The following is a 115343-nucleotide window of genomic DNA, read 5'->3' on the forward strand; positions in this document are numbered from 1 at the left end:
GAAAGCACCGGTCTTGAAAACCGGCATACGTTAATAGCGTATCTAGGGTTCAAATCCCTATCTCTCCGCCACTTTTAAAAAACCGCTGTTCTTACAGCGGTTTTTTTGTATCTGCTGTTTTTTAACCGCTGTTATCGAAACTTCTAATTGGTTTTTCTCTAGCTCTTTCTCCAAGTTTTTGCGTACCTACATTGGGTTTAGTTTACGCAGTAATACCTTCAATCGAAGACATTTCCATACGTGTCATTTGGGCTTCAAATAGAGCTTTGTTAAGTCTCAACGTGGGATGCTTAAACGCATTTTGATAGAGTCCCAGCCTAAATACTGCAAATGTACTTGGAGAAAAAATGAAGCTACTTTACTGGTTAGATGAATGGCAAGCTCTTACTCAACAAGAACAAGAGATGGCTTTACCTATCTCTGGCTACGATTTACTTGATGATGTGTTTGTGAAGTATGAACTCGTCGATCTTAACAAGCCATTGTTGTTTACATTTTCTCCTTCCGGTACTGATGTGCAGGTACAAGATTTAACTCCGGATTTTTCTCCTTGGGGCTACGAGCTCGGAATACAACAACAAGTAAACATTATTGCCTTTCAACATTTAGGACAAAGTAATTGGTTCCGTAGTCGGAATTTGATTTTCTTTCTGGAGCAGCTATCTGAGTTGCTTCACCCCTTCAAATGTCGTTTGGGTTATGGGCAAAGTCGAGGTGGCTTTGCAATTGGCGCGTTTGCTAACTTGCTGAAACTAGAACATCTTTTGTTGTTTTATCCTGTTAGCACAAAAAATAAAGCGTTGGTGCCTTGGGATGATCGGCTGAGTACTGAGCTTGCTCAGCAGTTTGCTTGGGAAAGCGGCTACCATGATCGAGATTTGGGCAATGCCAAAGGTTATATTATTTATGACCCATCCAATCGCATTGATTGTCTTCATGCTGAACGTTATCCAGAGCTTACCCATTTAAAAGTCGTCGGTATGGGACACGGCACTCAATCCACACAATTAGATAAATTAGAATTTTTTAATCTGGTGGCGCAGGAGTTTGTTCGCCATCAAACCTTAGATATTGACCAATTTAATAAGCAAATTCACGCTTTGTTTAAAAGAGGACTGATATCAGAGTCCCCTGTAACCAGGGGGAGATGATCACACACTAAAAACTTGATTTTTAACACAATTGCTAGGCGCAATTTAGATGGAGGATTAATGAAGTTACTGTACTGGTTGGATGAATGGCTGGTTCTTTCTCGTGAAGAACAGCAAACCAGGCTACCGATGTCCGGGGAGGACTTACTTGATGATGTATTTGTTAAGTATGAGTTTGTCGACCGCAATAAACCGTTGTTGTTTACCTTTTCCCCTGCTGGTACGAATCTACAAGTACAGGACTTACACTCAGACTTTGCGCCTTGGGGCTATCGCTTAGCCCAGAAACAAAAAGTAAATATTATTTCATTTCAGCACCTTGGGAAAAGTAACTGGTTTCGTAGCCGTAATTTAATTTTCTTTCTAGAGCAACTGTCGACTTTACTTGAGCCCTTTGAATGTCGTTTAGGCTATGGACTTAGCCGCGGTGGTTTTGCTATTGGTGCCTTTTCCAATCTATTAAAGTTGGATCAAGTATTGATGTTTCACCCGGTCAGCACAAAAAACAAAGTTTTGGTGCCATGGGATGATAGGCCAAGTACTGAACTAGCCCAACAATTTGATTGGAAAGGAAAGTATCACGACCTCGACCTTGGCGATGCAAAAGGCTATATCATTTATGATCCAACTAATGAAATCGACCGCCTTCACGCCAAACGCTACCCAGAGCTCACTCACTTGAGAGTCTTTGGGATGGGACATGGTACCCACGCGACGTATTTGAATAAATTCGGTTTTTATAAGCAAGTGGCCGTAGACTTTATACGTTATCAGAAGATAGATATAGCGCAGTTTCGTCATCAGACCAAAACGCTGCGCTTAAAAGAAGATTACTATCAGTGCCTTAACAAGGCGAATGCGAGTTCACAGCATCGTTTAAACTTACTGAGTACCGCTCATAATGTACTAATTGAAGAAAAGAAAGAACATGTGAAGGAGCATCAAGCGCAAATCGATATTCAGCCACTTGTTGATATTGCACTTAAGCATGAGTATGACAACCCGAAAGATGCAGTACAGCTTTTGGAAGTCGCTCAGCAGTTGGTTCCGAATGATCCTGTTGTGGAGCACAAGTTGCAGCAACTGTCGTAACGTTGAGATGTAATGCGTACGATATTGGTCGAAATAGGTCAGTGGCTTTTGTCGCTGGCCTTTTTAATAGCTTATGGATTGATATGTCGATGAAATCTAATGAAGCAGTACAAAATAAAAAGCCCAAGCAAATGCTTAGGCTCCATAAATGTTAATGCGAGTTTTAAAACTCTTTTGGCGCAAAGCCTGTCATCACATCAAGGCGAAGTTCTTTACCAACTTTTGTTAATGGGTGAACGATTACTAAGCCGCGTACGCGTTTTTTCAGTTTGCCGATGTCCGCTTGTTCTGCTTTGGTGATTTCACGAGAGAAAGGCATATCAAGTAAGCTTTTACGTTCTTTGTTCAGCTCATAGTTTTGCTTGTGCTTTAACTGGTTAAGCTTTTTGGTAAGCTGTTCTACTTCATCCGTGAACTTTGTAATCATTTCGTGATCACCACGAGAACGTGCCGCATCAAGTTTACGTTGGCATGTATCTAAACGGTTGTGCAGCTTTTGAATATCAGTTTTTATGCTCATGGTAATTTGGCTCAAATTTTAAATAGTCGAGAAGTATAGCATAGCTGAGATCACACGCTCTACTATACTTCTCGATTGTCTGGCTTTAGTTAATCAGTTCATTGCCCGATACGTTACCAGAGAAAAAGGCTTCGACGTTATCAAGCGTCACAGAGGCAATATTATTAAGTGCTTCGTGAGTCAAGAATGCTTGGTGGCCAGTAAACAGCACGTTATGACAAGCCGATAAACGGCGGAAAACATCATCTACAATGACATCGTTAGATTTATCTTGGAAGAATAAGTCTTTTTCATTGTCATACACGTCTAGGCCAAGCGCACCAATCTTACCTTGTTTCAACGCTTCTATCGCTGCTAGTGAATCTAGCAACTCGCCTCGACTGGTGTTAATGATCATCACGCCATCTTTCATTTGCGCGAAGGCTTTTTCGTTCAGTAAGTGATAGTTTTCTTCACTCATTGGGCAATGGAGAGAGATAACATCCGCATTAGCGTAGATTTCTTCAAGCGAACAGTAACGGGCTCCCATTTCTAGCGCTAATGGGTTTTCGTAGGGGTCGTAGCAAAGCAGCTCCATGCCAAGCCCTTTGAAGATACGCATCGTCGCGATACCAATCTTACCCGTACCAATAACACCAACGGTTTTTCCGAAAAAGTTAAAGCCAACAAGACCTTCTAGCGAGAAGTTGGCGTCACGTGTCCGTTGGTAGGCCTTGTGAAGACGGCGGTTTAGGCACATCATTAAACCAACCGTGTGCTCTGCCACTGCTTCTGGTGAGTAAGCAGGAACTCGAACCACTTGTAAGCCTAGTTCTTTGGCTGCTTGTTGATCAACTTTATCATATCCCGCGCAGCGCATAGCAATAAGCTTGGTCCCGCCCAGAGAAAGCTGTTTAAGGACAGGAGCTGAAAGATCATCATTAACAAACGCACATACGACATCACTGCCGTGCGCCATCTTGGCTGTTTTTTCGGTTAGTCGGAAGTCGTGATAGTGAAATTCAAAATCGCGGTTATTTTTAATTTTATTAAAAGAGGCTTCGTCGTAGGATTTTGCACTAAAAAAAGCAATGTTAATCATGGTTCCCTCTCAAAAAGTGCGGACTTTATAAATAAATATGCTTATAAAGTAATGCAACTTAGCCGCAATGAATAGAGAAATCTTCTCTTTGACTTTTGTTGTATCAAATAACGATAAGAAGTACGCCTTTCAGCGAGTCTATCTTATGGTTCCGCATTAGATACTGTTTGCTTTACGAGCATTAACTGACTAGCATTATCGCTCTTTTCTTGTTCACTTTATTAGCTTAGGCGTTACGACAATGTCAGTAAAATGGTGCTCTATGTTCTTGTGTTGTGTGTTTGCTTCTGGCACTCACGCAGCTGTTGACCTCGTTAAAGTCGACAAGTCTAAGCGTCGAATGTATTTGATGGAACAAGGAGCAGTGCTAAAAGAATACCGAATTGCTTTAGGAGCGAACCCTCAAGGACATAAACAAGAAGAGGGAGACAATCGCACACCAGAGGGCGAATACACTCTAGATTATGTTATAGAGGACTCTGCTTTTTATCGTTCTGTGCATATCAGTTACCCTGATGCGATTGATACGTTGGAAGCGAAGCGCCGAGGTGTGTCCCCTGGAGGGAACATCAAAATTCATGGCTTAAAAAACGGTGAGAGTCAGTTGCCGATTTACATCCAAAGTTTTGATTGGACTAATGGGTGTATTGCGATTACCAACGAGGAGATGGACGAATTTATCCAGCTTGTCGAGATGGGGACACCAATTCAGATTGAGTGGTAACAAAAGGTCCCCTTTAATGTTCTGGCTCTTATAGGCTATGGCATAAAGCGCTGTGGATGATCACTAAAAATACCGTCTAACTGAGGCAGGTATTTCAGTTTATTTGGATTGTTCACCGTATAGCACATCACTTTGTAACCGGCTTGTTGGAGTTTGTTTATCTGGCGAGTGCGAACCCAGTTAATGTTTAGGTTGCAGCTATAGGCACTAACTTCTTCCAAAAGGCGTTTATCTTTTCTCGTAAAGAATTCACTTAACACACCCAATCGGTAGCCACTGCAGTATTTGTGCATCGCTCTAATGACGTCATGACTAAAGCTGGATAGGAGTACATTCTCTTGCGGCATTGGACTTTTTGCTAACGCATTGGCGAGAGTCTGCGCCACTTCTTCCGCTGGATGGTTGTCTACTTTAACTTCAATATTCAAGTTAAGCTTATTCTCAGTAGCTAAAGTGAGCAGTTCATCTAGTGTCAAGATCTTCTCGCCTGAAAAGTCTGTGCTAAACCAACTACCGAAATCTAATGCTTTTAACTCTTCCAGGGTGAGCTCATCAACACGCCCTTGTCCATTGCTGCATCGATTGACGGTATGATCATGGCAAACCACTAAAACATTATCTTTGGTAGGTTGTATATCCACTTCCACCCACTTTAATCCCAGGTCAATGGCTGCTTGAATGCTTATTTTTGTATTCTCAGGGTATGAACCTGCCACGCCACGGTGACCAATTAATAACGTTTCCATTCGCTTTATATTTTGCTTTGCGGTTGCCAGATTGTACTCGTTTTTTCTATGAAGATATATCTAGGTGCATATTGTTAGGAACCTTTAGTACAAGTGAACATTAAACTCTAATTAGTACGTTGCTGCTTCTTGGACTGAGTCCTGTGGACTTAAAGCCTTAGAGTGTGTAGTTGTTTAATTGGTAAATGAGTAATAAAATGCGAACCATTTTTATTTGAATGGTGAGTGGTAATGTCACGAGTTTTGATAGTCGATGATGACGTTCCTTTGTGCGAGCTGTTAGAAGCGGTTTTGCAAGAGGAGGGCTACATCGTCTCTTCTGTACATTGCGGTGAAAGTGCGCTGCAATATATGGAAAAAACGCCTGTAGATCTTGTATTGCTTGATGTCATGTTACCAAACCTTAACGGTATGCAAGTTGCTCGTAGGATCTGTCAGCGCTTCGCGACACCTATCCTAATGCTTACCGCTCTCAACGATGAAAACTCGATGCTTGATGGTTACCAAGCGGGGGCCGATCAGTATATCGGAAAGCCCTTTAATGTCGCTGAGCTTCTAATGCGCATCAAAGCGATTCTTCGTCGTGTTGGCTTGGAACGTCAACGTCAGACGATGTGTAGTACCGTTCAAACGATCAGTGACCAGCTTAATAGCTTACCCCTCACAAGTACGGAAGCTGAACTATTGAGCTACTTGGTAAAAAACCAAGGAGTCGTGATTTCAAAAGCAGAGCTTCAAACTGAAGTGTTAAAGAAAGAGCTGAGTCCTTTTGATCGCAACCTTGATATGCACATCAGTAACATACGTCGCAAGTTAGTTGAAGCGGGGCTTTCCAAGCAACATATCAAAACCTTCCGTGGCAAAGGTTACAGTTATTTAGAGGCTGTAAACCGTTAATGAAGCTCCGGTGTCCACCTTTTATTGCAAAACGTAAAGACAGCTTAGCGTTCAAGTTATTTAGTTGTATGACCGCAATTGTCATTAGCATTTTGGTCGTGCAATCCTTAGCGGAACAAGCTCTGGTGAAAGCCATGTTGAAAGTGCCCGATAGTGTGCGAGAAGAAATGCTAGACCTTGCACATCAAGCCAATGTATTGATTGAGCACGGAGACATGGACGAACTTGCTGACTGGGCAAATGCGCAAAACTTTTATTTGTTTGTGTTGAATGAACATCAGCAACCAGTTACGCACCGTCTGATGCATCCGCACTTCGAGTTCAAACTTCAATTTAAGAGAAGCATTGATGATCAACTTGAGGGGAAAGTGAATCGCCCCATCATCAATATTCCTTTAGTTCATGGCAATACTTTAGTGATTCAATTGCCACATCGACTGCACCCTGCAAATGACTTCATTCTGTATTTCTCTATTCTCAAAGTCGTGATTGCAGTGGTTATTTTGGCGCTCTTTTCACTGCTAATGGCACGTAACTTACAGCAACCATTGGATCGATTGAGAGAAGCAAGCAAAAAGCTATCTAATGGCGATTTTAATGTCAGTGTCGTGAAAGAGCTGAAGTCGAGCACGCGTGAGTTTAACGAGTTAGCGCAAGATTTCGATCACATGACGCAACAGATTCATTCTCTCGCTGAAAAGCAGCGACTGCTTATAAGAGATGTCTCTCACGAATTGAGAACGCCGTTAGCGAGGCAGAACTTGGTTCTGCATCTTTTGCGAAAGCGTGTTGGAGAAAGTGAGCAAAGTCTAGTGACAAGGCTAGAAGATGAAGCAAAAGAGCTAAACCATTTGATCAGCGATATATTGGAGTTCAGTCGCTTGGAAAATGCGCGCTTCGACAAAGCCACGAAACGCTGTGATTTAGAAGTTTTGCTCTCCCCGCAAGTAGAGCGTTGCAAAATAGATTTGAAGTCAGAACAGACGTTGTCTTTCCGCTCAGAAGCTGTATGTGCTAAAGCTTTTTGTGAAGAAACGCTCGTCATTCGTTGTTTGAACAATCTTATTGGTAATGCCATTAAATATTCAGGACAAGCATCTCAGATAGAAGTTTCTCTGGAAAATTATGTCAAAGAAGGGCAGCAGTTCACCATAATGTCAGTATCTGATGATGGGCCTGGTATTCCAGATAACAAGCTGGTCGATATTTTTGATCCGTTTACACGCTTAGATGCTTCTAGAGATAAAAAGCTTGGTGGCTACGGTTTAGGTCTGGCGATTGTCAAAGAATCCATGCGTATTATGGGGGGAGCAGTTACGGCGAAAAACCGTGAGCAAGGTGGTCTGAGGGTTACTTTAGTGTTCAAGCAATAAGTATGATTAAGTCGTAATTTTTGTGATTAATATCACATTATCATGGCGCATCATCAGAGAGTACTTTACAAAAGTTTGCAAATGCAAAGAATGTAAATTTAATGCAAATGGTAATACTTATCACTTATATTCACCCGCGAAATAATTAAGAGGGAATCGCATTCAACAAGTATGTGACCCGAAAAATAATAATCGGAGTGAAAGGATATGTTTACTAAGAGCCATTTGGCGTTAGTGATCGGTGCAGTGTTAGCAACACCTGCAGTGGCGGAAGTTCAAACAGACGAACATGTAGTTGTAGAAGGTCGAGAGTTCGGCTACAAGGCAGATACAAACAGTACAGCAATGCGCATGGAAATGACGCAGCTGGAAACGCCGGGACAAGTAGCGGTTATCGATGAAACGGTAATTGATGAGCAGCGTGCAAGTACACTTGGTGAAGTGCTACGTAACGATGCAAGTGTTAGCGCGGGTGGTACAAGCCGTAACCGCGAACGTTTCTCTCTACGTGGTTTTGAACTTAGCAGTTCAGACGGTTTTCTTCGTGATGGTCGTCAACACTGGTCACACTATCGTCAGCCAATTGAGCTTTTAGAGCGTGTTGAAGTGCTTAAAGGTCCATCAGGTCTGCTATACGGTAAATCTGAGCCGGGTGGCTTGGTAAACATGGTTTCGAAAAAACCAACAACTCAAACACAAGCAAGTTTGAGTCAAGATCTAGGTTCGAATGATCACTCACGCACTGTGCTTGATGTGAGTGGCGCGCTAAATGATGCAGAGACACTGCGAGCGCGCGCAATTTTTGCCAAAGAAAGCTACGGCTCTTGGCGCAAGTACGGTGATGGCACTGAGCCTAAAACAGATCGTACGGTAGCTGGCCTAGTGGTTGAGTACGATATCACAGACAACTTTATGGTATCGGCTCATTACGATCGCACGAAAGACGATGGTAGCGTGGACTCTGGCGCATACATTGTTGATGGCAAAGCGGTTCGCGGTGATAAGTACATTTGGGATGCGCAGTGGTCTGAAATTGATAACGAAGTAGAAAACTACGGTGTCGATATTAATGCGCAAGTCACGGATAACGTGAACGTAAAAGCAGGTTACAACCGCCAAGACTTTAAGCGTTTTGATGTAGAGTCTTACCCTAAGTTTGATCAGTATGAAGAGTTAAATACGATTAAGCATCGAGGCAACGATCGCTCCGATAATTGGGTATTTGATACTGCATATATAGATGTGACGACGGACTTTACTTTGTTCGGTACGGAAAACACGTTGTTAGTGGGCGCTAACTACTTAGATTACAGTTATGATCGCTTTATGGCATTTCATAATGAGGCGAGTATTGCGCCAGGAGAAACGGTGCCTAAGCCTAGCTATCGTAGTTCGAAGAAATCACCAACTGCTGAGTACGATACTTGGGGTATCTACGCGCAAAATATGATGACGATTAATGATTACTGGCAAGTGCTTGCAGGTGTTCGTTATGACGAAAAGCGTGATGATGAACTGACCGAAAACCAGGTTTCTCCAAAATTTGGTGTCATTTTCCACCCATCGACGAATGGCTCGGTTTACGTTCAGTATTCTGAAAGCTTCATGCCTCAAGGTGAAGTCAGCAACGGTAGTCGTACCTACATCAATGAAGGTGAGAAACTCGACGCTGAGCGTGGTATCTCTTATGAAATCGGTACGAAGTGGGAACTGTTTGATCAGCGTTTATTTGTATCTGGTGCTGTGTTTGATATCACGTTAGAGAACATCTCGCTGGATGTTGAAAGCGGCAAAGACGCGGGCGGCAATCTCCTACACAAGAAAACGCAAGGTGGTGAGCAAGTTCACAAAGGCGCTGAGTTAATGGCTCAAGGTTTTGTGACCCCAGAGTTGTCGCTAACCGCTTCTGCAATGTATTTGGATGCAGAGCTTAAGAAGGCAGAAAGATATGAAGGTAACCGCCCTGTAGACGTGCCAGAGTTCTCGGCAAGTCTATGGTCTAGCTACAAGGTTCAAGACAACACTAACTTAAACCTTGGTTTGATTTATGAAGGTGATCGCTACGGTGATGCAAAGAACACCTTCAAGAAAGATGGCTACGCTCGCGTTGATATGGGCGTGTCATACAAACATAAGTACGATAAAAACTTGGATATCATTGCTCGATTCAATGTCGAGAATTTATTCGATACCGACTACTTCGCAGGTGGTGGTAGCACGAATGGCGAGCAAAAAGGTGCGAGTGGGGTTGTGGTTGGAGAAAGCCGCAACTACATGGCAACAATCCAGTTCAAGTACTGATAACAATTTGATTATTAAAGGGGAAGGGTAGTCTTCCCCTTTGGTCGTTTTTGGAACACAGAAATATAACTCGTATGAATCTAATGAAATCAAGTATCGCTCTGTTGATATCATCGGTTTTGATTCCCGCTCACGCGGCGAACTTAAACGATGCACAAGCTGTGCAGAGTAAAACAAACCAGTCGTCGGCGGTAAGCCAAAAACGTATTGATGCAAGCGCAGAAAAATCACTTACTCTAGAAGCTGAAATTGAGCAGCTGCAAGAAGAAGTCGGTAACTTGAAGATTTATCGCGATCATCTTGCAAGCCTTGTTGAGAGCCAAAATCAAGAAGTTGATAGCTTGAACGAGCAAATTGAGCAGATTGCTCAAACTCGTCAAGGTGTCGTGCCTTTAATGTATCACATGCTTGAGGGCTTAAAAGTGCTCGTCGCTAACGACAAGCCTATACGCAAAGCGCAACGTGAGGAGCGAATTGCAAAGCTGGATTCCATGATGACGCGTGCAGACGTTGCGGATGCAGAGAAGTTTCGTCGTATTTTAGAAGCGTACCAAATTGAAATGGATTACGGCACCAAGCTTGGCGTTTACCAAGGCAAGATTAACCTGGGTGACAATGAAGCTGTGGAGGCGGACATTCTCTATTTAGGGCGTTTGTCTTTGGTAGCGCGTAGCTTATCTGGTGACACATTTTGGAGCTGGTCACAGCAACAACAAGCATGGCAACAAGTGGGTTCTGAGCAAAAATCAGAGCTAGACAAAGCGTTCGCTATGGCGAATAAACAGATCGCGCCGAGCATGTTAACTCTACCAGTGTCGTTAACCGCTGCGGAGGGCAAATAAATGATGAAAAAATGGTTATCGGTTGCATTAATCTCGACAGCCGCATTAATGCCTCATACTGCTTTTGCGAGTGATGCGTTGTTGCAAAAGGCACAGCAAGAAAATCGTCAACAGCAATCGCACAATGTCGCACGTGAATCAGGTTTTAAGCAAACAGAGCAAGAGCTACAGGCTATAAAGAATAAATTGGTGGCAGAGCGGGCTGCTCTTCAAGCAGAAGCGGACTCATTAAGTGTTACCTTCGGTGAAAATGAAGCAGAACTGGCACAGCTAGAAGAAAAGTTGCGTCTAGAAACGGGGAGCCTAGGTGAGTTATTTGGCGTCGTTCGCCAGAACGCAAAAGAGCTAGAGTCTGAGCTAAAAAGCTCAGTAACCGGTGTAGATGCAAACTCATATCAGAAAGATATCGATGCTATTGTTGCGGCTAAATCACTGCCAACGTTGACCCAACTTCAGGCGATGTGGCGCAGCATGGAAGAACAAATCAAAGCAAGCGGTGAAATGGCAAACGTCTCTTTCACACTGCTAAATGGCGAAGGTCGTGAACAAACGGTTAATGGTGTTCGTCTTGGTTCTATGGCGCTGCTGGATAAGACTGGCTACGTTAAGTGGAATGGTCAACGCGGAGACGCGGTAAACTATCTTCGCCAGCCTGAGAACGGTCCAACAGCGAATACTATTTCCTCTGGTGACATTGATGCACTTGTCATTGATCCGTCACGTGGCATTCTTCTTGAACAGCTTGCAAACTCACCGACTTTGGCTGATCGCCTAAATGCGGGTGGCGTTGTCGGTAAAATAATCCTTGGTTTATTGGCTATCGGCCTATTGATTGCGCTCATACGTGGTGCATCACTGATGATTTCGCGTCAGAAAATCATGAAGCAACTGAAAACCCCAGCGCAGCCAGGAAACAACCCTTTGGGTCGCGTGCTTGCGGTATACCAGAAAGACAAGCATCGCAGCGTAGAAGCGTTAGAACTACGTCTTTTGGAAGCTGTTGTTGATGAGCAAACCCACCTAGAAAAAGGGTTGTCGATGCTTAAGCTTCTTGCTGCTCTAGCTCCTATGCTTGGCCTACTAGGCACGGTAACGGGTATGATCGAAACCTTCCAAGTCATCACTCAATTTGGTAATGGTGATCCGAAAGTAATGGCGGGTGGTATTTCAATGGCACTTGTGACTACCGTACTTGGCCTTGTTTCAGCCATGCCTTTGCTATTAGCGCACAACGTATTGAGCTCTCAAGCAGAAAATATTCGCAGTATCTTAGAAAAACAAGGCATCGGTTTAGTTGCAGAACAAGCTGAGCGTGATATGCCGAGTAACAAAAGTCACTCTAACACCTTAGCGGAGAACGCAGCGTAATGGAGCAGATCCTACTCAGCACATTGGGTTTGATCAGTGAGGATTGGGCCACAACCTTGATGAGCTTTATGCAGCAAGGTGGTCAAATCCTATGGTGGCTGGCCGCCGTCGTGGCGGTGTGCTGGCTGTTGGTTATGGAGCGAGTTATTTATCTCACAACGGTTTTCCCTGGGGTAAAAAAACAGCTTTGTGAGCAGTGGCAAGCAAGATCAGAGCACCACTCTTGGTACGCGCATCAAATCCGTGAAGGATGGATTGCAAAAGCGCAAATCGAACTGCGCCAAAACCTATCGACTATTAAGCTACTTGTGGCGGTTTGCCCAATGCTAGGGTTGTTAGGGACGGTGACAGGCATGATTACGGTGTTTGACGTAATGGCATCGCAAGGCAGCAGTAATCCGAAATTGATGGCTTCTGGTATCTCACTTGCTACGCTGCCAACCATGGCGGGTATGGTAGCAGCGCTTGCGGGCATGTTTATTCATGCTCGCCTTAGCAAAGTGTGTGAACGAAAAGCTATCCAGTTAGAACAATCTTTAAGGAGTCAAAAGTGAGACTCGGACGCAGACCTAACCAACAAGATGAAGCTCAAGTCGATTTAACCTCGATGCTTGATATCGTCTTCATCATGTTGATCTTCTTCATTGTGACCAGTTCGTTTGTACGTGAATCCGGTGTAGAAGTGAATCGCCCTCAGGCTTCTAATGTAGTAAGTCAAAAAGACGCGGGCATTTTTATCGCAGTAACGGCAGCGAATGATGTGTACATTGACAAACGAGTGGTTGATATTGAGCGTGTTGAGGCCTCTATTGAGCACCTGTTACTTGATCAGCCTGATGCTTCGTTAGTTATCCAAGCTGACGAGCATGCTTACAATGGCACTGTCGTGAAAGTGATGGACGCTGCAAAGGCAGCAGGTGTGAAGAACATTGCATTGGCGGCGGAGAAACCTTAATGGGCAGGCTGTTACTTGCACTACCAGCATCACTGTTAATTTCTGTGAGCTTGTTTAGCTTTATGGCGTGGATGGTTGATAAAGGCAACCAGCGTGCACCAGAAGCTTCAGAAGCCGTTCGTTTTGATATGGTGATGGTAGAGAATGAAGCAGACGTGCAGCGTCGTCAACGTTCAGTGCCGGAGCAACCAGAACCACCTCAAGCGCCGGAGCCAATGGATCTGTCTCAAGCTGACACTCAAATGGAACCAATGAGTCAGATGACGCCAGTCAGTGCTTTAGGTTTAAACACAGCCCTTGAAGGCATCGCGATTAGCGCCCCAAACTTGAAGGGAACAATGGGCAACCAGCAAGCACTGCCGTTGTATCGTGTTGATCCTCGCTATCCAAGTAAGGCGCTGAAACGTAGAGTGGAAGGTTATGTCATTATGCGTTTCACGATCGATGCAACTGGACGACCAAAAGATATTGAAGTGATCGAGGCTGAGCCCGAGCGCATGTTTGAAAGGGAAGCAATCCGTGCGCTTAAAAAATGGAAGTATCAGCCAAAAGTTGAGGATGGTGTGTCAATTGAGCAGTTCGGACAAACCGCTAAAGTGGAGTTCAAGTTAGCCAAATGATGAAAAAATTCTTAATCGGTACGGTATTAAGCCTGAGTGCACTCTCAACCATTGCCAGTGAGTTAAGCCAATACACCGCAGCGAGAGTTCAACGAGCACATAATTTGGCTCAAGAAGAGAAACTGAAAGAAGCGATTTCATCTCTTGAAGCTATGGAGCTTTCTCGTGGATATGACCAAGCTTATGTCGCTCGAATGTTGGGTATTTTTTACTGGCAGAACGAACAAACTCAAGCGGCGATTAAGCAACTTGAGTTGGCAGTCAATAGTGGTTTGCTACAAGATGAGCAAGCATGGCAAACCCGAAAAATGTTGGCTGATATACTGCTGAACGAGCAACGTTTTTCTAAGGCGTTACCTCATTACTATGCCTTGAGCAAAAACATTCCTAAAGGTCAAAAAGCGCATGAGTTATGGCTGCGTATTTCCCAATCTCATTATCAACTGAGTCAGTGGCAAAAAGTGCTTTCAGCAATGGCTCGTTATGAGAAATTTGGTCAGCCAGACAAGCTTGGCGCATTGTCGATAAAGCTTTCTGCTGAGCTAGAACTGAAAAAGTGGAAGCCGGCAATCTCGACCATCAAACGCTTAATCGTGATTGAACCTGAACGAATTGAATGGTGGCGTCAGCTTGTTGCTCTATACCTACGGGTTGATGACAACAAACGTGCCCTAGACTCTTTGGCGTTGGCAAAACTGAAAGGGTTACAACTTAGCCAAGATGACTTAAAGCTGCTGGCACAATTGTACGCGAAACGAGGTATTCCTGAGAGAGCTGCGTTGGTGATGAACGAGCTAGAGGATGTAAACTCGAATAGTAAGCTAAAAGCTCAGCAAGCAACGTATTGGCAAATGGCAAAAGAGTGGGAAGAGTCTATTGATAGCTGGCGTATTGCAGCTCAGCTAGATAGGCAGTATTACTGGAACTATTCTCAATTGTTGGTGCAAGAAGGCCATTATAAAGATGCCATTGCCGCGCTCGATAAGGTCAGAGGTCGTAAAGCGGATGTTGCACTTATCAAAACTCGCGCTTACTACAAACTTAAGCGGTTTGACGATGCGCTCGCTAATGCCAAAAGAGCGAATGAGATTAAGCCATCGAATCAGGCAAAAAGTTGGGTTAAGTATCTATCTCAGCTACGCAAAGTAGAATCGACGCAGAACTCATAGCGAACATTTTTATTAAATACCCGAGCTCAGTCTCGGGTATTTTTTTGTTTAAAGTAAACAATGTAAATTAAATGCCAATACGAATGATTATCACCTAAATTATGCCCCACATTTATTGGTGATGATTGTTTCTATGTTGCTTAAAAGCAAAGGTGTTCAAACTTGGGCTCGCCGCCTACATATCTATATTTCGATGGCTCTTCTCTTAGTTACGCTGTTTTTTGCAGTAACTGGTATTACCCTCAATCGCCCCGAATTGTTTGAACGCAGTGAACCTATCATTCAACAACATACTCTGACGGTTCCGCACTCAGTTCTATTCTCACATTCAGATACCTTTCAACCTAATCGTGAAGAACTGGTAGCTTTCTTGACTAAAGAAACCGAGCTTCGCGGCACTCCCTCCGCACTAGATGTGTATACCGAAGTTGAGCAAGGTGAGTTGTTACTCGGAGAGCTTTCTATGGATTTTAAAGGCCCGGGTTATAACGCTACGGTCTTTATTGATATGACTACTGGTGCAGCAGACGTCGAAACGACGCACTACGGTATTGTTGCGCTGCTGAACGATCTACATAAAGGACGCAACAGTGGTGGGATTTGGAAGTGGTTTATCGACGTCACTGCGCTTTTGATGGTGTTTTTTGTTCTTACAGGCGTGTGCTTGTTACTGCCTAAGAAGAAGACGCTCAGAACGTCAATGCAATGGATGAGCTTTGGTACGTTACTGTCGCTCGTAATTTATTTTGTTGCTGTTCCATAACAGCTTTTTTAGAGAACACTTATGTTGAACACAGGAAGATTTTTCCGCCGTAATCACTTTTGTAAAGCCGCTTTGATCGCGGCTTTTACTCCTTTCTCTCTTTCCGCGGCGCCTCTACCAGATAACGCGAAGGTCGACTTCGAACTCGAACTTCCAAAGATAGATACCTCAATGTATGCACGCCCTTATGTGGCGGTTTGGGTTGAAAACGATCAGCGTAAACCGGTTAAAACCATTCAGTTATGGGTAGGGAAAGACGAATGGTTAAAAGATCTACGCAGCTGGTGGAGAAAAGCGGGTCGTTATGATCGTGAACTTGTTGATGCGGTGACTTCTGCAACACGTCCTGCTGGTCAATACCGCTTTGTCTGGGATGGAACCAATGACTCAGGGGAGCGTTTGGAACAAGGAAATTACACGTTGTACGTCGAAGTCGTTCGTGAACACGGTGGGCGAAACTACTTACGTCAAAAAATAACGCTAGCGGACAGTGACGTGCGCTATGAGCTTAAACCAACACAAGAGACGGGTGTCATCACCGTCAATTATCAAGTTAAGTGATTAAAGGACACAACAATGAAAACCAAAATGAAAGCAGTGGCATTGGCGAGTGTAATGGCAATGGGATTGGCTGTAACCACCACCGCACAAGCACATCCACGTTGGGTTCTGCCCTCTCACTTTACGGTTTCTAAAGAAGGCGGTGACTGGCTGACATTTGATGTTACTGCCTCTCACGGAACGTTTGTTTTTGATAAGCCTGCGGGTAGTGACCAGGCGTTTGTGGTGATGCCGGATGGCCGCTCTGAGCGTCCTAACTTTGTTGTTCGTGGCAAGCGTCGCTCTATGTTTGATTTCTTTTTTACAGAAGAAGGCACGCACAAAGTTGCGATTAATAATCAGCCGAGCTACTACACACAATACAAAGCGGGCCGTCGTGATACGGTGAAATGGGCGCGAGCAAGCAAAGCTGAGCGTGGTGATGTGCTTCCCGAGCAAGCGCGTGATGTGGTTACTCAACTAAGTTACACCCGAGCAGAAAGCTACATTACGGTTGGTATGCCAACGGACAAAGCGTTGGAGATTGAAGGCAAAATGCTAGAGATGAAACCGATCACGCATCCATCGGACATCATTGAAGGTGAGCCTGTGACTTTCCAGTTTTTCTTTAACGGAGAGCCACAAGAGGGCGTTACTGCTGAGATTACACGTGAAGGGACCATGTACCGAAACCATCAAGAACAAATCGATGTGGTGAGCGATAAAGATGGCAAAGTGATTTTCACGCCAGAAGTCGCCGGGCGCTACTTAATGAAAGCGAACTACAAAGGTGAATTGAAAGATAATCCATTGGCGGATAAAGCGAGTGCCAATGTTCACCTAACGTTTGAAACTCAACTTAACTAATCGAATTAGGCTCAGCAATTGCTGGGCCATTTTGGAATTATCATGAATAACACTTCTCTTCTAAAAGCGGTTTTGCTTTTTTCTGGATTTGCGTCCTTTCACGCTGCTGCACATTTTCCTCTGATGAGCTGTCACTTGGCGCAAGATAAAGTGATTTGTGAAGCGGGCTACTCGGATGGATCCACAGCGGTCGACTACGATGTCGAAATGTACGATTACGACGACAATCTGATCGCCAAAGAAAAAACAGATAAGCGTTCCATCGCAGAATTTACTCACCCTGAAACAGATTTCTATTTGGTATTTGATGCCGGACATGAAAGCCCGGTGGAAGTGGATATCGTTGAGCTGAAAGAGAAATGAGTGTACAGAAAGTTCGCCCTGATGATGGTAACCGAGAAGGAAAGTGGGTCGCACTGACAATCGCAGCAATTCTCAGTTCAGCAGCCATACTTATGCCCTACCATCAGGTCGCGACTGAAAAGCCAGACATGCAGTCTCATCAAGTGTTAATCACGGATTTACATCAAAATGAGTTGGGGTTGATCGCTGAACTTAAGCTCGCTCATGAAGAGATTCGTGATTTGCAGTTAGATACCGGAACTTGGCCTGAGATCTCTGATATGGAGGCGCTTTGGATTGCTCCTTTCGTGAAAGACCAAAATTGGAAGCGTAAAGGTTCTCATCAGTGGCAACGAATTGATGACGGTGTCTACATTGGCGTGAAGACCAGTGCCCAAGGCTCTGCTTCCATGCTGTTGGATAGCCGCAGTTCTCAAGCTGATATTTGGTTTAATGATTCTAGCCGTTCGTTAAATGTGGAGGGACTAAGCGAGCTAGCAAAACGCCACGATTTCGGTTGGAAACAAATCGTTGTGTCAGGCTCTTCCTCTCACTCTCACGCCCATTAAGACAACATAATTGATAAGTACTATGATCAAACGCTCTCTTTTACGTCGTATTCTTACAGCCACCGCGTTATTGACGGTGTCTTCTACCGGCTTTGCTGCCGAAAAACTCAGTATTGGTATTACGCTACAACCTTATTACAGCTATGTTAAAGCCGTTGTTGGTGAGAAGGCGGACATCATTCCTTTGGTTGATGCTGGTTTTAATCCTCACAACTATTTGCCACAACCTAATGATCTTAAGCGCTTAAATGAAATGGACGTAATAGTGATCAATGGTATTGGTCATGACGATTTTGCACTGAAAGTGATCAAGGCTTCTCAGCGTGATGATCTCGTGGTTATCGAAGCGAACAAAGAAGTGCCTTTATTGCCCGCTATGGGGCAGTCTGTTGGTCAAGGAGCAGTGAACCCTCACACCTTTGTCGGTCTATCAACAACCATTCAAAAGGTTTACACCATCGCGAGTGAGCTAAGCCAATTGGACCCAGACAATGCTACGTTCTATCGCCAAAATGCTCGTAAATACGCGAAAACATTTCGCCTGATGAAGCGTGATGCAATGTTGTCTCTTGGTGAGTTGGACACGGCTGGTATGAAGGTGGCGACAACCCACAATGCTTACGGATATATCCTTCAGGAGTTTGGTGTTGACGTTGCCGCTGTCATTGAGCCTGCTCATGGCGTTGAACCAAGTGCAAGTCAGCTACAGGAAACGATAGAGAAAATTCGTGAATCGGGCATTGATGTTCTGTTTTATGAGCTCAATATGCCGAATCGCTTTGTTGATACCATCGAAGAGGCGACTGGGGTGCAGCTTTATCGCTTTTCTCACATGACTCACGGTGAGTATGAGGCTGATAAAGTCGAGGTTGAGATGCGAGATAATGTGGAAACACTAATCGAAGCCATGAAATTTGTGGCGAGTAAGCGAGCAGGGGAAAAGGCGTAATGACTGGACCTTCCGTTTCCTTAAGTAACGTGGGCCTAAAATACGCCGACAATATCATTTTGCAGAACATCAGCGCCGAATTCGAGAACGCGAAATGTCACGTGATTATGGGACCGAACGGCGGTGGTAAAACCTCTTTGCTTCGTTCGGTACTTGGACTCACGCCATTTTCGGGAAACATAGCGCTCAATTGGCCAGAACCATCAGCTGCATCGGGGAAGATAGGGTATGTGCCACAAAAAGCGATGTTTGAAGCAAGCCTCCCGTTAACCGTGATGGATTTTGTACTGCTTAACCAAACTCGTATCCCTCTATTTTGGCGACGTAAAACGAAACAAACTCAACATGCCCTGGCCCAGCTGGATCGCGTGGGTATGGCAACGCGTAGCGACCGTCGTATGGGGCAACTCTCTGGCGGTGAGCAACAGCGTGTTTTGTTTGCGCAAGCTTTACTGGATGAGCCCAATTTATTGGTTTTAGACGAACCTACAACTGGCATGGATGAGCAAGGTGTTCGATATCTTGAAGGTTTGATTCATGAAGTCGTTGGAGAAGGCAAAACGGTGCTGGCAGTACATCATGACGTGACCGCAGTGCGCCGTTTAGATGCGCAGGTCCATGTCGTAAATCGTCAAATTGTGGCGTCAGGTCACCATTCAGATGTGCTAAGCCCTGATCGTATAGAAACATTATTTAAGCACTACACAGCAAAAGTGGAGGCTGCATAATGGATTGGTTGCGAGAGTTAGCGGTTAGCGGCGTTGAAGCTGGATGGTTAAGCGATAGCTTTTCTTATGCTTTCATGGTGAACGCAATTGTGGCAGCGCTGATATTAGGGCCATTACTTGGTGGTCTTGGTACATTAGTCATCGCCAAGCGACTGGCTTTTTTCTCTGAAGCGGTTGGGCATGCTGCGCTTACCGGAATCGCGATTGGTGTGTTGCTCGGTGAGCCGCCAGAGAATCCGATCATCGGATTGTTTAGCTTTTGTATGATTTTTGCGCTGTTGCTTCACTTTGTTCGTAATCGTACGAATGTACCTTACGACACACTGGTTGGGGTTTTTCTTGCACTAGCGTTAGCGGTTGGTGCTGCGCTGTTAATGTACGTTGCTCGCAAGATCAACATTCACATGTTGGAGAACGTGTTGTTTGGCTCGATCTTGACTGTGACGGACAACGATATCCTTATTTTAGCGATCAGTTGTTTGATCATATTACTGCTTCTTATTCCAACGTTTAACCGCATTTTGCTGACTTGTATTAGCCCGGATATTGCACGTGTACGCGGCTTTAATACCAGCTTTTATGATTACTTATTTGTCATGATGATCACCTTGGTCACCATCGCCGCGGTAAAGATTATTGGCGCTGTATTGGTTGGTGCATTGCTACTGATTCCTGGTGCAACGGCTCGGTTATTGACTAAACGCATGGGCAGTTTTGTTCTCCTTTCTTCTTTATTGGCAACCATTGCGTGTTTAGTAGGAACCATACTGCCGATGGAGCTTGAGCTACCAGTGCCATCAGGCGCATCCATCATCATTGTTTCTGCGGCATTTTTCCTAACAGCAACGGTTTACCGAATTATCCAAAAAGCGTAACCCTTTTTATAAAGTAATGAACATGAAGATAAAAAAATTAGCGATAACTTTTGGTTTGGTTATAGCGACGACACTTCCATCGTTGGCAAGCGCCAAAGACATTTTAACCAGCACTCCCGTCACGTACATGTTGTCTGAGCAACTCATGAAAGGTACAGGGATAGAGACTCAGTATCTGCCTCCAAAGCGTTACGGCGTTGAGCGTCTTGAGAACTGGTTCGCAAATAAAGGTACAGAGCAAGTTAAGCAAGCGGGTCAAGCCGCGACGGTTGCTGTTACTCTTGGTGCGATTTGGAAACAAGACCCGACTTATGTTTACGCTCGACAGGGCAACATTCACTTGATTGAAATCGATGCATCGCAGGCCATTTCTCCTAGAGCTCAAGGAGTTGCAGTACTGACATTGGAAAACGGGTCAACATCGAAGTACGCATGGCTGAACCCTACAAACTTAATCCGAATGGCGGGCATTGTTGGAGAGGATCTACAACGTGTATATCCTGAACACCAAAAGGCGATTCAAACGAATCAACAGGCTCTTATGCTCAATGTGCGTGAACTGATCAACCAACAACAGGCAGAGATCTTCGATAAAGGCATCGATTCAGTGGTACTGATGAGTGAGTCATTAGAGGACTTTGCCTCTGGCAACCAATTGTTTGTGGTTGGGCGCGAATTTAAGCCGGAACTCGAGTGGACAGAAGAAGACAAATTATCTTTAAAAGCTCAGTTTGAACAAGATAAAACGCTATGGTTAGTGACGGATAAACGACCGTCGAAAACCTTGACATCGCTTATTAAACCGAGCCGCATACTGCAAATTGATGTTATTGACCGCTGGGGCAGTAAGGGTATCAAAACTGAGAAGCCACTCGCACGTTGGGAGATGTGACACGTAAAAAGCCACAGATTTTATGATGGGGAATGAAAAGTTCCCTATTTTTTTGTGACTCAGTTCAAAATGTGAACATTAATACCACTGGTTGCATAAGAAAGTGTTTGTTTCATTTCTATTTCATTACTACTTTGTTATGTGTTCGTTGCGATTGATTCGGATTTAATCTGTTTCTAAGCGAACCGGTACAAACAACTATACGGATGTTAACAATGAAAATGAAAACTCTAGCCGTTGCAGTGGCGGCACTAGCATGTGGTTCACAGGCCTTCGCAGCAGAAGTTTACAACAGCGATGGTACATCTTTATCGATCGGCGGTCACGTTTCAGTTGGCGTGGGTGAGTATTTCGAAGAAGATGTAAAAGTTCACCAAGTGTCTCCACGTATTAACGTTGCGGGTAAGAAAGACATTGGCAACGGTATTACTATCGACGCTAAAGGTGAATGGGCGCTTAACTACCTAAATGGTGGTGAACAGTCATTCAAAACTCGTCTAGGTTACATCGGTGCTACTCATGAGCAGTTTGGCCGTTTAGTAGCAGGTACTCAATGGTCACCTTACTACGATGTCGCTGGCGTTGCGGATCTACCAATCGCGTTTGCGAACGACTTTTTGTACGACAACCACGGCAACCTAGGCTCAGCTCGTGCTGATAAAATGCTTAGCTACCGTAAAGGTTTTGAATTTGGTGAAGGTTTTGCTTTCAACCTAGGTCTAGGTTGGCAAGGTGAGCAAACTTCAGATGCAACAACATACGAGCAACGTGGTCAAGTTGCATTGAGCGGTTCTGTAGCTGGCTTTGGTCTAGGCTACGTATACAGCGGTGGTGATGTTAAAAACGCGACTCTAGGTACTAAGAACGCTGAATCACACCTATTCTCTGTAAACTACGGTCAGTACGGTTCAGGTCTATACGCAGCAGTAGTATACGGTATGAACGAGTACTTCTACCAAATGCGTAAAGACACTTCTCAACTTGAAGCTCTTTTGGCATACGGCGTAAACGATTGGACATTCAGCGTTAACTACGAAGGCGTAGAAGACGAAGAAGACAATAAGACAGTTTCAAGCGAAACTGCGCTACAAGCAGAGTACGCTGTAACTCCTGCTTTCGTAACGTTTGCAGCTTACCAGTTTGATCTAGGTAACGACTACAACAATGAAGAGAACGACTACTGGACTCTAGGTGCTCGTTACTACTTCTAATAAATAGGCCAGTTTCTACTGCCTAAACACATTTATTGTGTTAACGCCTACTCGTTGTGAGTAGGCGTTTTTCTTTCTGCTATCCTTTGGCTATAAGAGACGCTAGTCATTCTGTGCTTAGGTAACCCCACTCTTTGTTTAGAGAGTGCGTCTATAAAAAATGCCCGCAACTTGCGGGCATTTTTGTTGTTAGAAGAGATGCAGTTCTATTAATACGCTTATTTTTTATCGAGTAAATCGAGGAAGAAGGCATACTCTAGCGCATCTTCTTTTAAGCGCTTAAATCGACCAGATGCGCCGCCGTGTCCGGCTTCCATATCGGTTTTGAACAACAAGACGTTATCGTCTGTCTTCATTTCACGAAGTTTGGCGACCCACTTCATTGGTTCAAAGTACTGTACTTGAGAGTCGTGCAAGCCAGTCGTTACCAACATGTTCGGGTAGTTTTGCGCCTTGATGTTGTCGTAAGGCGAGTAACTCAACATATAGTCATAGTATGTTTTGTTATTTGGGTTACCCCATTCATCATACTCATTGGTGGTCAATGGAATTGATTCATCTAGCATAGTGGTTACCACGTCCACAAACGGAACATGAGCGCCGATACCGCGATACAGTTCTGGTGCTTGGTTGATGATAGCCCCCATTAAGAGACCTCCTGCAGAGCCACCAACAGCGAAGACTTTATCTTTCGCGCCATAGCCTTGTTCAACCAAACCTTTAGTCACATCAATAAAGTCGTTGAATGTATTTTGCTTGGTTAGTTTTTTACCGTCTTCATACCAAGGGCGGCCAAGCATTTCAGATCCACGAATATGAGCAATGGCGTAAACAAAGCCGCGATCCAATAGACTCAAACGTGTCGAGCGGAAAGTTGGCTCAATGGTTGCGCCATAAGATCCATAACCATATTGGTAGAGTGGATTTGTACCATCTTTCTTAAATAAGTCTTTACGATACACCAAAGAAACGGGTACTTCTTTACCGTCACGGGCTGTGACCATGATGCGTTCTGATTGGTAATTGTTAGGATTAAAATCACCAAGTACAGGTGTTTGCTTCATGACTTCTGACCCGCCCGTTTTTAGTTCGAAATCGTAGTAGGTTCCTGGAGTGGTTAAACTGCTGTAATAAATACGAACTTTCTCGTTATCCAGCTCTAGGTTACCTGTCAAATAGGCAGCAAACGCATCGTCATTAAATGTGAGGGGGAATTCTTTTCCTGTTGAAAGCTGACGTACAGTGACGCTTGCTAGGCCGTTAGAGCGCTGCTCATAGACGATGTGATCATCGAATAACTCGAAGTCGACAAGTTGAGTGTTGTTGTCTGCCGCAATCACATCTTGCCATTTAGAGCGGTCATGCATGTCATTTTGATGAACTTTCATCAAACGGAAGTTGACGGCTTGATAGTTAGTATAAATGTAGTACCAATCGCCTAGCTTAGAAATACTGTATTCAATGCCATCTTCACGAGGATAGAACGGTTTCGCCTTTGCTTTAGGGTTGTTCGCATCAATAATAGAGACCCCACTGGTTTCTGTACTCGAATGCCAGATATAAATATCTTCGCCATCTTTGCTTTTGCTTAGTGAGGTGTAATAGGCGCTGTCGGTTTCCTCAAAAATCAGCTCATCGCTGCTTTGTGGTGTGCCCAATACATGACGATAAACTTGGTAGCCCAATAAGGTCTGTGGATCTTTTTTGATGTAGTAAAAGGCGTTGTTATCGTTCTGCCATGCGACAGCGCTTGAGGCCCCTTCGATTTCATCTTGTAGGTAATTGCCTGTTGTCAGGTCTTTGATCTTAAGGGTGTACACGCGGCGGCTTAATGTATCTTCGCCATACGCCAATAAGTTTTCATTCGGACTAACGTATAGGCCGCCGATACTGAAAAATTCATGTTCTTTTGCTAGTTCATTGACATCTAAAATGATTTGTTTGTCTTTGCCTGCAAAGTCTTTAGCTCGCAAATGGACTTCGTACTCGTTATCTCCGGTCACTTCACTGGAGTAGAAGTAGTTGCCTTTACGAACCGGTACTGAGTTGTCGTCTTTTGCGATGCGCCCTTTAATTTCTTCAAATAGCGTATCTTGAAGTGTTTCAGTGTGCTTTAGAACGGTTTCTGCGTACTGATTTTCTTTCTCTAGGTGCTGCAAAATTTCAGGGTCTTTACGTTCGTCGTCACGCATCCAGTAGTAGTTATCAACGCGGGTATCGCCATGAATAGTCATCGCGTGAGGGACTTTTTTCGCAACCGGAGCTTGAGTTTGTTGAGCAACGATCTGTGTTTGGGAGTATTGAGTCATGCTGGGGGTTCCTTGATTGCTGCATCCGGCGACAAGCGCGACCGAGACGGCCAACGTAGTTAAAGTGAAACGCATCTGATTTTATCCTTATTGTACACCCAAGTGGCCTCATCCTGAGGGCTGGGCTTTCATTTTGTTAGTGTTTTTCAGTTGTCCATTCTTTGTTATGGGGTATGCCGAAAAAGTGAGAATCCTCAATATTTTCGAGTTGGCTACTCAATTTGAAGGAAGCTGAAAACACATTGTGTAAGCAGCTGTTATTTTTAACAAATATCAATTCGAAAGTTAAATCATTCTCATCGGGAAATCGATATAGTGTGATATGAAAAAAGGGACACACTTGTTGAGAGTGTCCCTTTTGGATTTTGAAAGTAAGCTGATAATGATCAGATAACTTGCGGTACTTCGTTTGAGTGATTGTGTGCTCGATTCACCCACATTAACCCAAGCATTGCAATTACCGACATTGCCATCATCAAAATGCCCAAAGGCATCTGGTTATGCGCTGGAAATAGTGACGCGAGCAAAGTTGCGACACCTGCCCCCAAGTTTTGCATGCCACCCAATGTCGCGCCTGCTGTTCCTGCATGGTATGGGAATGGCGCAATCGCTCCAGTTGTTGCTGCTGGGAAGAGAATACCCGCACCCAAAAAGTACACGGTTGCGCCTCCAACTAGCGTTAACGCCGTGGTCAAACCAAACAAGCCTGGGATGAGCACAATAGCAGAGCCCACAAAAATAGAGACCAAGCCTACGTTTAAAGCACGACGCTCAGAGCGACGTCTTGCGATGTAGCTAGATAAGCCCGCACCCACCAAGTAACCTGGGATCGGCAATATAAACAGCAAACTTACCGTTGTTGCAGGTAATTCTAATACCCCACCTAACAACACCCCAGCCGCCGCTTCGAATACACCCACACCAGCGAATGTTGCAACCAGGCAAATCAAAAAGCCTTGAAAGCGACGGTCAGACAAAACGTGTTTGTAGCTTTTGGCTACTGGTTCGAATTTGCGTTTCTCTTTTGGTAGCGTCTCCATCATGCTTGTCATCATGGTGATCACAACCGCGATAGCAAATAGCGCTAAGAACAAGTAGCTCGACCGCCATCCGAAAGCTTCTGTTAGGTAGCCGCCTAATACTGGTGCCATTAATGGTGAGAAAATCACACACATGCTAATTAAGCTGTTTGCTCTGTGTAGATCAGAGCCTTCAAAGCAATCGCGAGTCAGAGTGCGTGACATCGCACCGCCGCAGCCAATACCTAAGCCTTGGATAAAGCTACCAATCAAGAACCATTCAAATTGATGTGCAAATAATGCTACCAGTGTACCCGCGATGTAGATAAGCAGCCCGACGATGATGATCGGTTTGCGTCCCAAGCGGTCCGATAGTGTGCCATACGCAAATTGCGACAAGCCATATGGGATTAGGTAACAAGCCATCACAGCTTGAAGTGATGACGCAGATACCAAAAACTCGCCCGCCATATGACCGATTGAAGGCACGTACATTGTCTGGGTCATTTGACCCACGGCAGTCAATATAGCGATTAAAAAGGTAAGTTTCGCTAATGGAAACGAAGCAGACATTTGCGTATCTCTCCAAAAAATTTAAGACGTAAAAACCCTTAGCGCTCTTTTACAGAGTGCCAACTGAATTCTTGTGTTGCGGGGGTATTTGCGCGAGATAATAGTGCTTGCTTGTATAATTAGCAATCGAAAAGTGTGAAGTTGAGCAAGATAAAAATCTATGATTTCAATTAGAAAAACTAATCCGATTTTGTTTTCAAAAAGCGGTGCATTTCTTTGTCTAATTACGTTAAATCTTTTACTTTTCGTGAATAGAATGAGCCTTATAGGTAACTGGTTTTAATGGTTAAAGTGCAAAAATAAAGCGTCTGCTCGGTTGATCTGAGTTCAAGATGAAACGAGTGAATAAAAGGTAGAGGAAGGCATCAGAAAGAAAAGGGAGCCGAAGCTCCCTTAGAAATGATTATGTCTATTCGCGCTCAGATGCGTATGCGTAAAGCATTTCTAGTGCGATGGTTGCTCCCGCTAGTGCGGTAACATCACTGTGGTCGTATGGAGGCGATACTTCGACAACATCCATACCCACGATATTCATGCCGGCTAAACCACGAATAATTTTCAGCGCTTTGTCTGAGTTCAAGCCACCACAAACTGGTGTACCAGTTCCCGGTGCGAAGGCCGGGTCTAAGCAGTCGATGTCAAAAGTGACATATACTGGCTTGTCTGCGACGGTGCGACGAATTTCTTCTAGGATCTCGTTCACCGACATGTCATTCGCTTGCATCGCATTAATCACATTGAAGCCGTGATCTTGCTGTTTGTACTCCGTACGAATGCCGATTTGTATTGAGTTCTTTGCTGAGATCAAACCTTCTTTCGGCGCATGGTAGAACATCGTACCGTGGTCGTATGAACTGCCATTTGCATAGGTGTCCGTATGAGCATCAAAGTGAATCAAAGCCATTTGGCCATGATGCTTCGCATAGGCACGCAGGATAGGTAGCGTGATGAAGTGGTCACCGCCCAATCCCAACATGGTTTTACCACTTTTTAGAATTTCACAGGTTGCCGCTTCAAGGCGGTAAGTAAAATCTTCCGCATCACCGCAATCGAACACGAGATCACCTGCGTCGATCACTTTCAGTTTATCCAATACGTTGAAGCTCCAAGGGAACTTCTTACCTTCCCATGCCAAGTTGACTGAGGCACGGCGAATTGCATCTGGACCCATACGCGCACCTGGACGACCAGATGTTGCCATGTCCAGAGGGACTCCCAACACCACAACGTCTGCGTCTGCCGATACCGGGTTACGAATGTACGGCAGACGTAAAAACGACATAGAGTTGGAGTAAAGCGAATAATCAGTTTTAGTAAACAAATCATTCATATCAGAAGTCCTCTAAATAGGTGTATCCTGCTAGACCTTGTTCTAGTTCTGCTAGGATTTGTGCTTGTTCATTGGCTTCAACTCGCTGTGAAACCAATTGTTTATAATTGTCACGAATCGCATCCACGTCGATATGAACGTAGCGCATCATGTCTTCTACACTATCACCTTCGTTGATGTAACTGATCTCAAATTGACCACGTTCATCAACATTGACTACAGCACTGTGGGTATCACCAAATAGGTTGTGCATGTCACCAAGGATTTCTTGGTATGCGCCTACTAGGAAAAAGCCCATTAGGTACGGTTTGTCTTTGCTCCAAGCTGGTACAGGTAGCGTGCTCTCGATGCCTTGACCATCAACGTAGTGATCGATCGCGCCATCAGAGTCACATGTGATGTCCAACATCACTGCACGACGCTCTTCCGCCTCGCCAAGACCAGAAAGTGGCAGAACAGGGAACACCTGATCAATACCCCAAGCATCTGGTAGAGATTGGAAGAGAGAGAAGTTCACGAAGAACTTATCTGCAAGACGTTCGCTCAACTCGTCCAGAATCGGACGGTGGAAGCGATTCTTAGTGCTCATCTTTCGGCTTAATTCGAAGTAAATGCGTAGTGACAATTGTTCTGCCCACGCACGTTGTTCCAAGTTAAGCACGCCTGTAGCAAATTGAGAGTGCACTTCTGCCAAATCACTTTGGGTATCATTGTAAATCTCAATTAACGCACGAGCGTCTGTACCATCTTGTAAGTTTTCCCAGTTTCGCCACATGTTTTGTAGCAAAAGCGGAGCGTCATCATCAAGCTCATGTACTTCTTCCGGTAGGTACGATTCGGTACCAATTACGTTAGAAATCAATACAGCGTGGTGCGCTGTTAGCGAGCGACCCGATTCCGAAATGATCACTGGCATTGGTTGTTCGTATTGCAGACACACATCGCCCACTGTGTTGACGATATTACGTGCGTATTCTGCAAGTCCGTAGTTCATCGAATTCGATGATTGGCTGCGTGTGCCGTCATAATCCACTGCCAAGCCGCCGCCCACATCGAAGTACTCGATGTTTGCACCGAGTGCGCGTAGTTCGCAGTAGAAACGTGCAGACTCGTTCACACCATTGCGTACATCACGGATGTTTGCCATCTGTGAACCAAGGTGGAAGTGAACCAGTTGCATCGCGTCTAGGTTGCCTTCGCGTTTAAGACGTTCAATAACGCTAAGCACTTGCGATGCTGATAAACCAAACTTCGATTTTTCACCGCCACTTGCTTGCCATTTCCCTGCGCCTTGAGAGGCGAGGCGAATGCGTAAACCAAGGCGCGGTTTTACGCCCAAACTTTTCGCTTCTTCTAGTACCAGATCCAGCTCAGAAAGCTTCTCTAGTACGATGAATACCTTGTGACCCAGCTTTTCACCGATCAGTGCAAGACGCACATACTCACGGTCTTTGTAGCCATTACACACGATCACGGAGCTACCTTGTTGAGCCAATGCAAGTACCGCCAACAATTCTGGCTTGCTACCCGCTTCAAGACCAAGCTGCTTGGTTTCTAGTTGAGCTTGGCTCGCTAGAATTTCATCCACCACTTCACGTTGTTGGTTTACTTTAATTGGGTACACCAACAAGTATTTGTTTGGATATTGGTATTCTTCAATTGCTTGGTTGAATGCGTGGCAAATACCATGCACACGTTGGTGCACGATTTGCGGGAAGCGTACTAATACAGGCAGATTTAACTGCTTCGCTTCTAGCTCATTTACAATAGCGCTGAAAGGGATTTGATGTGCACGATCACTACGTGGTGATACATATACTTCGCCTTGGTCATCAATGCCGTAGAAACCTTGGCTCCAGTAGTGAACGTTGTAGTCCGCGCGGATGCGGTCTAATTTAGTTGCTTTTTCCAACTCGATTCTCACAAAAATGTACTTAACTCCTTAATTAATTAGAAGGAAAAGTACAAAAAAGCAAATCATGAGGTATTTACCTCATACCCTGACACGAACTCCGTGTGCGCGCATTAACGGATAAAAGGGCCCTTGAGTCTAATGATTAAAATCTATCATCTCGATTATGATTTGTTGTCGTCGCTACGTGTGAATATTTGTTTACCGAAGCGTCCATTCTGCTGTTATAGTTGGTCTGACCAGTAAGGATTCGGTCATGAAGCATCTCACTAAAATAAGGACATATTTTGCAGCTGCACAGAATTCAGGGGTACATTCAGACCATGTATCTCGCCGAATATCCCGATAGATTATTGTTGCTTGATGGTGCCAGTCGAGCAGACATTCCTCATCTTAAAGACTTTATTGAACATCAACTCCATCGTCCTTTTTCTGATCTAAAGTTGGTTGTTGTGACCCACATGCATCCAGACCATGCTGGTGGTGCGCACAAACTACGTGACTTAACAGGATGCAAGCTATTGGCCGCAAAGCGAGAGAACCAGTGGTATAGCGGTGTAGACGGTTGGCTAATGCATTTGACCGATTTGATGTTAGCACGCTGGATGGCGAATCGGATGCGTAAACCAAAGCAAAACCTGTGGTATTCCCGCAAGCTAAAGCCAGATATTGAACTTATTGATGGAGAGTTTATTCCTGGATTTGATGATTGGCAGGTGCTAGAAACACTAGGGCATACCGACCGAGATCTGTCGGTTTATCATTCTGAACAAGATGTACTGTATGTGGCGGATTTAATGGTGCAGGTGAAACAGCATCTGATTGCGCCGTTTCCCATATTTCATCCGAATCAATATCGGCAATCATTAAAGCGTGTGTTTGAGATGAATCCGCAATGTTTGCTTTTGGCACATGGGGGAGAGGTGACTTTGGATGAAAAAGCGTATCAGCACATTTTGAATACAGCGCCGACTAAGCCAATGACGCACTGGCGAGTGACAAAAGTTAAAGCGAAGGGATTGTTGTTTGCGTTATTTCGTAGGAAGTAGGCGAGGATAAAGCCAGACGAGTGATGCTCAACAAAAACGTTCGATCACTCATCTGAAGCTACGGGGTTAAGATGCCAATAAGTGAGATTGGCTAGGATCAACGAGCACTTTGTCTGCCATACCCTGACGACCTAACAACATCATGTAAGTCATTTTTTCACGGTTAGTCAACGTAATGTCGATTGGCCATTGTTGGTCGCCCATACGCAGCATCGTTGTGATCACGCAGCGGTGCTCAAAAGTACCGTTAGAAGATTTAACCTTACGGTTTGCTTTTAGTTTCGCTGTGCAGCGAACCACTTGTTCTAAATGGTATACATCTGGGTGCAAATCGAATGCAACATAAGACTGACCATCTTTTTCAAAGCAATCAATATTGTCTACATGTAATGAAGAGGTTTGAGCGCCTGTATCAATACGCGCTTCAAGGTGAGTAATCCCTAACTCTGGCAAGCAAATAGCTTCGGCATTCCCAATGATCATTTTCTGATTCATAGTGTCATCCTAGCGACGAGTAACAAGAGAGCCGGTTTTTGGCTCTCTTGTGCGTTAAACAAAAATCAACCTTTACCGCGAGTACGGTTTGAATTTGGCTTAGCGTTTTTCTCGATAAAATCGAAGATCATACCTGCAATGTTTTTACCAGTTGCTAGTTCGATGCCTTCTAGACCAGGGGAAGAGTTCACTTCCATTACCACTGGGCCATTTTTAGATTGAAGGATATCCACACCACAAAGGTTCAAGCCCATCACTTTCGCTGCATTTACAGCGGTCGCACGCTCTTCTTTGCTCAAACGCACGAGTTGTGCAGAGCCACCACGGTGAAGGTTAGAACGGAACTCGCCTTCTTTTGCTTGGCGCTTCATTGCGGCAATCACCTTATTTCCGACAACAAAACAACGGATGTCCGCGCCTTTTGCTTCTTCGATAAATTCTTGCACCATGATGTTAGCTTTCAAACCCATGAAAGCTTCAATCACACTTTCTGCCGCTTTATTTGTTTCAGCAAGTACAACACCAATGCCTTGAGTGCCTTCTAGCAATTTAATCACTAGAGGTGCGCCACCAACGTTTTTGATCACGTCCTGAATGTTGTCAGGATGGTGAGCAAAGCCAGTGCGTGGCAAACCGATGCCTTTACGTGATAGCAATTGCAATGAGCGCAACTTGTCACGAGAGCGGCTGATCGCGACAGATTCGTTGACACAAAATGTACCCATCATTTCAAACTGACGTACAACAGCAGTGCCGTAAAACGTAATAGATGCCCCAATACGCGGAATAACAGCATCGTATTGCGGTAATTCTTCACCCTTGTAGCGGATCTTAGGGTTGTTGCTCGTAATGTCCATATAACAGTGAAGCGTGTCGATCACATCGATTTGATGCCCACGTTCTTCACCCGCCTGTTTTAGGCGCATGGTTGAATATAAATTCTCATTACGAGAGAGAATAGCAATACGCATGGCAATTCCTTAGTAAGTCAGTACCAAATTAAAATATAAGTATAGAGCATAGAATGCAGTAGGCAGGTGATCATGTTATGACATAACCTACTTACTTCAACGATTTAGAATTGTGGTTGAACAACCACGTCGTCAGAGGTGCGCACCTTAGGGCGTTTTTTTGTGAGATGAAAACGAAAAAGCATCGTCGACACGACAAAAATATTTTATCGAACGCTCACGCCTTGCGGTATGAGACTGTCAAGGGCGAGATAAATAAAATTGAGCAAAAATTTCATCGCTTTGTCACGAATTATCGCTTAAAAAAGCGGCCAATTTGACCGCTGTTTTTAGCTGTTTTGATAGTGACTTAAAAAAAGTTCCGCCGTTTGGGTAGCTAACAGCCTAGATTCTTCATTCGACAAAGAGGGGCGAATTCCCATTAACTGCGGCCAGAATGCACTGCCTTTAAGTAAGTTGTGCAATTGAGTGCTTGCTATATGTACATCATCAATTTGCAAAGCGCCACTGTTCGATTTCTCAGTAAGCCAGCGGTACAGGGCGGTTTCCTGTTTCGACATTTGTTCTGCTTGTTCTTTGAGATCTTCCGGCTTAAATAAGAAGTGCCCAAATGCCACTTTTGCCAGCTCAATATAGTTTGGTTCCGTCACCACAATGATCTCGCTGTAGAGTAATTCAATCAATTGATCTTTGAGTGGCAGAGTGGCCAAGCGTTTAATATCGCTTTCCATCATTGACGAACGCCAAAGCTCAGTCAGCAACTCCGTCACGATCGCTTCCTTAGAAGGGAAGTGATTATAGACCGTGCGCTTAGAGACTTGTGCGATTGCAGAGAGCTTATCCATGCTGGTGTTTTGCACCCCAAACTCTTGGAACGCTTGCCTTGCCGCGCACAAGATGGCTTCTCTTTTGGTTTCGCTACGACTTTTTCTTTTTACATTCATAAGCTTGCTAAATTAAGAAGATCATTTCTTGATCTATTTTACACTAAGTAGTTTACTTTTGATAATTAGAATGTAAACTGCACCGTGTAGTTTACTTTTGTTCGGGTTAACTTTTTATGAAAAAAACTTTGCTAGCCACAGTAGGAGCGTTCGCGATGGGTAAATCATGATTTCTTGTTCTAATGTTGATACTGAAAAAGCGCCAACATACCCGGACAAATTTGCAAATACAGAGTTGGAATACAAAAGCGGTTTGGGCGACATGTTCGAAATCATGAAAGCGTATTTTACGACTGAGCGCTTTAACCCAACACCAACGATTGAAATTCCAGTGCATGCGATCACAGCGCGGCAACTGTTAGAAGAGCAAGATGACGTCATCTATCGTCTGGGTCATTCAAGCGTATTAATGAAGCTCGATGGAAAACTGGTAATGACCGACCCTGTATTCAGTGATCGCGCGTCTCCTGTACAATGGGCAGGGCCAAAACGCTTTCACCAAACCCCCATCACGATAGAAGATTTGCCAACTATCGATGTGGTGGTGATCAGTCATGACCATTACGATCACCTAGATAAAGCTTCTATTAAAGTGCTAGGCGATAAGGTGGGCACTTTCTTGGTGCCGTTAAAAGTTGGCCAATTACTGGTGAATTGGGGTGTACCCAAAGAGAAAGTGATCGAACTAGACTGGTGGGAGTCACACTCTGTTGACGGCATTGAATATACACTAACTCCGACTCAGCATTTCTCTGGTCGAGGTTTGACAGACCGCGATACGACGCTGTGGGGCAGTTGGGTTATCACTGCACAACAACACAAAGTGTTCTTCAGTGGTGACTCTGGTTACTTCAATGGCTTTAAAGAGATTGGCGAAAAGTACGGTCCGTTTGACTTCACCATGATTGAAACAGGTGCGTACAATGAACTCTGGTCAGACATTCACATGTTCCCAGAGCAAAGCGTTCAAGCACACATCGATGTGCAGGGCAAAGTGATGATGCCGATCCATAACAGCACGTTTGATTTATCAATGCACGATTGGAATGAGCCAATGCAACGTGCGTTAGACATCAGTGAAGAGCGCGGTGTTACGTTGGTGAGCCCTGAGATTGGTCAACGCTTGGCGATTGCGGAGCCTCAGCCTGCTAAGGCATGGTGGCAATAATTGCTGAGCTAAACAGCCAAACACCAGAATAGTTAAGTCACTTATCAGTAGTTACTATTAGTAGTTACGTGGTCAGGGATAAGGATAAAGGTGCGATGAAAGCAAAGTGGACGTTGTTACTTACATTAAGCATTCTGCCTACCTTTGCACTAGCAGGAGTAGAGCAAGATATCTCGACGTTGATAACACGAGTTGAGCAATCCTCTTGCACCTTTATCCACAACAGCAAGTCGTACACTAATCAAGAAGCAGCAGAACACATGCGCAATAAATGGGATTACGCCAAAGATGACGTTGATTCCGTGGATGTGTTTATAAAAGAAGTTGCGTCGAAAAGTTGGTTATCTGGCAAACCATATTGGGTGGATTGCCAAGAGGAGCGCATTACCAGCGAAGAGTGGCTAACATCATTGATGCGCACCACCGATCACATCCAATAACACTTCTTTGATGGTCTGATAGCGCAGAGGTAGAGCACGACTGCGCTTACGAACCAGAAATAGCTCTTCACATACAGTGTTTTTCAGTTGAGCAATGTATAACGTGTCTTTTAGTGGAAAATTGTCGACCGCACTTTGAGGCAGCACGGTGAAGCCAAGTCCTTTGCTGACAGGCAGCAAAATTTGGCTCAATTGATTTACGTAGCCGGATAATGGTAAATCGCTCATCTTAATTTCTTGGAGCTGTGGTTCTTCACATTGGTCAAAAAACAGCGTCATGTAATGCTCGGCATCAGGGTGGCTAATGACACCACAGTCATGCAAGAGTTGTGGCGTTATCTGCTTATTTTGATAATGCTTTGGCAGAACCAAGCACAACCTCTCTTTACCAATTCGCTCACTGTGAAACAGACCTTTGTTGGGAACATCAGTCACGATACCAATATCGATGTGCCCTTGCGTTATGGCGTTGAGAATAGATTGATTTGGCGCGGCTTCTAAATGTAACGATAAGCTCGGGTGCTGTTTTTGCTTCTCCAAAATGGGCCCATACAACATTAACGCCATTGCACCAGAACAAGCCAGTTTACAGTGGCCTGAAAACGCATCATCAAAACTGAGCTCTTCGAGCAGCTTCTTCTCTCTATCTTCTAACTCGAGCGCATATGCGTAGACAATCCTGCCTTGCTCGGTTAATTCGAAGCTTTTGTTTTCGCGCTTGATCAAGGCATGCTGACAGCTTTGCTCTAATTTTTTGATGTGTTGGCTGACGCCAGGCTGAGTCATAAAAAGTTTTTCTGCCGTTTGCGTAAAATGACCGACTTCAATCAATGTCTTAAATGTATGTAACCAAACAGGATTAAGCATAGTGTGTGATTTTCTGAGAGCTTTGTTGGGAGACGTAAAGAAAATGATAGCACGGTGTTTTATGAAAACAGAGAAGACTTAAACGATAAAAGATGAATCGTTATCAATACATTACAGACAAAATAAAACCCCGCCTGGTTTCCCAGACGGGGCTTATTCTTTTTCGCAGCAATCCAGCTACTAATAGGTGCTCCCTGCATCTATCCTTGATTGTGGCTAAGTCCTTTAACCGAGTTCCTTGTTCATCGCCTTCCTAGCGGTGTCCATTCTTGCCTATCATCCTGACGGGCGAACTCTATCCTAGAGCTTAACTACATCCTTGCTGACAACTCATCCTAAGTTATCAAATCTTCATCCTGAAGATACCCAATCCTTTAGGCTTTTTTCCTGTTCCCGCCAACATCCTGTCGACAAATTGAGTATTGATGTTTTGCTGATTTGACTCAATTAACTTTTCTAAATTATTTTTACTGATTATTTTAAGTGAATTTAAATATTACTTTTAAATCATATATTTAATGTTTTTTTCTGGCATTGCTCTTAGAGGTGATTAATCTATTTGCTTACAACTCTTGTAAGAGATCTCGCACAAGTTTGGTGGTGAATGTATTAATGTGCGCTTTTTGTTCCGAGTTCTGTGGATTGAACTGGATCACAATGCGTTAAAAGGGAGACGATAAAGATGAAAGTGAATTGATCTTGAGTAGAGATTTGTTTGAAAAGAAATAAAAATTCTTGCGGTTTTTATAAACAGTATGGTAAATCTGAAATGCCCACCTTGTTAATCCTTATTAAGATTCAATGACAGTATAAGTAGGGAACTTGATTGCCATTTTTCTGTCATATCTGGTGAGTAAGTTAACTGTGTCAGATAGATAATATGCCGTTTGCCAGTAAAAACAGGCTGCAAGAAATCGGTAATTATCATTATGTTGTGAAATTGGTCACGGTTAAATGATTGATTCCCTTATAGATTGAAGGGGATACGACCTTAGACAATAAGCTCCATGAGGAGCGTTACTTATATAAGATGAGGGACTTTACTATGAAAAAGACTAGAAGAGCTCAGCTACATCGTGTGCGTATTCAATACTGGAAAGACACGAAAGACGCACCAGCTAAAAAATCATAGTTAATTATACCTAAAGGCACGAGCTGGCTGTGGAACGCAGTTTCCCGTTGATTGCCAGCTCAAAAACGCCACAATCACTCCGCGCAACTTCCCAAGCACCCTAATTTACTATCACATTCTTCAAAAAATAAAAAAGCCAGTCTTAAGACCAGCTTTCTCTACCATTTATTGAGCTCTGCGTATTACAGGTTGCCCTTTAGTTACAGGTAGTTGGCGTCAACTAGTTCGCCCGCTTGCGCGCTTTTCACTTCTGGGCGTGCTTCTAACCATTTGATAACTTGCGCTTTCTGTTCTTCAGTCGCACTGCCGTAACGGTCAGTAGAACATAGGAAGCCTTCAAACAGTTCTAGACCACCGCCACCGAAGCAAAGACCAAGCTCGTCAATGTAGTCGATAAAGTCATCAACGAATGCATCGTAACGGTCGAAGTCGTTAATGTCTGTTTCACAGCTGATCTCGAAACCTAGGATTGCGAACTCACCTAAGAACAGCTTTTTACGGATACGACGGCTCTTGTTATCGATCTTGTCTAATTTCATGATTATCTCTCGTAGATGATTTGATTTCGTACACCTTATACCTTCTATCACACTTTAGCCCAAGTAAAATCAGAATGAAGCGATACAGTTGGTGATTATGTGACCAGAATTTAATTGCTTCGTTAGCTGTGTTGGTTGGTTTGCAGTATTGTTGAAACACAAGTTTCATATGTTTTAAGCACTTTTGTCATTTTTCTTATCCAAACTTCTTGCCGTTCAACTAATCACTTATTTATTAATTAAACTATAAGATCGGGAAAGTAAAAATGAGCAAGGAAACCTTTGACGCGACGCGTTATAACCAAAGTGAAAACAAACCATTTGAAGAAGTATTAGAAGCGAGCCTATCTCGACGCAGCATTCTGAAAGGTGGTTTAGGTATCAGTGCGATGACAGCGTTTGGTGCTTTCGGATTGGCTGGTTGTAACTCGTCTGACTCAGGGAGTACAGTAAGCAGTGGTTCGGGCGCATCTAAAGCCGTTCTTAACTTTGAATCTATCCCTGGCTCACTCACTGACGCAGTTTCAATTCCACAAGGCTACACCGCACAAGTACTAGTACCTTGGGGAACACCACTTAATGCACAAGGCAGCGCATGGCAAAATGATGGTACCAACACCAGTACCGATCAGTTAAATGCGCTAGGCATGCACCATGACGGCATGCATTTTTTCCCATTGAACGATAGCACTACAGATGGCTTGCTATGTATTAACCACGAGTACATCGACACATCAGCACTGCATCCAAACGGTCCTACGGTTGAAAATGGCGTACGTACCATTGTAGATGAAGTGCGTAAAGAGATTAACGCGCACGGTGTGTCAGTGGTTCGCATTCAACTGGAAGACAACATGTGGAAGTTGGTTGATACCGATCCACTAAACCGTCGTTATACTGGTGCGACAGTCATGGATTTGTCTGGCCCGGTGGCCCACACATCTTTAACTGTCACTCGTTTCTCGCCAGATGGCAGCCAAGCGCGTGGTACGTTAAACAACTGTGGCAATGGCTACACGCCGTGGGGCACGTACTTAACGTGTGAAGAGAACTGGCCAGGTTACTTTGTTAATGCCGGGACTCGTACAGAAGAGCAAGATCGCATTGGTGTCGATGATCAAAGTACACGCTACTTGTGGGAGACATTAGCAGGAAATGCAGAAGAGCGTCTTGATGAGTTCTCTCGCTTTAATGTGGCTCCAACAGGAGCAAGTGCGATGGATGATTACCGCAATGAAGCCAATGGTCACGGTTACATTGTCGAGATTGACCCTTACACGCAAAACTCACGTGCGAAGAAACGTACTGCGCTAGGTCGTTTCCGTCACGAGGGCTGTACTTTCGGTAAGCTTGAAGAAGGCAAACCAGTGGTATTTTATTCTGGTCACGATTCTCGCTTTGAATACCTATACAAATTTGAATCTGCGGCAGCGTGGGATCCAGCAGATGCTAACCCTGATAACCGCTTGGCGATGGGTGACAAGTACATGGACGAAGGCACACTGTATGTGGCGCGCTTCAATGAAGACAGCACAGGTACTTGGTTACCATTAACGCTTGATAGCGTAACAACCGCTGGTGGTACGTTAGCGGATCACTTTAACTCACTGGCTGAAATTATCATCAATACTGCTGGCGCGGCGGATTTAGTTGGGGCAACACCAATGGATCGACCTGAGTGGTGTACGGTTGATCCATTCACGGGTTCAGTATATTTAACATTGACGAACAATACGCGCCGTACAGATGAAACCAACCCTGCGAATCCACGTTTGAATAACAAGTTTGGTCATGTTATTCGTTGGGATGAAGGTGCTTCAGCAACTGACTTTACTTGGGATATCTTTGTCTTCGGTTCGCCAGCAAATGGTGATGCAGATACCAACCGTTCTGGCTTGAATGAGCTAAACCAGTTTGCGAGCCCAGACGGATTAGCGTTTGATGGCCGTGGTATTTTGTGGATTCAGACTGATAACGGCGCAGATGAAGTCACGTCTTACACCAATGATCAAATGTTGGCTGTTGTTCCATCTAAGCTAACAGATGAGAATGGTGATCAAGCTGTGATTGGTGCGGATAATCAAGCTGAATTGAAACGCTTCTTTGTCGGACCAAATGGTTGTGAAGTAACAGGCTTTACCATCAGCCCTGATTACAAATCATTGTTTGTGAATATTCAGCACCCAGGCAACTGGCCATACAGTGAAGATGCAGCCGAAGAAACGCCTGCTGGTGTTTCTGTGCGCCCACGAGCGGCGACAGTGGTTATTCGCCGTGAAGACGGTGGAGAGATTGCAGTTTAAACACCTTAAAATTCAAGCCCTGCAATTGCAGGGCTTGATGGTTTGGGCGAATGCCTAGTTGCACTTTATACCTAGACAACAGGCTTAGCTTTTCAATGAACCGCCTGAAGTACGAATCACGTCTTGATACCAGAAAAAGCTTTTCTTGCGTTTACGTTCTAGCGTTCCTTGCCCATCATCATGACGATCGACATAGATAAAGCCGTAACGTTTGCTCATCTCAGCGGTTGAGTTTGCGACCAAATCGATTGGCCCCCAGCTGGTAAAGCCCATCAGCTCAACGCCATCCAGAATCGCTTCGTGTGCTTGAACAAGATGGTCGTTCAAGTAAGCGATGCGGTAATCATCTTGAATCTCACCGTTTTCATCGATTTCATCACGTGCACCTAAGCCGTTTTCTACGACAAACAGTGGTTTTTGGTAGCGATCGTGAAGGAAGTTCAGCAGAATGCGCAGGCCTTTTGGATCGATCAACCAACCCCACTGGCTCTTTTCAAGGTATGGGTTTGGTACGCTATCGACAATGTTACCCACTTCCTTCTGTTTCGGATCCGCACTTGCACAGCCACTTGCGTAGTAGCTGAATGAGATGAAATCGACACTTGCCGATGCAATTTCTTCTAAGTCGCCTGCTTCCATCTGAATTTCGATGCCGTTTTCACGGAAGTAACGCTTCATGTAGCCAGGGTACTGACCACGTGTTTGTACATCACCGAAGAACAACCACTTGTTGTTTTCATGCATTGCTGCCAGCACGTCATCAGGGTTACAGGTGTATGGGTAGTTGATTGCGCCAAGCAGCATGTTACCAACTTTGCCGTTAGGTACGATTTGCTGACACAGTTTTACCGCTTTTGCGTTTGCGACTAGCTGGTGGTGAATCGCTTGGTAAATCTCTTGTTCATTGGCGTCTTCTTGCAAACCAACACCAGTAAATGGTGCGTGTAGAGACATGTTGATTTCGTTGAACGTTAACCACAGCTTCACTTTGTCTTTGTAGCGTTCCAGCACTGTGCGAGCATAACGTTCGAAGAATTCGATGACGCGACGATCGCCCCAACCGCCATAGTTTTCAACCAGTGCGTAAGGCATTTCGTAGTGAGATAAGGTCACGAAAGGTTGGATGTTGTGCTCGGCAAGTTCGTCAAAAATTTTATCGTAGAACGCCAAACCTTCTTCGTTAGGTTCTAGTTCGTCCCCGTTCGGGAAGATGCGGCTCCATGCCAAAGAGAGACGCAGACAGTTAAAGCCCATCTCTTTAAATAGCGCAATGTCTTCTGGGTAGCGATTGTAGAAGTCGATCGCCACGTCTTTGATACCCGGTGTACGTTCTTCACGGGTTTGATGCGGACTCAAAATACCGTTTGGCAGCATGTCTGATGTCGATAACCCTTTACCCCCAAGGTTGTACGCCCCTTCTACTTGGTTTGCAGCAATGGCACCACCCCAAAGAAAATGTTCAGGAAACTTAATCATGTTTCTCACTCTTTATATTTAGGAAATGTTTGTGGATTTATTGCTTGAGAATAGTGTAGGAGACACGTCGATACTTGTATCGAGATCGTATTTTTATCAGTTCATCACCAAACGTCAGTAATGATAAACATTGATATATAGGATGGTTGTTAACAATGCCAACCTAAGTGAATTTAGATTGGCATTCATATTCAAAACGTAAATGCTAAATTCGCCGCCGCGCCAAACTGGTTATCGCCAGCGTAAGAGCCAGCGAGGTCTAAACTGATCACATCAAAAGGACTGATGCCAATGCCACCTGTCACTGAGTTATCGAGATTATTTTCTAGGTCAATTTCATAACCAGCGCGAAGTTGTGCCCACCCCCAAGCATTCCCCTCGATACCGACACGAATAAACTGAGTGTCATCGTCGAGCTCTTTAAAGCGCTTTTGTTTGGTGAGATCGGCGTCTAAGCTCAGAGCTACATAGTTCCCGACATAACCGATGCCAACTGTCGCTTGTGGTGTGAGTTCGTAGGTATAGTTGCCCAGTTTTGTTTCAATATCTTGCTCGAAGACGTCTTTTAATGAAAGGCCTGCTCTAAATGCATTGTGATACCAAGCGACCCCAAGATCCATATTGAAAGTATTCTTTGATACTTCACTTTTGTCGTAATCCTCGATATCAAAGTCGTCTAGTGTTGTACGTTGTGTGTAGGTTTTAAGTTGCTGGTATTTTGGTGTAATACCAAATGCGAATTGTTGTTCGCCTATAGTGTAAGCACGAGATAGAGCAATACCATATTCCACATTACCGAAAGCAGCTAGGTTAACGGCAGAATTGAGGTATCGATCTGCGGTGTTTGTTGAATCTGAGATATCGGGTGCAGCAAGTATCTCCACATAACCAGTGCTAAACAGGTTTACAGACATGTAGCGCGTCGGAATAGCAATTGCGAGGCTTAGCCCTCCGTTAATGACAACTGGGACGCTCTTATCCAACTGATCGAGGAGGCGATTAAGCTCGGCCTCGTTCGCTGGAGTAGGAATGCCCTGAATACTATCATAAAGGTCTTGGGCGTCATCTACGGCTGACAACGCTTCATCCTCATCGTGGATATTGACCCCGACAGCCGGAATGAGCAGACCGATATCATCATTTTCTCGATAGAGGGCACCCAAGGCTGGGTTATGTAGGGGCGCGGTCAAATAGTCAGCAGAAACGACGCCTGTATTTCCCATACCATGACTTCGAGCGTCGGCAGCGTAAGGTGCAGAAAAAGCGTGAGGTGATAATATAAAAAGCGCTCCTGTTGCAGCTAAAGTTATTTTTCTCATAACGCATCCATTCTTACTTTTAAATAATTACTTATCATTAAATTAGACGGTGGGAGCTAAAACTGGTGTCAACCACCAAAAATTGTTCTGATGAATGGTATGTGGCGATTCATCAGGTTAAGCGTAGGTTAGGCAACTCGCTTTATAAAGTTGAACAGGATTTATATTGCTCTCTTATTGAGAGAAAAGGATTGAGAGATGGGAGAAGTTAGGTCAGCTTCGGTGAGGAGCGAGTTTAAATACTAAGATGAAGGACATTCCTTCAGTAGTGTTGAGCTGTGCGCTGACTTTCCCTTGCATATCACGCATATTGTTGGCTGTAATCGCTAAACCCAGCCCCAACCCTTCACCAATTTTCTTTGAGGTTTGGAAGGGTTCGAACATGGATTCAAGCATCTCATTCGACACGCCGCAGCCATTATCACTGACGATCAGTTCGACCTGATTGTCGGTTGGATTGACGATCAAGCTGAGCTGCGGGTTGGTGGTATGGTTCATTGCGTCTAGCGCATTCGAGACAAGATTACCGAGTACCTGAAGCAGTCGTTGTTCTTCACCCAAGATGTTAGGTAAGTCATGAGGAACTCGAACACGCACATCCACTTTGTCTAGTTGGGTTTGATAAACGCGTAGGGTTTCTTCGAGTGCGGAAGTAAGAGAAATTGCTTGTAGGCTTTCTGGTTTGTTATAGGCGAACGTCTTTAGCTGACTGGTCATGCTTGCCATACGATCAATCAGCTTCTGCACCAAAACATTGTTGGCTTTCATCATCTCGGTTTCGCCACGTTCCGCTAGCAGCTCGTTCGTGGTGAGCAGGGTACGCAAGCCTGTCAGTGGCTGATTGAGCTCATGAGTAATCGCGCTCGACATACGACCCAAGGCGGCCATTTTGCTCGATTCAATTAACTGGCTTTGCGCTTCTTTTAGCGCTTGAGTTCGCTCTTCAACCCGTTGTGCCAGTTCTTGGTTGACCTGTTGCAGTGACTGTTCGGCTTTTTTCCGCTTGCTGATGTCGATGATCGTCGCAAGGAAATACTGCTCGCCATGCCAAGGGAAACTGGTTAGCGAGAACAGGACAGGGAAGACGCTTCCATCGCTGCGTCTGGCAATGGTTTCGACCGTGCTGATCTCTGCGAGCTCTTTATGTTTAGGCAAATCCTTGAGCAACTTAAGTGTGGTGGAATTAGGATTGCCTGCGTCGAATAATTCCCAAGCAAAAGCGTGTCGATTGACGCTTTCTGGTAAACAGAACAAACGCTTCGCCATTGGGTTGAGATCGAACAGTTGTCCTTGTTCATCAATCAATAGCAAACCAACGTGAGTTTTATTGATCATCTGTTTCAAGCGGCGTTGGGACTCTTCCAACAGGGCTTGAATTCGCTGTTGATTGATGTGCTTTTGGCGACGTTGTAGACCAATGATGACGAGTAATATAACCAATAAGAGTAGCGCTGCTACGCTCCAACCAATTACGTTGATGGTTTGCTGAATCGGCTTAGAAGGGGTGAGGTAGCTTACGTACCAATTCAAATCATCCAATTTTACGGTGTGCGCAAAATAGCGTTGCTGATTGAGCGTCCACACACTGATATTGGTGTTGTCGTATAAGCGCTGCGTTTCTAACTGAACGGTGTTGCTCGGTTCGTTAAACCAGTCAGCGTTATAGAGCGAGCTGCTCGATAGGAAAAAGCGTTGCTGGCGATTTTGCAACGTAATGATGTCTTGGCTGGTAATGGTCTGTTCGGTTAATAAGCTGAGGTTGATTTGTACCACCACAATGCCTGCGATATCCAGACCATCGTAGATAGGGGCTGCAAGATAATACAACGGGCTCGAACCTTTGGTTTTGTTCACCAAGGAAACCCCGCCGCCTTGATTGTGAATTTGTTCCACAATCGCTTTTCGGTCAGACAGGCTAAAGCGCTCTTCGATCAAACTCGATACCAATACTTCGCCAGAGTTAGACAGGATTAGCCAACCTTCCGTATTGGCGGCTTTATCTAGCTGAGTCAGCTGGGTTTGCAACGGCTCGTAATAAGTTCGGTTTCCTTTCACAAACGCGATGGTTTCCGGGTTATTGGTGACGAGGTAAGGCAAGTGGTAGAAACGTTTGAGTGCACGGCGAACTTCACCAATATAGTCGAGCAGTTTTTGTTGAGCTTCGGTTTGAGTTTGTACGCTCAACCACTGACGGGCAACTTCTCTGCTGGCGCTATAACAAGACAACATCAGCACTGCCGCAATTGCGACCACAAGCCATGTTTTGCCATTCCTTTTGCGCTGCATACTGACTCCATTCAGCTAGTGCGTTCTCACCAACAGTCATTAAAGAGTGCGCCTAACTGGTTGGATGTTAAAGACTTGTAAGCAAGAAGTGAGATCTAGCTCCTTTTCTCCTCAGTGGTTTTTGCTACCGTTAGCAAAGAGCGATTTCTATTCCACCTACGGTAGTAACTCATGGCTTTTGACGACACCCCTAAAATTGCACTTATCGAAGACGATGACATTGTTCGTCAGGCTACCAGTCAGTGGCTGCAACTGGCGGGGTTCGACGTGACCGCATTCAGTTTAGGAGAAGAGGGGAAAGCGGCCATTCTTAGCCAAGAATTTGATGCGATTGTCAGTGATGTTCGCCTGCCGGACACCGACGGCTTGTCGATACTAGAAAGCCTGATTGCTAATCACATCCCAACGCCAGTTATCTTGATCACCGGACATGGTGACGTCGATATGGCGGTAGGCGCATTACAAAAAGGTGCATTCGATTTTATCGAGAAACCTTTCCAACCTGAGCGCCTATCCCAGCGAGTGACCGATGCGGTCGAGAGTTATCGCGCACAAACGTCTACTCAAGATCGCCAAGAGTATCTATCTAGCGTTAGCGGCTTAGAAGAAGTGCTGATTGGCCGAAGCCGTGTGATGCAACAGCTTAGAGAACAAGTTGCCAAGTTAGCACGCATTGATACTAACGTGATCATTTACGGCGAAACAGGTTGTGGTAAAGAGCTGGTAGCGACCAGTTTGCACAATGAAAGCCAACGTAGAACCCATCATTTTGTGCCAATTAACTGTGGTGCTATTCCTGAGAACTTGTTTGAAAGTGAGCTGTTTGGGCATGAAGCAGGGGCATTTACTGGAGCGGGTAAAAAGCGCATTGGTAAATTGGAATACGCGGATAAAGGCACCTTATTCTTTGATGAAATCGAGAGTATGCCGCTGTCGATGCAGGTGAAAGTGTTGCGTTCATTACAGGAACATACGGTTGAGCGCGTTGGGGGTAACCAACAGATCTCGGTTGATTTAAGAGTGATCGCCGCCGCGAAAGAAGATCTCAATGATCATGACGAGTTTCGTCAGGATTTGTACTATCGTCTTAATGTGGCGCAGATCTATTTGCCACCGCTACGTGAGCGAGAAGAAGATGCGTTGATCTTGTTCGAACACTTTGCTCTGAAAAGTAATCCTGAGAGTCGTCCGCTGAGTGAAGCCGATAGAAAGGCCGTTCTTGCTTACTCTTGGCCCGGTAACGTACGTGAGCTTAGGAATGTAGCGATGCGTTTTGCATTGGATGAAACCGTCTCCGTGATGGAAATTCTCTCCAGTCGACCATCCTCAACAACCGAAGAGACGCATGCGGGCGTGCCGTTGGCGATTCAGCTACATAACTTTGAACGTAAGGTGCTACATGATTCTTTAGTTCGGCATCATGGACGCATCAATGAGGTGATGCAGGAGTTGGATTTACCACGTCGAACCCTTAACCAAAAGATGCAGAAGTTTGGTTTGAATCGCTCCGACTATACTTAGTGCGATTTCTAGCTAATTCGAAATTACTGGCATAACAAACACGTTATGCGCTTTTGGCTGGAGCTGGGACAAACTTATAATTTAGGTCTTTCCCTTCTCCAAACAAGGTAACGAGGTTCCTTCCAGTATGTTTAGAGCTATATAGCGCTTCGTCTGCTTCAGCAAGCGCCTCTTGAAGTGATTGCCCCTCAGATAACTGACTGATACCAAAGCTCATGGTCACTTCAGTTTTAAATGATTGCAAAGCGGTTTCAGTTTCGACCGCAAGGCGAATTTGCTCTGCGACAATTTTGGCTTGCTGTGCTTTTTCGAGCAAAACAATCATGAACTCGTCACCACCAAATCGCACAATGCAGGCGGACTCAGGAAGATGCTTTTTAAAAATAGTGGAGATCGTTGCCATGACGGAGTCGCCAACCGTGTGACCATAGTGATCATTAATCGCTTTGAACTTGTCTACATCAGTCATAATAATGCTGATTGCTTGGCTTTTTTTATGTGCTTTACTAACCAAGTTTGGAACGATTTCTTCCATGGCTCGACGATTATATAGCCCTGTGAGTGCATCTAAATGAGAGAGATCATTTATGGATTGCACCAAGCGTCCGTTAATTAACCACAGCATACTAAAGCTCAAAGCAACGATCAGGCAGATGCTAAATAAGAAAGTCAGCTGATGGATAAGGCCTGCGACCATAAAACTTGGTAACTCACCTGAAAAAGTACTCCAAAGCGCCCTAAATCCCATAAAAAAACTAAATCCAAAGAAAGAGTAAGCCATTGCTTTAACAGGGAGCTTTAAGTCCTTTTGGGTACCTTTAAGCATGGCGACACCACTAAAGAAGGTGACGATACAAATATACATGCTCAGATAAATAATGCGGCTTTTGATAGAAGGGTCATGGAAGGTGAAATAGTAAAATGAACCACTGAAAACAGGTGTTAACAAGGTGAGACAGTGAGCCAATTTTAAAGGGTATTGACGAAAAATGCTTACGCTATATAGCGTAAGCAAGAAGCCGACTAATATGAGAGTGTTGGCTATGACGATGGTCAGCCAGTCTGGCGCAGAGCCTCTAAAGCCAAGTAAAAAAGGGCCTAAACCAATGAACAGTAGTGATATCGAGAAGGTTTTTAAGCCTTTGACTCTACCCTGAGTGTATTGATAACAAAGCAGACTAATAGAGTAAATGCAAGAGAACAGAATAACGATAAAGTTCAGTGTTCTGATGTCTAGATACTGATTATCCATAGGCGACCCATATCAATCTTTCATTCAGGCAACTCCTTTGCCTGATATCAATAAGCGAGCTACATAGTAACTCACTTATTGAGCGATGTCTTATGTTAAATGGCTATTCATTCACCAGCTCGAATTGTTCGGTTTGGTTGGTTTTCGTCGTAAACAGCAGACCAACAATCATCATAAATACGCTAGGCATAATCCAGCTAGCAAAGTCATTGTACAGAGGCATGTAATTACCCATCCACTCATCGGTGGAATCTGGCATGTAACCTAGGATGTGCAGCGCATCAACACAACCAAACGTTAAAGCAGTGAACGCCGTCGCTACCACCATGATTTGTGACATCTTGTTGCGCACTGGTGCCATGATCATCAACGCAATCGCGACTGGATGAAGTGCCACAACCGCTGGCAATGTGATCGCCAATAGTTGCTCTAGACCTACGTTGGCGATCAAACCAGCCAATACCATGGTCGTGATAACGCAGCCTTTGTAGTTCACTTTGCTGAAAGTGTTGTCGTAAAACTCACTGCCTGCTGTGGTTACGCCGATAGCAGTAGTCAAACACGCCAATACCATCACGGCACCTAGTAATAGTGAACCAAACGCGCCGAAGTGGCTGAAGGTGAACGCCGTTAAGATGTCGCCACCATTGCTGAACTCAGAACCCAAGTACGAGCTCGTCGAACCAATGTAAGCCAATGAGATGTAAACAAATGCCATGGCAACCGCGTACATCAAAGCTGCGATCAGCGTGTATTTTGCGGTGGCCTTCGGACAATCCACACCCATGCTGCGAATCGCGCGGAAGATGATCCAACCAAAACCGATAGAACCTAATGCATCCATGGTCATGTAGCCTTGGGTTAAGCCTTCAGCAAATGCGCCAGATACGTATGGTCCCGTTGCGGCAGTTAGCTCGCCAGCAGGAGAAACCAAAGCCGTTACAGACATGATGATCAAGATAGCCATCAATGCAGGCGTTAAGATCTTGCCTAGGTTGTCGACCAATTTACCCGGATATAGGGCAAATAGAATGGTGATAGCACAGAAGGCAATAGTGAAAGGCACCAAAGCGGCATCACCAAACATTGGTGCAAAGCTAAATTGGTAAGCGACGGTAATCGCACGTGGTATTACGAACGCAGGGCCAATCACAATAAATACCATCACCCAAAAACTGGTCGCCAAAGGTTTAGGTAGGGCGGCGGTTAATTTGTCTGAACCGTTTACGATAGCGACCATTACCAGTGCCATTGCAGGTAGACCTACGCCCGTTAAGAGGAAGCCAGACATCCCGCTCAGAAAGTTTTCACCTGCTTGGTAACCCAAAAATGGAGGGAAGATCAGGTTACCCGCGCCTAAGTACATGGCGAAAGTCATGAAGCCCAAAGCGGCGATATTGCGTGCGCTTAACATTGTTATTCCTCTTATGTTTCGCTTGGAAGAAACTGAAAGGAATGGGAGGAGTATGTGGTGTTCCCGTCAGCTTCTTCTTAAGCTGACAGAAAGTTTAGATATAGCCTGTCAGCTCTGAATCAGTTTCAGAGAGAGCAGGAGGATCGCAGCAGCAACGCCAGATGGGCGTTTTAAAGCGAATTGTAATTGCGCAGTTGCTGACATGGGTGATCCTTAATGACGAAAAAATACCAAGGAATACGTTTGCCTTGGTGTGTTGTTACCCTAACGAACATAGGGCTATTGGCACAACCCCGAAGTAGAAAATAAGTTGATACGGTCAATGTTTGTTTCTGAACTGGTGGATCGAACTGCTTTTTAAATTCAAAATTAGAATAAATGACTTTTCATTTCTGTAACATGGCTTGTTTTGCTGTATTTTTGTGCTATTTGTAGTCGTTTAGGCTATAAACCTCCGCTGATAAAGTGAGCAGTTTAGAATGATGCGCTTTTTCTTCTTATTGTTAAGACGCTCATTAGTTGCAGTTCAATCCAAAATTGCATCGGCAAAATATTGCTTATTAGTGAATCGTGCATTTATTTTGTCTTGATCACATTTTATTAACCTTTTGCGTTCTAGGCGTGCAACCTTCTTCTCTTCAATGAGCAAGATCTTGCTCATTACTTTGCTATCAAATCAGCATGATTTTGCTCATTTTTGATGTCCTTCAGCACTTAGTTCAATAAATACAAAGAGTTAAAAGTTGGCATTTCAATTGCTCTAGGGAGTTTGTTGTTAATAAAGATTTAACATGATGTAAATCCCCAATCGTGAAACGACTACACGGAGAGTAATAATGAAAATGAACAAGCTGGTAAAAGCTTTGGCTGTCGCTGTGACTTCTTTTGGTATTGCTGCTAACGCTGCGGCAGAAGATCGTAGCTACATTCTTGCAACGGCATCGACAGGTGGTACCTACTACCCTGTGGGCGTAGCGCTGGCGACGTTAAGCAAAGTGAAATTGGCACCAAAGCACCACTTCTCCCTTTCTGCAATCAGCTCTGCGGGCTCTGGTGAAAACGTCAAACTGCTGAACGAAAACGAAGCACAGTTCGCGATTCTACAAGGTCTTTACGGTGCATGGGCTTGGTCTGGCGAAGGTCCTTATGAGAAAAGCGGTCGCCAAGAGCAGTTGCGTTCAGTCTCTATGCTGTGGCAAAACGTTGAGCACTTTATTGTTCGCTCTGACTTAGCAAAAACTGGCACGGTGACTGACCTGAACAACCTAGATGGCAAGAAGTTCTCTATCGGTAAGAAGAACTCTGGTACTGAGAACTCGGGTCGCCAAATCATGAAAGGTCTGAAGGTCGACCCTGATAAGTTCAATCTTGCTTACATGGGCTACGGCGGCAGCGCGAGCGCACTTCAAAACGGTACCATTGACGGCATGAACACGCCTGCAGGTGTACCTGTTGGTGCGGTTACTCAAGCTTTTGCTGCGTTGGGTAAAGACATTTCGATTCTTTCGTTTACTGACGAACAAATCAAAGAGGCGAACGGCAATTACAACCTATGGACGAAGTACGAGATCCCAGCGAACACGTACCCGGGTCTAGATAAGCCGATCACTACCATTGCACAGCCAAACTTCTTGGCTGTTCGTGAAGATATCTCGGAAGAAGACGTTTACCAACTAACCAAAGCGATCTACGAGAACCTGCCTTTCCTACAAGGTATCCACAAAGCAACAAAAGCAATGGCGATTGAGAAAGCGATCGCTGGCTTGCCAGTGCCTCTTCACCCAGGTGCGGCGCGTTACTACAAAGAAATGGGCATCGAAATCCCATCAGATCTAATGGCGAAATAACGCTAACTTGGCCCCGAGTTTTGGCTCGGGGCATTTTATCCCTACCGATTTCTAAGATGGAAAATGCCGCCAGAGCTTGGAGTATGAGATGAGCGACTCAATAGAAAAGGAATTGCAGAAGTTTGAGCTGCCCACGCGCACTGATTTTCCGTGGGTAACCACCACAATCACAGTGTTTGGCGTGGTGTTGTCTGCTTTGCACATTTGGTTTAATACCTTATCGACGTTACCAGAGTTATGGATTTCCGCGACCCACTTTGCTGGCTTTGCGGTGATTTGTGCGCTTTGGTATCCGGCTCATATCTCTCTCAAGCAGAGTAAGATTGCACTCGGCATCGATGTGTTGATTGCCATGGGCGCGGTCGCGTGTTTGCTCTACATTCCCTATGCCGAAGATGCGCTATATGAACGCGGTGTGAAGTTCGTGACCAGCGATTGGGTCTTCGCCATCATGGCAATTTTGATTGTTATCGAACTGATTCGACGCACCATGGGCTGGTTTATTCCAGTGTTGATTGTGGTGTGTTTAAGCTACGTTGTGTTTTGGGGTAAGTGGGCGACAGGTATTTTCCACTTCCCGGGTTTGAGCATGGAAACCTTGCTCTACCGCAGCTTCTATTCTTCTGAGGGCATGTTTGGCTCTATCTCACGCATCAGTTGGACTTTCGTATTCATGTTCATTCTGTTCGGTGCGTTTCTTGTTCGCTCTGGTGTCGGTGATTACATCATCAATGTGGCACGTGCTGCGGCTGGCAAAATCATTGGTGGTCCCGGTTTTATCGCAGTGATTGGCTCGGGATTGATGGGCTCAGTATCTGGATCTAGTGTGGCAAATACGGTTTCAACTGGTGTTATCAGTATTCCTTTAATGCAAAAAGCAGGTTTCCCTTCGCGCTTCGCGGCGGGCGTTGAAGCTGCGGCGTCGACAGGTGGTCAGTTGATGCCACCTGTGATGGGAGCGGGTGCTTTCATCATGGCGTCTTACACGCAAATTCCTTATGTTGATATTATTGCCGTTTCTTTCATTCCTGCTCTTATCTATTTCTTGTCTGTGGCGTTCTTTGTGCGTATCGAAGCCAAACGCAGCGGCGTTCAAAAAATCACGACCAGCGATGAATCTCTACTGAAAGTGCTGATCAGCGGTTGGCACAACCTTATCCCGCTGGCGGTATTGGTTACTTTGTTGGTTCAAGGCTTTACGCCAACTTACGCTGCTGGCTTGTCGATCATTTCTGTGGTGGTGGCTTCTTGGTTCTCAAAAGATCACAAGATGGGACCAAAAGCGATCATCGAGGCACTTTCACAAGGTGCGAAAAACATGGCGACAACCGCCGTATTGCTGGTGGGTATTGGTTTGGTGATCAACGTGATCAGCACAACGGGCATCGGCAACACCTTCTCATTGATGATCGACGGTTGGGCGAATGGTGACTTGTTCATCATGATCGTTCTGATTGCGCTCGCTTCTCTTGTTTTGGGTATGGGTTTACCTGTGACAGCGGCGTATATTGTATTGGGTACACTGTCTGCCCCTGCGCTTTACAAGTTGATTGCGGAAAACCAATTGCTTGAATTGATGGTATCGGGTCAATTGCCTGAACAAGCAAAAGCCATCTTTATGTTGGCAGCGCCAGAAAAGTTGGAACTGCTTAATACACCAATGGCGTTGGAAACCGCGAAAGAAATGGTGGCGTTAGTACCTGCAGACTTTATGGAAACCCTACTAGAGCAAAGTTTGGGTATGGAAGCGGTAGGCTTGGCATTGCTGGCTGCTCACCTCATCATCTTCTGGTTATCGCAAGACAGCAACGTAACGCCTCCAGTGTGTTTGACCGCCTTTGCTGCGGCAACCATCGCTAAAACACCGCCAATGCGTACCGGTTTGATGGCATGGAAAATCGCTAAAGGTTTGTATCTTGTACCGCTACTTATTGCCTATACAGGCTTGGTCAGTTGGGATGTGACGTCGGTAATTACCGTAGGCTTCTTTGCCATCATCGGTACCTATGCATTGATTGGTGCGATTGAAGGCTACTTGGAAGGTCCTCTAAACATTCTGACGCGTCTCTTGTTGGTAGTGGTGGGTACATTGCTGGTTTGGCACGATATCCCAATGTTGGTTCGTGTGGCAAGCTGTGCGGTATTTGTCGCGGTGTTCATTTACAGTGGTCGCAAGTTCAAATTGCAACAATCTCAACTATCGGTTTTATAAGAGGTCGTATGAAATCAGTCTATGACTACATCATTGTTGGTGGCGGTATCGTTGGTGTGTCGACAGCATGGCAACTACAGCAACGTCATCCAGACAAATCCATTTTATTGGTTGAGAAAGAGTCCGGTTTTGCCCAGCACCAAACCGGACACAATAGCGGCGTGATTCATGCCGGGGTGTACTACGCACCGGGCAGCTTAAAAGCGGATTTTTGTAAGCGTGGGGTAGAGCGAACCATTTCGTTTTGTGCCGAGCACGATATTCCGGTGGAGAACTGTGGCAAGTTACTGGTTGCGACCAATGAGCAAGAAGTCGAACGCATGAATGCCCTCTATGAGCGCTGCCATGTCAACGGCATCGACGTAAAGCTACTCGATGAAGTCCAACTCAAGCTGGCTGAGCCAAACATCACGGGCTTGGGTGCGATTTATGTCAAAACCACCAGTATTGTCGATTATCGTTTGGTCACAGAGCAGATGGCGGAAGAGTTTAAAAAGCTTGGCGGTCAAATCAGTCTGAGAACCAAAGTGGTGGCTGCCGAAGAGAAGGATGAAGAAGTTCAACTGACCTGCATTTCAGACGGGCAAACCATGCAACTTAATACCAAGTTCTTGGTTACTTGCAGCGGCTTGATGGCGGATCGCATGACTAAGATGATGGGTATTCCAACTGACTTTCAGATCATCCCTTATCGTGGTGAATACTACCGCTTAGATAGCAAACACGACCAAGTGGTGAATCATCTTATTTATCCAATTCCCGACCCTGACTTGCCATTCTTGGGCGTCCATCTGACTCGCATGATTGATGGCAGTGTGACCGTAGGTCCAAATGCGGTGCAAGGCTGGAAGCGAGAAGGGTACGACAAGGTTAACTTCAGCTTGCAAGATACCATGCAAATGCTCAGCTTCTCCGGCTTTTGGAAGGTGACACAAAAGCATCTAAAAACCGGACTGGGTGAGTTTAAGAACTCGTGGTGGAAGCCGGGCTACCTCAAGTTGGTCAACAAATATTGCCCAAGCATCAAGGTCGACGATCTCAAACCATATCCTGCGGGTATTCGTGCGCAAGCAGTGTTATCCGATGGCACCTTGGTTCATGACTTTTTGTTTGCCGAGAGCGCAAGAAGCCTACACGTTTGCAATGCGCCCTCTCCCGCAGCGACATCTGCAATGCCTATTGGAGAGTACATTTGCGATAAAGTAAATGAGAAGATAGAGGCGAAAACGGTATAAAACAAAGGCGACGTAACTGTCGCCTTTATTGTATTTGAATCTGGGAATTAGGAGTTGCCATCTTTAGGGCAGAGTTCGCCTTTCTTTGCGTGTCTTTCGATCATGTAATCGCCTCGGGCACTGTGCAGAACGATTGCATTCCAGACTTGGCCATCTTGCAACTCGAACTCAAACGCATAATGGGTGCCGCCGACCATTTTCGTTCTCACCTCATGAATTGCTTTCAATTTATCATCGGCATTCATTTGATAAAGCACCATGTTGAGTGAGCGTCTGGCGTCAGGAGTTGCTTCAGCAAGTTGCCAATGGCCCTGCTCGTTTGTTGCGGAGCAAATAGACCGCATTTTACTTTTCATGGCGGATGACATCTGCTTGTCTACGGCCAATGCATTTGGTGAAAACAGTGGAACCGTCAAAGTAATCAAAGTTACCAGAAACCGCTTTAAAGTCATAAAAACACTCCGTTGTTTTACTCTTGCTTGAGTATAGACCTCAATGGCTTCAGATGTGGTGCAGTAGACTCTGGACCTACAATATCGCAGTTCGTATCAACGAACTGATGATAAACAAGGCGACCACGCTTACCAGCCAAATGCCAATGAACCACAAAATGGGTTTTAGTTTCATCAGTGATATCCTTCTCCACGTTTCATCTTGCCGCGGAACACCCAGTACGAATAAGCCGTGTAGGCTATGATCAGAGGAAGTAATACCACCGCACCGGCAAGTAAAAATGCCAAACTTTTGTCTGGCGCGGCGACGTCTTGATAAGTGAGTGCGAATGGGACCAAGTAAGGGAATGTACTGACACCGAAACCCATCGCGGACACAAGAAACAGGCCGATCGCAAGAACGTAGGCTCGGACGGCTTTGTGGTCGAGTAAGGCTTTGAATAACTGCCAAATAAGTGCCGCTGCAATAATTGGTAAAATGAAAAACAGTAGCGAGTTTGGTAATGAGAACCAACGTTCAAATACGATATTTTGGCTCAATGGCAGCCACAAACTGGCGATGAATATACAGGCTACCATCGCTAGTCCCCATCGTCGCGCGACTACGTAATAGCGCCCCATCAGCTCTTCTGGAAGCTTGATTAATAACCAGCATGAACCGAGCAGAATATAAGCACAAACAAGCGCCAAGCCACAAAATACGCTAAATGGCGAAAGCCAATCAAACCATCCACCTGCGTATGCTCGTTCACTAACCTCTATACCTTGGAGCAGGGTTCCGAGCATAATGCCTTGCATCAATGCCGCGGTGAGTGAACCAATGAAAAAAGCGCTATCCCATAAAAACTTTCCGCGTTGTGTTCGGAAGCGATACTCAAAAGAAACCCCGCGCAGAATTAACCCGAGCAGCATTAAAATCAGAGGAGCATAGAGTGCTGGCATAATGACCGCGTAGGCGTGGGGGAACACGGCAAAAAGCCCACCACCGCCAAGAACTAGCCAAGTTTCATTCCCATCCCAAACAGGAGCGATGCTGTTCATCATCATGTCGCGCTCTTCATCGTCATTAGCGCTGAGGAATAGGATACCAATACCGAGATCAAAGCCATCTAACACGACATAAATCAGAACGGCGAGCCCAATCAAAGCGTACCAAATTAATGCGTAATCCATGAGTTAGCTCCTAGGTTAGATGGTTAGAATGTGTGATGGCATCAGTTTTCGTGCCATCAGGAAGTCGGCTATCTAGACCTTCTTCATATCGAGTTGGAGACTTGCGCATCAAACGTAGGAGATAGAAGAAGCCAGCTCCAAAAACCACAAAGTAAACCACGATGAACGCCGTCAGGGAGACGCTCACCGCGGCGGCATCAATAGGCGATGCCGAATTGGCTGTGGTTAAAAGACCGTATACGGTGTAAGGCTGTCGACCTACTTCGGTAGTTATCCAGCCTGCTAAAACTGCAATGAACCCCGCTGGGGCAAACAGCACACAAATACGTTGAAGTGCCCTCGAATCAAAAAGTTTGCGACGTTTTCTTAGCCAAAGGCTCCACAAACCAATAACAAGCATGCCAAAACCAAGCGCGACCATGACTCGGAAAGACCAGAAAACGATAGAGACAGGAGGGTGTTCCTCCTCTGGAAAAGCATCTAATCCCTTCACTTCACCGTTGAGGTCATGAGTTAAAATCAAACTACCGAGTTTGGGGATTTCCAGTGCGTATTCCATACGTTTTTCTTCATCGTTAGGGATACCGAAGAGGATCAATGGCGCGCCTTGGTGAGACTCATAGTGCCCTTCCATCGCGGCGGCTTTGGCGGGTTGATGTTCAAGGGTGTTTAATCCATGCATGTCTCCAGCAACGATTTGAATTGGTGTCACGATGGCAGCCATCCACATTGCCATCGAGAACATAATTCTGGCTAGAGGGTTATGGTTTGCTTTTAGTAAGTGATAAGCGGCAACGCCAGCTACAACAAAGGCAGTAGTAAGGTAAGCGGCGAGCAACATATGAACGAGCCGGTAAGGAAAAGAAGGGTTGAAGACAATCGCCCACCAGTCTTCTGGGACAAACTGTCCGGCTTCGTTGATACTATAGCCCGCTGGTGTTTGCATCCAACTATTAACCGAAAGTATCCAAAACGCAGACAAAAACGTCCCGAATGCGACAATACAAGTCGCGGCGAAGTGAAGCTTCTTACCCACCTTATCCATACCGAAAAGCATCACGCCTAAAAACCCAGCTTCGAGGAAAAACGCAGTAAAAACTTCATAACCCATTAGCGGGCCTAGGATTGGGCCTGTTTTGTCGGCAAACACGCTCCAGTTAGTACCGAATTGATAGCTCAACACGATGCCACTCACCACACCCATACCAAAACTGATGGCAAAGATTTTTAGCCAGTACTTATAGATTTGCATGTACTGTTTGTTGCCCGTTTTTAAGTACAAGCCCTCTAATACAGCGAGATAACTTGCCAAACCAATCGTAAAAGCTGGAAAAATAATGTGGAAAGAGACAGTAAAGGCAAATTGGAATCTAGCTAGGTCAATGGCGAGTGTGTCCATGAGCGGTCCCTTTTTCGTTGGATAAACTGTTCGCCGGATTTAAAGAGGAGACAGAAGAGTGGCGAACAAGGTGAAATACGAAGAAGGAAGACGAAGAGATTAAAAAACGATCGCTTTTTACACATGTGCGTACCATCTTTTAGATAAAGGAGGAGTGTTATGAGCCTTAAAGATTACTTTGAGAAAGCGACACCTAAGTTTGGTCCAGGTGGGAAGTATCACAAGTTCTACCCACTTTTCGAAGCTGTCGAAACCATTTTTTACACGCCTGGTAAGGTAAACCAGGGCATGACTCACGTTCGAGATAGCATCGATTTAAAACGTATTATGATCATGGTGTGGTTGGCTGTCTTCCCTGCCATGTTCTGGGGTATGTACAACATAGGCCAGCAAGCGAGTGATGCCTTGTTGTATGGAATGGATCAAGCCTCAGCTCAGCAAGCGCTTGTTTCTTCATGGCAACTGAGTTGGGTATGGGGCTCGTTAGATGCGGTTTCACAAGCGGGGTGGGGAAGTAAAATGTGGCTTGGTGCTACTTACTTTCTCCCGGTTTATGCGACGGTGTTTATCGTTGGTGGTTTCTGGGAAGTTCTGTTTGCTATTGTGCGAAAGCATGAGGTAAATGAAGGCTTTTTTGTCAGCTCTATACTCTTTGCGCTGATCCTTCCTCCGACAATTCCACTATGGCAAGCGGCTTTAGGTATCACCTTCGGTATTGTTGTGGCGAAGGAGATTTTCGGTGGTACTGGACGAAACTTCCTAAATCCAGCTTTAGCAGGGCGCGCGTTCTTATACTTTGCCTATCCTGCCAACATGTCCGGTGGTGCCGTGTGGGTCGCGGCTGATGGTTACTCTGGCGCTACTCCACTTAGCCAATGGTATGAAGGAGGGCAAAGTGCTTTGATAAATAATATGACGGGAGAGCCAATTTCATGGGGAGATGCTTTTGTTGGCAATTTACCAGGCTCGATGGGTGAAGTCTCCACGTTGTTGATCGCACTAACAGGCTTGGTTCTCATCTTTATGAAGATTGCATCGTGGAGAATTGTTGCGGGCGTGTTGGTCGGTTTAATCGGAGCTTCATTACTATTGAATGCGATCGGTTCAGACTCTAACCCCATGTTCTCCATGCCGTTCTACTGGCACTTCGTGATTGGTGGGGTTGCGTTTGGTACCTTCTTCATGGCGACAGACCCTGTCTCGGCAGCTTTTACCAATAACGGGAAATGGGCATACGGACTATTAATCGGTGTGATGACGATTTTTATCCGAGTGCTGAACCCGGCTTATCCAGAAGGCATCATGTTAGCGATTCTATTTGCTAACTTATTCGCGCCACTTTTCGATTACCTAGTCAAAGAAAGTAATATCAAACGCAGAATGAAAAGGGCGAGACCTTCTTAAAATGAGGGTGACCTCACTGAAAGTTGATTGAAAACTGCACTATATTGAAAAGGTCAGAGACATAGGGTTTCTGACTTTTTATTTTTATCAGGAGGACGAAGACGATGAGAATAAAGGATATTCTCGATAGCTGTTTGGTGCTGTCGTTCTGGTATAACCTAGACTACTGCTTGTCTCTTCTTAGTAAAATCTCTTCTCGTTGATTTCCTCAATGCAATCGCATTGAAAAGCATTCTATCTATTTGTTTTTTAGTCTTACGTGAAACTGCGTAGGACAATGCGTATAAGGAAATTAACAATGAAACGTATTCCAGAACCTTTCCGTATCAAAATGGTTGAGCCAATCAAAATGACGACTTTGTCAGACCGTGAAGTCGCGTTAAAAGAAGCGGGCTATAATCCATTTCTTCTTCGTAGTGATGATGTTTATATCGATTTGCTGACTGACTCAGGCACTGGTGCCATGAGTGATAATCAGTGGGCTGGCATCATGATGGGGGATGAATCCTATGCGGGGAGTCGAAATTACTACAACCTGTGTGATGCAGTGGAGCACTTCTTCGGTTATAAGCTCACCGTGCCTGCACACCAAGGGCGTGGTGCCGAGCAAATTTTGTTCCCCGCTTTGATTGAGCGTATGCGTCAGGTGCGTGGTGGCGAAACGCCAGTATTTATCTCGAACTACCATTTTGATACCACAGCGGGTCACATTGAACTCAATGGCGGTAAAGCGATTAACGTGGTAACGGAAGAAGCATTCGACACCACTACGCCTTATGATTGGAAGGGCAATTTTGATATCGATAAGCTGGTGGCAACAATTGAAGCGCACGGTTCGCATAACATCTGTGCAATTATCACCACGATTACTTGTAATAGCTCCGGTGGTCAGCCTGTGTCGATGGAAAACATGCGCAGTGTGTACGAGATTGCAACCAAGTACGATATTCCAGTGGTGATTGACTCGGCTCGTTACTGTGAGAACGCCTACTTTATCAAGCAGCGTGAAGCGGGTTACGAGAATAAATCGATTCTGGAAATCATCCGTGAGATGTACCAGTACGGTGATATGCTCACCATGTCAGCTAAGAAAGACCCGATGGTAAACATTGGTGGCATGTGTTGTATTCGTGATCATAAGGAGTTGTTCCAGGCGGTGCAGACGCGCTGCGTACCCATGGAAGGATTTGTAACATACGGCGGCATGGCTGGGCGTGATATGGAAGCGCTCGCTCGCGGTTTGTATGAAGCCGCGGATGAGGATTTTCTTCACTATAGAATTAGCCAAGTTCAATACTTAGGTGAGCGCTTACGTGAAGGCGGTATTCCGATTCAATACCCAACGGGTGGTCATGCGGTGTTTGTGGATGCCGCTAAGATTTTGCCACATATTCCAGCTGATCAGTTTCCTGCGCAGGTATTGTGTAATGCTTTGTACTTGGAAGCGGGTATTCGAGCAGTAGAGATAGGATCGTTGCTGCTTGGTCGAGATCCGGAAACGGGTAAACAAAAAGCGTCAGAGCTTGAGTTGATGCGTTTGACCATTCCACGTCGTGTCTACACAAACGATCATATGGATTACATTGCGGATGCGATTATCGAACTGAAAAATCGTGCACATGAGTTAAAAGGGCTCACTTTCGAGTACGAGCCACCAGTGCTGCGCCACTTTACTGCTCGATTTAAAGAGATCGATTAACTCAAGTTTAAATCTAGATAATCAAAAGGCCGCGAGTTTCGCGGCCTTTTTCGATTCGTTTATTTCTTAGCGTTACACTTACGCCAACTCTAATGTGATGCGAACGAACTGGTCGTCTTGATACTGCACTTCATAATTGAAGGTACCACTGGCGTAAATGCTGCCAAGAAAAAGTGAACGTTGACTCATTGGTCCGCGGAACAGCATCGAAATAGGAGCGATTAGGGCGTTATTATCATCGAAGTGCTGATTTAAGTTCTCAGAAAGCACACACAGCAAACAGCCGTGTTGGTCGTGAGATAAGTCGACGTCTTCCGGTCGAGATAATAACACGGTAGTCCCCAGTTTCTTCTCAATCTCGTTGATCAGCAGCAAGTAGCTATCTAGATCGGGTTGAGGGTTGCTGGGTTTGTCTGCACCGACGCAGCGCTCGAGTAATGCTTCCAGATTTCCGTTCTCACCTTTTGCCTGCTGAGTCAAAGATTTTAACGGCTTTTTAATCAGCTTATAGCGATTACTCTTCAGTTTTGGTTTCAGCCATTTCTGAAGTAAGTCATTACGTTCTTTAAGGGAGAGGCCATGCGAGGACGCGTGAATTTTAAAGTGCAGGTGTAATAAAGCGTGAACCGCAAGCTCACTCAGAAGTTGATTAGCATCTGTAGACTGTCTTGCCTGCTTAGAACTTTGCATTACACTCGAACAAAATTAGGGAAGAAGGATAATGGTGCCGAGAGAGGGACTCGAACCCTCACACCAAAGGCACTAGCACCTCATGCTAGCGTGTCTACCAATTTCACCATCTCGGCATCATGATGCTCTGAATACTCAGAGGCCTCGAAAGAAGCAACGCGAATTGTATAACCAAAATCCACCTGTTGGCGAGAGCAAAATGACGAATTTTGGCTCTTTCGAGTTTGATTGCATATTTATTGGTCACTTTTATGTTTTTTACCATCAACGCCTATCCTTATGCCCTTACTTTTATTAATAGTATGACGACAAAAGAGTACTTTTGCCTAAATTTTGAACGCTTGAACGTTTGCGTAAATAAATGTGATGAATATCTCTTTTTGTTGGCTATACTTGCGTCCCGTTTAAGCGGGAATTAGGGTTTAGTTGTTCAGGACCCTTACCCATACAAGCCGTCACATGGAGCAGGCCAAGCAACATGCTCGCCAGCAGTGAATGACCCCACGGACCGGACCAGCTACGTTCAATTGCTTGTATAAGGTAAAAATAAGATGTCGAACTATTCGTTCTGTCTACATTCTGGATCTAAAAGTGAGTTATCACTCGCTGCGTTGTCCCTTTCTTCTGCCAATTCCTTTGGCTCTTTTTTCTTTTTCAACGTTTAGTAGGTCCAGCTCATGAGTGTTCTATTTAGTCTATTTGGTATTGTTGCACTGCTAGGTTGTGCTTTCCTACTTTCTGAGGGTCGTTCTTCCATTAATTGGAAAACTGTATCTCGCGCCTTGATGCTACAAATGGGGTTTGCTGCTTTGGTGCTCTATTTCCCGTTGGGTCAAGCGGCGCTGGCGAGTTTAAGTAATGGGGTCGCGGGGCTACTCAGCTTTGCTGATGAAGGGATTAAATTCCTCTTTGGTGACCTCGCTTCTTCTGGCTTTATCTTCGCTATTCGTGTCCTTCCTATCATCATCTTCTTCAGTGCTCTTATCTCCGCCCTTTACTATTTGGGCATTATGCAAAAAGTGATTCAATTTATTGGCGGCGCTATCCAGAAGTTCTTGGGTACGAGTAAAGCAGAGTCTTTGGTTGCAACAGGGAACATCTTCTTATCTCAAGGCGAGTCACCACTTCTTATTCGTCCATTTCTTTCTAACATGACTCGCTCTGAACTGTTTGCCGTGATGGCTGGTGGTATGGCTTCAGTGGCGGGCAGTGTGCTTGGTGGTTATGCTGGTTTAGGGGTCGACCTCAAATACTTGATCGCGGCAAGCTTTATGGCAGCGCCAGGTAGTTTGATGATGGCAAAAATTATCGTTCCTGAGCGTCAAACGCCAAGCGATTACAACAATATTGAGCTAGATAAATCAGAAGAAAGCAACGTAATTGATGCGCTAGCAAGCGGTGCTATGGGCGGTATGAAAGTTGCTGTTGCTGTTGGTACCATGCTTATCGCTTTCGTGAGTGTTATCGCGATGGTGAACACGGGGCTAGAAAACTTGGGTGAGATACTTGGTTTCTCTGGCGTAACGCTACAAGCGATTTTTGGTTATTTGTTTGCACCTCTCGCATGGTTGATTGGTGTGCCAAGCCACGAAATCCTAGCTGCGGGTTCATACATTGGTCAGAAAGTGGTGATGAATGAGTTTGTTGCGTTTATCGATTTTGTGCAGCACAAAGCGACACTGTCTGAGCATACTCAAATTATTATCACTTTTGCGTTGTGTGGTTTTGCGAACATTGGCTCAATTGCGATTCAGTTGGGTTCTATCGGCGTGATGGCACCTGAGCGCCGCAAAGATGTTGCAAGTCTAGGCCTAAAAGCGGTTGCTGCTGGTACACTCGCTAACCTGATGAGTGCGTGCTTAGCGGGCATTTTTATCTCGCTCTAATTTAGATTGAAGATCCACACTAAAAACCCGCCTAAATGGCGGGTTTTGTTATTTCTAAGGCTTGGGCATTAAGCCGTAAGGTATCGATTTAAAAGCCTCTGGGTGCTCTTGATAAGTTGGCGCTTTATGTACCCCTTTCCAATCGAGCAGCATGATGGCTAGCACGTTACGGTGTTCGCCGTACTTGAGATCAAAGTTACCGTCGACCGACGGAATCATCCCTTTTTCTGCGTTGATTGCATGACGAATGGCTTGGCGGGTCTTCTTTACGACCGGATCATGGTCCAAGCCTGCTAACAAAAACGAAATGCCGACTTCCGCAATCACATCTTCTTTGGCGCGCAGTAGGATAGTGTCGATGTTGTTGCGAAAGTAATCATAAATCCATTGGTGTTTCTTCTCGCTTACTCGCTCCTGATAATACTGTGAATCGGCAAAGATGATGTGCGTCATACCATAGAGTTTGTTCCAATACTGCTGAGCTGAAAGCATCTTATCTTTATCGTCGGGGTAGGTGTCACGGAAGGTTTGAGTGAATTCCTCGACCACATCTTGCTCTCCTAACTGACGAAGCCAGTAGACTTGGTTTGCAAGCTGAGCTGCCCATGCCTCTATCATCTCTTTGTCCGTAACGTAACGCGAGAAATCGTAGCGCCTAATAATTTTTCTCAGCGTTTTGTCTTGTTTATGCTTTAGGCCATATTCGTTTGCTCTTGCCATTGCGCCAAGCAAATCCACACCAAGATAAAGGTACTCAGGATGGTGTTTAGTCACGGTATAGCGTCGCTGACCTCGTTCGGTTTCTTTCTCTTGATACGTGGTCAGCCTTTGAGATGAATAGAGAATGATGTCTTCTGGTTCAACGACTTCATTAGCAAATTGGTTTAACCGGCTGGCTACTTGTGCCATGTCGGTCCAAATGGCAGCGTGATATTTCTCATCTAATGTTTGGCGGTACATGCGTAAGCCAAAATGGCCCTCTTTAAACGCCGGGAAAGTGAACAGTTCTTGTTCGTAGGTACTACGAATCAACTGCGCTGATTGAGTATTATCGAGAAGCGGTACGTCTTCCTGTGATGCCTGAGCAGCAAAGGTAAGTGAGCAAGAGAGTAAGACCGCTAAGCTAAGAGGTTTAATACGCATAAATCCATTCCCTATGAAGTCCTGAACCTAAACCTACCATCAATATTAATTGAGAATGTAAAAGCTGAGTCAATAGTTGAAAATTTGCCTAAAAGTCAGGTTGATACGTTCATCTTTGGTTTTCGCGGTTTTTGGTACGCAGTGCTTCCAGTGATGCTGAAGCTCGCCAGCCATAATCAGTAAGGAGCCGTGAGAAAGCTCGTATTCAATCTCAGTTTTACAATGTAAATTTCTAAGCAAAAATCGACGTGTTTCACCTAAGTTCAAAGATGCGATAACAGGGTTTCTACCTAACTCTGGTTCATTATCTTGGTGCCAGCCCATTGAGTCTTGGCCGTGTCGATATAAGTTAGCGAGAACAGAATTAAAAGTGACATCAGCAACTGATTCGCAACGCACTTTCAGCTGAGTTAACTCAGGAGTCCAAGGGTGAGGCTGCATGGTTAAGCCTGAGTAAGTATATGCTGCATCACCGTGCCACGCTTGTAAGCGAGGTTGAAGTACTGACTTGCCGAACATAGTAATGTGTTCTTGGTGCCATGGCAGTGTCTTTCGAAGTTGGTCAAAGTAATTATCCGCCTCAAGATGGTTAAGAAAATGAGGATCATAATAAAGTTCTCCTCTTTCTACTTCTTGCCATAGATCGCCGCCAAATAAATCGCCTTGTTGATGCATCATCTCACACCTAAAACATAAAAGTTGTCAATCACTGTTACCTTTCTGATTATGATTGGTTATTCTTGTGATAATAAGAATTTTAACAATAAATAAAAAATCTCGTAGTTGTATACGAGTTGTGGGGAGAAAATGCGTTATTTACCCAGAAAGCGATGCTATTTTGCATTGTTCTTCCTCACCTTTTTCGCTTTGTGTATTGGGGTTATTGAGCTGTTAAATCGAAACCAGCAAGAGCTTCACAAAGAGCGAGTTCAAGTTGAGGCCAAAGAACAACTTTCCATTCTCCGTTCCAATTTGGAAGCGGTACTTATGGCGGATATCTACAAAGCCAGTACTTTAGCGACACTCATTACTTTACTTCCTAAAAACCAAGAAGAAGAATTGAGTATCGCCGCTCACCGAATCCTAAATAAAAGTAAACATATTACAATAATCGGTATCGCGAAAAATGATGTAATTAGTCACGTATTTCCACGCCAAGGTAATGAGCGCCTAATCGGCCTTGATTACCGCGCAGTGCCACAGCAGTGGGTACAGGTGCAAAAAGCCAAGGATGTACAAGAAATTTTCATCGCAGGGCCCGTTACATTGATCCAAGGTGGCCGAGGTTTGATCGTGCGTGTGCCTGTTTTTCTTGATCCTCCAATGAATCAGGACTACTGGGGAGTGATCAGTGCGGTGATTGATTTCGATGCTCTGATGAGAGAAACCGGCGTAATTGATTTCTCGTATCGTTACCCTTTAATGATCCGTGGTTACGATAGCGGTGGCTCATTTGGTGATGCTTTCTTTGGCGCGCAAAGTGTAAATAGCATGGTATATGCAAAAGAGATGGTTCATTTTCCTTATGGTGGGTGGAGTATGGTGGTTTTCTCTGGAGGCAAAGCTGATCGCCAAATCTCTTGGCATCAGTTGCATTTAGCTAGAGTAATCGGCTATCCCATTATATTCGCACTTAGCCTCGCGCTGTTCGCCATTTATCGACTGTATACCATTGCAGATGACAGAGCTTTACACGATGAACTCACGAATTTACCAAACCGTCGCTATTTTATGAAGTTTTACAAGCAGCAGTTCGAAATAGCGAAACGTTATAAAAAGCGTTATAGCTTCGCCTTAATTAATATTGACCTAGATAGGTTTAAACACATTAACGATACCTATGGTCACGACGCAGGTGACAAAGTTTTAATCGCTACGGCTGAAAGGGTAAAAAGCTCTCTGCGTAAATCAGACATCGTGGCCAGAATGGGCGGTGATGAGTTTTTAGTTGTAGTCCATCACCCTGGAACGGAAGAAAATGTTCAGTCCCTTCTACAAAAACTTCGATTAGCGCTATGCTCGACGCCCGTCATTTACGATGAAACGCTTATCTATTTGAAAGCCAGTATTGGGTACGCGATATTTGACCCGAAAATGTCATCTCCTGAGCAAATGATGAAAATAGCCGATGAGAGAATGTATCAACAAAAGCATGGCGGATGAGCCTGAACCCAGTTTCAATAAGGGGTTAGAAGAATGATAAAGTTGGGAGCCCGAAATCTCATCATCATTGAGGTGCAAGAATATGTGACTTCATATGTTCACAGACACTTTGCTGAGAGAGTCGTTATTAGCAGTGCATTCAGTGGCATATTTGCATAATATTGCATTTTGCAAATGCAGTTTGCGAAATTAATGGTTAATAAAGCAACGATATGCATCTGGATCTACTAAAAAACGGCTTTTTTAAAGTTGGCACGCATCGTGCTTTACTTAGAGTGACCCTTATTAAGCCGAGGGTCACCTAGCCAACTGACGTTGTTAGTGAATACAAATTGTTCACAAGTATATACCGCCAATCACGTTTATTGTGATTGGCGTTTTTTCTTTCTAAAGCCCGATGATATTCACGTCGCTGCCCGTCTCATCAGCTTCTCCGCACTTGCTGTAACAACTAGGTTGTCTTGGACAAACCGCCCCTCTGGAGCAGATCAACCTTGCTTGGGTTTGAATCCCGCGCTCTATCCAGTTGATGTTTAATATCTTAGCGATAGTCGTTAAGTCTTTTTTGATGTGGGGAGGAATAACACTACTTCCGCCGGAAGCGACACAAAGGGACTTAAGTTCTTCCGCTATGGAAACGGCATCGCCACCTTGTGCAGAAATGGCAGGGTTAAGATCAATACCGGCACATAGCACGCGATTATTCCCCGCAGGATCAAATACGTTGACCGATTCGCAGCAGTAGATACGTGGCTCGTCGCCAACATTTAAAATCGAAATTTGCGCTGAACTGGTATCCAAAGGCTGGGAAAGGCGTCGGAATACGGCCCAGTGCTGGCAAGGGTCGTTCACTTTGCGCATGTTGCCCCAAGGCAATGGAATACCATTTCCGCGATACACGGCTTTTAACTTGCCAGGGCCATAGGCATCAAAATAGTGCCAATGAGGGTAAGGCGAGACCACCGTCATGCGACGCATTGCAACGGAAGGAGAAACCCCCGCCTTTTTGTGAACATCAATCTCGTAACCAGAACGGTCAAGCAACTGACGAAAGGGTACTTTGGGGCAGAGTAGGGCACCGGCAAAGAAGCTGGACTCAAAATCACGCCAAGCTTGCAGGATATCTTGCGAATTGAGTTCAGAGTTCGACACAGGGCTGTCCATTTGCTCCCAATTGTTTTGATGCCCGATAGATAAAACGTTATTCATTGCATCGCTGCTATGGAGCACTCGATGGCCGATATATACCGCCAAGTCATACTTCAATCGGGTTGGATAGTCACGCATTCGTTTATTGAGATAAATAGTCCCAGGTGGCTCCATGAAAGACGTAATCAACTGTTTGGCGCTGACGCCCAGTTCATCAATCACATCTTGTGGCGCTCGGTCTACCCAGCGAATATCCAACCCCATACTCTTTGCAATGTCGATCAGATCTTCCACTGACAGATTAAGTCGCTTTAAGCCCACTTCTTCCGCTGCCCGTTCTAAGTCTGGGAAATGGTTTTGGTGGTTCTCTTGGTGTGCGCGGATCAGTAAGTGGGCGAATTGACGCCCTGTGATACCTGTTTGGGAGAGCATTTCTGGTATCGCGATTTGAAGAATATCATTGGAGAACAGGAAGCTCGGCTCCAGCGCCATGCCACTAATCCCACCACGATTCCCTTTGTTGGGTGTGATGGCTTCTAATTCGGGTTCATCATCTAAAAACCACGCAGGATCTTTTTGAAAAACTTCCGCGATCACTTCGAGCATATCGATACTCGGTACGCGTTTTCCGCGCTCAATCATCGAAAGGTAAGAAACCGAAGGAGCGTACTCTGGATTAATTCTTACACAACGGGCAGATAAATCCTCCATCGTTAAATGGTTGTTTTTTCTTAGATTACGAATTTTCGTACCAAGAAAATGAGACTGACGAATAAGGCTTTTTGACACAGACATTTTGTAAAATTCACATTGTAAAATTTTTGTTGTGAAATTGTAGTCAATATTTCGCTAGTCTACATAATGAGCAGGCAAGGAAATTAACCATCCACTTCACAGAATTGCCTGAAACTTAAATAAAGGATTTAAGTTTTTACTCTAGGACGAGTTTTTAAGTGCGAGGATATGACGATGAATATGCTGAACTTCGATAAAAAAGAGATGCAACAACAACAACGCCCATTTATCGCTGAAGCCGTATTTGCCGTCGAAGCGGTAAGTGCCGAGCAGCAGAGTGAGAAACAAGTAAAAGCGAAGCAACTGCTTGACCGCATGTTCCCATTGGAGAACGGGTCGCACCAAGACGTATCAAGTTACGTAATTGATTATCGCCATGTATTGGCTTACTTCAAAGACGGTACGCATAGCGGCCTGAAAAGCCCGAAACATTTTGTGGCGTACACTGGTGAAAAGGAAGATCCAAAGTCGATTTTGTTTAAAGATGATTCGGGCAATCATGTAGAAGTGCTGTTTGGCTGTCACAAAGGCACTGGTTGCGTGGAATTAGTGGACATTGACGATATTCAATTGGAAACTCGCACGACGTTTCATCCTGAACTAACTGGCAATGCACCAACCGCGATGCGCCATTGGATAAGTCTAATCAAAGGCGACAAAAAAGGTAAGCCGATGGCATGCAGTGAAGATAAAGAATATACCGCAAAAAATGGTGACGACTACATTCTAAGTTACTGCTACAGCGTCGATTAAGATACTCATGATTGGATATAAAAACCCCGCACTTTACGTCGCGGGGTTTTCTTTTTCATCGTAAAAGTCGTTTTCGCTTAGTCAGTTTATTTAAATTGGCATCACGCGGTTACGACCGAGTTGTTTTGCTTCATAAAGCTGTTTATCAGCTTTATTGATTAAGGCTTCAGGCGTATCACCCGGCTCAAATTCTGCTACCCCAAAAGAAGCGGTAATGCTGTGAACTTGTGTGCCTGAGCGCTTATCTCTGATACGCAGTTTTTCTATCATCCGGCGTAGGGTGTCTGCATATTGGCGAGCAATTCGCAGAGATTTGTTAGGTACAATTAACGCGAATTCTTCACCACCAAAACGGTACGCACATATCCCATCTCGACAACTTTGTTGTAGCCGGCGGGCAATGGCTTTTAATACTGTATCGCCAAAAAGGTGCCCGTAATTGTCGTTAAATGATTTGAAATGATCGATATCAAGCATGATCAAGGTCATTGCCTGATTTGATGCAATAAGTGAAGAGAGATCTTTGTCAAATGCTCGGCGGTTGTATAGGTTTGACAAACCATCGAACAACGCATCTTGCTGTACTTCAGCCAGTTGGTTTTTGAGGCGAGAAATTTCTTCACTCGCGTTAGTCAATTGGCTATTCAAAAACTTTGTTGAGTGACGAATTTCGTGTGACTCTGCGACAAGTTGACGAATCACTACCATCACTTCTTCAATGCTTAGGCTATTGTCCTCAACTTTTTCCAGTTTATTAAAGCTTTTGTCTACCATCTCAGAAAAGGAGGAAGTATCTGAAATTGTATCGCTCATTGAACTGGATACTTCATGTAGCAGAACTTCTACATTGGTTCTAAGATCTTCAAGGCTGGTTTCTGCTTTGCTGGCCACATAGTTGTTGTAAAGCTGTTTATTGGTTGCTGGCGGGCAAATACCGTAGTTTTCTAACACCGTGTCTAACTCAAAGTTGAGTTCTGGAATGGTCTTGTCAACGTAGGTATACCAAAGCGCGTAGTTGGCTGGCGTGGCAGCAACATGGTTTTTGATCATCAGTGGGACCGCTTTTTTTAAATTAGCGGTTGATTTCTTAAACTCGTCGGTCATTTCTGCGATGGTACTAGCAAAATGGGATTGGGCTTAGATTAACGGATATTAACTAATGTCGCTTTAATTTTTATCACTTTTGCATGGTTTATATAGAAAATGAGTGATTAAGATCGTGATCAATACCGTTGGATTCAAATTTTATAAAATATCAGTATGAAACATGTACAGGCATTTGGTGGTATTGCGTGTTTTGAGATATCCAGCAAATGGATTCCGTGTAAACGCTAGTAACCTAATGATCGTCAAACTCTCGTTTTCGTATAAAAGCAAGTAAATCAAAAGGCTTAACGTCAGGGTCTCCGTGAAAAGAACTCGTAGACGAAGAATTAACATCTGAGGGTGCGAATTGAAAAAGAAAATAGGACTTTATTGGTTCACGAACGACTTGCGATTGCACGACAACCCACTGTTGAAAAGCGCCAGTGTAGAAATGGACGAGTTAATTTGCTTGTATTGCTACCCTTCAATGACGCCTTACTTGCATCACTTTGCGCAGGAAGCCTCTTTCGGGCGCGCGAAATTGCAGTTTCTCGACTCATCGCTTAGTGAACTCAATCAATCTTTGAATCACCTTGGTCAGCGATTATGGGCGGTTGAACTAACGCCCGATCAAGCAATCAAGTATGCTGTTAATCGCTTCGGCGTCACACATATATATACTGACGCCTTTCCCGGTTCGGATGAGCAACAAGCGTTAGATCGCGTAGCTGAAGGCGCTTCTCATGTAAAAATAAAACAGCAAGCAATCCGGACCCTGTTAAGGGAAGAACAACTGCCATTTGACTTGAGCAATCTGCCTACCACTTTCACGCAGTTTAGAAAGCAAGTTGAAGGTTTAGACATCTCTCGGCCCCACGAGAGTATCCGTTCGTTACCTCCAATTCCTTTAGGTGTGAATCTTCCTTCCGTTACTGCATATTACTTTGACGCAAAAGCTGCGTTTCATGGTGGAGAAAGCCGCGGGCTTGAACATTGTCGCCAGTATTTTGCTTCCACACTAGCCAGTGAATACAAACAAACACGCAACGGTTTAGATGGCATGGATTACTCCACCAAGTTCTCTCCTTGGTTAGCTCATGGGTGCGTTTCTCCGAAAACTATTTATGCCATGTTGAAACGTTATGAAGCGGAGAATGGTGCAAATGATTCAACCTACTGGATTTACTTCGAACTGCTTTGGCGTGAATACTTTTATTGGTATGCCCGTCGACACAAGCGACAGCTCTTCCGATTCGGTGGCATCCAAAATCGAGCACCACTCACCAGCTTTTACGCGCACCGTTTTCAACAATGGAAGAAAGGTGAAACGCCATTTCCTATCGTCAATGCGTGTATGCACCAACTTAATGAAACGGGTTATATGTCGAATCGTGGCAGACAGTTAGTTGCCAGTTGTTTGGTGCATGAGCTTGGCCTCGATTGGCGTTATGGCGCGGCGTACTTTGAGTCACAACTGGTCGATTACGATGTGGCATCAAACTGGGGAAATTGGCAATACTTAGCAGGCGTTGGTGCTGATCCGCGTGGTTCACGACAATTCAACCTCGAAAAGCAAACCGAAATGTACGACCCGCACATGGAGTTCATCGATAGGTGGCAAGGTCGTTGTCCTGGCGCGCATTTGGATAGTGTAGACATGGTCGATTGGCCGATTGTGATGGGCAGCAGTGACAAAGCTTCGTCATCGGAGAAACCGTAATGCAATTTGAAACCGTACGATTGATCTTGGGCGATCAACTTAACAGTGAGCACTCTTGGTTTCAGCAACCGGATGAGCAAGTGCTTTACCTGATTGCGGAGCTCAAGCAAGAGAATACTTACGTCACGCATCATATTCAGAAAGTGTGTGCGTTCTTTTCCGCAATGGAACAGTTTGCGAAAGAGCGTCAGAGTGAAGGTCACCAAGTTCTGCACCTCACGTTGGATGACACACAATCCTTCGACGATCTTGAGCAAGTCTTGCAACACTACGCGAGTGAAGTTGGTGCAAGTAAGTTTGAATATCAACGCCCGGATGAATACCGTCTTCTGGAGCAGTTAGCCAAACTAAAGCTTGATGGGGTCGTGACGCGTTGTGTCGACTCGGAACATTTTTTGTTGCCGTTTGAGGAAATAGAATCGCAGTTTCCTCAAGGTAAACACATCATGATGGAGCACTTTTACCGCCGTATGCGCAAGCGCTTCGACATCTTGATGCAAGACGGAAAGCCCGTCGGCGGAAAATGGAATTACGATGCCAATAATCGTAACAAGCTCAAAGCCAAAGACATTGAACAACTGCCACAACCTTTGATGTTCAGTACTGACGTGCGCGATATTACTGAGCGGTTGGCACGACATGACATCAAAACTATCGGAAATCTCGAAGGAGACTTGTTGTGGCCGATCAATCGCGCGCAAAGCCTCTCTTTACTCGCGCATTTCTGCCAAGTCTGTCTGCCGTTATTCGGACGTTTTCAAGATGCTATGACAGGCCAGCACGACGCTAAGTGGAGCTTGTATCACAGCCGAATTTCATTCTCGCTTAACAGCAAATTACTGCACCCGAGAGAAGTCATTGATGCATCACTCAAGGCATTTCATTCCAACGCGGACATCGACATTTCTCAAGTCGAAGGGTTTATTCGCCAAATCTTAGGATGGCGAGAATACATCCGGGGCGTCTATTGGGCGAACATGCCTCATTACCCGAAAAAGAACGAGTTGGGCGCAGAAAGAAAGTTGCCAGACTTCTTTTGGAATGGCGAAACCAAAATGGCCTGTATGCGCAATGCGATTAGTCAGTCTCTCGATTATGCCTACGCACACCACATCCAACGTTTAATGGTGACTGGTAATTTTTGTTTGCTAACCGAAATCGACCCAGATCAAGTGGATGAGTGGTATCTCGGTATCTATGTGGATGCAATTGAGTGGGTCGAAATGCCAAACACTCGTGGCATGGCATTGTTTGCGGATGGCGGCATTGTTGGCACCAAACCTTACGCAGCGAGTGGCTCTTACATCAACAAGATGAGCGATTACTGTAAGGGATGCCATTACGACAATAAGGCGAGGAGCGGGGAAGGTTCGTGTCCGTTTAACAGTTTGTATTGGCGCTTTATGAACAAGCACGACAAGCGTCTCGCAACCAACCCACGAATCGGGATGATTTTCCGCTCTTGGGACAACATGGAAGAACAGCAGCGCCAAGCGATACTTGATACCGCAGAGCACTACATAGAAAACGTGGAGAACTTGTGATGGAAATACTCATTGTCGGTGGCAATGGTGGAATTGGTTTGGCGATGGTGCAAGAAGCCGCAGCTCGGTTCCCTCAAGCTCGCGTGCATGCCACTTATCGTAAGCAGAAACCAGATTGGCAACCCCCAAATGTCGTTTGGCATCAAGTGGATGTATCGCAAGACGAGCGGGTAAAAGCATTCAGTGAGCAGATTGAACATGTCGATTGGTTGGTGAACTGCGTTGGTATGTTGCACACCCAAGACAAGGGCCCTGAGAAGAACCTTAGCTCGCTCGACGCAGACTTCTTTCAGCAAACCATTACGGTTAATACTTTGCCAAGTTTACTGTTGGCGAAATACTTCACGCCCAAGTTAAAACGCAGTACTGCACCTAAGTTTGCGACCATTTCGGCCAAAGTTGGCAGCATTAGCGATAATCAGTTAGGTGGTTGGTACAGCTATCGAGCATCGAAAGCCGCATTAAACATGTTCCTTAAAACCATGTCGATCGAATGGCAAAGAATGGTCAAACATGGCACGGTGCTGTCACTTCACCCAGGTACTACGGACACCGCTTTGTCGGCACCTTTTCAAACCAATGTGCCAGAGGGAAAGCTGTTTACACCAGAGCGAGTCGCCAAGGATTTATTAGGCTTGATAGAAAAAGCAACCCCGCAAGATAGCGGGGCGTTTTGGGCTTATGATGGGACGTTATTGCCTTGGTAAGAGAACGCGTACAAACGTTAATACAAAGGAAATAGCGCTCTTCAGAGAGAGTCGGAGTGACCTACGCTTTCGTTGATTTATTTCTTCGGCAACGCTCAGAACAATAAACGATTTCCTCCCAATTTCGCGCCCACTTCTTTCTCCAAGAAAATGGGCGCTGACAGACCGGACAGACTTTCATGGGAAGGTTGGATTTAAAACCTTTCATTGCGCTGAATGTTCACTCCTAATTTGGTTAAAACAGTGGTCTAGCTACTTATCAAATAGGTACAGGTAATCGCCGTAACCTAAACTCGCCATCTTGTTCACTGGTACAAACTCCATTGCGGCTGAGTTCATGCAGTAACGTAATCCCGTTGGCTTAGGGCCATCTTTAAAGACGTGGCCAATATGTGAATCACCAAACTTACTGCGAATCTCTGTGCGCGGATAAACCAGTTTAAAGTCGGTTTTCTCTACGATGTAGCCTGGGTTAATTGGTCTGGTAAAGCTTGGCCAACCTGTGCCAGATTTGTACTTATCCGTTGATGAGAACAAAGGCTCACCAGTGACGATATCAACGTAAATGCCTGCTTCTTTGTTATCCCAATACTTGTTGTTAAAAGGACGCTCCGTACCTTCTTCTTGTGTCACGTAGTATTGAAGCTCAGTCAATTTAGCTTTGATTTCTTTGTCTGAAGGTTTCTCGTATACCTTCACTTTCGTCACCAACTCTTTTTCGTTGATAAGTTCACGCAGCGTTTTTGGGTTGTCTTTACGATCTTCACCAAACACTTCGTCGAGATACTTATCGCGACCTGATGCGTAGCGGTAGTATTTGTACTTCAGGCTACTCTTCTTGTAGTAATCCTGATGGTACGACTCCGCAGGGTAAAACTTTTCAAACTCGATCAGTTCCGTTTTCAACGGTTTTGGATAGATCATCGCCTTGTCGATTTCCATCATAAACTGCTTAGCAATCTGCTTTTGCTCCGCATTATGGTAGAAGATCGCTGGACGGTATTGAGGGCCACGGTCAACAAATGAACCTTTATCGTCGGTAGGGTCGATATGACGGAAGAAGTAATCCAGCACTTGTTCGTAGTTCACAACAGCAGGATCGTACTTCACCTCAATCACTTCAATATGACCAGATTTACCAGAAGAGACTTGGCGGTAAGTCGGGTTTTCAATATGACCACCTGAATAACCTGATACAACATCGATTACGCCGGGCAGTTGCTCTAAATCCGATTCTGTACACCAGAAACAACCGCCAGCTAGCGTTGCGATTCTTGTATTCTCTGAAGCCTTCAGCTTATCCATCGTATCGGCGGTACCTGTTTTACTCAATAGTAGAAACAAGACTGGAAGTGCGAAGGAGAAACCGGCCAATAACTTAGACATATTCTTCATAGCTACCTCATCGTTATTTTTGTAGAAAGTGTTACTTAAATAAAAAGTGTTACGTATAGAGAAAGGTAACCGAGCGAAAAAATTACAGTAATGTTGAAAATTCCGTTGCCCTTTTATGCGATAGAGCTAAAGTATCGACAAGAAACACACCGCTAGTAAGGGCAACGATGCCTTGAATAAGCGATGCTAAATGAGGTAAATCATGCAAGCTGAAGTTAAATGGATAGAAGATTTTAAATTCCTTGGGCAATCTCAGTCGGGCCACTCCGTAGTGATGGATGGCAATGGTGGTGCAACCGCACCAAGCCCAATGGAAATGGTACTAATGGCTGCTGGTGGCTGTAGCTCTGTCGATGTTGTTGATGGTTTGAAAACAGCAGGCCAAAAGGTTTCGTCAGTTAATGCCAAGCTAACCACAGAGCGTCGTGAAACCGCACCGCGTATCTTTACGCAAGTGAATATCCACTTTGAAGTGTCAGGTGACGCGCTTGACCCAGAAGTCGTAGCAAAAGTGGCGGCTGACTCGCTAGAAAAATACTGCTCGGTTTGCTTAATGCTAGGCGAAGGTGTTGAGATGACCCACAGTTGGGAAATTGTGTAAGTCGACAAACTCCACAAAATATAAAAAACAGGAAAGAGAAAAGTCCGGGCTTTTCTCTTTTTTTATTTCGCAATTCACGTACCTTGTGAGGAATCTGAAAGCAGTAATTGCAGGTTGTAGGAGTCTTCCAGTGACAGAACTAGAAAAAATGATGTCTGGCCAGGTCTTTGATGGCATGGACAAAGAAATTGACGCCATTAGAAGCCATGCTCTTCAAGCACTTAGAGCGCTCAATAATAACACCGACGAAAGTCAGCGCGACGAATTGCAAAAGCAGCTATTTGGCAAGGTAGGCCGTTGTATTGTCCAGTCCCCTTTTCATTGTGAATTTGGTAAGACCATCGAAATAGGTGAAGAAACCTTTATCAACATGAACGTGGTCATGCTCGATGGTGCCAAAATTACCATCGGGAACCACGTGCTCATTGGCCCGAGCGTGCAATTGTATACCGCTTCTCATTCTGTTGATTACCGAAGTCGCCGACGCTGGGAAACGTTTTGTAAACCCATCACGATTGAAGATGATGTGTGGATTGGCGGAAATTCGGTCATTAACCAAGGTGTGACGATAGGTGCTCGCTCAGTTATTGCGGCGAATTCAGTCGTTAACCATGATGTGCCGTCAGATTGTCTATACGGAGGCACACCAGCGAAGTTGATTCGTCGTCTCAACGAAGAAGAGTAAGAATCGATAGTGATGGCATGATGACTCGCTTTACAGGCGTATGAGAATCATGCCATCAGAAAGGGATAATTCGTCAAGGAGTCTAAGATGTCGAACAAGACAGAAGTCCTCATGTACCCTACATGTGGGGTAGAAACGCATCATGTCGTGGTGTTAGTTAGAAAAAAAAGTGGCTTTGAAGGCGATAAAAATCGCAACAAGAAAGAGTTCATCGCTGGCTTTCTCAAAAGTGTAGTGTTCGGCGCCTTCCTTGCATCTATGGATGAATTTGAACGTCACTTGATCTGCGAAAACTGTGGTCATAAAACCATTCAACAGTAACTGATAGTCTTTCTTTCTCTGCATAAGCTCATAAGTGCGGTTTGAAGCACTGGTTATTCAAATCGCATTATCCTCTTTTAGTGCTTTTGCTCTTCTTATGTTCCTCTCTCAAAAATGAGTCACATCAGTACGCACTTTAACCGCTTGGATGCAGGTAACTCACTGCTATGTAAAATAAATTTTGGTGGGAAATACATGTTTCAGCTCGATGTTTAACCTCTGTTTATCGACACGTTTTGAGTCAGTAAACACTTAAATTTCGTTTACTTTATGTTGTACGCGGTGCAATTGTGTGAAATTGGTCACATTAATGTTTAATTTATGAAAAAATAATTAATGAATAATAATTCACAAATATGCTGACCGTATGTGCTATTTAGTTTTGACTTATCTTTTGAATATTCACTTGGTGAATGTTTTGTTGTTTTTAGATTGACTGAAAGTTTGATTTTCTATTCAAACTTGTGAAAGGTTGAATCGATATATTAGAAAACATGAATTTGATCTTGTTTCTATCTTTTGTTTTAAATGCGAAATTCATTATTAACAACGGATGGTTTTGATGATTTCTCTTATGTGTATCCCACCAATTTTAGAAATTGAAAATTAAACTTTCTCAATACAATAACGACTAAAATTAAACGGAATGATGTTCTTATATTTTTATTGTATTTTAACTTATACATTTTGACTCATTCATTTTAACTGTTTTTGTTGATTTTAAGTTGTTGATAATAATTGTCTTTTAACTTTTGTTTTAATGGCGTTGCTTTGCTGCTTCTTTAATGTTGTGGTGTGTGGCTTTATTTATAAAAAGTCATTTTAAAGTACGTTTTTAAGCAAAGTAGAACGTGACAATACTAAGATAAATAGTATTAAAAAATTAAATAAGGATTTAACCATAAGAGTAATTTTATGGTTGATAGGTTTATTGGGGTTGATTATCTGAATTTTTATGGAATTTCATCCCAATAATCTGTTTGTCTTTAAGTTTATTCTAATAAACTTAATTCTCATGGAAGTTTCAAAACATGCAGCACACAACAAAGTGGATGATGACGCCGCTTGCAATGTTGTTGGGTACGCTGTTTTCAGCGCCATCATTCGCGGTGGAAACGAGTGTAATTGATAGCACTAGCACGCCTGAATCTACACAAAATGAAGGAGACACGTCCTGTATTGTTTGTAAGTTTAGTGGGGCCGTTTACCTATCTTACGATACAAACATTTACGATAAAGACGACTACCGTTCTGTCCGCAATTTCTCGTGGGGAGGCGATCTCGTTTATTCCTTTTCGAGCGACACAAAAGCCTATTTTTCTACGGGGGGCTATCGTGCCCTAGAAGATGAAGTCGGCACCTACGCGACAGATTCGGTGTTGGGCTTGCAATACGCGAACCTATATCGCTTTGGAGATACAGGGAAAATCGGCGTTGCGGGTCAGCTCACCATTCCAACTTCAGAAACATCTCGTAAAGATGAACTGCACACCGCGGTTCGTTTAGATGTGCCGATCTCTTTTTCAGCTTGGAGCGTCGATTTTTCGGTTTCGCCAAGACTGAGAAAAAATTTCCACGAATACAAAACCATGGGGGGACGCTCGCTGACTGAGTGGACTTACTCGTTGTTTGCTGTTGCGGAAAAGTCGTGGGAATCGTTCGCAGTGGGGATCACGGCGTTAGGTGGTAACAGCATCAGTTATCAAGGTACGCGCAGAAGCAGTTGGCAGTATGAGGGGGCGTTGTACGGCACATACGAGTTTGATGAAAGCTGGTCATTGCTACTCGCGGCGTCATCAACGGGTTTCTATCAAGATGCAGAGCGAGGCACCTTGGGCAACATCGATTTGTTGGACCAAGAGAAAGCATCTTACATCGCGACAGTGACTTACTCCTTCTAGGAAAATAACAACAATTAAGGATATCCAAATAATGTTTAAAAAATTGACTCTGGTGTCAGCAATAACGGCCGCACTTGCAGGCTGTGGCGCAGATGATCAGGCGTATGACTATGTCGAAAGAGATGCAAAAGAAGTCGCAGTAAAAGACCTTAAAGACGGTCGTTGGTTTTATGTTCCGACGACTGGTGCCGCGCCACGCTTTGCTCTGAACCAATTCCCATTCTTGCAAGGTTCACCTCGTTACGTTGAGCTTTGTTTTACCAAAGAAGGTCTGGAAGTTCGCAGTTACGATAAAAACTACCCAGACGCGCATCTAAGCAAAGATGCTAATAACTACTGCGGTGAAGAGAAATTTGTCGCAGACGACGACGGCGTTAACTTCGCGCAAGTGCTGACGATTCCGGGTGACTTTGCGGCGTATCGCTGTCAAGAAGACGCGCATGGTGATTGCACCAACAAAGAAGAAACCAACGAAGACGCAAGCCTAAACTACAAGAAGAAAACCCACTTCACTCCTCGTCCTGAAGATCTCGAAATTGCAGAATTCAATATGGAAGATCTGTATGGCATTACCGAAGGCATTGATGAAATTGGCGCACCACGATTGATCTCGTGGGACTTTGACCCTAAAAACGGTCTTCTCAATTTCGAACTAGAGCGCACGTTCCGTATCGATTTAGATAATATTTCTGACTACATCAACTTTGCAACGAAAGCGAGCTTGGATGAAGCGCTTGTGGATGGCGCGTTTAAATCTCGTTTCTACTACTCGTTAGTGCACGAAAGTGAAGTGGCAACCGAAGGTTACCAACCGATCTTGTACCCTGTGGGTGATGAGAACGACATTGGTTTCTTCACCACGTCGACAAAAAAGCTTAACCCAGTCACGAATAAATACGACCGTGATGTGGTTTACCTCAATCGTTTCAACCCAGATCAAGGCTCTATCAAATATTACTTGAGCGACAATTTCTTTGAAGAGAAGAACAAGTTGTTCTTGGATGCAACGCTGCAATCGATCGACAAGATGAACCAAGCGCTGAATGTATTTGGGGCGGATGCAGGCAAGCCTGAAATCGAGATTGTGAACAAAACCAAAGCGGCTGGTATTCACCCAGGTGATCTGCGTTACAACGTGATTAACCTGATTGACGAGCCTCTAGCGAACGGTCTGCTTGGCTATGGCCCGTCGGTTTCTAACCCGATGACGGGGGAAATCATCAAAGGCCACGTGAACCAATACGCAGGTGTTGCAAGAACGGGTGTGCCTTTCTATTGGGACAACTTGGCGCGTTTCTATAATCGTAATCAACTGGACTTAGATGGCTTAGATCCATTGCCAACCAGCAGCGAATCTGTGAAAACAGAAGTCGCGGATAGAATTGAAGCGCTTTCTACAATGGCGGCGATGGCGAGCCTGAAATCGGATGAAAACATTCATGCGCCGCTCGTTTCAAAAGAAGACATCGTTTCTGGAAAAGCAGCGACGAAGAGCCCAACTCAGCTAATGAAAAACTTCAATGATGACATGGAGTTTGAAAAGGTGGTTGAAGCTGAAGAGAACCGTTTGTCTTTCTGGGCAGAGAACAACGTCTATCCAATCGAAGCGTCGTGGGTTTCTTCAACCAACAAGGCCATGTTGGACAACTTGAAGTTGGATGACGAGCGTTACTTTGAGATCAAACTTGATGACGCAGGTAACGAAGTATCGCGTCAGCTTAAGCGTTGGAAATACCTACCAAAAGAGTTGCAAGTGAAAGCCGCAGATGCGATTACGGTTGCGACTTACAGCAATACGCTTGTTCACGAGCTTGGTCATAACATGGGTCTGCGCCATAACTTTAAAGGCTCAAATGACAAAGCGAACTACTACACGCTAGAGCAAGCGCATCAACTTGGTTTGAACAACATTCCTGCTTACAGTTCGACAATGGACTACGCACCAAGCATGTTGGATGAAACGCCAACTTGGGGTCTGTACGACATTGCGGCGTTTAAGTTTGGCTACGGTCGTAAAGTCGAGACGATTCAAGATTCTTCAGGTTCAGCTCCTGCGCCTGTTGCGAAACCGGTAGACAGTGCGAGCGATGAAGACAAAGCGGCATACGCTCGTTACCTCGCTGATCAGCAAGCCTACCAACAAAGCTTTGCATACAAGTTTGGCAACAATCCAGACAACACATCGCTGATGGTGTGTTCTGAAGTGAAGGCACTAACGGGGAGCGAGAAAGGCAAATCACTCTACAACTGTGACTTCAGCCGATTCGATACCGCCGCGTTGTCTGATGATCCAGAACTGAATGCGAAAACTCGTTATGGCGCACTTTACTACCTAGATAAAGTGAATGAAATTGAGCGTAAGTCTTACGATTTCTGTACCGATGGGAACGTTTCTCTAAACAGCGACTGTAACCGTTTTGACGAAGGTACAAACCTAGAAGAAATTGTTTCTTACGAGTGGCAGAACTATCTCGATAGCTATGATCGACGCAACTTGGAGTTATATGGGACGACGGGATTATTCTCGTCCGATTATCCTGGTTACTTAGTGCGCCGTTATATGGAAATGAGCGCTATCCGTGACAAGATGGAAGATCTTGAGCGCATCGATAACCTGTACACCAATCTTGGTTACACTTCGTCAACGGATAAGCCGGGTGATTTCTTATTGCGCATTGCTTCAAACCCTCAATACTGTAGCGAAGGCAAAGCCGATAACTCATGGTTCTGTGATTACGCGAATGGGGCGAAAAAATCCGCGGCGTTCTTCCTTGATATCTTGCGCACACCAGAGCATCAATGTGTGATAGAAAATGCGGCAGGCAACCAAAAAGTGATTTCTTTTGGTCAACTGTTAGACAACAACTCACACCAAATTCCGGCTGATTACGATCTTTCAACAGCCAGCTGTTTTGATGATTTGGCAGCACGCTTTATCGAAGATTCAGATGAGGGCTATATAGCTGTTGCGGAAACTGCGAATGGACGCTTCCTAAACTCAATTGGTAGCTTTGACCCTGATTATCCTTGGTCAAATGCGGTGTCTGTGTTGGGCAACTGGCCAGACAAAGCGTTGGCGAGCCACTTCTTAGCACGTCGATTCTCGAACCGTTTTACCGATGAGGTGAGCTTTGCATCGCTGCTTGATATCCCTGGGGTGCAAGCTGAATACGAAGACATCATGGGCAACATCGTGGCAAATGACGCGTTAAATACGCCAGTTAAATTGGTGGGTAAAGACGGTAAGGAATACACCAATCTAAAAGGTGTTACCGTGAACCTACACATCACTGAGCAAATGGAGTCCCTACCACCAATGCCTCGTGGTATTGCAAGATTCCTTGATATTGGTGCAGAAGGCCGCGGACGTGTTGGCGATGTCATCTTGAGAATGGGAGTGCGCCAAATGAAGTCTTACGATTATACAGTGAAGACTCGTGGTCAATCTCAGTTTGATACGTTTACGAAGCAGCAAGACCGCTACGGTATCATCGCGGGTGACAAGGTTGAGTTTGTTATCGACGGCGAGAAGTTTGTGGCAACAAAAGCAAACAAGCTGGCTTACGACTACGCAAATCAACTGGTGACGTCCAAAGGTTACGATCTAAAAACGTACCTAGATAGCTATGAGCCTGCAACACTAAACAAGGTCGCAGAGAGCATCGATAGCGCTTGGGGGCCATTCCGAACAGCGATTGTCCCAGCGTTCCACGATCCTGTATTGCTGCTGGATGCACCAATGGTCAACGCAATGAAGCGAACCATTGATGCGGATATCGCGGCAGGTGTGCTGTCGTTCAGCCAGTCTTTCATCAACTTTACGACAGCGAATGTGACTTCGGGTGATTTGGTCATCGATGCAACTTCGGGCACATTGAGCTACAAAGGTGGTAAAGCGCACGATGAGCTGAAAGCGTTCGAAGCTTACACTGATGCGATGCTTTTGATTTACAACGATCACACCGAAGACATGATGTTCGCGGTCGACAATGTGTACGCAGGGTACATGGCGTCTTCAGATGCTGACAAAGAACTTTGGCTGAAAGATCTCAATATGATTCAAGCGTATTTGCGTGGTGATATCGGCGCTGTGGCTGGTGATTACTACAAGATGCTTGATCGCCTACCAACTGCAGTGAGTTTCCAGTAAATAACTCTTAATTCACTCATACAAAGGCCTGCAGCAATGCAGGCCTTTTTCGTCATAGGATTGATGGAATTTAGGAGTGAAAGATGATCTGTCCGTCTTCTGTCATCACAAGTGTCGCTTTGCTTTGTTCGATAAGTTGGGCAGCATAAGAAGGGGTAACGGCCTGCATATCACCTTTAGATCGAAGAGTTAAAGACTCCCACGCTTGATCTCTATATTTCCCTGCTTGGGTGTATTGAATCAGTACTTTCATAGCTTCACACTCCGGTGTGGTTGACGTGCTACTTAAGTTAACGATCTTAGGTTGGTTGCGCATCTGTTAAAAATGAAACATTAGTTTAACTAAATGTGCCTTTCCAAATATCTCGCATTGAGCAGAGCAATTTAGAATCCTTGTGATGGAAGGATGAAGAACACTCAATCTTTCGATTCATACTGCGCAATATAATGTTTGAGAGATTTGGTTTCCGCACTCTGAAACTCTTCATCGTGCATACGCAGTGCTTGGATACGGTCGAGGCGGAACTGGCGATAGTCATCGCGCAATTCGCACCAGGCGACCAGCGTCCAGACTTTGCCCCAAAAGAACTGGCCTAACGGTTGGATTTTTCTCTCGGTCACCTGTCCGCTTTCATCTTGGTAATCCAAACTGACCTTAAACTGATGATCAATCGCGTGGCGCAGAAGCTGCCCTCGTTTGGCAGTCTCGGATTGGGTGTGATAATCGGGCACAATCAGCGGACAATCTTCCACTTGTTGTTTGAGCTTATCTGGCAATACCGAAAGTATTTTGGTGGACGCAGAGTGAGACGCTTCGGCGAGTTCAGCGTCCGACCAGGCTCGAACCATCCGCATACCCAGTTCAAGCGCCATCATCTCTTTTTCTGAGAACATCAAAGGCGGCAGATGAGAGCCAGCTTGCAACAGGTAGCCGACACCTGCTTCACCTTGAATCGGAACACCAGAACTGAGCAACGACTGAATATCGCGATAAATCGTACGTTCGCTAACTTCCATTCTTTCTGCGAGCTCTTTCGCTGTCACGGCGTAACGCTTTGCGCGCAGAAGCGTCAGTAGCTCAAACAGTCGTTCTGATTTGCTCATGATGTTCCTTATCTAGACCTACTGGTTGTTAGTGGTAGTGTGGCTGATTACTTCTCTAGCTCACTGCACATTTTTAAGTTGTGATGTTTAAGCTCGAAGCTTTCGCAGTCAATCATTGATAACAGAGGCTGAAATTCAACGGCTTGCTTAATCTGTTTTCCCGCCTGTTTTGCATCGTCCATTGAACGCCAGTAAATGATGTCTGTCCACACATCGTCCGTCGCTTCGTGACTGAGTGAGCGATACAAAAAGCCCGGCAGATTCTTCACAAACGTTTGTGACTGTTTGGCAGCAGCGATCACGTCTTGCTCTGTTGTGCCTGCGGTTAGACGAAATTGCACAGTTTCGATAACGGTTTCCATATTGTGATTCCTTATTGGTTTTGGCGGATTGCCTGTTGAGTTCCAAATAAGGTTACGCGGATGGAATGTCAGAACATGTCAGTAGTGAAATCTCACTCACTTATCATCAATATGGTTATTTTTCTGGGCTGTTGTAACGATCCCAGTAAGGTAAATCTGTGCCGAGTTTTTCGCTGATAAAATCGATAAAGGCTCTTACTTTCAACGGCATGTGCTTGCGCTCAGGAAAAACCGCATAAATGGCGTGTTCTGGTAGAGAATACTCTTCCATCACCGGTTTTAGATTTCCTGCAGCAAAGTCTCTTCCTGCAATAAACGTCGGCAGTTGAGCAATGCCCGAACCTCTTAACAGCAACTGGCGAATGGCTTCGCTGTTATTGACGATAAAGTTTCCTTTTGGAAGTACCTTGTATTCGCTGCCGTTGTTGATGAACATCCATTCGACGCCGCCACGGAAATAGGAGTAGCGCAGGCAGTTGTGACTGACTAAATCACTTGGTTTTTGTGGTGTTCCAAACTCCGCTAAGTAATCTGGCGAGGCACAAAGCACACTTTTACAAGGGGCGAGACGTTTTGCGATTAGATTGGAAGAGGTGAGTTCACCAATACGGATCCCCAAATCAAAACCGTCTTTAACCAAATCGACCATTTTGTCTTCGAGGTTTAAATCCACTTCAATTTTCGGGTAACGAGCGAGAAACTCGCTGATCAAAGGCGCGATATGCAGCACACCGAAAGACATCGGCACGGTAATTTTGAGCCGACCTTGTGGAGATCCTTGCAGCTCCGATACCGCGTCCACGCCTTGCTGGGCCAGATTGAGCGCTTGAGAAGCGTACTCAAAATAGCGTTCTCCCGCTTCGGTCAGGCTCAGCTTACGCGTAGTTCGATTAAGGAGACGAATGCCCAAATCGTCTTCTAGTTGGTTGATGCGTTTGCTGATCGCCGATTTCGTCAGATTCAGCTGTTTGGCCGCAAGGGAAAAGCTGCCGCATTCGACAACAGCAACAAAAACGGGCAGGGAGGCAATCGCGTTCACATCAATCTCCTATTATCGTGAAGCATTTATTGTTGAGCACAAGGATACAATTAATTTCCAATTATAGAGATTATCTTCAAGAAGAAAACAATCTAGACTATGCACCAGTATTACGACCTTGATTTTGGGAAGAAGAAAATGAAGTACGATTGGATCCTGTTTGACGCTGACGAAACCTTATTCCACTTTGATGCTTTCAAAGGTTTGCAGCTTATGTTTTCTCGCAAAGGCGTAGATTTTACTGAACAAGATTTTGCTCATTACCAAACCGTAAACAAACCGCTTTGGGTGGATTACCAAGACGGCAAAGTAACGGCAGATGAGCTAAAACATAAGCGTTTTACCGAGTGGGCTGAGAAGTTGAATACCACAACAGCAGATCTCAACAGTGCATTTTTAGAAGCAATGGCCGATATTTGCAGCTTGTTGCCAGGTGCAAAAGAGCTGATGGAAGCGCTGCAAGGCAAAGCTAAAATGGGCATTATCACCAACGGTTTTACAGAGTTGCAAGCAATTCGCCTTGAGCGCACAGGGATGACTGAGTACTTCGATAAAGTGGTGATCTCTGAACAAGTGGGCGTAGCAAAACCGGACTTAGGTATTTTTGAATACGCGATGCAGCAAATGGGCAACCCATGCAAAACGCGCGTACTGATGGTGGGTGACAACCTGCATTCCGATATTCTGGGTGGTAATAATTTTGGTATTGAAACTTGCTGGTTAAATACCACAGGCGCAAGCGTCGATGAGCGTATCGCACCAAATTATACCGTTGAGTCTTTGAGTGAACTAAAGAACATTTTGGTGGCGTAACTGAATCGGGTATTATTCCGCAGTAACCCTCGGAAAAATCAAGGAATAACCATGTCAGACATCAAACAGCTAGACAGCAAAGTCGTTTACCAGAATAAGTGGATGACGGTGCGTGAGGACAAAATTTTACGTCCGAGCGGCGCAGAGGGCATCTATGGTGTGGTCGACAAACCTGATTGTGCTGCGATTCTGGCTATCGATAACGGGATGATTCACTTGGTTCAGCAGTACCGTTACACCGTAGGTCAACGTTGTTGGGAGATCCCACAAGGGGCGTGGGAATCAAACCCAGATGCGGATCATCTTGAGCTTGCCAAAGGCGAGCTGCGTGAAGAAACGGGCATGCAGGCGAGCGCTATGGCGTATGTCGGCGCGCAGTTTATCGCATACGGCTTTTTGAATCAGACATGTCACGTCTACTTCGCCAGTGATTTAACGGACGTGGGCAATCAACTCGACAGTGAAGAAGAGGATTTGATCACTCGCGCTTTTTCTGTTGAGGAGTTCGAACAGATGATGATCGACGGCACGATCAAAGATTGTGTCACCATCGCCGCTTATGGTTTGGCGAAGCTGAAGAAATTCATTTAGTTATCCATGACGATTTTTTAATGAAAACAGCGGGCTAGTGCCGCTGTTTTTAGTTTGGGTGAGCTCGTTGAGCCATTGCTTACTCGTCGATTTTCTTACCTAAGATTTCCACTTGCGCTTTTTTGGTCACCCCCGCGACTTGCAGCGCAGTGCTGCCAACCGATTCATAGTTCAACTCGATTTTGTCTAACTTCGCGTTATCTTTTGTTGGTAGGCTTAAGCTTCTTGATGACATGCCTTTAGTCAGAACACCTAAACTGTCGAACGTCTTTTCCTGACCATCTTTCATGATTACTTTAACGCTTTTCAGATCGACCGTACCTTGCGTACATTTGATTTTTATGTGGCTGAAACGAGCGTTAGCAAATGGGGACAGTGGATTGACTGTGTCGGTTTCCGATTTAAAACTGACGGTTTTATCTGCAATCTTGTCCCAATCGTTGTCTCCAGCAACCGATTGGAAAGAGGCTACAGCCGCTAAAAGACAGAGTGCGATGGTGTTGAACAGTTTCATAGCTTTTCCTTACCTTAGGTTTAGATATTCTGTTTAATCAGTTCGATGACGTGTGTGACTTCGTCTTGAGTTAAAGCCCCTTCTTTCACGAATAAAATTTCGCCTTGTTTATTTTGTACGATAATCGCAGAACTTTCTTGCTGTAGATCCCAAGTTGTTGCTAATACGCCATTTTTGTCTAACACCATGGAAGACCAAGAGAATGTCTTTTTGCTGTCCTCTGCCGACGATTTAACAAATGTACCGGTTCCCCAAATGGCGTCTTCTTGGTTGATCACGGTTGTGGTCTGATACTGATCTTCAGGAAAGTGAGCGGTAGTGATTGCTGACATCAGCGGCGCGTTCATCTCTTTAGCTTTACTACGACCTGCAATGGCTTGTATCACACGGACTTTGCCTAACATCTGCTGAGTTGCCCAAGGTTGATAAGCCACATCGTCTCCTTGCAGCGTCATTTCGCCATAGGTATCAATGCTGACGGAAGGGGTGGTTTGACCGACAGAAAGGTTATGAGAGAAGGCGAATGTCGGGGCGAGTGCGAGTAAGAGTGACAGAACAGATGGAGTTTTCATCGGGGGTTCCTGTAACGAAGTGAGGTTAGAGCGAATCAAAATAAGGGGCAAATACGATGCCCCTTATCGGATATGGCGATTAGTTAGAAAGTACAACGCGCGCATTTAGCGGTTGCAGCGGACGATTGTTTTGTCCCATGACTTCCATCAGTTTCGCGGCTTGATCTTTGGATAAGGTTTGAGTGTCTTTAAGCACAAACCAGCGCACACCTTCTGAACATGGCGGTGTGGTTAAAGAGCCGTTAAATCGATAGTAGTTTGCAGTTTTTGGCAGTAAGTCGTTAATCTCAAAAGTATCTTTAAAGAAGGTGGTTTGATTCTCTTGTGGGATTGCGTTGATCAGTTTAGACAGCGCTGCGTTTTGATCGCCAGCATCAAAGATCACCGAAATTACCGCCAACTCGCCGTCTGCGTTGGCGTGTACAAAGTGCGCTTCAAGTGGATACTGGCGGCCTTTGATTTGGTTTTCTGAAGGTGTGTGGAAATGGAACTGTTGCAGCTCGAACGTCTCGCCATCAATGGTGAAGCTATTACGTCCGTTCACTTGCGCTTGCAGCGTATGACCATTGTTGGTTAAACCAATGACCTGACCAGTGTACGAAAGGTTCAGTGCTTCCAGTTTTGCATCGGCTGGGTTGTCGATGTTGATTGGGCTTTGGTTTTTCGTGGTTGTGCAGTCTTTGGCGATTTTTCCCCAGTGCTCTGGCCCGTGTTTGTCATTGCCATAGCCCCATTCTGAAGCCTGAGCCGCGCCTAGAGTGAGAAGTGAGAGTGAAAAAGCAAGTAGTGTTTTGTTCATAATAATGTCTCTGTTCGGTCGCTTTGATAAGCGTTGTTACAAGGCAATGACCTAGAGGTTTGATCACTGCCTGACAAATTAGAAACGGTGGCTGAGTTGGGCACCAATTAGGAACGCATTTGAATGGGTCACGCCCGTTACCATCGGTGCAGGAACACCTTCATACGCGTACTCTTCTACGTTGACATCTTCACCAATCAAGTACGTCATGCCGATGTCAACCGTGGTATCTGATGACCATTGGTAAGAGGCACCCGCAGATAACCAGTGACGGTTCGAATCTGGGATAGAAAGCGAAGTCAGCTCATCGACAGGTGTTTTGTCGAACATGTAACCCGTGCGTAGTGTCCAACGTTCATTGGCGTACCAAGTCGCACCGATGGAGTAGTGCGCGGAGTCTTGCCACTGAAAATCTTTTAGCAACTGATCATCAGCTTTCAAGCTGTCAAATGCTGACCAACCAATCCACTGCACAGAATAGTGCAGGGCAAATTTAGGTAAGACGCGGTGATAACCGGAAAACTCCGCAATATCCGGTAGCGGCATAGCAAGTGAGTCGTACGATTCGCCAGCAAAGTGGATGTCACCCTTGGCATCGATGTTAGGGCTGTGCTTGTAGCTTAAACCTAAGCGATGACGTTCGTTAAACTCGTACATCATGCCAATATTCGCACCAAGCCCAATGCCGCCGGCTTCCACATCAAGTGCGTTGCCTTTTACGGATCCACAGCGTTGTTCTAGTTCGTTTCCAAGTATGTTCCCACCAACGCAAAAACCCACGTCCATATCGCGGTACAGCTCACCAGAGCCGTAAATCACATCAATACCACCACCGATACTAAAACGATCGTTCACCTTGTATGCCAAGCTTGCGCCAAGGTTGACACTCGCTACGCTGGTGACACCGCCAAAAACAGGTGCGCCATAGTTTGGTTTAAACTCCATGTCGGTTCCGAAGTTGGAATATGCCGATAAGCCTAGATACCAGTCGTCGTTGATAGGGTGAATAAAGTAAAAATTGGGTACAACGGCTGGTTGACCAACGCCATCGACGTCATCAATGTCGGTCACGGTTTGAGAGAAGGACGGGGTAATGTCAACTTGAGGGGACGGAGGAAAACCACCCATACCAACATTGACATCCGCATTAATGTTAGCTCGATGATATTGCGCATTTTTAACGGTAACGTCAGGTTTGACGTAAGTGACACCGAACGATAAGGCATTTTGTTTAAACAGCGTCATCGCTGCGGCGTTGCGGCTGATTACAGACGCATTATCACCAATGACGGCATCACCAGCAAAAGCACGACCAAGACCCGTCGCAGAATGTTCGTTAATTTGAAAACCACCGGCATACGCCGTCGAGGAGGCTAACCCGATTAATAAATAAATCGGTGAAAGAGTTAATTGTCGCTGCATGTTTTTCTCATGAATTAATTAGAAGTTGTATTGCAACGAAAATCAGTAAAATAAACAAATCTGACCAGTGCATTTAAGAGTAAAACTAACAGTGTGCTGACAATAAGTAAATTTAACTTAATAAATATTTATTGTTGAATTTATTAATGCTTCATGGCGTGAATATAGTGGTTATTTTACGTGTAAATTAAATCCTGAACCTCTATTTTTATTTTTGCGGTATTACTTCTCTATTTTTATTGTACTGACTGTTCCCTAACAAATAGAGGGAAATCCAGCGATAAAGTGTCCGTGATGGAAACTCTGAGTCATTTGTATTTCCATTGCATCCCAACGTTGGTAGTTCGAATCAGCAAGAGAACTATCGTTTTAAACCCACATGACACACCCCTCTCGGTCTTACCTGTGTTATGTGGGTATTTTTTATTTAACTTGCCACTTAACTCCTCTTGAAATTCAATAATTAAAAATGGCCATAATGAAATTTTAATGGATTGCATATTGAATAAGTTAAGATTTTTACTGGTTTGTTGGTATTTAAAAGTTTTGTTTATAATACTTATAACTTGAATTTCTATATTAAAAATGGTCTTTGCTATACGTATTGAATAATAAAGTTTTGAAGTGACTATAATATCTCTGATTTTTCACGTTAGTGAAGTTATTCATTCAGTTTCTTGACGTTAATTTACCTATCTTTACGTCTCGTACCCTGTACGGCTAAGACAAATAGCAGTATAAAATCAAAACGATTATTTACTTCACTCCTGCTATGAAACTCAATAAAAAATGGCTCGTTTTGTGTGGCCTACTTGCTATTGGTGCTGGTGGTTATCATTATCTGCAACGTCCAGAACCCATTTCTCCTTACGCGACAGAAGTCGTTCGCAAAGGCAATATCGAAAAGGCGGTATTAGCTAACGGCATGTTGCAAGCGTCCAAATTGGTGAATGTAGGTGCGCAAGTATCTGGGCAAATTCAACGCCTCGCTGTGAACTTAGGGGATGAGATAAAACAGGGGGACTTGATTGCACAGATTGACAGCCTGACTCAGCAAAACAGCCTCAAAGAAGCCCAAGCGTCTCTTAATAGTCTCAACGCTCAGTACCAGGCTAAGCAAGCGCAGATTAAACAAGCAAACTATGAATACGTGCGCCAAAAAGGCATGTTGGCAGCGAAAGCGAGCTCACGAGCTGATTACGAGAATGCCGAAGCGACGCTCGCCATCTACAAAGCCGAGTTAGCGCAACTGGATGCCGAAATCGAGAAAGCCAAAATCAACGTCGACAATGCGCAGTTAGATCTCGGTTACACCACCATCAACGCACCGATGGATGGCACGGTGGTCTACACCGCGGTGGAAGAAGGACAAACCGTAAACGCCAATCAAACCACGCCAACTATTATCGAGTTAGCCAAGCTAGATACGATGACGGTGAAAGCCGAAATTTCGGAAGCCGATGTGATTTTTGTTCACCCAGGCCAAATGGCGCTGTTCACCATTTTAGGCAAACCGAATCAGCAGTTTAAAGGCACACTGCGCGCCATTGAGCCGGGGCCAACCATCATGGATGGCGATGACAGCGATTTGAGCATTTCAGATAGCGACGCCATTTACTACAACGCTGTATTTGATGTGAAGAACCCGCAAGGTATTTTGCGCATCGGCATGACTGCGCAAGTTTCGATTGTCCTTGAGCAATCGGAAAATACCTTGATTGTCCCTTCACAAGTGCTGCAAAAATCTGGCGGCAAAGGCAACTATACCGTGCCAGTGCTTGAACAGGGCCAAGTGGTGGAAAAGCCCGTGACAGTGGGTATTAACAACAAAGTGAACGCAGAAATTCTCTCAGGTTTGAAGGAGGGCGACCAAGTTGTTCTTGGCAATGCTATGGACGGAGAATCATCAAGCCGAGGTGATCGTCGTCGATCTCCAATGAGGTTCTAAGATGAGTGACGTGCTTTTAAAAGTTGAGGATTTAACTCGGCGTTTTGTCTCTGGCGACGAGTCGCTTACTGTGTTGAACCACATTAATTTAGAGATAAAACGCGGTGAAATGGTCGCGATCGTGGGGGCTTCGGGCTCAGGTAAATCGACGCTGATGAATGTGCTCGGCTGCTTGGATAAACCGTCCAGCGGTCGATACTTCATTAATGGGCAAGATGTCTCGACGTTGGAATCTGATCAACTGGCGGAACTGCGCCGCGAGTATTTTGGCTTTATATTCCAGCGTTACCATCTGCTGGGGGATTTAACCGCGGTGGCAAATGTGGAAGTACCGGCGGTTTACGCAGGAGTTCCTCATCGTCAAAGAACGGAGCGAGCGCAGTCGCTATTGGCTCGCTTGGGGCTGGAAGATCGTTTGACTCACAAGCCCAGCCAACTGAGTGGTGGCCAGCAACAGCGCGTGAGTGTTGCTCGTGCACTGATGAACGGCGGTGCGGTGATTCTCGCTGATGAGCCCACTGGCGCATTAGACAGTCACAGTGGGCAAGAGATGATGGCACTGCTTAAAGAGTTGCATCAACTTGGGCATACGGTCATCTTAGTGACTCATGATATGAATGTGGCGAACTTTGCGGATCGCATCATTGAAATCAAAGATGGTGAAATCATTGCAGATACGCCAAATGCACAAGTTGTAATCAATGAGCAAGCAGTACAGACACCGAGCGCGTCTTTTCATCGCCCAGCGCAAGTCGCCAGTAAGTGGTGGAAGTGGGACAGTTTTATTGACGCGCTCAAAATGGCGCTGCTGGCGATGTCTAGCCACAGAATGCGCACGTTTTTGACCATGCTCGGCATCATTATTGGTATAGCCTCGGTGGTTTCCGTGGTGGCACTAGGTAATGGTTCACAACAGCAAATTTTGTCGAATATTTCATCCATGGGAACAAACACCATTGATGTCAGGCCGGGCAAAGGGTTTGGTGACCGCCGCTCCGGACGAGTGAAAACGCTAACCGCCGACGATGCTAAATCGTTGGAGAGTCTACCTTTTGTCGACAGTGTCACGCCGTCTTTATCCAACAGCTTAACCGTGCGTTACGCCAATCAGGATGCAACTGCGTCTGTGGAAGGGGTTGGGGAAGATTATTTCCGTGTGCGCGGTTATGAGATCGCCAAAGGTCAGTTTTGGGATGAAGAGAGCGTGAACTCACTCGCCCAAGAAGCAGTGATTGATGACAACACCAGAAAGGAAATGTTTGCGGATAGAAATCCGATTGGTGAAGTGATTTTTCTTGGTTCATTGCCAGTGCGTATTGTGGGTGTCACGCAGAAAAAAGAAGACGCGTTTGGCAACAGCGACGCGCTGAAAATTTGGGTGCCATACACCACCATGTCTGGGCGCATGATGGGACAACGTTACCTCAACGGCATTACTGTACGGATTGATGAGAACGCCCCAAGCGCAGCGGTAGAACAGAGCATCATCAACTTGTTAAAAATGCGCCACGGTACAGAAGATTTCTTCACGATTAACACTGACACCATTCGTCAGAGCATCGAGAAAACCACCGCAACCATGACGTTACTGATCTCAGCGATTGCGGTGATCTCCCTAATTGTCGGGGGAATTGGCGTAATGAACATCATGTTGGTGTCGGTGACAGAGCGCACGAAAGAGATCGGTGTGCGAATGGCTGTGGGTGCGCGGCAAGCGGATATTTTGCGTCAGTTTTTGATTGAAGCGGTACTAGTGTGTTTGTGTGGTGGCATTGCTGGTATTGGCTTGGCGTTTTTGATTGGTTTTGCATTCAGTACGTCTGGTAGCAGCTTCCAAATGATTTACTCGATGAACTCGATCATCTGGGCGTTTATTTGCTCAACGTTGATTGGCATCGCCTTCGGCTTTTTACCCGCTCGCAATGCCGCCAAACTCGATCCGATAGAAGCGCTAGCGAGAGACTAAAAATGAGTAACACAATGAAATTCAAAACTCGATTGGTCGCGGCTGCCTTAAGCGCAGTGTGGTTGTCAGGTTGTGGTTCGCTTATGCGTAGCGACTATCAAGCTCCTGAGGTGCAAGTGCCTGCAAATTGGCAACAGATGCATGTTGCGGGTGATGTCAGTATGGATCCTTGGTGGTTGGCGTTTAACGACCCAACGCTTAATCAATACATTACTCAGGTGTTGGCTCAAAACAACGATTTGACGCTGGCAACGCTAACGCTAAAGAAAGCGCGTTTACAGCTGGGTTTAACGCAAGATGACTTTTTCCCTACGTTGAGTTCTTCCACATCAGGACAAGTTCAAAAATCTCTTGATAGCGGGGAATCGGCAGATAGCTACAGCACTAACTTGTCCGTCAATTACGAGTTGGATTTGTGGGGAAAAATCTCGGCAGACGTTGACCAAGCCAAGTGGACGGCGATGGCAAGTCAACAAGATCGCGAGGCGACCGCACAAAGTTTGGTGGCAACGACGGCATCGTTATATTGGCAAATCGGCTATCTAAAACAGCGCTTAAACCTCAGCCAGCGTAATGTGGTAGACGCAGCTCAAACGCTACAATTGATTGAAAAACAGTACCAACTTGGCGCTGTGGATCAGTTAGATGTGCTTGAAGCCAAACGTACGTTGGCAAGCTTACAAGCGCAGCAAAGTGAGTTTGAACAGAGTTTACTTGAGGCAAACAACGCCTTTGCGATTTTGTTCAATCAACCGCCGAAGAGCATCAGTGCAAACATCCAAATGCTGCCTGAAGGCGATATGCCATCGTTGAGTGTTGGTGCTCCGTCTGATTTATTGATCCGCAGACCCGACATTAAAGCCGCGATTTATGACGTCAAAGCCGCGCTAGCAAATAAAGACGCAGCAGATTTGGACTACTTGCCTAAGCTGACGCTCACTGGGGCTTTGGGGGGATCGTCACAAGCGCTCAAAGACCTGCTTTCCAACCCTATAGGCAGTTTAGGTGCGGATATGACGCTACCGTTTTTGCAGTGGAATGAGATGAAAAACAGCCAAGCCATTGCCGATTTAGACTATCAATCGGCCATTGTGAGCTATCGCCAAGTGTTGTACGCCGCATTCCAAGATGTCGAAAATGCCTTGTCGGCACGCGAGAAATTGAAGTATCAGGCGGCGCGTTTACAAGAACAATATGATGCCGCAAGTGCCGCTGAGTCCATTTATGCTGCGCGGTATCAGTATGGTTCGACGTCGATCATGGACTATTTGAATGCACAAGAAGGCACCAGAAACGCGCAAGCTTCTTTGTTGGAGAACCGTTACAACCAGTTTCTCACTCAGGTTACGCTTTACCAGTCTTTAGGAGGAACCGACGTTGCGCCGTTGTAATTAGGGGTCAGCTCACACTAGCGAAGCGCCATGCAACAAAGCCTTTTTTGAAGGTATTACTGGTCCCATCAATGGGACCAGTAATAAAAGCTTAAGTTACTTGGCGAACTTCTTGAAAGGTGCATCAACCGGGGTGTCAGCTAGGTGATTGGTGTAGTTACTCATCACTTTTTGCGCTAGACCAAGTACAATTTCAAGCAGTTGCTGCTGTCCGTAACCCGCCGCAAAGAATTTCTCTATCTGAGACTCTTCCACTACACCACGTTGACGCACCATTTGAAGCGTTGTCTCTCGTAGTGTTTCAAGTTTTTCGTCTGCCAATGGTGTTTGGTTGACGAGAGCATCAACAATCTCCTGATCCACTTTCATTGACGCCGCGATCGCACTATGAGCAGGAACGCAGTAGTGACAACCATGTTCAACGTTGATGGTTTGCCATACGACGGTCAATTCTTCTGCGTTAAATGATGTTTGTTGAAATAGCTCATGCACAACTTGATAACCCTCAAGCAAGGTTGGCGCTTCAGCCATAACAGCATGAAGATTTGGTAGCATGCCAAACGCTTTGACTGAATTTTCAATCAGGTGCTTTGATCCTTCGGGTGCGTTTTCTGCGGTATACAGTTTAAATTCTGCCATGTTTAAATCTCTTGTAATTGGATATGAGCGGATTAGGCAAGAACAGGATATTTGATTTTGAGCGGTCGCTCAATATAAAATTGAGCATATGTTCAAAATTGATAATTGCTCATGGCGAATACAAAGAAATTCCAACGTGATGAAGTGGTGAAAGCCGCCTCGGATCTATTCTGGAAGAAAGGTTTTCATGCAACATCTACACGTGATTTACAAGATAGCGTTAATCTGCGTCCTGGAAGTATTTATGCGACGTTTGGGTCAAAAGAGGGGCTATATTGTGAAGCGCTAAAAATGTACGTTGCGAACTTACAAGCCCTGTTTGAGTTGCATTTAGCTCAGAACACAACGGTTCTAGATGCAATAGAAGCTTTCGCGATTGATGTGGTTATCAATCAGCGAGACTCCAATCCCAGTGAAGTGTGCATGTTAGTCAAATCAGCAAGTGAATTTGCTGAGGATTTTAATGCGCTGCGCAATCAAACAAACAGCTTAGCAAACCAGTTTGAATCTTTTCTTGCAAAGCTGTTTGAGCGAGCAATCGAGAATGGCGAAATTGAAGCTCAGGATACATTGCTTCTTGCTCAGTTGTTCCAGGTTCAGTTTACGGGTATACGAGCCTACTCATACCGCAGTGATGATGTAACCTTAAAGACGTTGATCTCTATTATGGTGGACAGCTTCCGCGGTAACGTACCAAAAACAGAAAGCTGAATGAGGCTGCTCAAAGTCAACGTCCCTAAATCAACGGCTTGAACTAAGCGAGCTCAAATAAAACCGTTATCGGGGTTCGATATCGATAAAAAATGACCACGATGCTTCGTGGTCATTTTTATGCAAATTAACTTGCAATGAACAACAACGGCTTATTAAAAGCGAAACTCTTCTAAGTTATTGCTGCTTTCTAACATTTTTTCAGCCACATAACGATGCGTTGCTGTGGTTGGGTGAGTCACATCCCAGAACACGAACTTATCTGCGCCAGATGCTGCACATTCAGAACGTAATGAGTGAGTGTACATGTAGTCAACAGAGGATGAACGGTTGATGTCTAAGCAAGGGTCGCTTGCATTTACGAAACCGTGTTCTTCTGGTGCCGAGGTTAACTTCTCAAACAGTGCGTGTGTATCAAACAATGCGATGTTGTAGCCTTGGGCTTTGTAGTACATCGCTTGTGCTTTGATGAACTCGTTCATCTTCAATACTTTCGCACGAATCGTTTCAATTTCTTCCTGTGTTGAGTATTTGAACTGTGGTGCTTTGGTTGCATCAGGCAGTGTCATCAACATGAAGTTCTTCGCGCCAGCGTCTGTTAAACGAATCAGAGCTTCAGCGTAATCCGCTTTTACTTCCGGCACGCTACGGTTGTAGTTCATGAAATCATTTAAACCAAACTCTAACGTAAACAATGTGTTAGCAGGGTTGTAGTTCTTCGCCAGCTTTGTGTAGGTTAAGTAAGAAGAAACTTGTTCGCCGACACCAGTTAGCGCGATGTATTGGTTTTCACCTGCTGCGCCACCAACTGCCCAGTTGTATAGCGGTAAGTTTTTGGCTTTAGCAACGTATTCCGTCCAAACAAAACCGTTTGAGAAGTGACCCAAGAACCAGCTATTCGGGTTAGGGAAGCGCCATTGGGACGCGTTAAAGATGTTGCCTGTATCAGACAAGCTATCGCCCAAAGCCACTACTTTGTTTATCTGATCTGGTTGCATTGCAGCATCATTGCTCCAGATCGTGTGGTTATAAGAATAACGATTGTCGGCAGCAAAAAATGTAATGTCTGCGTTCTCGTTCGCTAGATCTAGTGTTTCTTCACAACGCTGGCGAATTACGTTTTGTGAGGTATTGGTGTAGAACATGTTTTTAAATGAAACAGAGCTCCACCAATAACCATCGATAGTGAAGTCACTACCATCTTGGTTTTTTGCCCATTTCCAATCGGTAGCCGCATCGTCCTTAGAGTGGCTCGTACGATACCAGCATCGAACGTACGTATAAGTTTGATTTTCTTGCGCGCTAACCACTTCAGCCGCAGAAACCATTGCTGGTGATAAAGTTGGCTCCTCTGCAATGGCGGAGGCAAGCGGAAGTAATGCAGTTAATAGTGTGATTGTTTTTTTCATCATTCACTCTTCTTGTAATGGTTATTGTTCCGAATGCGTGAATACGCTCGGCTATAACAGTATTTAGATGAGAATTTTTCTCACTAAACCTTCTAATTCTGAGTAAATGCTCAAGACAGTCAACAACTAAATATTCAATATTTCAGTTTTGGCACCACGGTCAAAAAATCCATTCAGCATAGCAATCGATTAAATGGGTGATATTTAGAATAATTACTCACTAACATTAATTTAACATTCACTTTTTGTTAATTAAGTAATTGCTTTATAAGGTTTTGTCGATGATTTTTAATGTTAACTTAAAGTGTTTATTGAATGATCTTTTGTACAAATTTGTATATTCATGAAACAAATTGTTTGGCATTTTTGCTCTGTAAACTATAGCTGAAGCTCTCATGTAAACATCATGATGATGACTTTTCATGAGAATATAGTGAATAAAAATTAGCTCAAATAAGGAATAGGGCAAATGCACTACACAACAAGTAAAAAACAAGGCTTATTTTCGTTGTCTGCCGTAGCAATAGCACTGACCACTTCGATGTCAGCGTTTGCGGCTCCACCAATGGGATTTGATGAATCTAAGTTACCGACGAAGTACATCGTCAAATTCAAAGAAGATGCAGTCAGCCGTTCTTCAATGGGTGGTAACTCTTTCTGGGGGCCACGAATCGCGCAGGAGTCTGTTCTAGAACAGGTGAAGGCACGTAAGGTGGAAAAACTGGGCAATCGCGCCATTTACAGCGTTGAATTGGATGGCGATGACTTAGAGCCGCTTCGCAATCGTAGTGATGTGGAATACGTGGAAGTCGATCCACCTCGCTATTTGCTCAGCGAAACGACCCCATGGGGATATGAAGCGGTTAATGCTCAACTGCTAGCTGACTTCAATGCGGGTAATCGCACTGTATGTATTATCGATTCAGGGTACGACATTTCGCACAACGACCTAAGCGGTAACCGCGTTGCTGGTACTAACGATAGTGGTACGGGATCATGGAGTGATCCGGGTAACAACAATGCCCACGGTACTCACGTCGCGGGTACGATTGCTGCGATTGCCAACACCGAAGGTGTAAAGGGTGTGATGCCAAACCAGAATGTGAATTTGCACATCGTGAAAGTATTTAACGAATCGGGTTGGGGTTACTCATCTGGGCTTGTTAAAGCAATCCAGACCTGTGCCGATAATGGTGCTAACGTTGTGAACATGAGCCTTGGTGGTAGTCAATCAAGCCGAACTGAGCAAAATGCACTGCAAAATATTTACGATCAAGGCGTTCTATTGATCGCCGCTGCGGGTAATGATGGCAATACAGCGCACAGCTATCCAGCTTCTTATGACTCAGTGATGTCTGTTGCGGCTGTTGATAATCAAAATGATCATGCAGCGTTCTCACAATCTACTAATCAAGTTGAGATCTCAGGCCCGGGTGTGGCGATCTTATCAACGGTTACGGTAGGTGAAGGTAAACTTTCTGATATTACCTTGAATGGTGTCAGTCAGTTTGATCGTGGGATTGTTCCTCACAATCGTTTGATCAATAACGGTTCTTCGTATGTTCCGGATCCAATCGCGGGTTCAGTAACGGCAACGCTAGATAGCTGTGATGTCTCTGGCGGTAACTTTAACTGTGGTGATATGTCGGGCAAAATTTGTTTGACTGAGCGTATCGGCAACCAGTCTTCAGGAAACTACCCTGAAGTAGATGCGGTTCAGGCTTGTTACAATGCGGGTGCGCGAGCTGCAATCGTATACAGCAACTCTGAACTACCTGGTTTACAAAACCCTTTCTTGGTAGACACAAACAACGCTTATCGTATGGTTTCGGTAACGGTTGATCGTGCATTTGGTCAAGAGCTGTTGGGGTATGTTGGTCAGGAAATTACTGTTGCAACAACCTCTGGTGAAGATTACGAGTACTACAATGGTACATCAATGGCGACACCGCACGTAACGGGCGTAGCTGGCTTGGTGTGGAGTTACCACCCAACCTGTACAGCAGCGCAAGTACGTAATGCCCTAGTGAAAACTGCAACAGATATTGATGTTGCTGGTCGAGACAACCGTACTGGCCACGGCCTAGTTAATGCTGAAGCGGCGAAGCTGTTCTTGGACGCTGGCTGTAATGGACCTGATGGTGGTAGCTCTTCGGACTCTAGCTTCTCAAATACCAGCCCTGTTGCGATTCCAGATAATAAATCTTCTGGCGCAATCAGTGCAGTAGAAGTCGATCGCTCTGGTGATTCAGGCACAGTAAGTATTGACGTTGATATTAGCCACACTTACATCGGTGATCTACGAGTGACTTTAACGTCACCGACTGGTGGAGAAGTTGTACTTCACAATAATACCGGCGGCAGCGCTAACGATATAAAAAACACGTTCCAAGCGGATTTTTCTGGTTTTGAATCGCAAGGTACATGGGAACTAAAAGCGGTAGACAGTGCCAGAAGAGACACAGGCACCATCAACAGTTGGACTCTGACCTTTCAATAAGGAGTGACTATGAAGGAGTTGACCTTACTTTCTTTGTCTGTGGTAGGCGCTACCGCACTATTGGCAATCGGACTGAGCTCAAGCAGCTTGGCAAACAATCAAGGATTTCCTCTCGTGGATGAACGCCAAGATCAAGCCGAGCAGCAACCTGCGCGTTACTTTGTTAAGTATCATGAAGGAAAAGAGAGCGAAGTGAGAGCGCTTCTTCGTCAGCACAACATTGAAGTGGTCGACGCTCTGGTGAAACAACACGTGTTGATTGTGGTGGGTGAGCAGGCGGAAGTCGATAAGCTCGCGGATCACGATGCGGTCGAATACACCGAGCAAGAGCCGACAAGAAAGCTGCTATCTAACGGAACTACGCTTCAATAAGCCAAACTTTCTAAGATAGTGCCAAAAAGAAAAACGCCCCTCACGTGAGGGGCGTTTGTTTCATTTATTTGTGGAAGATGAAGACTAAGGACGCTCACCTGCTGCTAGGCGACGTTCGATATCTGCAACCACTTCTGGGAAGTCAGCAATGGTGTCGATAAGGTAGTGCGGCGAGCTCTTGATCAATTTTGCACGCGCTTTTTCACGAGCAGCATTAAGCGTTGCTTCGTCCGCGGCTTGGTATTCTTCAAACGTTAGACCTGCTTCGTTACCAGAAAGCATCAAACCAACGGTCCACATACCGGCGTTGTGACCTTCATCAATGCCCGGTGCTGCGTCATCCACTTTGATACACGCATTAACGTCGGTAACATTCAGCTCAATCACGTTTTTCAGTGCCATAAATGGTGCCGGGCGACCACCTTGCGGTAGGTCATCCGTTGCTACTACGTAATCTGGTTTGTAGCCGTAGTCCGCTGCCACTGGAATCAGTACGTCCATCACTTCGCGAGGGTAACCAGAACAAGAACCGATCTTGATGTCTTTGTCTTTCAGACTGTTCACAACTTCAATCGCATTTAAGATAGGCTCTGCATGATCAGCCACTTTTGCTTTTTGCAGCGGCATGAATGCTGCGTAGATAGCGTCGATGTCTTCGCTGGTCATTGAGCGACCAAACTTCTCATTCCAACGCTTATCAACTGCAGGGATGCGACCCACAGCTTGGATGTGATCCCACTTACCAAGTCCCATTGGTTCACGTGCTTCTTCTAGGTCGATATCGAAATCAAAGCCTTGTTTGAACGCTTCCACAAAGATGCTGGTTGGCGCGAAAGAGCCGAAATCGACGATAGTGCCAGCCCAGTCAAAGATCACTGCTTGAATTGGTGAGTTGCTCATGTTCAATCCTTTTTCTTGCTTGCCAGAGCGCTTGCCTACACGTTGGTACCGCGCTCAGGATAAATTGGTTTTTGTTGAGGTCTATTGACCCTAAATGTAGTTAAAGTCTTTACACACTTTGGCGATGGCTTCTTCGAAAATTGCCAATGCTTCTGTTAGTTGTTCTCGAGTGATGATCAGCGGTGGGCTGAGTTGAATCACATTGCCTTGCGATACCTTGAAGCTCACGCCGTTGTTGAGGCATTGGTACAATACAGCTTCCGCTTCGTCATACGCGCGTGCTTTGCTTTCGTGGTCAGTGACCAGTTCAATGCCCCACAACATGCCGATGCCACGTACATCACCAATCACCGGGTACTTAGCTTTCATCTCTAGCAGCTTTTCACGCATGAACTGGCTGTCGGCTTTGGCTTTATCTAGCAAGCCGTCTTGCTCAATAGCTTCCATGGTTGCCAGTGCTGCAGCACAACCAATAGGACTTTTCTCATGAGTGTAATGGCCCATGGAGATTTGCTCGGCAGTGTTGTATTTGTCTTTGGTTACCATGGCTGCGATAGGCACTAAGCCACCACCCAAACCTTTACCGATGCAGAGCATATCTGGCTCGATGTCGTAGGCTTGGTAGGTAAACCATTCACCGCTGCGACCCATGCCATTCGGGATGTCGTCGATGATCAGCATGACATTGTGTTTGTCACAGATTTCACGGATACGTTTCCAGTAGGCTTTACTTGGCACTTGTACGTCGGTATTACGAACCGCTTCTGCGATAAACGCGCCCACGCCACCTTCTTTCTCAATCACGTATTCAAGGTAGTCGGCGTAATGCACGTCGCTGCCGTCCGCGACAGGGAAAGCACCACGGTAAGATACGGCTGGGGGGATGCGTTCAACACCTGCCATTAATGGTCCCATGCCTTGGCGGAAACACGCTTCGCCACCTACTGAGATGGCATCCAATGATGCGCCGTGGAAGGAATCCCACAGAGACACCACCTTGTAGTTGCCCGTGATGTGGCGCGCTAGTTTAAGTGCCATGCCAACCGCAGATGTGCCACCCGGAGCAAACAACACGCGGTTCAATTCGCCGCCACAGATTTGTGTGAGCTTTTCGGCACATTCAATCGCGGTTTCATTAGTAAAACGACGTGGTGAAAACGGCAGTTTGGCAATTTGCTCTTGCACACGTTTAATCACATGCGGATGACCATAGCCCAACTGGTGGACGTTATTGCCATGGAAATCCATGTACTTTTTGCCGGTAGCATCTTGGATGTAGATGCCTTTTGCTGCTTCCAAGGTATCTAAGCAAGGCGTCGACATGGCTTGGTGAAGAAAGACCTCCGAATCACGCTTCAATAATGCTTGCGTGCGTTCGTCATCCATCGATGCATTCCAAGCTTGGCGCGCTGGCGTCGTGTTGACATCGCCTTCGCTACGGAAATGGGTCGGTTTGATATTCTGAGTCATAACGCTCTCTCAATCAGAAGGCTGCTTTACGCAACTTGCCAGTACATTGCTTTTTCAATCGCACCGATTAAGCGCTCGATATCTGCTGGGTAAACTTCGCCAATGTTGCCGATACGGAAGCAATCTGCGTTCGATACCTTACCCGGATAAATCACAAAACCTTGCTCTTTCAAACGCGTGTAGAACGCTTTGAACTGGTAATCACTGTGCGTCGGAGAGTAGAAAGAAGTGATGATTGGCGAGTGAAGGTCATCACTCAGTAGTGGCTCAAACCCCAAAGAACGCATACCTGCAACCAGTGTTTTCTGGTTAGTTTGGTAACGGTTATGACGAGCTTCAATGCCGCCTTCTTGTTCCAGCTCTAACAAGGCTTGGTAGAAAGCGCGAACCGTGTGCGTTGGAGACGTGAAACGCCATTTACCGTGGTTCACTTCCATGCAGTGCCACTGGTCGTAAAGATCAAGGCTCAAAGAACGTGCCTGACCTTGGCACTTTTCTAGCTCAGTTTGTTTCGCAATCACAAAGCCAAAACCCGGTACGCCTTGAATACATTTGTTTGCAGAGCTGATCATAAAATCGATGCCTAGCTCTGCGATATCGATAGGAATGCCACCAAAGCTCGACATGGCATCGAGAATCACGACTTTACCGTGTGCTTTTGCCGCAGAAGCAAATGCCTCAATTGGGTTAAGCATGCCAGTGGTTGTCTCACAGTGAACAATTGCCACGTGTGTGATAGCAGGATCCGATGCCAATGCAGTTTCCACCTCGTTCAAGTGTGGCTGTGATGTTTCGCCTGGGGAAACTACATGGCATGGAATATTTAGGTAATCAGCGATCTGAGCGATACGTGCACCGTAAGCGCCGTTGTCGACAACCAACAATTTTCCATCTTTGCCAATGGCGCTGCCAATCGTCGCTTCTACTGATGCAGTGCCGCTACCTTGCATTAGTACGCTGGTGTAGCCGTCTTGCTCCGTCGCCAGTTTTACAAGCTTAGTGCGGATCACTTCTACAATGCCTTTGTTGTATTCATCATCCCAAGTACACCAGTCTTTTAGCATGGCTTCACGTACCGTTTCAGAAGTAGATAGAGGACCTGGAGTCAGTAGTAGGTATTCGTTTTTCATCTCGATTTCCATTAGAATAGGCTGGTTGGTCTACACCAAATTTCGAGTTCACTCTAGCGAGGAAGAAAAGGGCAGTAAATAGGCGAATATCCAATTTCATAAAACTTTAATATCCAGAAAATGGCGGAACAATTGAACGATTATTAATCGCAAATTTTCGTAAAACTGCCATTTAATGGTCATGATTTCGTCACAAAGGCTCAGTAGGGTGGTTATCGTCAACTGGTACAGACCAAATGAAACTTAGCCAAATTAACTGGAGAAAATGATGAAAAACCGTTTGATGAAAGGATCGCTGGCTGCACTTGTCTCTCTGCTAGCTACGAATGCAATGGCAGCACAGGAAGTCACGGTTTACACCGCTTTCGAAACTGACATTCTTGCTAAATACAAGTCTGCGTTTGAGAAAGATAACCCAGATATCAAGATTAAGTGGGTTCGCGATTCCACCGGTATCATGACGGCGAAATTGCTGGCCGAAAAGAACAACCCTCAAGCGGAAGTGGTTTGGGGTCTTGCTGGCTCGTCAATGGCACTGCTTAAAGATGAAGGTCTTCTTAAGCCTTACACACCAAAAGGTTTGGAAGAGCTGCACGCGAACCTAAACGACCCTCAATCAAACCAAGCTTGGTTCGGTAACGATGCGTTCTTTAACGCAGTTTGTTTCAACGAAGCGGTAGCGAAACAACTTAACCTACCGAAACCAACGTCTTGGGAAGACCTAACGAAGCCGGTTTACAAAGGTCACATTGCAATGCCGAATCCAGCGTCTTCTGGCACTGGCTACATGCAGGTTTCTGCTTGGCTACAAAACATGGGTGAAGATCAAGCATGGAACTACATGCGTGACTTAGACAAGAACATTGCACACTACACGCACTCTGGCTCTAAGCCATGTGTTCAAGCGGGTATGGGTGAAGTGGCTATCGGTATCTCGATGGCAAGCCGCGGCGCGAAGCTGAAAACACAAGGTGCACCACTAGCGGTTATCACACCAAAAGGCATCGGCTGGGAATCAGAAGCGGTTGGTCTAGTAAAAGAGTCGGATGCAGCGAAGCGCGTTGTCGACTGGTCAATCTCTAAAGCGGCAAACGAGCTTTACGTAGAAATGTACCCAGTGGTTGCACATAAAGAAGTGAAAGCGACAGTATCTAACTTCCCGAATGTTCAAGAGAACATGGCGAAGATGGACTTCGCGCAAATGGGCAGCAAGCGTGCAGAGATTCTAGCGGCATGGTCTGAGAAGTTTGACGCGAAATCAGAGCCAAAGTCTTAATTGAATTTGCTTTGAGTTGAATACTGAAATCCACCTCGGTTGAGGTGGATTTTTTTGTTTTCTCTGTTATTTCAGAGTTTGCTGAAAGTAGATTCCTAGTCTCACCTAGGTTCGCTGGAATGACGAACTTAAGAAAGTCGGGAATCTCTAATTACCACTTAAACAAACCTTATCTCTCTTCATCTATTTGTCATCTTCTGGCTATAAATTTGTCATTGGAACGTAACACTCCAAAACTAAAGTTGGTATATACCATCTGGAGCGTGTGTTATGTCAACTAACCAACATTACCTAAATATCGAAAATGTAGTGAAGCAATTCGGACAGTTCACTGCATTAAAGAAAATCTCGCTAGCGATTGAAAAGGGCGAGTTCGTTTGTTTTCTTGGTCCTTCTGGCTGCGGTAAAACCACTCTGCTACGTGCCATTGCAGGTTTAGACTTGCCAACGTCTGGTGCGATTTTTCAAAACGGTCAAGAGACCACACTCCTACCACCAGAGAAGCGCGATTTCGGTATCGTATTCCAATCTTACGCGCTGTTTCCGAACCTAACTGTGCAAGAGAACATTGCAGTGGGTTTGAAGAACCAAGGCATGTCGACAAAAGAAGCGCTAGAGAAGGTGGATTACTGGTTAGAAACCATTGGTCTTCCAACCTCTGGCGAGAAATTTCCTAACCAACTTTCTGGTGGTCAGCAGCAGCGTGTGGCACTTGCTCGCGCATTGGCGTTGTCTCCGGGCCTACTGCTACTTGATGAGCCGCTGTCAGCGCTGGATGCAAAAGTACGTGTTCACTTACGTGATGAGATTTGTAAGCTGCAACGCAAGCTTGGCATTACCACCATCATGGTTACGCACGATCAGGATGAAGCGTTGTCGATGGCGGATCGTATCGTGGTAATGAACCATGGCGTGATTGAGCAAGTTGGCACACCTCAAGAAATCTACCAACAACCAGCAACGCGCTTTGTCGCTGAGTTTGTCGGCAGCATGAACTTTATTGAAACCTCAGTAGCAACGGACTCCCAAGTACGCATTGCAGAAACCCTAATGCCAGCGCCAAGCTTGACCAATCGTGAGATCCAACGTGGTGACCGCTTCGACCTTGCGGTGCGCCCTGAAAGCATCAAGTTTGTTGAAAACTACAACAACTCTTTACCTGTGCGAGTTACCGCAACCGAGTTTCTAGGGGCGTTTTTCCGCATTGATTGCGTATTGCAAAACGACAGCTCAACGAAAACCATCGTCGTGGATGTGCCTGTGGAAACGGTTCAAAAACTCAATATCAAGGCGGGCGATGTACGTTACATCCAGTTTGCTGAAGAAGGGCTGCATGGTTACGCCGTGCCCTCGGTTGATAAAGCGCTAGCGGCGTAGGTGTAAACATGGATGCGAAGACAATGACGATGAATAGCCTGACCACACAAGACAAAGCAAAATCACTACTCGGACGTGTCAGCCGCGACAACCTTGTGTTGTTTGGTTTGCTTGCTGGTTTGTCGACCATGATGGTGCTGTTCATCTTAATGCCGCTTTGGGCAATGTTGACCAAGAGTGTGCAAAATGCCAATGGCGAATTTGTCGGATTGGCAAACTTTGCGACGTACTTTTCCTCTTCAAGCTTGTGGGTGTCGGTGGGCAACACCTTCACTTTGGGCGTGATTGTGACCTCGGTAGTGGGTGTGCTTGCGTTTGGTTATGCCTACGCGCTGACTCGTTCCTGTATGCCGTTTAAAGGTTTGTTTCAAATCCTAGGTACTGCGCCGATTCTCGCGCCTTCGTTGTTACCAGCGATCAGTTTGATCTTCCTTTTCGGTAATCAAGGCATTGCCAAAGAGATGCTGTTAGGAAACTCGGTGTACGGCGTGATTGGTATCTCGATGGGTTTGATTTTCTGGACCTTCCCTCATGCATTGATGATTTTGACCACTTCGCTGCGCACTTCAGATGCCCGCTTGTATGAAGCAGCGCGCGCACTTAAAACTTCACCCATCAAAACCTTCTTTATGGTGACGTTACCTGCGGCGAAATACGGTTTGATCAGTACGCTTATTGTGGTTTTTACATTGGTTATCACGGACTTTGGTGTGCCGAAAGTGATTGGGGGCAGCTACAACGTTCTGGCGACTGACATCTTCAAGCAAGTCGTGGGACAGCAAAACTTTGCCATGGGTGCGGTGACTAGCATTATGTTGTTATTCCCTGCGGTAATGGCGTTCGGCGCAGACCGCTGGGTACAGAAAAAGCAAAAGAGCTTATTCGACACACGTTCAGTGCCTTATCAGCCTGAACCCAACAAAGCGCGCGACAGCATTTGTTTGGTTTACTGCAGCATCATTTCTATCGCAGTGTTGGCTGTGCTTGGCATGGCGGTGTATGGCTCGTTAGTTACGTTCTGGCCTTGGAACAAAGCTCTAACGCTAAACAACTACAACTTTGCTGAAATGAGCACTTACGGTTGGAGCCCATTCTTCAACTCACTAACACTGGCAGGTTGGACAGCGGTTATTGGTACAGCCATCATCTTTGTCGGTGCGTACTGCATTGAGAAAGGGCGTGCGTTTGGTCCAATTCGTCAGGTGATGCAAATGCTCAGCGTGGTGCCAATGGCGGTACCGGGTATGGTGCTTGGCTTGGGTTACATCTTTTACTTCAACGATGCGAACAATCCTCTAAACGTACTTTATGGCACCATGGCATTCTTGGTGATTAACACGGTAGTGCATTACTACACAGTGGGTCACATGACCGCCCTGACAGCGCTAAAGCAGTTGCCATCGGAGATTGAAGCCACGGCGGCATCGGTGAAGCTTCCTCAATACAAGTTGTTCTTTAAAGTGACATTACCTGTGTGCTTACCTGCGATTTTGGACATTGCGACTTACTTGTTTGTTAATGCATTAACCACCACTTCTGCGGTAGTATTCCTTTACTCAACCGATACGATTCCGGCTTCGGTCTCGATTCTGAATATGGACGATGCAGGTCAAACTGGCGCTGCAGCGGCAATGGCTGTCATGATCATGATTGCTGCCGCAATTGCGAAGATTGTTCAGATGACTTTGGGTAAATTGTTAGAAAATCGCACACAAGCTTGGCGCAAAAGATAAGGACACTTCGTGCAATACGTAAAAATTAAAGATTCGATTGTTGAACAGATTGAAGCGGGCATGCTATCGCCGCGTCAAAAACTGCCAGCAGAGCGTAAGTTGGCGGAGTCGTTCGATACTACACGCGTCACTTTGCGTGAAGCGTTATCACTGCTGGAAGCAGAAGGTCGAATCTATCGCGAAGATCGCCGAGGTTGGTTTATCTCACCTGAGCCATTGCGTTACGACCCAACCCAAACGCTGAACTTCCCGAACATGGCGAAAGCGCAAAATCGTGTGCCAAAAACGGAGTTGGTCGCAGCAAAAGGGACGTTGGCAAACAAACAAGCCGCGCGCTTGCTGGACTTGCAGCCTTTCTCGGATGTGTATCGAGTCGACCGTGTGCGATACCTTGAAGACAGACCTGTGGTATTCGTAACAAACTACATTCGTCCAGAGCTGTTTCCGAACCTGCTGGATTACGATTTATCAAATTCACTGACGGACATTTACCGCGATCATTATGGCGTGACGTATCAAAAGATTCGCTACCGCATTTCAACCAGTACTTTGTTGGGTGAAATGGCTCAGGCATTGCGTGCGACAGCCGGTACGCCAGCGATGGTAGTGGAGCGCATCAACTACAACCAGCACGGTGAGTTGATTGATTGCGATATCGAGTATTGGCGACACGATGCCATCAGCATTGAATCTCTGGCGGAACTCAATCGCTAAGTGGATTTTCTCATAATCTAAGGCTCCATCTCGGGGCCTTTATTTTATTCAGACAGGGACATTGAAATGGATTTGTTGGCGATTGGTCTCGTCGTTTTTTCTGCTGTTCTCCATGCGGGTTGGAATATCCTTGGTAAAAGCAACTCTGGGTCAGGGCTCGCGTTTACTATAGCGGCCAGCTTTTCTGCATGTTTCATTCTTACCCCTTATTTGATTTGGTATTTGGCAACCATTGGCTGGACATCATTACCGAGTGAGTTTTGGGGGTTGCTGTTCATTAGCGGCATTTCACAAATGGTCTATCTGGTTGGTTTGATTGTCGCTTACAAGCACGCTGATGTGGGTGTGGTTTATCCGATTGCTCGGGCGCTGCCTGTGATGATGGTCGGCGGAATCAGTGTGGCATTGGGGCATGAGTTATCCAGTCAGCAGTGGTTTGGATTCTTGCTGATTACACTTGGTTGTATGCTGGTACCACTGACGAACTTTCGTCAGATGACATTGGGCTCTTATTTGAACGTTGGTGTGTTCTGGGCATTGATTGCCGCAATAGGCACAACGGGTTACTCCGTGGTTGATAAAGAAGCGCTGAGTTTACTCACAAGACAAGCATCAGAGATCTTGAATGATCAGTACAGTGCAATCTTCTACTTGGGCGTGCAGTTTTGGGCGATTGGTATTCCAGCCCTTGTATGGTGCTTAGTTATCGGCAAGCCAGATGAGATTGAGACAGCGTGGCAGATCCGCAAAACAGCCAGCATGGCAGGGGTAATGATGGCATCCACCTACGGCTTGGTGTTGTTTGCGATGACCATGACAGACAACGTAAGTTTGGTGGTGGCACTAAGGCAAATCAGCATCGTGTTTGGATTGTTTATGGGGATTTGGTTTCTGTCTGAGAAATGGTATCTCACCCGAGGGCTTGGCGTTACTTCTATCGTGGCTGGGATCATTCTCGCGCTTGCGTATTGACCTATATTCACGAAAAAAGGCAGCGAATGAGCCTCTCGCTGCCTTTTGTATTAACTTGTAAGCCTTGTTTAAAAACGCAGTTGCGCACCAAACATCACGCCGCTAGAGTCAAAATCGCTGTTTTTTGAGTACACATATTCTGCATTCAAACCAAAGTGTTTATAGCTCCAGCCGATACCGCCAGCCGCTTCACCTCCGACACTTGAGTGTTCGATGTTCTTGCTCTGACCGTTCACTTTATAAGTGTATTCGAGAGTGTAGAGAGTGACACCTGCCTTGCCGTACAGTTCGAAACCTGAACCCAGAGGATAGCTAGCATAGCCACTCAAGCGAGGTCCGGAGAAGCTCGTATCGGTGACTTCTGAAATCGGACTCACGAGTATCGAGCCGATACCGTCAAACGCGCCTTTATAACCTGCTTCGATACCAAAGTTATGTGTTGGCATGTAGCGGTAATATATTTCACCTAAGAACATGTCGCCTGATTCTTTGCTTGTCGGAGCATCGTAGTTCACATCGCCATAGCCAATGTTTGTACCTATGATGTGCACACTGGTTTCTGCATTGGTTGACAAAGAAAAAGCCGACAGCACTAAAGCAGTAATGAATGAATAACGCATGAACGCTTCTCCTTAGCTTTTAGCTTGCTCGCCTTTTAATATTTGTTCGAAAGTGACCTTGGTGTTGTCTAGCCATTCATAACGGCGACGATACATCGAACGCTTAGAGCGCGACATGCCTTCGATATCTCGACGGGGTGCATTTACATCAATTGAGTAAAAATGACGATTGTATTCGGTGCCGCCCAATTCTTGCCAGAGTGCATCGTAATCCGTTTTTATTCGCCCTTTGCTGTAACGTTTAGCTGCGTAAGTATGGGACTGCGTTTTCACCGCTAGAATCGTATTTACTTCCCAAATTTGTGCGAGCAAAGTGAGCAAGCTCACCATCAAGCTTTTTGGTCTCTGTCCGTAAAGCTTACGAGTTAGCTTTTTAATTTTCGCGTTGTTTTCTTCACTGCTTCGCGGTCCTTGTAAGCCGCCAATCATAATGCTGCGTCCAGATTCGATGTGACCTAGCGTAAAAGAGAGCGTGTAGAAGTTGCCATCTTCAGCGCTGTGCAGCACTAGGCTCATGTCGCCTTCTTTTTGATAACGTGCTTCGTATACTAATCTCACCGAGTACAGTATTTCGTCAATTTCAAAAGAGGCTAATGTTAGGCCTTTCGAGTCTGTGTAGATTTCTTCGATTGTTTGTTTAGAAAACAGTTCTGAAATAGTTTTATAGTGATCAACTACCAAGTTAGAACGATCGAACGCTGAGTTGTTTTTGATGATATACGGACGAAACGGTTTCTCTAAAAACCGATGCGTACGTGTACAAAGCAACTCTAACAATGACGATTCAATATTGTCTGAAAGGTGCTTAAATGCACGTTTGTAATAAAGCGCACGTAAGATGAACTTAGCTCTGTAGGTCCAAATTGGCTTGTAGACATCAGCATAATCATCTGAGTAAATCGATTTGCTATGGTAAAAAATGGATTTGTTCGCGGTCATTTTCACTCCAGATTAACTTGTGCTCAATAGCGACAATTAAGAACCGACGGACGAGCAGCGAAGAACCCGAAAAGGAGGAATGCAAAGCACGACTGAAAAGAGGTGGTTTTTGCTGTGTCCGACGTTTGTGTAAGGTTTTGAACACTGTTCTTTTGCTGGGATTCTAAGAGAAAATTGACCTTAGGTATTGTATGGTTTGGTAAGGAAGTGTCAGGTTGAAACCCATTGTTCAAAAGAAAGAAAATGCGAATGTCGGCTGAATATGACGTTGAGTTGCTAAGTTAATGTGAAATAAGTTGAACGAAAATTGAACATTATTTGAAATTGTTTTGACGTGTTTTAGGTCTTTATACGTACCTTATAAGTATCGAGCCAATTTTGGCCCGATGTAAAGGTAAGTAAGGAGAGGTTTATGAAACGCTTAACAACTTTAGCAAGTACGATTGCTCTGATTGCTGCACCTTCTATGGCTCTTGCTGGTGGTTATCAGTGGACAAACGATACCGAAACTATCCATGGCGACGTAATGGATAGCAAACAAGCGGCTTATGAAATGGGCCGAGACATGATCCAAAGCTACCAAAATAAATCATCTGGACAACTCCGTGATGAGTTTACGAGCCTTACAACGTATGTTGATCGCCAATCGTTTTCTATCACTGACTCAAAAGTCATGGTAAATGAGTTCTTGCAAAGTGACGGGCAAGTTGTTTACCAGCCTATTCTCAATGTTCAATACGAGTACCGCATGCGTGATACCGGTAAATACTAACCAGTAAGACGGACTTGAATTGTTTACCACTAATATTTTTTGCTGTTTGTTTTGGGGAGCCACGAGCTCCCCATTTTGTTTTTGTCGAAAGCGAAAATTTTCACACTCTCAGTGCAACATTTTCTATCGCTCAGCGTTAGATTTTCTTGCTCGTTGATTGTCATCATCGTTTGTAAAGTGTTTGCGGAAATGGATGTAACGCACTAACGAGGATACCCGATGACACATCATTCATATTGGTTCAAGCAGGCAATTGAAGCTGAGCAACCAGAAACGCCACAACCGTTACAGCAGAACATTAATACTGACGTTGCGATTGTTGGTGGCGGATACACCGGACTTTGGACCGCGATTATGATTAAGCAGCAATCTCCGGCAAAACAGGTGGTTGTTATCGAAAAGGGCTTATGTGGCAGTGGTGCATCGGGCGCAAACGGCGGTTGTATGCTGACTTGGTCGACAAAGTTTCCGACATTGAAACGGTTATTCGGTGAACAACATGCTGCTTGGTTAGTAAAAGAGTCGGAACAAGCAGTGCTCGAGATTGACGACTTTTGTCAGCAGCACAACATCGATGCGCAATTATCATTGAAAGGGGTTTATTACACTGCAACCAATCAGGCTCAAACTGGGGGCATGCAGCCAGTTGTGGACGAGTTAAAGCGTTTAGAAGTGAACAGTTGGCGCCATTGCCAAACTGAGGAGTTGCGTGCCAATGCGGGATCGCCGCGCAATATAGAGGGCTTTCACTCTCCAGTTGCTGCCAGCGTTCAACCTGCTTTATTGGCGAGAGGATTAAGACGCGTCGCAATGGAGTTGGGTGTTGAAATCTATGAGAACACGCCGATGACGCGTTTAGATTATGGAAAACCTGCCACTGTCTGTACACCTAAAGGAAATGTTCAAGCGCAGCAGGTGGTGTTGGCACTAAACGCGTGGATGGTGGAGCAGTTTAAGCAATTCAAAAGCAGTATCGTGGTGGTCTCTTCCGACATGGTGATCACCAAACCGCTTGGTGATGCGCTATCTCAATCTGGTTGGCAGGCAGGCTCTAGCGTGTTGGATTCACGTATCTTCGTCCACTATTACCGAGATACGCCAGATGGCCGTTTGATGTTGGGGAAAGGCGGCAATCAGTTCTCTTTCAACAACCAAGTCAATGCAATGTTCAACAAGCCAACGCGCTATCAAGATCTACTGCGTAAGTCGTTCGATAAGCTGTTCCCACGTTTGAAAGGGGCTGAGTTCGCTTATTCATGGACGGGCGGTTCAGACCGCTCTGCTACTGGTTTTCCATTCTTCGGTGAGTTAGATAACCAAAGCAATATCTTTTATGGCTTTGGTTATTCGGGTAACGGGGTAGCGCAGACTCGAATGGGCGGAAAGATCTTATCTTCATTGATATTGGGAATCGATAACGAGTGGACGAACAGTGGTTTAGCCAAAGGACCGTTGGGGTATTTCCCACCAGAACCGCTTCGCTGGACCGGGGCTATGATAGTGCGCAACGCGGTACGTCGAAAAGAGGAAGCAGAAGATAACGAGAAAACGCCGTTTATCTGGGATAAGTGGCTAGCAAAACTCGCGGGACCAGCAGGCAAAGCGGATAAGCTTGACTAAACTGAAGACTTTAGCCACAAACGAGACAGTTTGCAGTGAAAGTCATTGGGGCGCGATGAAGCCTTGTGTTAGCCTCTGTCTTTCAAGCTCAGATTTAAAAGGTGAGTCATAAAATGAAAGTATTCAGCAACTTCGATAGCGGCAGCATTCACGTAGTGAAAGCGGACGACAAAAACGACATCCAACTCAAAATTCCTAACGACAATATGTCGGAATTCTACCAGTGGTTCCACTTCCGTCTTGAGACAGAAGCTGAGCAATCACACACCATCAAATTGCTTGATTTGGCTAAATCGGCTTATCCAGAAGGATGGCAAGGTTACGATGTGGTTGCGTCTTACGATCGTGAAGAATGGTTCCGACTACCGGCAGAGTTCGATGGCGACACGCTGACTTTCACTGTAATCCCTGAGCGCAGCTCAATTTACTTCGCGTACTTTGCGCCATACACGTACGATCGTCATTTAGACTTGTTACACATGGCACAAAGCGCGCACCACTGCCAACTAGAGACGCTTGGTCATACGCTAGATGGCAATGACATGAGCTTGCTTACTTTCGGTGAGCCAGAAGAAGGCAAAAAGAAAATCTGGATGATTGCACGTCAGCACCCAGGTGAGACAATGGCGGAATGGTTCATGGAAGGTATGATCCAACGTCTGTT

101 protein-coding genes and 1 tRNA gene (1 of these 102 running past the window's edge) are annotated in these 115343 nt (G+C 45.3%); 59 read left to right on the forward strand and 43 right to left on the reverse strand.

Translation table 11 applies throughout. The features are described from left to right. Positions 1–347 precede the first annotated feature (347 nt). Both R7Q09_RS04740 and R7Q09_RS04745 read left to right on the forward strand, forming a co-directional pair. Entirely contained in the window at positions 348–1151 is an 804-nt protein-coding gene (locus R7Q09_RS04740; protein WP_205461115.1) for a cytosolic protein, read from the forward strand. A 60-nt stretch (positions 1152–1211) separates the two neighbouring features. After that, on the forward strand, positions 1212–2243 hold the full coding sequence (locus tag R7Q09_RS04745) for a cytosolic protein (protein WP_205461114.1): 1032 nt from the start codon (positions 1212–1214) through the stop codon (positions 2241–2243). Between the two features lie 163 nt (positions 2244–2406). Here the strand turns inward: R7Q09_RS04745 and R7Q09_RS04750 are convergent, their stop codons facing one another. Further along, complete coding sequence (locus tag R7Q09_RS04750) at positions 2407–2763, reverse strand: YibL family ribosome-associated protein (RefSeq protein WP_005374274.1); 357 nt, start codon at positions 2761–2763, stop codon at positions 2407–2409. A gap of 85 nt (positions 2764–2848) precedes the next feature. Then, a complete protein-coding gene (locus R7Q09_RS04755) occupies positions 2849–3844 on the reverse strand; it encodes a 2-hydroxyacid dehydrogenase (RefSeq protein WP_267135783.1) in 996 nt (331 codons plus the stop codon). Between the two features lie 241 nt (positions 3845–4085). Between R7Q09_RS04755 and R7Q09_RS04760 the strand changes: the two genes are divergently transcribed. Further along, on the forward strand, positions 4086–4568 hold the full coding sequence (locus R7Q09_RS04760) for a murein L,D-transpeptidase family protein (RefSeq protein WP_017819702.1): 483 nt from the start codon (positions 4086–4088) through the stop codon (positions 4566–4568). Positions 4569–4603: 35 nt separating this feature from the next. Here the strand turns inward: R7Q09_RS04760 and R7Q09_RS04765 are convergent, their stop codons facing one another. Then, positions 4604–5314, reverse strand: coding sequence for a glycerophosphodiester phosphodiesterase family protein (locus R7Q09_RS04765; protein WP_047102843.1), 711 nt, complete (start codon positions 5312–5314; stop codon positions 4604–4606). A 231-nt stretch (positions 5315–5545) separates the two neighbouring features. Between R7Q09_RS04765 and R7Q09_RS04770 the strand changes: the two genes are divergently transcribed. From R7Q09_RS04770 to R7Q09_RS04860, 19 genes are all read left to right on the forward strand, one after another. Continuing rightward, a complete protein-coding gene (locus tag R7Q09_RS04770; protein ID WP_005386018.1) occupies positions 5546–6211 on the forward strand; it encodes a response regulator transcription factor in 666 nt (221 codons plus the stop codon). Then, positions 6211–7584, forward strand: a complete 1374-nt coding sequence (locus tag R7Q09_RS04775) for a sensor histidine kinase (protein WP_005374264.1) — start codon at positions 6211–6213, stop codon at positions 7582–7584. The genes R7Q09_RS04770 and R7Q09_RS04775 overlap by 1 nt, the downstream gene beginning before the upstream one ends. A 207-nt stretch (positions 7585–7791) precedes the next feature. Continuing rightward, a complete protein-coding gene (locus tag R7Q09_RS04780; RefSeq protein WP_318070550.1) occupies positions 7792–9885 on the forward strand; it encodes a TonB-dependent siderophore receptor in 2094 nt (697 codons plus the stop codon). Positions 9886–9959: 74 nt separating this feature from the next. Then, positions 9960–10727: a DUF3450 domain-containing protein gene (locus tag R7Q09_RS04785; protein ID WP_005374260.1), complete on the forward strand. Its 768-nt coding sequence runs from the start codon at positions 9960–9962 to the stop codon at positions 10725–10727. Further along, entirely contained in the window at positions 10728–12095 is a 1368-nt protein-coding gene (locus R7Q09_RS04790) for a MotA/TolQ/ExbB proton channel family protein (protein WP_318070551.1), read from the forward strand. Next, entirely contained in the window at positions 12095–12649 is a 555-nt protein-coding gene (locus R7Q09_RS04795; RefSeq protein ID WP_017635540.1) for a MotA/TolQ/ExbB proton channel family protein, read from the forward strand. The genes R7Q09_RS04790 and R7Q09_RS04795 overlap by 1 nt, the downstream gene beginning before the upstream one ends. Beyond that, a complete protein-coding gene (locus tag R7Q09_RS04800) occupies positions 12646–13050 on the forward strand; it encodes an ExbD/TolR family protein (protein ID WP_005374257.1) in 405 nt (134 codons plus the stop codon). Before R7Q09_RS04795 ends, R7Q09_RS04800 begins: the two co-directional genes overlap by 4 nt. Continuing rightward, complete coding sequence (locus R7Q09_RS04805; RefSeq protein WP_005374256.1) at positions 13050–13670, forward strand: energy transducer TonB; 621 nt, start codon at positions 13050–13052, stop codon at positions 13668–13670. The genes R7Q09_RS04800 and R7Q09_RS04805 overlap by 1 nt, the downstream gene beginning before the upstream one ends. Beyond that, on the forward strand, positions 13667–14839 hold the full coding sequence (locus R7Q09_RS04810; protein WP_017635539.1) for a tetratricopeptide repeat protein: 1173 nt from the start codon (positions 13667–13669) through the stop codon (positions 14837–14839). Before R7Q09_RS04805 ends, R7Q09_RS04810 begins: the two co-directional genes overlap by 4 nt. A gap of 133 nt (positions 14840–14972) precedes the next feature. Beyond that, the gene (locus tag R7Q09_RS04815) at positions 14973–15602 is read left to right on the forward strand and encodes a PepSY-associated TM helix domain-containing protein (protein WP_021035904.1); all 630 of its coding nucleotides are present in this window, start codon (positions 14973–14975) and stop codon (positions 15600–15602) included. A gap of 21 nt (positions 15603–15623) precedes the next feature. Continuing rightward, positions 15624–16163: a DUF2271 domain-containing protein gene (locus tag R7Q09_RS04820; RefSeq protein ID WP_054576196.1), complete on the forward strand. Its 540-nt coding sequence runs from the start codon at positions 15624–15626 to the stop codon at positions 16161–16163. A gap of 15 nt (positions 16164–16178) precedes the next feature. After that, positions 16179–17009, forward strand: a complete 831-nt coding sequence (locus R7Q09_RS04825; RefSeq protein WP_025768070.1) for a DUF4198 domain-containing protein — start codon at positions 16179–16181, stop codon at positions 17007–17009. A gap of 42 nt (positions 17010–17051) precedes the next feature. After that, a complete protein-coding gene (locus R7Q09_RS04830) occupies positions 17052–17372 on the forward strand; it encodes a hypothetical protein (RefSeq protein WP_005374251.1) in 321 nt (106 codons plus the stop codon). Then, positions 17369–17920 carry a DUF6162 family protein gene (locus R7Q09_RS04835; protein WP_130546498.1) on the forward strand — a complete coding sequence of 184 codons (552 nt, stop codon included), beginning with the start codon at positions 17369–17371 and terminating at the stop codon, positions 17918–17920. Before R7Q09_RS04830 ends, R7Q09_RS04835 begins: the two co-directional genes overlap by 4 nt. 22 nt (positions 17921–17942) lie before the next feature. Continuing rightward, positions 17943–18869, forward strand: coding sequence for a metal ABC transporter solute-binding protein, Zn/Mn family (locus tag R7Q09_RS04840; RefSeq protein WP_130546497.1), 927 nt, complete (start codon positions 17943–17945; stop codon positions 18867–18869). Next, positions 18869–19597, forward strand: a complete 729-nt coding sequence (locus R7Q09_RS04845) for a metal ABC transporter ATP-binding protein (protein ID WP_017635536.1) — start codon at positions 18869–18871, stop codon at positions 19595–19597. The genes R7Q09_RS04840 and R7Q09_RS04845 overlap by 1 nt, the downstream gene beginning before the upstream one ends. Beyond that, positions 19597–20472, forward strand: a complete 876-nt coding sequence (locus R7Q09_RS04850) for a metal ABC transporter permease (RefSeq protein WP_005393560.1) — start codon at positions 19597–19599, stop codon at positions 20470–20472. Before R7Q09_RS04845 ends, R7Q09_RS04850 begins: the two co-directional genes overlap by 1 nt. A gap of 22 nt (positions 20473–20494) precedes the next feature. After that, positions 20495–21364 carry a metal ABC transporter solute-binding protein, Zn/Mn family gene (locus R7Q09_RS04855; RefSeq protein WP_053307119.1) on the forward strand — a complete coding sequence of 290 codons (870 nt, stop codon included), beginning with the start codon at positions 20495–20497 and terminating at the stop codon, positions 21362–21364. Between the two features lie 215 nt (positions 21365–21579). Beyond that, the gene (locus tag R7Q09_RS04860; RefSeq protein WP_017635534.1) at positions 21580–22575 is read left to right on the forward strand and encodes a porin; all 996 of its coding nucleotides are present in this window, start codon (positions 21580–21582) and stop codon (positions 22573–22575) included. A 218-nt stretch (positions 22576–22793) separates the two neighbouring features. Here R7Q09_RS04860 and R7Q09_RS04865 read toward each other — a convergent pair whose 3' ends face one another. From R7Q09_RS04865 to speA, 4 genes are all read right to left on the reverse strand, one after another. Beyond that, complete coding sequence (locus R7Q09_RS04865; protein ID WP_318070552.1) at positions 22794–24959, reverse strand: S9 family peptidase; 2166 nt, start codon at positions 24957–24959, stop codon at positions 22794–22796. Positions 24960–25270: 311 nt separating this feature from the next. Beyond that, entirely contained in the window at positions 25271–26476 is a 1206-nt protein-coding gene (gene emrD / locus R7Q09_RS04870) for a multidrug efflux MFS transporter EmrD (protein WP_005374234.1), read from the reverse strand. A gap of 409 nt (positions 26477–26885) precedes the next feature. Then, the gene (gene speB / locus R7Q09_RS04875; protein ID WP_064369506.1) at positions 26886–27806 is read right to left on the reverse strand and encodes an agmatinase; all 921 of its coding nucleotides are present in this window, start codon (positions 27804–27806) and stop codon (positions 26886–26888) included. Between the two features lies 1 nt (position 27807). Beyond that, complete coding sequence (gene speA, locus R7Q09_RS04880) at positions 27808–29718, reverse strand: arginine decarboxylase (RefSeq protein WP_064369690.1); 1911 nt, start codon at positions 29716–29718, stop codon at positions 27808–27810. Positions 29719–30041: 323 nt separating this feature from the next. Here speA and R7Q09_RS04885 point away from each other — a divergent pair, with 323 nt between their 5' ends. Next, complete coding sequence (locus R7Q09_RS04885) at positions 30042–30767, forward strand: MBL fold metallo-hydrolase (RefSeq protein WP_054574596.1); 726 nt, start codon at positions 30042–30044, stop codon at positions 30765–30767. Between the two features lie 66 nt (positions 30768–30833). Here the strand turns inward: R7Q09_RS04885 and R7Q09_RS04890 are convergent, their stop codons facing one another. The 3 genes from R7Q09_RS04890 to R7Q09_RS04900 form a co-directional block, all read right to left on the reverse strand. Beyond that, positions 30834–31262: an ATP-dependent zinc protease gene (locus R7Q09_RS04890; protein ID WP_005384193.1), complete on the reverse strand. Its 429-nt coding sequence runs from the start codon at positions 31260–31262 to the stop codon at positions 30834–30836. Positions 31263–31327: 65 nt separating this feature from the next. Then, the gene (rimK, locus tag R7Q09_RS04895; RefSeq protein WP_005374224.1) at positions 31328–32233 is read right to left on the reverse strand and encodes a 30S ribosomal protein S6--L-glutamate ligase; all 906 of its coding nucleotides are present in this window, start codon (positions 32231–32233) and stop codon (positions 31328–31330) included. Between the two features lie 329 nt (positions 32234–32562). Next, positions 32563–33177 carry a TetR/AcrR family transcriptional regulator gene (locus tag R7Q09_RS04900; RefSeq protein ID WP_025768062.1) on the reverse strand — a complete coding sequence of 205 codons (615 nt, stop codon included), beginning with the start codon at positions 33175–33177 and terminating at the stop codon, positions 32563–32565. 166 nt (positions 33178–33343) lie between these two features. On the opposite strand from R7Q09_RS04900, the gene R7Q09_RS04905 reads away from it, so the two are divergent. Together R7Q09_RS04905 and R7Q09_RS04910 are read left to right on the forward strand one after the other, a co-directional pair. Beyond that, on the forward strand, positions 33344–34345 hold the full coding sequence (locus R7Q09_RS04905; protein ID WP_411913102.1) for an MBL fold metallo-hydrolase: 1002 nt from the start codon (positions 33344–33346) through the stop codon (positions 34343–34345). A gap of 95 nt (positions 34346–34440) precedes the next feature. After that, positions 34441–34785: a DUF5329 domain-containing protein gene (locus R7Q09_RS04910; protein WP_262652602.1), complete on the forward strand. Its 345-nt coding sequence runs from the start codon at positions 34441–34443 to the stop codon at positions 34783–34785. Here the strand turns inward: R7Q09_RS04910 and R7Q09_RS04915 are convergent. After that, positions 34753–35652 (reverse strand): LysR family transcriptional regulator, encoded by a 900-nt coding sequence (locus R7Q09_RS04915; protein ID WP_017635526.1) that lies wholly within the window; start codon positions 35650–35652, stop codon positions 34753–34755. The two genes, R7Q09_RS04910 and R7Q09_RS04915, sit on opposite strands and share 33 nt — an antisense overlap. A gap of 1332 nt (positions 35653–36984) precedes the next feature. Next, complete coding sequence (locus tag R7Q09_RS04920; RefSeq protein WP_005374208.1) at positions 36985–37323, reverse strand: YggL family protein; 339 nt, start codon at positions 37321–37323, stop codon at positions 36985–36987. A 266-nt stretch (positions 37324–37589) separates the two neighbouring features. Between R7Q09_RS04920 and R7Q09_RS04925 the strand changes: the two genes are divergently transcribed. Then, complete coding sequence (locus tag R7Q09_RS04925; RefSeq protein WP_005384183.1) at positions 37590–39626, forward strand: PhoX family protein; 2037 nt, start codon at positions 37590–37592, stop codon at positions 39624–39626. A gap of 84 nt (positions 39627–39710) precedes the next feature. On the opposite strand, the gene R7Q09_RS04930 is transcribed toward R7Q09_RS04925, so the two are convergent. From R7Q09_RS04930 to R7Q09_RS04940, 3 genes are all read right to left on the reverse strand, one after another. Continuing rightward, positions 39711–41102, reverse strand: coding sequence for a glycoside hydrolase family 1 protein (locus tag R7Q09_RS04930; RefSeq protein WP_064369502.1), 1392 nt, complete (start codon positions 41100–41102; stop codon positions 39711–39713). A gap of 191 nt (positions 41103–41293) precedes the next feature. After that, a complete protein-coding gene (locus R7Q09_RS04935; protein ID WP_213987159.1) occupies positions 41294–42421 on the reverse strand; it encodes a conjugal transfer protein TraF in 1128 nt (375 codons plus the stop codon). A 213-nt stretch (positions 42422–42634) separates the two neighbouring features. Beyond that, on the reverse strand, positions 42635–44707 hold the full coding sequence (locus R7Q09_RS04940; RefSeq protein ID WP_262666486.1) for a sensor histidine kinase: 2073 nt from the start codon (positions 44705–44707) through the stop codon (positions 42635–42637). A 171-nt stretch (positions 44708–44878) separates the two neighbouring features. Here R7Q09_RS04940 and R7Q09_RS04945 point away from each other — a divergent pair, with 171 nt between their 5' ends. Continuing rightward, positions 44879–46228, forward strand: coding sequence for a sigma-54 dependent transcriptional regulator (locus R7Q09_RS04945; protein ID WP_318070553.1), 1350 nt, complete (start codon positions 44879–44881; stop codon positions 46226–46228). A 43-nt stretch (positions 46229–46271) separates the two neighbouring features. Here R7Q09_RS04945 and R7Q09_RS04950 read toward each other — a convergent pair whose 3' ends face one another. Then, positions 46272–47480, reverse strand: coding sequence for a GGDEF domain-containing protein (locus R7Q09_RS04950; RefSeq protein ID WP_005374203.1), 1209 nt, complete (start codon positions 47478–47480; stop codon positions 46272–46274). Between the two features lie 103 nt (positions 47481–47583). Continuing rightward, a complete protein-coding gene (brnQ, locus tag R7Q09_RS04955) occupies positions 47584–48894 on the reverse strand; it encodes a branched-chain amino acid transport system II carrier protein (protein ID WP_104970290.1) in 1311 nt (436 codons plus the stop codon). 836 nt (positions 48895–49730) lie between these two features. On the opposite strand from brnQ, the gene R7Q09_RS04960 reads away from it, so the two are divergent. The 3 genes from R7Q09_RS04960 (at position 49731) to lhgO (ending at position 54188) form a co-directional block, all read left to right on the forward strand. Beyond that, a complete protein-coding gene (locus R7Q09_RS04960) occupies positions 49731–50741 on the forward strand; it encodes a TAXI family TRAP transporter solute-binding subunit (protein WP_005374185.1) in 1011 nt (336 codons plus the stop codon). A gap of 88 nt (positions 50742–50829) precedes the next feature. Next, the gene (locus tag R7Q09_RS04965; RefSeq protein WP_213966678.1) at positions 50830–52953 is read left to right on the forward strand and encodes a TRAP transporter permease; all 2124 of its coding nucleotides are present in this window, start codon (positions 50830–50832) and stop codon (positions 52951–52953) included. A gap of 8 nt (positions 52954–52961) precedes the next feature. Beyond that, on the forward strand, positions 52962–54188 hold the full coding sequence (lhgO, locus tag R7Q09_RS04970; protein ID WP_213886225.1) for an L-2-hydroxyglutarate oxidase: 1227 nt from the start codon (positions 52962–52964) through the stop codon (positions 54186–54188). 47 nt (positions 54189–54235) lie between these two features. Here the strand turns inward: lhgO and R7Q09_RS04975 are convergent, their stop codons facing one another. From R7Q09_RS04975 to R7Q09_RS04985, 3 genes are all read right to left on the reverse strand, one after another. After that, complete coding sequence (locus R7Q09_RS04975; protein ID WP_318070554.1) at positions 54236–54640, reverse strand: cystatin; 405 nt, start codon at positions 54638–54640, stop codon at positions 54236–54238. 174 nt (positions 54641–54814) lie between these two features. After that, positions 54815–55813, reverse strand: coding sequence for a cytochrome d ubiquinol oxidase subunit II (cydB, locus tag R7Q09_RS04980; protein WP_318070555.1), 999 nt, complete (start codon positions 55811–55813; stop codon positions 54815–54817). A 10-nt stretch (positions 55814–55823) separates the two neighbouring features. Next, positions 55824–57212 carry a cytochrome ubiquinol oxidase subunit I gene (locus tag R7Q09_RS04985; RefSeq protein WP_318070556.1) on the reverse strand — a complete coding sequence of 463 codons (1389 nt, stop codon included), beginning with the start codon at positions 57210–57212 and terminating at the stop codon, positions 55824–55826. A 159-nt stretch (positions 57213–57371) separates the two neighbouring features. Between R7Q09_RS04985 and R7Q09_RS04990 the strand changes: the two genes are divergently transcribed. Then, positions 57372–58616 (forward strand): NADH:ubiquinone reductase (Na(+)-transporting) subunit B, encoded by a 1245-nt coding sequence (locus R7Q09_RS04990; RefSeq protein WP_318070557.1) that lies wholly within the window; start codon positions 57372–57374, stop codon positions 58614–58616. Positions 58617–58914: 298 nt separating this feature from the next. Next, on the forward strand, positions 58915–60315 hold the full coding sequence (locus tag R7Q09_RS04995) for a tryptophanase (protein ID WP_104976313.1): 1401 nt from the start codon (positions 58915–58917) through the stop codon (positions 60313–60315). Between the two features lie 78 nt (positions 60316–60393). On the opposite strand, the gene R7Q09_RS05000 is transcribed toward R7Q09_RS04995, so the two are convergent. Together R7Q09_RS05000 and R7Q09_RS05005 are read right to left on the reverse strand one after the other, a co-directional pair. Further along, the gene (locus R7Q09_RS05000; RefSeq protein ID WP_005374167.1) at positions 60394–61005 is read right to left on the reverse strand and encodes a DUF2913 family protein; all 612 of its coding nucleotides are present in this window, start codon (positions 61003–61005) and stop codon (positions 60394–60396) included. 32 nt (positions 61006–61037) lie between these two features. Continuing rightward, positions 61038–61121, reverse strand: a tRNA-Leu gene (locus R7Q09_RS05005). Between the two features lie 561 nt (positions 61122–61682). On the opposite strand from R7Q09_RS05005, the gene R7Q09_RS05010 reads away from it, so the two are divergent. Further along, on the forward strand, positions 61683–62891 hold the full coding sequence (locus R7Q09_RS05010) for a NupC/NupG family nucleoside CNT transporter (RefSeq protein WP_017635515.1): 1209 nt from the start codon (positions 61683–61685) through the stop codon (positions 62889–62891). A 54-nt stretch (positions 62892–62945) separates the two neighbouring features. Here R7Q09_RS05010 and R7Q09_RS05015 read toward each other — a convergent pair whose 3' ends face one another. Further along, positions 62946–64034: a DUF3541 domain-containing protein gene (locus tag R7Q09_RS05015; RefSeq protein ID WP_064369491.1), complete on the reverse strand. Its 1089-nt coding sequence runs from the start codon at positions 64032–64034 to the stop codon at positions 62946–62948. Between the two features lie 69 nt (positions 64035–64103). After that, positions 64104–64709: an alpha-ketoglutarate-dependent dioxygenase AlkB family protein gene (locus tag R7Q09_RS05020; RefSeq protein ID WP_182015931.1), complete on the reverse strand. Its 606-nt coding sequence runs from the start codon at positions 64707–64709 to the stop codon at positions 64104–64106. Between the two features lie 132 nt (positions 64710–64841). Here R7Q09_RS05020 and R7Q09_RS05025 point away from each other — a divergent pair, with 132 nt between their 5' ends. Next, entirely contained in the window at positions 64842–66197 is a 1356-nt protein-coding gene (locus tag R7Q09_RS05025; RefSeq protein ID WP_021035911.1) for a diguanylate cyclase, read from the forward strand. A 387-nt stretch (positions 66198–66584) separates the two neighbouring features. Here the strand turns inward: R7Q09_RS05025 and R7Q09_RS05030 are convergent, their stop codons facing one another. Beyond that, the gene (locus R7Q09_RS05030; RefSeq protein WP_213866844.1) at positions 66585–68141 is read right to left on the reverse strand and encodes a DUF3612 domain-containing protein; all 1557 of its coding nucleotides are present in this window, start codon (positions 68139–68141) and stop codon (positions 66585–66587) included. 174 nt (positions 68142–68315) lie between these two features. On the opposite strand from R7Q09_RS05030, the gene R7Q09_RS05035 reads away from it, so the two are divergent. Next, entirely contained in the window at positions 68316–68894 is a 579-nt protein-coding gene (locus R7Q09_RS05035) for a malate synthase (RefSeq protein WP_005374156.1), read from the forward strand. Between the two features lie 90 nt (positions 68895–68984). On the opposite strand, the gene R7Q09_RS05040 is transcribed toward R7Q09_RS05035, so the two are convergent. Next, a complete protein-coding gene (locus R7Q09_RS05040) occupies positions 68985–69998 on the reverse strand; it encodes a GGDEF domain-containing protein (protein ID WP_005374150.1) in 1014 nt (337 codons plus the stop codon). A gap of 349 nt (positions 69999–70347) precedes the next feature. Here R7Q09_RS05040 and R7Q09_RS05045 point away from each other — a divergent pair, with 349 nt between their 5' ends. From R7Q09_RS05045 to R7Q09_RS05055, 3 genes are read left to right on the forward strand one after another with little or no spacing between them, the layout of a single operon-like run. Next, complete coding sequence (locus R7Q09_RS05045) at positions 70348–71700, forward strand: DASH family cryptochrome (protein ID WP_318070558.1); 1353 nt, start codon at positions 70348–70350, stop codon at positions 71698–71700. Next, entirely contained in the window at positions 71700–73244 is a 1545-nt protein-coding gene (locus tag R7Q09_RS05050; protein WP_318070559.1) for a cryptochrome/photolyase family protein, read from the forward strand. The genes R7Q09_RS05045 and R7Q09_RS05050 overlap by 1 nt, the downstream gene beginning before the upstream one ends. Further along, positions 73244–73951 (forward strand): SDR family oxidoreductase, encoded by a 708-nt coding sequence (locus tag R7Q09_RS05055; protein ID WP_237305803.1) that lies wholly within the window; start codon positions 73244–73246, stop codon positions 73949–73951. Before R7Q09_RS05050 ends, R7Q09_RS05055 begins: the two co-directional genes overlap by 1 nt. Before the next feature lie 61 nt (positions 73952–74012). Here the strand turns inward: R7Q09_RS05055 and R7Q09_RS05060 are convergent, their stop codons facing one another. Both R7Q09_RS05060 and msrB read right to left on the reverse strand, forming a co-directional pair. Then, entirely contained in the window at positions 74013–74159 is a 147-nt protein-coding gene (locus tag R7Q09_RS05060) for a DUF2256 domain-containing protein (protein ID WP_318070560.1), read from the reverse strand. A gap of 44 nt (positions 74160–74203) precedes the next feature. Continuing rightward, positions 74204–75346, reverse strand: coding sequence for a peptide-methionine (R)-S-oxide reductase MsrB (gene msrB / locus R7Q09_RS05065; RefSeq protein WP_054574508.1), 1143 nt, complete (start codon positions 75344–75346; stop codon positions 74204–74206). A 202-nt stretch (positions 75347–75548) separates the two neighbouring features. Here msrB and R7Q09_RS05070 point away from each other — a divergent pair, with 202 nt between their 5' ends. The 5 genes from R7Q09_RS05070 to R7Q09_RS05090 all read left to right on the forward strand — a co-directional run bounded on the left by R7Q09_RS05070 (position 75549) and on the right by R7Q09_RS05090 (position 83004). Next, on the forward strand, positions 75549–75947 hold the full coding sequence (locus R7Q09_RS05070; RefSeq protein ID WP_005384150.1) for an OsmC family protein: 399 nt from the start codon (positions 75549–75551) through the stop codon (positions 75945–75947). Between the two features lie 130 nt (positions 75948–76077). Then, on the forward strand, positions 76078–76632 hold the full coding sequence (locus R7Q09_RS05075; RefSeq protein ID WP_318070561.1) for a sugar O-acetyltransferase: 555 nt from the start codon (positions 76078–76080) through the stop codon (positions 76630–76632). Positions 76633–76719: 87 nt separating this feature from the next. Next, positions 76720–76953: a hypothetical protein gene (locus tag R7Q09_RS05080; protein WP_318070562.1), complete on the forward strand. Its 234-nt coding sequence runs from the start codon at positions 76720–76722 to the stop codon at positions 76951–76953. Between the two features lie 1031 nt (positions 76954–77984). Next, entirely contained in the window at positions 77985–78854 is an 870-nt protein-coding gene (locus tag R7Q09_RS05085) for a hypothetical protein (RefSeq protein ID WP_025542757.1), read from the forward strand. Between the two features lie 31 nt (positions 78855–78885). Then, entirely contained in the window at positions 78886–83004 is a 4119-nt protein-coding gene (locus R7Q09_RS05090) for a M66 family metalloprotease (RefSeq protein ID WP_318070563.1), read from the forward strand. A gap of 70 nt (positions 83005–83074) precedes the next feature. Here R7Q09_RS05090 and R7Q09_RS05095 read toward each other — a convergent pair whose 3' ends face one another. The 4 genes from R7Q09_RS05095 to R7Q09_RS05110 all read right to left on the reverse strand — a co-directional run bounded on the left by R7Q09_RS05095 (position 83075) and on the right by R7Q09_RS05110 (position 85509). After that, on the reverse strand, positions 83075–83257 hold the full coding sequence (locus R7Q09_RS05095; RefSeq protein WP_005393690.1) for a hypothetical protein: 183 nt from the start codon (positions 83255–83257) through the stop codon (positions 83075–83077). Between the two features lie 164 nt (positions 83258–83421). Further along, positions 83422–84108: a helix-turn-helix transcriptional regulator gene (locus R7Q09_RS05100; RefSeq protein ID WP_005497912.1), complete on the reverse strand. Its 687-nt coding sequence runs from the start codon at positions 84106–84108 to the stop codon at positions 83422–83424. A 47-nt stretch (positions 84109–84155) separates the two neighbouring features. Continuing rightward, on the reverse strand, positions 84156–84470 hold the full coding sequence (locus R7Q09_RS05105; RefSeq protein ID WP_005497913.1) for a hypothetical protein: 315 nt from the start codon (positions 84468–84470) through the stop codon (positions 84156–84158). Positions 84471–84585: 115 nt separating this feature from the next. After that, the gene (locus R7Q09_RS05110) at positions 84586–85509 is read right to left on the reverse strand and encodes a LysR family transcriptional regulator (RefSeq protein WP_005384329.1); all 924 of its coding nucleotides are present in this window, start codon (positions 85507–85509) and stop codon (positions 84586–84588) included. A gap of 138 nt (positions 85510–85647) precedes the next feature. On the opposite strand from R7Q09_RS05110, the gene yjjG reads away from it, so the two are divergent. Further along, positions 85648–86322 (forward strand): pyrimidine 5'-nucleotidase, encoded by a 675-nt coding sequence (yjjG, locus tag R7Q09_RS05115; RefSeq protein WP_005374109.1) that lies wholly within the window; start codon positions 85648–85650, stop codon positions 86320–86322. Between the two features lie 51 nt (positions 86323–86373). Continuing rightward, positions 86374–86913, forward strand: a complete 540-nt coding sequence (locus R7Q09_RS05120; RefSeq protein WP_020834877.1) for an NUDIX domain-containing protein — start codon at positions 86374–86376, stop codon at positions 86911–86913. A gap of 79 nt (positions 86914–86992) precedes the next feature. On the opposite strand, the gene R7Q09_RS05125 is transcribed toward R7Q09_RS05120, so the two are convergent. The 4 genes from R7Q09_RS05125 to R7Q09_RS05140 all read right to left on the reverse strand — a co-directional run bounded on the left by R7Q09_RS05125 (position 86993) and on the right by R7Q09_RS05140 (position 90220). Further along, on the reverse strand, positions 86993–87427 hold the full coding sequence (locus R7Q09_RS05125; protein WP_005480927.1) for a hypothetical protein: 435 nt from the start codon (positions 87425–87427) through the stop codon (positions 86993–86995). A 20-nt stretch (positions 87428–87447) separates the two neighbouring features. Continuing rightward, complete coding sequence (locus R7Q09_RS05130) at positions 87448–87999, reverse strand: YtfJ family protein (protein ID WP_193268859.1); 552 nt, start codon at positions 87997–87999, stop codon at positions 87448–87450. Between the two features lie 79 nt (positions 88000–88078). Then, a complete protein-coding gene (locus R7Q09_RS05135; protein WP_318070564.1) occupies positions 88079–88798 on the reverse strand; it encodes a carbonic anhydrase family protein in 720 nt (239 codons plus the stop codon). 78 nt (positions 88799–88876) lie between these two features. Continuing rightward, a complete protein-coding gene (locus R7Q09_RS05140) occupies positions 88877–90220 on the reverse strand; it encodes an OmpP1/FadL family transporter (protein WP_262656979.1) in 1344 nt (447 codons plus the stop codon). Positions 90221–90992: 772 nt separating this feature from the next. Between R7Q09_RS05140 and R7Q09_RS05145 the strand changes: the two genes are divergently transcribed. From R7Q09_RS05145 to R7Q09_RS05155, 3 genes are read left to right on the forward strand one after another with little or no spacing between them, the layout of a single operon-like run. Further along, positions 90993–92168, forward strand: coding sequence for an efflux RND transporter periplasmic adaptor subunit (locus R7Q09_RS05145; RefSeq protein ID WP_053349367.1), 1176 nt, complete (start codon positions 90993–90995; stop codon positions 92166–92168). Between the two features lies 1 nt (position 92169). Further along, on the forward strand, positions 92170–94134 hold the full coding sequence (locus tag R7Q09_RS05150; RefSeq protein ID WP_318070565.1) for a MacB family efflux pump subunit: 1965 nt from the start codon (positions 92170–92172) through the stop codon (positions 94132–94134). A 14-nt stretch (positions 94135–94148) separates the two neighbouring features. Beyond that, on the forward strand, positions 94149–95525 hold the full coding sequence (locus R7Q09_RS05155) for an efflux transporter outer membrane subunit (protein ID WP_318070566.1): 1377 nt from the start codon (positions 94149–94151) through the stop codon (positions 95523–95525). 96 nt (positions 95526–95621) lie between these two features. On the opposite strand, the gene R7Q09_RS05160 is transcribed toward R7Q09_RS05155, so the two are convergent. After that, on the reverse strand, positions 95622–96164 hold the full coding sequence (locus tag R7Q09_RS05160) for a carboxymuconolactone decarboxylase family protein (RefSeq protein WP_005374097.1): 543 nt from the start codon (positions 96162–96164) through the stop codon (positions 95622–95624). Positions 96165–96275: 111 nt separating this feature from the next. Between R7Q09_RS05160 and R7Q09_RS05165 the strand changes: the two genes are divergently transcribed. Next, positions 96276–96875, forward strand: coding sequence for a TetR/AcrR family transcriptional regulator (locus tag R7Q09_RS05165; RefSeq protein WP_005374096.1), 600 nt, complete (start codon positions 96276–96278; stop codon positions 96873–96875). Positions 96876–97030: 155 nt separating this feature from the next. Here the strand turns inward: R7Q09_RS05165 and R7Q09_RS05170 are convergent, their stop codons facing one another. Further along, complete coding sequence (locus tag R7Q09_RS05170; protein WP_017819748.1) at positions 97031–98287, reverse strand: type 2 secretion system lipase; 1257 nt, start codon at positions 98285–98287, stop codon at positions 97031–97033. Positions 98288–98753: 466 nt separating this feature from the next. Between R7Q09_RS05170 and R7Q09_RS05175 the strand changes: the two genes are divergently transcribed. Beyond that, complete coding sequence (locus tag R7Q09_RS05175) at positions 98754–100784, forward strand: S8 family serine peptidase (RefSeq protein WP_025768035.1); 2031 nt, start codon at positions 98754–98756, stop codon at positions 100782–100784. A 9-nt stretch (positions 100785–100793) separates the two neighbouring features. Next, a complete protein-coding gene (locus R7Q09_RS05180; protein ID WP_318070567.1) occupies positions 100794–101156 on the forward strand; it encodes an ATPase in 363 nt (120 codons plus the stop codon). A gap of 84 nt (positions 101157–101240) precedes the next feature. Here R7Q09_RS05180 and phnX read toward each other — a convergent pair whose 3' ends face one another. The 3 genes from phnX to phnW form a co-directional block, all read right to left on the reverse strand. Beyond that, positions 101241–102056: a phosphonoacetaldehyde hydrolase gene (gene phnX, locus R7Q09_RS05185; RefSeq protein WP_262595784.1), complete on the reverse strand. Its 816-nt coding sequence runs from the start codon at positions 102054–102056 to the stop codon at positions 101241–101243. 90 nt (positions 102057–102146) lie between these two features. Next, the gene (locus R7Q09_RS05190; protein ID WP_161441644.1) at positions 102147–103526 is read right to left on the reverse strand and encodes an aspartate aminotransferase family protein; all 1380 of its coding nucleotides are present in this window, start codon (positions 103524–103526) and stop codon (positions 102147–102149) included. 26 nt (positions 103527–103552) lie between these two features. Further along, positions 103553–104656: a 2-aminoethylphosphonate--pyruvate transaminase gene (phnW, locus tag R7Q09_RS05195; RefSeq protein ID WP_101960107.1), complete on the reverse strand. Its 1104-nt coding sequence runs from the start codon at positions 104654–104656 to the stop codon at positions 103553–103555. Positions 104657–104921: 265 nt separating this feature from the next. On the opposite strand from phnW, the gene R7Q09_RS05200 reads away from it, so the two are divergent. The 5 genes from R7Q09_RS05200 (at position 104922) to R7Q09_RS05220 (ending at position 110728) form a co-directional block, all read left to right on the forward strand. After that, positions 104922–105932, forward strand: a complete 1011-nt coding sequence (locus R7Q09_RS05200; protein ID WP_005384363.1) for a putative 2-aminoethylphosphonate ABC transporter substrate-binding protein — start codon at positions 104922–104924, stop codon at positions 105930–105932. A gap of 270 nt (positions 105933–106202) precedes the next feature. Further along, complete coding sequence (locus R7Q09_RS05205; RefSeq protein ID WP_318070568.1) at positions 106203–107309, forward strand: putative 2-aminoethylphosphonate ABC transporter ATP-binding protein; 1107 nt, start codon at positions 106203–106205, stop codon at positions 107307–107309. An 8-nt stretch (positions 107310–107317) separates the two neighbouring features. Continuing rightward, positions 107318–109042: a putative 2-aminoethylphosphonate ABC transporter permease subunit gene (locus R7Q09_RS05210; protein ID WP_193447462.1), complete on the forward strand. Its 1725-nt coding sequence runs from the start codon at positions 107318–107320 to the stop codon at positions 109040–109042. Between the two features lie 9 nt (positions 109043–109051). Beyond that, positions 109052–109756 (forward strand): phosphonate utilization transcriptional regulator PhnR, encoded by a 705-nt coding sequence (gene phnR / locus R7Q09_RS05215; protein ID WP_005442366.1) that lies wholly within the window; start codon positions 109052–109054, stop codon positions 109754–109756. Between the two features lie 66 nt (positions 109757–109822). Then, positions 109823–110728, forward strand: a complete 906-nt coding sequence (locus R7Q09_RS05220; protein ID WP_318070569.1) for an EamA family transporter — start codon at positions 109823–109825, stop codon at positions 110726–110728. Positions 110729–110796: 68 nt separating this feature from the next. Here R7Q09_RS05220 and R7Q09_RS05225 read toward each other — a convergent pair whose 3' ends face one another. After that, a complete protein-coding gene (locus R7Q09_RS05225; RefSeq protein ID WP_182015801.1) occupies positions 110797–111348 on the reverse strand; it encodes an outer membrane beta-barrel protein in 552 nt (183 codons plus the stop codon). 12 nt (positions 111349–111360) lie between these two features. Continuing rightward, positions 111361–112287, reverse strand: coding sequence for a VirK/YbjX family protein (locus R7Q09_RS05230; RefSeq protein ID WP_005374042.1), 927 nt, complete (start codon positions 112285–112287; stop codon positions 111361–111363). A 412-nt stretch (positions 112288–112699) separates the two neighbouring features. Between R7Q09_RS05230 and R7Q09_RS05235 the strand changes: the two genes are divergently transcribed. From R7Q09_RS05235 to R7Q09_RS05245, 3 genes are all read left to right on the forward strand, one after another. Continuing rightward, positions 112700–113059: a DUF3316 domain-containing protein gene (locus tag R7Q09_RS05235; RefSeq protein WP_017819758.1), complete on the forward strand. Its 360-nt coding sequence runs from the start codon at positions 112700–112702 to the stop codon at positions 113057–113059. Positions 113060–113278: 219 nt separating this feature from the next. Then, on the forward strand, positions 113279–114679 hold the full coding sequence (locus R7Q09_RS05240) for an FAD-dependent oxidoreductase (RefSeq protein WP_318070570.1): 1401 nt from the start codon (positions 113279–113281) through the stop codon (positions 114677–114679). Positions 114680–114792: 113 nt separating this feature from the next. Continuing rightward, positions 114793–115343: the 5' portion of a M14-type cytosolic carboxypeptidase gene (locus R7Q09_RS05245; RefSeq protein WP_130546464.1), read on the forward strand. Its footprint extends 574 nt past the window's final position; 551 of the gene's 1125 nt are visible here — the first part of the coding sequence; the start codon lies at positions 114793–114795; its stop codon lies off the right edge, out of view.

This window comes from Vibrio sp. 2130-1 (genome assembly GCF_033339515.1).

Bases quoted from the DNA above. Each gene is read 5' to 3' on its own strand.
- R7Q09_RS04740 (WP_205461115.1), top strand. From the start codon at position 348: ATGAAGCTACTTTACTGGTTAGATGAATGGCAAGCTCTTACTCAACAA.
- R7Q09_RS04745 (WP_205461114.1), top strand. From the start codon at position 1,212: ATGAAGTTACTGTACTGGTTGGATGAATGGCTGGTTCTTTCTCGTGAA.
- R7Q09_RS04750 (WP_005374274.1), bottom strand. From the start codon at position 2,763: ATGAGCATAAAAACTGATATTCAAAAGCTGCACAACCGTTTAGATACA.
- R7Q09_RS04755 (WP_267135783.1), bottom strand. From the start codon at position 3,844: ATGATTAACATTGCTTTTTTTAGTGCAAAATCCTACGACGAAGCCTCT.
- R7Q09_RS04760 (WP_017819702.1), top strand. From the start codon at position 4,086: ATGTCAGTAAAATGGTGCTCTATGTTCTTGTGTTGTGTGTTTGCTTCT.
- R7Q09_RS04765 (WP_047102843.1), bottom strand. From the start codon at position 5,314: ATGGAAACGTTATTAATTGGTCACCGTGGCGTGGCAGGTTCATACCCT.
- R7Q09_RS04770 (WP_005386018.1), top strand. From the start codon at position 5,546: ATGTCACGAGTTTTGATAGTCGATGATGACGTTCCTTTGTGCGAGCTG.
- R7Q09_RS04775 (WP_005374264.1), top strand. From the start codon at position 6,211: ATGAAGCTCCGGTGTCCACCTTTTATTGCAAAACGTAAAGACAGCTTA.
- R7Q09_RS04780 (WP_318070550.1), top strand. From the start codon at position 7,792: ATGTTTACTAAGAGCCATTTGGCGTTAGTGATCGGTGCAGTGTTAGCA.
- R7Q09_RS04785 (WP_005374260.1), top strand. From the start codon at position 9,960: ATGAATCTAATGAAATCAAGTATCGCTCTGTTGATATCATCGGTTTTG.
- R7Q09_RS04790 (WP_318070551.1), top strand. From the start codon at position 10,728: ATGATGAAAAAATGGTTATCGGTTGCATTAATCTCGACAGCCGCATTA.
- R7Q09_RS04795 (WP_017635540.1), top strand. From the start codon at position 12,095: ATGGAGCAGATCCTACTCAGCACATTGGGTTTGATCAGTGAGGATTGG.
- R7Q09_RS04805 (WP_005374256.1), top strand. From the start codon at position 13,050: ATGGGCAGGCTGTTACTTGCACTACCAGCATCACTGTTAATTTCTGTG.
- R7Q09_RS04810 (WP_017635539.1), top strand. From the start codon at position 13,667: ATGATGAAAAAATTCTTAATCGGTACGGTATTAAGCCTGAGTGCACTC.
- R7Q09_RS04815 (WP_021035904.1), top strand. From the start codon at position 14,973: ATGTTGCTTAAAAGCAAAGGTGTTCAAACTTGGGCTCGCCGCCTACAT.
- R7Q09_RS04820 (WP_054576196.1), top strand. From the start codon at position 15,624: ATGTTGAACACAGGAAGATTTTTCCGCCGTAATCACTTTTGTAAAGCC.
- R7Q09_RS04825 (WP_025768070.1), top strand. From the start codon at position 16,179: ATGAAAACCAAAATGAAAGCAGTGGCATTGGCGAGTGTAATGGCAATG.
- R7Q09_RS04830 (WP_005374251.1), top strand. From the start codon at position 17,052: ATGAATAACACTTCTCTTCTAAAAGCGGTTTTGCTTTTTTCTGGATTT.
- R7Q09_RS04835 (WP_130546498.1), top strand. From the start codon at position 17,369: ATGAGTGTACAGAAAGTTCGCCCTGATGATGGTAACCGAGAAGGAAAG.
- R7Q09_RS04840 (WP_130546497.1), top strand. From the start codon at position 17,943: ATGATCAAACGCTCTCTTTTACGTCGTATTCTTACAGCCACCGCGTTA.
- R7Q09_RS04845 (WP_017635536.1), top strand. From the start codon at position 18,869: ATGACTGGACCTTCCGTTTCCTTAAGTAACGTGGGCCTAAAATACGCC.
- R7Q09_RS04850 (WP_005393560.1), top strand. From the start codon at position 19,597: ATGGATTGGTTGCGAGAGTTAGCGGTTAGCGGCGTTGAAGCTGGATGG.
- R7Q09_RS04855 (WP_053307119.1), top strand. From the start codon at position 20,495: ATGAAGATAAAAAAATTAGCGATAACTTTTGGTTTGGTTATAGCGACG.
- R7Q09_RS04860 (WP_017635534.1), top strand. From the start codon at position 21,580: ATGAAAATGAAAACTCTAGCCGTTGCAGTGGCGGCACTAGCATGTGGT.
- R7Q09_RS04865 (WP_318070552.1), bottom strand. From the start codon at position 24,959: ATGCGTTTCACTTTAACTACGTTGGCCGTCTCGGTCGCGCTTGTCGCC.
- emrD (WP_005374234.1), bottom strand. From the start codon at position 26,476: ATGTCTGCTTCGTTTCCATTAGCGAAACTTACCTTTTTAATCGCTATA.
- speB (WP_064369506.1), bottom strand. From the start codon at position 27,806: ATGAATGATTTGTTTACTAAAACTGATTATTCGCTTTACTCCAACTCT.
- R7Q09_RS04885 (WP_054574596.1), top strand. From the start codon at position 30,042: ATGTATCTCGCCGAATATCCCGATAGATTATTGTTGCTTGATGGTGCC.
- R7Q09_RS04890 (WP_005384193.1), bottom strand. From the start codon at position 31,262: ATGAATCAGAAAATGATCATTGGGAATGCCGAAGCTATTTGCTTGCCA.
- rimK (WP_005374224.1), bottom strand. From the start codon at position 32,233: ATGCGTATTGCTATTCTCTCTCGTAATGAGAATTTATATTCAACCATG.
- R7Q09_RS04900 (WP_025768062.1), bottom strand. From the start codon at position 33,177: ATGAATGTAAAAAGAAAAAGTCGTAGCGAAACCAAAAGAGAAGCCATC.
- R7Q09_RS04905 (WP_411913102.1), top strand. From the start codon at position 33,344: ATGATTTCTTGTTCTAATGTTGATACTGAAAAAGCGCCAACATACCCG.
- R7Q09_RS04910 (WP_262652602.1), top strand. From the start codon at position 34,441: ATGAAAGCAAAGTGGACGTTGTTACTTACATTAAGCATTCTGCCTACC.
- R7Q09_RS04915 (WP_017635526.1), bottom strand. From the start codon at position 35,652: ATGCTTAATCCTGTTTGGTTACATACATTTAAGACATTGATTGAAGTC.
- R7Q09_RS04920 (WP_005374208.1), bottom strand. From the start codon at position 37,323: ATGAAATTAGACAAGATCGATAACAAGAGCCGTCGTATCCGTAAAAAG.
- R7Q09_RS04925 (WP_005384183.1), top strand. From the start codon at position 37,590: ATGAGCAAGGAAACCTTTGACGCGACGCGTTATAACCAAAGTGAAAAC.
- R7Q09_RS04930 (WP_064369502.1), bottom strand. From the start codon at position 41,102: ATGATTAAGTTTCCTGAACATTTTCTTTGGGGTGGTGCCATTGCTGCA.
- R7Q09_RS04935 (WP_213987159.1), bottom strand. From the start codon at position 42,421: ATGAGAAAAATAACTTTAGCTGCAACAGGAGCGCTTTTTATATTATCA.
- R7Q09_RS04940 (WP_262666486.1), bottom strand. From the start codon at position 44,707: ATGCAGCGCAAAAGGAATGGCAAAACATGGCTTGTGGTCGCAATTGCG.
- R7Q09_RS04945 (WP_318070553.1), top strand. From the start codon at position 44,879: ATGGCTTTTGACGACACCCCTAAAATTGCACTTATCGAAGACGATGAC.
- R7Q09_RS04950 (WP_005374203.1), bottom strand. From the start codon at position 47,480: ATGGATAATCAGTATCTAGACATCAGAACACTGAACTTTATCGTTATT.
- brnQ (WP_104970290.1), bottom strand. From the start codon at position 48,894: ATGTTAAGCGCACGCAATATCGCCGCTTTGGGCTTCATGACTTTCGCC.
- R7Q09_RS04960 (WP_005374185.1), top strand. From the start codon at position 49,731: ATGAAAATGAACAAGCTGGTAAAAGCTTTGGCTGTCGCTGTGACTTCT.
- R7Q09_RS04965 (WP_213966678.1), top strand. From the start codon at position 50,830: ATGAGCGACTCAATAGAAAAGGAATTGCAGAAGTTTGAGCTGCCCACG.
- lhgO (WP_213886225.1), top strand. From the start codon at position 52,962: ATGAAATCAGTCTATGACTACATCATTGTTGGTGGCGGTATCGTTGGT.
- R7Q09_RS04975 (WP_318070554.1), bottom strand. From the start codon at position 54,640: ATGACTTTAAAGCGGTTTCTGGTAACTTTGATTACTTTGACGGTTCCA.
- cydB (WP_318070555.1), bottom strand. From the start codon at position 55,813: ATGGATTACGCATTAATTTGGTACGCTTTGATTGGGCTCGCCGTTCTG.
- R7Q09_RS04985 (WP_318070556.1), bottom strand. From the start codon at position 57,212: ATGGACACACTCGCCATTGACCTAGCTAGATTCCAATTTGCCTTTACT.
- R7Q09_RS04990 (WP_318070557.1), top strand. From the start codon at position 57,372: ATGAGCCTTAAAGATTACTTTGAGAAAGCGACACCTAAGTTTGGTCCA.
- R7Q09_RS04995 (WP_104976313.1), top strand. From the start codon at position 58,915: ATGAAACGTATTCCAGAACCTTTCCGTATCAAAATGGTTGAGCCAATC.
- R7Q09_RS05000 (WP_005374167.1), bottom strand. From the start codon at position 61,005: ATGCAAAGTTCTAAGCAGGCAAGACAGTCTACAGATGCTAATCAACTT.
- R7Q09_RS05010 (WP_017635515.1), top strand. From the start codon at position 61,683: ATGAGTGTTCTATTTAGTCTATTTGGTATTGTTGCACTGCTAGGTTGT.
- R7Q09_RS05015 (WP_064369491.1), bottom strand. From the start codon at position 64,034: ATGCGTATTAAACCTCTTAGCTTAGCGGTCTTACTCTCTTGCTCACTT.
- R7Q09_RS05020 (WP_182015931.1), bottom strand. From the start codon at position 64,709: ATGCATCAACAAGGCGATTTATTTGGCGGCGATCTATGGCAAGAAGTA.
- R7Q09_RS05025 (WP_021035911.1), top strand. From the start codon at position 64,842: ATGCGTTATTTACCCAGAAAGCGATGCTATTTTGCATTGTTCTTCCTC.
- R7Q09_RS05030 (WP_213866844.1), bottom strand. From the start codon at position 68,141: ATGTCTGTGTCAAAAAGCCTTATTCGTCAGTCTCATTTTCTTGGTACG.
- R7Q09_RS05035 (WP_005374156.1), top strand. From the start codon at position 68,316: ATGAATATGCTGAACTTCGATAAAAAAGAGATGCAACAACAACAACGC.
- R7Q09_RS05040 (WP_005374150.1), bottom strand. From the start codon at position 69,998: ATGACCGACGAGTTTAAGAAATCAACCGCTAATTTAAAAAAAGCGGTC.
- R7Q09_RS05050 (WP_318070559.1), top strand. From the start codon at position 71,700: ATGCAATTTGAAACCGTACGATTGATCTTGGGCGATCAACTTAACAGT.
- R7Q09_RS05055 (WP_237305803.1), top strand. From the start codon at position 73,244: ATGGAAATACTCATTGTCGGTGGCAATGGTGGAATTGGTTTGGCGATG.
- R7Q09_RS05060 (WP_318070560.1), bottom strand. From the start codon at position 74,159: ATGAAAGGTTTTAAATCCAACCTTCCCATGAAAGTCTGTCCGGTCTGT.
- msrB (WP_054574508.1), bottom strand. From the start codon at position 75,346: ATGAAGAATATGTCTAAGTTATTGGCCGGTTTCTCCTTCGCACTTCCA.
- R7Q09_RS05070 (WP_005384150.1), top strand. From the start codon at position 75,549: ATGCAAGCTGAAGTTAAATGGATAGAAGATTTTAAATTCCTTGGGCAA.
- R7Q09_RS05080 (WP_318070562.1), top strand. From the start codon at position 76,720: ATGTCGAACAAGACAGAAGTCCTCATGTACCCTACATGTGGGGTAGAA.
- R7Q09_RS05085 (WP_025542757.1), top strand. From the start codon at position 77,985: ATGCAGCACACAACAAAGTGGATGATGACGCCGCTTGCAATGTTGTTG.
- R7Q09_RS05090 (WP_318070563.1), top strand. From the start codon at position 78,886: ATGTTTAAAAAATTGACTCTGGTGTCAGCAATAACGGCCGCACTTGCA.
- R7Q09_RS05095 (WP_005393690.1), bottom strand. From the start codon at position 83,257: ATGAAAGTACTGATTCAATACACCCAAGCAGGGAAATATAGAGATCAA.
- R7Q09_RS05100 (WP_005497912.1), bottom strand. From the start codon at position 84,108: ATGAGCAAATCAGAACGACTGTTTGAGCTACTGACGCTTCTGCGCGCA.
- R7Q09_RS05105 (WP_005497913.1), bottom strand. From the start codon at position 84,470: ATGGAAACCGTTATCGAAACTGTGCAATTTCGTCTAACCGCAGGCACA.
- yjjG (WP_005374109.1), top strand. From the start codon at position 85,648: ATGAAGTACGATTGGATCCTGTTTGACGCTGACGAAACCTTATTCCAC.
- R7Q09_RS05120 (WP_020834877.1), top strand. From the start codon at position 86,374: ATGTCAGACATCAAACAGCTAGACAGCAAAGTCGTTTACCAGAATAAG.
- R7Q09_RS05125 (WP_005480927.1), bottom strand. From the start codon at position 87,427: ATGAAACTGTTCAACACCATCGCACTCTGTCTTTTAGCGGCTGTAGCC.
- R7Q09_RS05130 (WP_193268859.1), bottom strand. From the start codon at position 87,999: ATGAAAACTCCATCTGTTCTGTCACTCTTACTCGCACTCGCCCCGACA.
- R7Q09_RS05135 (WP_318070564.1), bottom strand. From the start codon at position 88,798: ATGAACAAAACACTACTTGCTTTTTCACTCTCACTTCTCACTCTAGGC.
- R7Q09_RS05140 (WP_262656979.1), bottom strand. From the start codon at position 90,220: ATGCAGCGACAATTAACTCTTTCACCGATTTATTTATTAATCGGGTTA.
- R7Q09_RS05145 (WP_053349367.1), top strand. From the start codon at position 90,993: ATGAAACTCAATAAAAAATGGCTCGTTTTGTGTGGCCTACTTGCTATT.
- R7Q09_RS05150 (WP_318070565.1), top strand. From the start codon at position 92,170: ATGAGTGACGTGCTTTTAAAAGTTGAGGATTTAACTCGGCGTTTTGTC.
- R7Q09_RS05155 (WP_318070566.1), top strand. From the start codon at position 94,149: ATGAAATTCAAAACTCGATTGGTCGCGGCTGCCTTAAGCGCAGTGTGG.
- R7Q09_RS05160 (WP_005374097.1), bottom strand. From the start codon at position 96,164: ATGGCAGAATTTAAACTGTATACCGCAGAAAACGCACCCGAAGGATCA.
- R7Q09_RS05165 (WP_005374096.1), top strand. From the start codon at position 96,276: ATGGCGAATACAAAGAAATTCCAACGTGATGAAGTGGTGAAAGCCGCC.
- R7Q09_RS05170 (WP_017819748.1), bottom strand. From the start codon at position 98,287: ATGATGAAAAAAACAATCACACTATTAACTGCATTACTTCCGCTTGCC.
- R7Q09_RS05175 (WP_025768035.1), top strand. From the start codon at position 98,754: ATGCACTACACAACAAGTAAAAAACAAGGCTTATTTTCGTTGTCTGCC.
- R7Q09_RS05180 (WP_318070567.1), top strand. From the start codon at position 100,794: ATGAAGGAGTTGACCTTACTTTCTTTGTCTGTGGTAGGCGCTACCGCA.
- phnX (WP_262595784.1), bottom strand. From the start codon at position 102,056: ATGAGCAACTCACCAATTCAAGCAGTGATCTTTGACTGGGCTGGCACT.
- R7Q09_RS05190 (WP_161441644.1), bottom strand. From the start codon at position 103,526: ATGACTCAGAATATCAAACCGACCCATTTCCGTAGCGAAGGCGATGTC.
- phnW (WP_101960107.1), bottom strand. From the start codon at position 104,656: ATGAAAAACGAATACCTACTACTGACTCCAGGTCCTCTATCTACTTCT.
- R7Q09_RS05200 (WP_005384363.1), top strand. From the start codon at position 104,922: ATGATGAAAAACCGTTTGATGAAAGGATCGCTGGCTGCACTTGTCTCT.
- R7Q09_RS05205 (WP_318070568.1), top strand. From the start codon at position 106,203: ATGTCAACTAACCAACATTACCTAAATATCGAAAATGTAGTGAAGCAA.
- R7Q09_RS05210 (WP_193447462.1), top strand. From the start codon at position 107,318: ATGGATGCGAAGACAATGACGATGAATAGCCTGACCACACAAGACAAA.
- R7Q09_RS05220 (WP_318070569.1), top strand. From the start codon at position 109,823: ATGGATTTGTTGGCGATTGGTCTCGTCGTTTTTTCTGCTGTTCTCCAT.
- R7Q09_RS05225 (WP_182015801.1), bottom strand. From the start codon at position 111,348: ATGCGTTATTCATTCATTACTGCTTTAGTGCTGTCGGCTTTTTCTTTG.
- R7Q09_RS05230 (WP_005374042.1), bottom strand. From the start codon at position 112,287: ATGACCGCGAACAAATCCATTTTTTACCATAGCAAATCGATTTACTCA.
- R7Q09_RS05235 (WP_017819758.1), top strand. From the start codon at position 112,700: ATGAAACGCTTAACAACTTTAGCAAGTACGATTGCTCTGATTGCTGCA.
- R7Q09_RS05240 (WP_318070570.1), top strand. From the start codon at position 113,279: ATGACACATCATTCATATTGGTTCAAGCAGGCAATTGAAGCTGAGCAA.